The sequence below is a fragment of the Streptomyces flaveolus genome (genome assembly GCF_044765825.1).
Lineage (GTDB): Bacteria > Actinomycetota > Actinomycetes > Streptomycetales > Streptomycetaceae > Streptomyces > Streptomyces flaveolus.
In genome coordinates this window covers 115,344-227,705 of the sequence record NZ_JBIWKU010000011.1, presented here as the reverse complement: position 1 = coordinate 227,705, position 112,362 = coordinate 115,344, and the positions used below count along the sequence as shown (strand labels likewise).

At 71.6% G+C, this 112,362-nt stretch carries 104 protein-coding genes, 5 tRNA genes, 3 pseudogenes and 1 riboswitch (2 of these 113 running past the window's edge); of the genes and pseudogenes, 32 read left to right on the top strand and 80 right to left on the bottom strand.

Going from position 1 to position 112,362, the window contains the following annotated elements; translation table 11 throughout:
• On the bottom strand, nt 1-848 hold the beginning of the coding sequence (locus tag ACIRG6_RS29660) for an ATP-binding protein (protein WP_364680341.1). It extends 1,294 nt beyond the left edge of the window; the window shows 848 of its 2,142 coding nt (coding positions 1-848); the start codon lies at nt 846-848; the stop codon falls past the left edge of the window.
• Between the two features lie 250 nt (nt 849-1,098).
• On the opposite strand from ACIRG6_RS29660, the gene gabT reads away from it, so the two are divergent.
• Nucleotides 1,099-2,433, top strand: coding sequence for a 4-aminobutyrate--2-oxoglutarate transaminase (gene gabT, locus ACIRG6_RS29655; RefSeq protein WP_239763405.1), 1,335 nt, complete (start codon nt 1,099-1,101; stop codon nt 2,431-2,433).
• 453 nt (nt 2,434-2,886) lie between these two features.
• A complete protein-coding gene (locus tag ACIRG6_RS29650; protein ID WP_364680347.1) occupies nt 2,887-3,525 on the top strand; it encodes a phosphatase PAP2 family protein in 639 nt (212 codons plus the stop codon).
• Here ACIRG6_RS29650 and ACIRG6_RS29645 read toward each other — a convergent pair.
• The 8 genes from ACIRG6_RS29645 to ACIRG6_RS29610 all read right to left on the bottom strand — a co-directional run bounded on the left by ACIRG6_RS29645 (nt 3,464) and on the right by ACIRG6_RS29610 (nt 13,163).
• Entirely contained in the window at nt 3,464-5,275 is a 1,812-nt protein-coding gene (locus tag ACIRG6_RS29645) for a chitinase (protein ID WP_403325026.1), read from the bottom strand. The two genes, ACIRG6_RS29650 and ACIRG6_RS29645, sit on opposite strands and share 62 nt — an antisense overlap.
• A gap of 87 nt (nt 5,276-5,362) precedes the next feature.
• Complete coding sequence (locus ACIRG6_RS29640; protein ID WP_318214636.1) at nt 5,363-5,821, bottom strand: bifunctional DNA primase/polymerase; 459 nt, start codon at nt 5,819-5,821, stop codon at nt 5,363-5,365.
• Between the two features lie 128 nt (nt 5,822-5,949).
• Nucleotides 5,950-7,377, bottom strand: a complete 1,428-nt coding sequence (locus tag ACIRG6_RS29635) for an NAD(P)/FAD-dependent oxidoreductase (RefSeq protein WP_239763401.1) — start codon at nt 7,375-7,377, stop codon at nt 5,950-5,952.
• 33 nt (nt 7,378-7,410) lie between these two features.
• Nucleotides 7,411-8,211, bottom strand: a complete 801-nt coding sequence (locus tag ACIRG6_RS29630) for an ABC transporter permease (protein ID WP_318214634.1) — start codon at nt 8,209-8,211, stop codon at nt 7,411-7,413.
• Complete coding sequence (locus ACIRG6_RS29625) at nt 8,212-9,141, bottom strand: ABC transporter permease (RefSeq protein WP_392147620.1); 930 nt, start codon at nt 9,139-9,141, stop codon at nt 8,212-8,214.
• Nucleotides 9,141-10,319, bottom strand: a complete 1,179-nt coding sequence (locus ACIRG6_RS29620; protein WP_403325025.1) for an ABC transporter ATP-binding protein — start codon at nt 10,317-10,319, stop codon at nt 9,141-9,143. Before ACIRG6_RS29620 ends, ACIRG6_RS29625 begins: the two co-directional genes overlap by 1 nt.
• A gap of 5 nt (nt 10,320-10,324) precedes the next feature.
• The gene (locus ACIRG6_RS29615) at nt 10,325-11,572 is read right to left on the bottom strand and encodes a polyamine ABC transporter substrate-binding protein (protein ID WP_403325024.1); all 1,248 of its coding nucleotides are present in this window, start codon (nt 11,570-11,572) and stop codon (nt 10,325-10,327) included.
• Between the two features lie 55 nt (nt 11,573-11,627).
• A complete protein-coding gene (locus ACIRG6_RS29610) occupies nt 11,628-13,163 on the bottom strand; it encodes a gamma-aminobutyraldehyde dehydrogenase (RefSeq protein WP_403325023.1) in 1,536 nt (511 codons plus the stop codon).
• Between the two features lie 220 nt (nt 13,164-13,383).
• Here ACIRG6_RS29610 and ACIRG6_RS29605 point away from each other — a divergent pair, with 220 nt between their 5' ends.
• Entirely contained in the window at nt 13,384-13,986 is a 603-nt protein-coding gene (locus ACIRG6_RS29605) for an NADAR family protein (protein WP_403325022.1), read from the top strand.
• A 206-nt stretch (nt 13,987-14,192) separates the two neighbouring features.
• On the opposite strand, the gene ACIRG6_RS29600 is transcribed toward ACIRG6_RS29605, so the two are convergent.
• A complete protein-coding gene (locus ACIRG6_RS29600; protein ID WP_403325021.1) occupies nt 14,193-15,293 on the bottom strand; it encodes a hypothetical protein in 1,101 nt (366 codons plus the stop codon).
• 168 nt (nt 15,294-15,461) lie between these two features.
• On the opposite strand from ACIRG6_RS29600, the gene ACIRG6_RS29595 reads away from it, so the two are divergent.
• Both ACIRG6_RS29595 and ACIRG6_RS29590 read left to right on the top strand, forming a co-directional pair.
• The gene (locus ACIRG6_RS29595) at nt 15,462-16,523 is read left to right on the top strand and encodes an adenosine deaminase (protein ID WP_403325020.1); all 1,062 of its coding nucleotides are present in this window, start codon (nt 15,462-15,464) and stop codon (nt 16,521-16,523) included.
• 23 nt (nt 16,524-16,546) lie between these two features.
• Nucleotides 16,547-17,272, top strand: a complete 726-nt coding sequence (locus ACIRG6_RS29590) for a glycerophosphodiester phosphodiesterase (protein ID WP_403325048.1) — start codon at nt 16,547-16,549, stop codon at nt 17,270-17,272.
• Here the strand turns inward: ACIRG6_RS29590 and ACIRG6_RS29585 are convergent, their stop codons facing one another.
• From ACIRG6_RS29585 to ACIRG6_RS29575, 3 genes are all read right to left on the bottom strand, one after another.
• A complete protein-coding gene (locus tag ACIRG6_RS29585; RefSeq protein ID WP_403325019.1) occupies nt 17,273-17,830 on the bottom strand; it encodes an HXXEE domain-containing protein in 558 nt (185 codons plus the stop codon).
• 13 nt (nt 17,831-17,843) lie between these two features.
• Complete coding sequence (locus ACIRG6_RS29580) at nt 17,844-19,034, bottom strand: polyamine ABC transporter substrate-binding protein (RefSeq protein WP_364821138.1); 1,191 nt, start codon at nt 19,032-19,034, stop codon at nt 17,844-17,846.
• A gap of 159 nt (nt 19,035-19,193) precedes the next feature.
• The gene (locus ACIRG6_RS29575) at nt 19,194-20,633 is read right to left on the bottom strand and encodes a gamma-aminobutyraldehyde dehydrogenase (protein WP_403325018.1); all 1,440 of its coding nucleotides are present in this window, start codon (nt 20,631-20,633) and stop codon (nt 19,194-19,196) included.
• Nucleotides 20,634-20,833: 200 nt separating this feature from the next.
• On the opposite strand from ACIRG6_RS29575, the gene ACIRG6_RS29570 reads away from it, so the two are divergent.
• The 7 genes from ACIRG6_RS29570 to ACIRG6_RS29540 all read left to right on the top strand — a co-directional run bounded on the left by ACIRG6_RS29570 (nt 20,834) and on the right by ACIRG6_RS29540 (nt 27,729).
• Nucleotides 20,834-21,349 carry an Lrp/AsnC family transcriptional regulator gene (locus ACIRG6_RS29570; RefSeq protein ID WP_359395553.1) on the top strand — a complete coding sequence of 172 codons (516 nt, stop codon included), beginning with the start codon at nt 20,834-20,836 and terminating at the stop codon, nt 21,347-21,349.
• Nucleotides 21,350-21,351: 2 nt separating this feature from the next.
• On the top strand, nt 21,352-22,725 hold the full coding sequence (locus tag ACIRG6_RS29565) for an aspartate aminotransferase family protein (protein WP_364680375.1): 1,374 nt from the start codon (nt 21,352-21,354) through the stop codon (nt 22,723-22,725).
• Between the two features lie 206 nt (nt 22,726-22,931).
• Nucleotides 22,932-23,699, top strand: a complete 768-nt coding sequence (locus ACIRG6_RS29560; RefSeq protein ID WP_364680378.1) for an ABC transporter ATP-binding protein — start codon at nt 22,932-22,934, stop codon at nt 23,697-23,699.
• On the top strand, nt 23,681-25,159 hold the full coding sequence (locus ACIRG6_RS29555; RefSeq protein WP_364680380.1) for a hypothetical protein: 1,479 nt from the start codon (nt 23,681-23,683) through the stop codon (nt 25,157-25,159). The genes ACIRG6_RS29560 and ACIRG6_RS29555 overlap by 19 nt, the downstream gene beginning before the upstream one ends.
• Before the next feature lie 125 nt (nt 25,160-25,284).
• Nucleotides 25,285-25,692 carry a VOC family protein gene (locus ACIRG6_RS29550; RefSeq protein WP_350719490.1) on the top strand — a complete coding sequence of 136 codons (408 nt, stop codon included), beginning with the start codon at nt 25,285-25,287 and terminating at the stop codon, nt 25,690-25,692.
• A 26-nt stretch (nt 25,693-25,718) separates the two neighbouring features.
• The gene (locus ACIRG6_RS29545; protein ID WP_403325017.1) at nt 25,719-26,873 is read left to right on the top strand and encodes an LOG family protein; all 1,155 of its coding nucleotides are present in this window, start codon (nt 25,719-25,721) and stop codon (nt 26,871-26,873) included.
• A 145-nt stretch (nt 26,874-27,018) separates the two neighbouring features.
• Nucleotides 27,019-27,729 carry an LAETG motif-containing sortase-dependent surface protein gene (locus ACIRG6_RS29540; protein WP_364821150.1) on the top strand — a complete coding sequence of 237 codons (711 nt, stop codon included), beginning with the start codon at nt 27,019-27,021 and terminating at the stop codon, nt 27,727-27,729.
• Between the two features lie 61 nt (nt 27,730-27,790).
• Here ACIRG6_RS29540 and ACIRG6_RS29535 read toward each other — a convergent pair whose 3' ends face one another.
• From ACIRG6_RS29535 to ACIRG6_RS29510, 6 genes and pseudogenes are all read right to left on the bottom strand, one after another.
• Entirely contained in the window at nt 27,791-28,627 is an 837-nt protein-coding gene (locus ACIRG6_RS29535) for a maleylpyruvate isomerase family mycothiol-dependent enzyme (RefSeq protein WP_364680388.1), read from the bottom strand.
• 25 nt (nt 28,628-28,652) lie between these two features.
• Nucleotides 28,653-29,672, bottom strand: coding sequence for an ABC transporter ATP-binding protein (locus ACIRG6_RS29530; RefSeq protein WP_364680391.1), 1,020 nt, complete (start codon nt 29,670-29,672; stop codon nt 28,653-28,655).
• 2 nt (nt 29,673-29,674) lie between these two features.
• Nucleotides 29,675-31,276 carry an ABC transporter permease gene (locus ACIRG6_RS29525; protein ID WP_318216351.1) on the bottom strand — a complete coding sequence of 534 codons (1,602 nt, stop codon included), beginning with the start codon at nt 31,274-31,276 and terminating at the stop codon, nt 29,675-29,677.
• Nucleotides 31,277-31,344: 68 nt separating this feature from the next.
• Nucleotides 31,345-32,433, bottom strand: a complete 1,089-nt coding sequence (locus ACIRG6_RS29520) for a thiamine ABC transporter substrate-binding protein (protein ID WP_403325016.1) — start codon at nt 32,431-32,433, stop codon at nt 31,345-31,347.
• Between the two features lie 79 nt (nt 32,434-32,512).
• Nucleotides 32,513-32,618: riboswitch (TPP riboswitch) on the bottom strand.
• 36 nt (nt 32,619-32,654) lie between these two features.
• A complete protein-coding gene (gene rlmN / locus ACIRG6_RS29515) occupies nt 32,655-33,761 on the bottom strand; it encodes a 23S rRNA (adenine(2503)-C(2))-methyltransferase RlmN (protein WP_225635651.1) in 1,107 nt (368 codons plus the stop codon).
• A gap of 93 nt (nt 33,762-33,854) precedes the next feature.
• A pseudogene (locus ACIRG6_RS29510) lies at nt 33,855-34,044 on the bottom strand (glyoxalase/bleomycin resistance/dioxygenase family protein); the annotation flags it as partial.
• On the opposite strand from ACIRG6_RS29510, the pseudogene ACIRG6_RS29505 reads away from it, so the two are divergent.
• Both ACIRG6_RS29505 and ACIRG6_RS29500 read left to right on the top strand, forming a co-directional pair.
• Nucleotides 34,040-34,352, top strand: a pseudogene (locus ACIRG6_RS29505) (N-acetyltransferase family protein); the annotation flags it as partial. The pseudogenes ACIRG6_RS29510 and ACIRG6_RS29505 overlap by 5 nt on opposite strands.
• 206 nt (nt 34,353-34,558) lie before the next feature.
• Nucleotides 34,559-35,005, top strand: coding sequence for an SRPBCC family protein (locus ACIRG6_RS29500; protein ID WP_364680397.1), 447 nt, complete (start codon nt 34,559-34,561; stop codon nt 35,003-35,005).
• A gap of 38 nt (nt 35,006-35,043) precedes the next feature.
• Here the strand turns inward: ACIRG6_RS29500 and ACIRG6_RS29495 are convergent, their stop codons facing one another.
• The 5 genes from ACIRG6_RS29495 to rpsB all read right to left on the bottom strand — a co-directional run bounded on the left by ACIRG6_RS29495 (nt 35,044) and on the right by rpsB (nt 39,760).
• Nucleotides 35,044-36,207 (bottom strand): phosphatidate cytidylyltransferase, encoded by a 1,164-nt coding sequence (locus tag ACIRG6_RS29495; protein ID WP_364821197.1) that lies wholly within the window; start codon nt 36,205-36,207, stop codon nt 35,044-35,046.
• Nucleotides 36,207-36,764, bottom strand: coding sequence for a ribosome recycling factor (gene frr / locus ACIRG6_RS29490; protein WP_014675285.1), 558 nt, complete (start codon nt 36,762-36,764; stop codon nt 36,207-36,209). The genes ACIRG6_RS29495 and frr overlap by 1 nt, the downstream gene beginning before the upstream one ends.
• Before the next feature lie 181 nt (nt 36,765-36,945).
• Nucleotides 36,946-37,704, bottom strand: coding sequence for a UMP kinase (pyrH, locus tag ACIRG6_RS29485; RefSeq protein ID WP_318214612.1), 759 nt, complete (start codon nt 37,702-37,704; stop codon nt 36,946-36,948).
• 206 nt (nt 37,705-37,910) lie between these two features.
• On the bottom strand, nt 37,911-38,747 hold the full coding sequence (gene tsf / locus ACIRG6_RS29480) for a translation elongation factor Ts (protein ID WP_318214611.1): 837 nt from the start codon (nt 38,745-38,747) through the stop codon (nt 37,911-37,913).
• A gap of 95 nt (nt 38,748-38,842) precedes the next feature.
• Nucleotides 38,843-39,760 carry a 30S ribosomal protein S2 gene (gene rpsB / locus ACIRG6_RS29475; protein ID WP_239763328.1) on the bottom strand — a complete coding sequence of 306 codons (918 nt, stop codon included), beginning with the start codon at nt 39,758-39,760 and terminating at the stop codon, nt 38,843-38,845.
• Between the two features lie 273 nt (nt 39,761-40,033).
• On the opposite strand from rpsB, the gene ACIRG6_RS29470 reads away from it, so the two are divergent.
• Nucleotides 40,034-40,648 (top strand): M23 family metallopeptidase, encoded by a 615-nt coding sequence (locus ACIRG6_RS29470; RefSeq protein ID WP_403325015.1) that lies wholly within the window; start codon nt 40,034-40,036, stop codon nt 40,646-40,648.
• Between the two features lie 150 nt (nt 40,649-40,798).
• Here the strand turns inward: ACIRG6_RS29470 and ACIRG6_RS29465 are convergent, their stop codons facing one another.
• The 17 genes and pseudogenes from ACIRG6_RS29465 to ACIRG6_RS29385 form a co-directional block, all read right to left on the bottom strand.
• Nucleotides 40,799-41,356, bottom strand: a complete 558-nt coding sequence (locus tag ACIRG6_RS29465; RefSeq protein WP_318216349.1) for a TetR/AcrR family transcriptional regulator — start codon at nt 41,354-41,356, stop codon at nt 40,799-40,801.
• Nucleotides 41,357-41,484: 128 nt separating this feature from the next.
• The gene (gene whiG / locus ACIRG6_RS29460; RefSeq protein ID WP_364680406.1) at nt 41,485-42,327 is read right to left on the bottom strand and encodes an RNA polymerase sigma factor WhiG; all 843 of its coding nucleotides are present in this window, start codon (nt 42,325-42,327) and stop codon (nt 41,485-41,487) included.
• A gap of 286 nt (nt 42,328-42,613) precedes the next feature.
• Complete coding sequence (gene dprA / locus ACIRG6_RS29455; protein ID WP_364680409.1) at nt 42,614-43,843, bottom strand: DNA-processing protein DprA; 1,230 nt, start codon at nt 43,841-43,843, stop codon at nt 42,614-42,616.
• Nucleotides 43,840-45,453: a YifB family Mg chelatase-like AAA ATPase gene (locus ACIRG6_RS29450; RefSeq protein ID WP_403325014.1), complete on the bottom strand. Its 1,614-nt coding sequence runs from the start codon at nt 45,451-45,453 to the stop codon at nt 43,840-43,842. Before ACIRG6_RS29450 ends, dprA begins: the two co-directional genes overlap by 4 nt.
• Nucleotides 45,453-45,815, bottom strand: a complete 363-nt coding sequence (locus ACIRG6_RS29445) for a YraN family protein (protein ID WP_189233072.1) — start codon at nt 45,813-45,815, stop codon at nt 45,453-45,455. The genes ACIRG6_RS29450 and ACIRG6_RS29445 overlap by 1 nt, the downstream gene beginning before the upstream one ends.
• 88 nt (nt 45,816-45,903) lie before the next feature.
• Entirely contained in the window at nt 45,904-46,212 is a 309-nt protein-coding gene (locus tag ACIRG6_RS29440; protein ID WP_003965949.1) for a DUF2469 domain-containing protein, read from the bottom strand.
• Nucleotides 46,213-46,268: 56 nt separating this feature from the next.
• Nucleotides 46,269-46,790, bottom strand: coding sequence for an NUDIX hydrolase (locus tag ACIRG6_RS29435; RefSeq protein WP_403325013.1), 522 nt, complete (start codon nt 46,788-46,790; stop codon nt 46,269-46,271).
• A complete protein-coding gene (lepB, locus tag ACIRG6_RS29430; protein WP_403325012.1) occupies nt 46,780-47,556 on the bottom strand; it encodes a signal peptidase I in 777 nt (258 codons plus the stop codon). Before lepB (ACIRG6_RS29430) ends, ACIRG6_RS29435 begins: the two co-directional genes overlap by 11 nt.
• Before the next feature lie 91 nt (nt 47,557-47,647).
• Nucleotides 47,648-48,640: a signal peptidase I gene (gene lepB, locus ACIRG6_RS29425; RefSeq protein ID WP_403325011.1), complete on the bottom strand. Its 993-nt coding sequence runs from the start codon at nt 48,638-48,640 to the stop codon at nt 47,648-47,650.
• Nucleotides 48,531-49,613: pseudogene (lepB, locus tag ACIRG6_RS29420) on the bottom strand (signal peptidase I); the annotation flags it as partial. The gene lepB (ACIRG6_RS29425) and the pseudogene lepB (ACIRG6_RS29420), both read right to left, overlap by 110 nt.
• Entirely contained in the window at nt 49,606-50,334 is a 729-nt protein-coding gene (gene lepB, locus ACIRG6_RS29415; protein ID WP_350719443.1) for a signal peptidase I, read from the bottom strand. The pseudogene lepB (ACIRG6_RS29420) and the gene lepB (ACIRG6_RS29415), both read right to left, overlap by 8 nt.
• A gap of 45 nt (nt 50,335-50,379) precedes the next feature.
• Nucleotides 50,380-50,730 carry a 50S ribosomal protein L19 gene (rplS, locus tag ACIRG6_RS29410; RefSeq protein ID WP_108015375.1) on the bottom strand — a complete coding sequence of 117 codons (351 nt, stop codon included), beginning with the start codon at nt 50,728-50,730 and terminating at the stop codon, nt 50,380-50,382.
• Between the two features lie 136 nt (nt 50,731-50,866).
• Nucleotides 50,867-51,700, bottom strand: a complete 834-nt coding sequence (gene trmD, locus ACIRG6_RS29405) for a tRNA (guanosine(37)-N1)-methyltransferase TrmD (protein ID WP_403325047.1) — start codon at nt 51,698-51,700, stop codon at nt 50,867-50,869.
• A complete protein-coding gene (gene rimM, locus ACIRG6_RS29400) occupies nt 51,700-52,254 on the bottom strand; it encodes a ribosome maturation factor RimM (protein ID WP_318214602.1) in 555 nt (184 codons plus the stop codon). The genes trmD and rimM overlap by 1 nt, the downstream gene beginning before the upstream one ends.
• 86 nt (nt 52,255-52,340) lie before the next feature.
• Nucleotides 52,341-52,580, bottom strand: a complete 240-nt coding sequence (locus ACIRG6_RS29395; RefSeq protein ID WP_003973401.1) for an RNA-binding protein — start codon at nt 52,578-52,580, stop codon at nt 52,341-52,343.
• A 2-nt stretch (nt 52,581-52,582) separates the two neighbouring features.
• Entirely contained in the window at nt 52,583-53,005 is a 423-nt protein-coding gene (gene rpsP / locus ACIRG6_RS29390; RefSeq protein WP_239763297.1) for a 30S ribosomal protein S16, read from the bottom strand.
• Nucleotides 53,006-53,214: 209 nt separating this feature from the next.
• Nucleotides 53,215-53,811: a hypothetical protein gene (locus ACIRG6_RS29385; RefSeq protein ID WP_318214601.1), complete on the bottom strand. Its 597-nt coding sequence runs from the start codon at nt 53,809-53,811 to the stop codon at nt 53,215-53,217.
• A 671-nt stretch (nt 53,812-54,482) separates the two neighbouring features.
• On the opposite strand from ACIRG6_RS29385, the gene ACIRG6_RS29380 reads away from it, so the two are divergent.
• Complete coding sequence (locus tag ACIRG6_RS29380; protein WP_403325010.1) at nt 54,483-55,349, top strand: class I SAM-dependent methyltransferase; 867 nt, start codon at nt 54,483-54,485, stop codon at nt 55,347-55,349.
• A 70-nt stretch (nt 55,350-55,419) separates the two neighbouring features.
• Here the strand turns inward: ACIRG6_RS29380 and ftsH are convergent, their stop codons facing one another.
• The 6 genes from ftsH to nsdA form a co-directional block, all read right to left on the bottom strand.
• On the bottom strand, nt 55,420-57,363 hold the full coding sequence (gene ftsH, locus ACIRG6_RS29375) for an ATP-dependent zinc metalloprotease FtsH (RefSeq protein WP_364680432.1): 1,944 nt from the start codon (nt 57,361-57,363) through the stop codon (nt 55,420-55,422).
• Nucleotides 57,364-57,483: 120 nt separating this feature from the next.
• Nucleotides 57,484-59,034 (bottom strand): signal recognition particle protein, encoded by a 1,551-nt coding sequence (ffh, locus tag ACIRG6_RS29370; RefSeq protein ID WP_403325009.1) that lies wholly within the window; start codon nt 59,032-59,034, stop codon nt 57,484-57,486.
• A 120-nt stretch (nt 59,035-59,154) separates the two neighbouring features.
• A complete protein-coding gene (locus ACIRG6_RS29365) occupies nt 59,155-61,587 on the bottom strand; it encodes a [protein-PII] uridylyltransferase (protein WP_364680435.1) in 2,433 nt (810 codons plus the stop codon).
• 28 nt (nt 61,588-61,615) lie between these two features.
• Nucleotides 61,616-61,954 (bottom strand): P-II family nitrogen regulator, encoded by a 339-nt coding sequence (locus ACIRG6_RS29360; RefSeq protein WP_239763276.1) that lies wholly within the window; start codon nt 61,952-61,954, stop codon nt 61,616-61,618.
• Nucleotides 61,951-63,294: an ammonium transporter gene (locus ACIRG6_RS29355; protein WP_189233060.1), complete on the bottom strand. Its 1,344-nt coding sequence runs from the start codon at nt 63,292-63,294 to the stop codon at nt 61,951-61,953. Before ACIRG6_RS29355 ends, ACIRG6_RS29360 begins: the two co-directional genes overlap by 4 nt.
• A gap of 390 nt (nt 63,295-63,684) precedes the next feature.
• A complete protein-coding gene (nsdA, locus tag ACIRG6_RS29350; RefSeq protein ID WP_350719428.1) occupies nt 63,685-65,178 on the bottom strand; it encodes a transcriptional repressor NsdA in 1,494 nt (497 codons plus the stop codon).
• 446 nt (nt 65,179-65,624) lie between these two features.
• Between nsdA and ACIRG6_RS29345 the strand changes: the two genes are divergently transcribed.
• A complete protein-coding gene (locus ACIRG6_RS29345) occupies nt 65,625-66,296 on the top strand; it encodes a bifunctional DNA primase/polymerase (RefSeq protein WP_364680439.1) in 672 nt (223 codons plus the stop codon).
• A 120-nt stretch (nt 66,297-66,416) separates the two neighbouring features.
• On the opposite strand, the gene ftsY is transcribed toward ACIRG6_RS29345, so the two are convergent.
• Nucleotides 66,417-67,631, bottom strand: a complete 1,215-nt coding sequence (gene ftsY / locus ACIRG6_RS29340) for a signal recognition particle-docking protein FtsY (protein WP_189233057.1) — start codon at nt 67,629-67,631, stop codon at nt 66,417-66,419.
• 174 nt (nt 67,632-67,805) lie between these two features.
• Here ftsY and ACIRG6_RS29335 point away from each other — a divergent pair, with 174 nt between their 5' ends.
• Nucleotides 67,806-69,266, top strand: a complete 1,461-nt coding sequence (locus ACIRG6_RS29335; protein WP_364821224.1) for a cytosine permease — start codon at nt 67,806-67,808, stop codon at nt 69,264-69,266.
• Nucleotides 69,267-69,936: 670 nt separating this feature from the next.
• Here the strand turns inward: ACIRG6_RS29335 and ACIRG6_RS29330 are convergent.
• The 4 genes from ACIRG6_RS29330 to ACIRG6_RS29315 all read right to left on the bottom strand — a co-directional run bounded on the left by ACIRG6_RS29330 (nt 69,937) and on the right by ACIRG6_RS29315 (nt 76,281).
• The gene (locus tag ACIRG6_RS29330) at nt 69,937-71,355 is read right to left on the bottom strand and encodes a sugar porter family MFS transporter (protein ID WP_318214594.1); all 1,419 of its coding nucleotides are present in this window, start codon (nt 71,353-71,355) and stop codon (nt 69,937-69,939) included.
• A 205-nt stretch (nt 71,356-71,560) separates the two neighbouring features.
• The gene (gene smc, locus ACIRG6_RS29325) at nt 71,561-75,124 is read right to left on the bottom strand and encodes a chromosome segregation protein SMC (protein ID WP_403325008.1); all 3,564 of its coding nucleotides are present in this window, start codon (nt 75,122-75,124) and stop codon (nt 71,561-71,563) included.
• Nucleotides 75,125-75,400: 276 nt separating this feature from the next.
• A complete protein-coding gene (locus ACIRG6_RS29320) occupies nt 75,401-75,613 on the bottom strand; it encodes a hypothetical protein (protein WP_318214592.1) in 213 nt (70 codons plus the stop codon).
• A 386-nt stretch (nt 75,614-75,999) separates the two neighbouring features.
• Nucleotides 76,000-76,281, bottom strand: coding sequence for an acylphosphatase (locus tag ACIRG6_RS29315; protein ID WP_189233053.1), 282 nt, complete (start codon nt 76,279-76,281; stop codon nt 76,000-76,002).
• Between the two features lie 161 nt (nt 76,282-76,442).
• On the opposite strand from ACIRG6_RS29315, the gene ACIRG6_RS29310 reads away from it, so the two are divergent.
• Nucleotides 76,443-77,591, top strand: a complete 1,149-nt coding sequence (locus tag ACIRG6_RS29310; RefSeq protein ID WP_403325007.1) for a CAP domain-containing protein — start codon at nt 76,443-76,445, stop codon at nt 77,589-77,591.
• Nucleotides 77,592-77,665: 74 nt separating this feature from the next.
• On the top strand, nt 77,666-78,058 hold the full coding sequence (locus ACIRG6_RS29305; RefSeq protein WP_318214589.1) for a winged helix-turn-helix transcriptional regulator: 393 nt from the start codon (nt 77,666-77,668) through the stop codon (nt 78,056-78,058).
• Here the strand turns inward: ACIRG6_RS29305 and mutM are convergent.
• From mutM to ACIRG6_RS29260, 9 genes are all read right to left on the bottom strand, one after another.
• Nucleotides 78,055-78,915 carry a bifunctional DNA-formamidopyrimidine glycosylase/DNA-(apurinic or apyrimidinic site) lyase gene (gene mutM, locus ACIRG6_RS29300; RefSeq protein WP_364679939.1) on the bottom strand — a complete coding sequence of 287 codons (861 nt, stop codon included), beginning with the start codon at nt 78,913-78,915 and terminating at the stop codon, nt 78,055-78,057. The genes ACIRG6_RS29305 and mutM overlap by 4 nt on opposite strands.
• An 87-nt stretch (nt 78,916-79,002) precedes the next feature.
• Nucleotides 79,003-79,851 (bottom strand): ribonuclease III, encoded by an 849-nt coding sequence (rnc, locus tag ACIRG6_RS29295; RefSeq protein WP_225638661.1) that lies wholly within the window; start codon nt 79,849-79,851, stop codon nt 79,003-79,005.
• A 7-nt stretch (nt 79,852-79,858) separates the two neighbouring features.
• Nucleotides 79,859-80,032 carry a 50S ribosomal protein L32 gene (gene rpmF, locus ACIRG6_RS29290; protein ID WP_003951102.1) on the bottom strand — a complete coding sequence of 58 codons (174 nt, stop codon included), beginning with the start codon at nt 80,030-80,032 and terminating at the stop codon, nt 79,859-79,861.
• A 2-nt stretch (nt 80,033-80,034) separates the two neighbouring features.
• Nucleotides 80,035-80,679: a YceD family protein gene (locus ACIRG6_RS29285; RefSeq protein WP_318214586.1), complete on the bottom strand. Its 645-nt coding sequence runs from the start codon at nt 80,677-80,679 to the stop codon at nt 80,035-80,037.
• Between the two features lie 144 nt (nt 80,680-80,823).
• Nucleotides 80,824-81,963 (bottom strand): cell division initiation protein, encoded by a 1,140-nt coding sequence (locus ACIRG6_RS29280; protein WP_318214585.1) that lies wholly within the window; start codon nt 81,961-81,963, stop codon nt 80,824-80,826.
• A 132-nt stretch (nt 81,964-82,095) separates the two neighbouring features.
• On the bottom strand, nt 82,096-82,575 hold the full coding sequence (coaD, locus tag ACIRG6_RS29275) for a pantetheine-phosphate adenylyltransferase (RefSeq protein ID WP_318216347.1): 480 nt from the start codon (nt 82,573-82,575) through the stop codon (nt 82,096-82,098).
• 26 nt (nt 82,576-82,601) lie between these two features.
• Nucleotides 82,602-83,321 (bottom strand): 16S rRNA (guanine(966)-N(2))-methyltransferase RsmD, encoded by a 720-nt coding sequence (gene rsmD / locus ACIRG6_RS29270; RefSeq protein WP_403325046.1) that lies wholly within the window; start codon nt 83,319-83,321, stop codon nt 82,602-82,604.
• A 26-nt stretch (nt 83,322-83,347) separates the two neighbouring features.
• Entirely contained in the window at nt 83,348-85,564 is a 2,217-nt protein-coding gene (recG, locus tag ACIRG6_RS29265) for an ATP-dependent DNA helicase RecG (protein WP_364679934.1), read from the bottom strand.
• A 50-nt stretch (nt 85,565-85,614) separates the two neighbouring features.
• Nucleotides 85,615-87,327, bottom strand: coding sequence for a DAK2 domain-containing protein (locus ACIRG6_RS29260; protein WP_403325006.1), 1,713 nt, complete (start codon nt 87,325-87,327; stop codon nt 85,615-85,617).
• A gap of 263 nt (nt 87,328-87,590) precedes the next feature.
• Between ACIRG6_RS29260 and rpmB the strand changes: the two genes are divergently transcribed.
• The gene (rpmB, locus tag ACIRG6_RS29255) at nt 87,591-87,776 is read left to right on the top strand and encodes a 50S ribosomal protein L28 (protein ID WP_003993230.1); all 186 of its coding nucleotides are present in this window, start codon (nt 87,591-87,593) and stop codon (nt 87,774-87,776) included.
• Between the two features lie 175 nt (nt 87,777-87,951).
• On the opposite strand, the gene thiD is transcribed toward rpmB, so the two are convergent.
• Together thiD and ACIRG6_RS29245 are read right to left on the bottom strand one after the other, a co-directional pair.
• Nucleotides 87,952-88,755, bottom strand: coding sequence for a bifunctional hydroxymethylpyrimidine kinase/phosphomethylpyrimidine kinase (thiD, locus tag ACIRG6_RS29250; RefSeq protein ID WP_364823741.1), 804 nt, complete (start codon nt 88,753-88,755; stop codon nt 87,952-87,954).
• Nucleotides 88,752-89,720, bottom strand: coding sequence for a thiamine-phosphate kinase (locus tag ACIRG6_RS29245; protein ID WP_189233042.1), 969 nt, complete (start codon nt 89,718-89,720; stop codon nt 88,752-88,754). Before ACIRG6_RS29245 ends, thiD begins: the two co-directional genes overlap by 4 nt.
• A 226-nt stretch (nt 89,721-89,946) precedes the next feature.
• Between ACIRG6_RS29245 and ACIRG6_RS29240 the strand changes: the two genes are divergently transcribed.
• Nucleotides 89,947-90,180, top strand: a complete 234-nt coding sequence (locus ACIRG6_RS29240; RefSeq protein WP_077798922.1) for an Lrp/AsnC family transcriptional regulator — start codon at nt 89,947-89,949, stop codon at nt 90,178-90,180.
• Nucleotides 90,181-90,200: 20 nt separating this feature from the next.
• Nucleotides 90,201-90,683, top strand: a complete 483-nt coding sequence (locus ACIRG6_RS29235; RefSeq protein ID WP_364679924.1) for a DUF3515 domain-containing protein — start codon at nt 90,201-90,203, stop codon at nt 90,681-90,683.
• Between the two features lie 21 nt (nt 90,684-90,704).
• Here the strand turns inward: ACIRG6_RS29235 and ACIRG6_RS29230 are convergent, their stop codons facing one another.
• The 3 genes from ACIRG6_RS29230 to ACIRG6_RS29220 all read right to left on the bottom strand — a co-directional run bounded on the left by ACIRG6_RS29230 (nt 90,705) and on the right by ACIRG6_RS29220 (nt 93,771).
• Nucleotides 90,705-91,862 (bottom strand): D-alanine--D-alanine ligase family protein, encoded by a 1,158-nt coding sequence (locus ACIRG6_RS29230; RefSeq protein WP_364679921.1) that lies wholly within the window; start codon nt 91,860-91,862, stop codon nt 90,705-90,707.
• A gap of 92 nt (nt 91,863-91,954) precedes the next feature.
• Nucleotides 91,955-92,965 carry an NAD(P)H-dependent glycerol-3-phosphate dehydrogenase gene (locus tag ACIRG6_RS29225; protein WP_239763225.1) on the bottom strand — a complete coding sequence of 337 codons (1,011 nt, stop codon included), beginning with the start codon at nt 92,963-92,965 and terminating at the stop codon, nt 91,955-91,957.
• Nucleotides 92,962-93,771, bottom strand: a complete 810-nt coding sequence (locus ACIRG6_RS29220) for a lysophospholipid acyltransferase family protein (protein WP_364679915.1) — start codon at nt 93,769-93,771, stop codon at nt 92,962-92,964. The genes ACIRG6_RS29225 and ACIRG6_RS29220 overlap by 4 nt, the downstream gene beginning before the upstream one ends.
• Nucleotides 93,772-93,914: 143 nt before the next feature.
• Between ACIRG6_RS29220 and cofC the strand changes: the two genes are divergently transcribed.
• Together cofC and ACIRG6_RS29210 are read left to right on the top strand one after the other, a co-directional pair.
• On the top strand, nt 93,915-94,553 hold the full coding sequence (gene cofC / locus ACIRG6_RS29215) for a 2-phospho-L-lactate guanylyltransferase (RefSeq protein ID WP_364823745.1): 639 nt from the start codon (nt 93,915-93,917) through the stop codon (nt 94,551-94,553).
• A 9-nt stretch (nt 94,554-94,562) separates the two neighbouring features.
• A complete protein-coding gene (locus ACIRG6_RS29210) occupies nt 94,563-94,766 on the top strand; it encodes a hypothetical protein (protein WP_225638673.1) in 204 nt (67 codons plus the stop codon).
• 93 nt (nt 94,767-94,859) lie between these two features.
• Here the strand turns inward: ACIRG6_RS29210 and ACIRG6_RS29205 are convergent, their stop codons facing one another.
• The 4 genes from ACIRG6_RS29205 to leuC all read right to left on the bottom strand — a co-directional run bounded on the left by ACIRG6_RS29205 (nt 94,860) and on the right by leuC (nt 98,188).
• Nucleotides 94,860-95,519 carry an HU family DNA-binding protein gene (locus tag ACIRG6_RS29205; protein WP_350723984.1) on the bottom strand — a complete coding sequence of 220 codons (660 nt, stop codon included), beginning with the start codon at nt 95,517-95,519 and terminating at the stop codon, nt 94,860-94,862.
• 136 nt (nt 95,520-95,655) lie between these two features.
• Entirely contained in the window at nt 95,656-95,886 is a 231-nt protein-coding gene (locus ACIRG6_RS29200) for an SCO5555 family protein (RefSeq protein ID WP_161166288.1), read from the bottom strand.
• A 275-nt stretch (nt 95,887-96,161) separates the two neighbouring features.
• Complete coding sequence (leuD, locus tag ACIRG6_RS29195; protein WP_225638675.1) at nt 96,162-96,755, bottom strand: 3-isopropylmalate dehydratase small subunit; 594 nt, start codon at nt 96,753-96,755, stop codon at nt 96,162-96,164.
• 5 nt (nt 96,756-96,760) lie between these two features.
• The gene (gene leuC / locus ACIRG6_RS29190; protein WP_189233032.1) at nt 96,761-98,188 is read right to left on the bottom strand and encodes a 3-isopropylmalate dehydratase large subunit; all 1,428 of its coding nucleotides are present in this window, start codon (nt 98,186-98,188) and stop codon (nt 96,761-96,763) included.
• 196 nt (nt 98,189-98,384) lie between these two features.
• On the opposite strand from leuC, the gene ndgR reads away from it, so the two are divergent.
• A complete protein-coding gene (gene ndgR, locus ACIRG6_RS29185; RefSeq protein ID WP_010984119.1) occupies nt 98,385-99,101 on the top strand; it encodes an IclR family transcriptional regulator NdgR in 717 nt (238 codons plus the stop codon).
• 67 nt (nt 99,102-99,168) lie between these two features.
• Here the strand turns inward: ndgR and ACIRG6_RS29180 are convergent, their stop codons facing one another.
• Entirely contained in the window at nt 99,169-99,708 is a 540-nt protein-coding gene (locus ACIRG6_RS29180; RefSeq protein WP_403325005.1) for a DUF4188 domain-containing protein, read from the bottom strand.
• Between the two features lie 81 nt (nt 99,709-99,789).
• Between ACIRG6_RS29180 and ACIRG6_RS29175 the strand changes: the two genes are divergently transcribed.
• Entirely contained in the window at nt 99,790-100,434 is a 645-nt protein-coding gene (locus ACIRG6_RS29175; RefSeq protein WP_364823753.1) for a MerR family transcriptional regulator, read from the top strand.
• A 46-nt stretch (nt 100,435-100,480) separates the two neighbouring features.
• Here the strand turns inward: ACIRG6_RS29175 and ACIRG6_RS29170 are convergent.
• From ACIRG6_RS29170 to ACIRG6_RS29130, 9 genes are all read right to left on the bottom strand, one after another.
• Nucleotides 100,481-100,553: transfer RNA gene (locus tag ACIRG6_RS29170), tRNA-Glu, on the bottom strand.
• A 28-nt stretch (nt 100,554-100,581) separates the two neighbouring features.
• Nucleotides 100,582-100,653, bottom strand: a tRNA-Gln gene (locus ACIRG6_RS29165).
• 21 nt (nt 100,654-100,674) lie between these two features.
• Nucleotides 100,675-100,747: transfer RNA gene (locus ACIRG6_RS29160), tRNA-Glu, on the bottom strand.
• Nucleotides 100,748-100,809: 62 nt separating this feature from the next.
• A tRNA-Glu gene (locus tag ACIRG6_RS29155) sits at nt 100,810-100,882 on the bottom strand.
• Between the two features lie 39 nt (nt 100,883-100,921).
• Nucleotides 100,922-100,993, bottom strand: a tRNA-Gln gene (locus ACIRG6_RS29150).
• 92 nt (nt 100,994-101,085) lie between these two features.
• Entirely contained in the window at nt 101,086-101,820 is a 735-nt protein-coding gene (locus ACIRG6_RS29145; RefSeq protein WP_403325004.1) for an HAD family hydrolase, read from the bottom strand.
• Between the two features lie 94 nt (nt 101,821-101,914).
• Nucleotides 101,915-103,399 carry a glutamate--tRNA ligase gene (gltX, locus tag ACIRG6_RS29140; protein ID WP_365020753.1) on the bottom strand — a complete coding sequence of 495 codons (1,485 nt, stop codon included), beginning with the start codon at nt 103,397-103,399 and terminating at the stop codon, nt 101,915-101,917.
• Nucleotides 103,392-104,168 (bottom strand): fumarylacetoacetate hydrolase family protein, encoded by a 777-nt coding sequence (locus ACIRG6_RS29135; RefSeq protein ID WP_189233026.1) that lies wholly within the window; start codon nt 104,166-104,168, stop codon nt 103,392-103,394. Before ACIRG6_RS29135 ends, gltX begins: the two co-directional genes overlap by 8 nt.
• A 373-nt stretch (nt 104,169-104,541) precedes the next feature.
• On the bottom strand, nt 104,542-104,730 hold the full coding sequence (locus ACIRG6_RS29130) for a hypothetical protein (protein ID WP_225638682.1): 189 nt from the start codon (nt 104,728-104,730) through the stop codon (nt 104,542-104,544).
• 602 nt (nt 104,731-105,332) lie between these two features.
• Between ACIRG6_RS29130 and ACIRG6_RS29125 the strand changes: the two genes are divergently transcribed.
• The 5 genes from ACIRG6_RS29125 to ACIRG6_RS29105 all read left to right on the top strand — a co-directional run.
• The gene (locus ACIRG6_RS29125; RefSeq protein WP_403325003.1) at nt 105,333-109,205 is read left to right on the top strand and encodes a nitrate- and nitrite sensing domain-containing protein; all 3,873 of its coding nucleotides are present in this window, start codon (nt 105,333-105,335) and stop codon (nt 109,203-109,205) included.
• Between the two features lie 9 nt (nt 109,206-109,214).
• Nucleotides 109,215-109,628, top strand: coding sequence for a roadblock/LC7 domain-containing protein (locus tag ACIRG6_RS29120; RefSeq protein WP_005479910.1), 414 nt, complete (start codon nt 109,215-109,217; stop codon nt 109,626-109,628).
• Nucleotides 109,629-109,739: 111 nt separating this feature from the next.
• The gene (locus tag ACIRG6_RS29115) at nt 109,740-110,138 is read left to right on the top strand and encodes a DUF742 domain-containing protein (RefSeq protein ID WP_003973454.1); all 399 of its coding nucleotides are present in this window, start codon (nt 109,740-109,742) and stop codon (nt 110,136-110,138) included.
• A complete protein-coding gene (locus ACIRG6_RS29110) occupies nt 110,119-110,694 on the top strand; it encodes a GTP-binding protein (RefSeq protein ID WP_161164401.1) in 576 nt (191 codons plus the stop codon). The genes ACIRG6_RS29115 and ACIRG6_RS29110 overlap by 20 nt, the downstream gene beginning before the upstream one ends.
• A gap of 402 nt (nt 110,695-111,096) precedes the next feature.
• Nucleotides 111,097-112,362, top strand: the 5' portion of a protein-coding gene (locus ACIRG6_RS29105; RefSeq protein WP_403325002.1) for a sensor histidine kinase. The gene runs 2,013 nt beyond the window's last position; only the first 1,266 of its 3,279 coding nucleotides appear in the window; it begins with the start codon at nt 111,097-111,099; its stop codon lies beyond the right edge, outside the window.

The following is a 112,362-nucleotide window of genomic DNA, read 5'->3' as shown; positions in this document are numbered from 1 at the left end:
GTGGTGCCGAGCCGTACCTGCCCGGTGACCAGGTCGTGCCGGGCCTGCCGGGAGGGCAGGTCGCGGGCGCCGGAGGGGTGCGGGCAGGCGCCGGCGCCGTGGCTGAGCACGGCACCGGTGAAGGTGGCGAGGCTGTGCCGGCCGCGCACCACGCCCTGCCAGGCGCGGGCGATGCGGGCGTGGTCGACGTCCCGCATCAGTCCGGAGCGCGCGTCGGCGGCGAGCCGCTCGGCGGCGTCGACGGCACCGGCGGCACGCAGGGCGGGCCAGGCGGCGGGGTCCTCCTCGGGCGCGGGCGGGGGGCCGCCGCCCGGGGCGGCGCGGCGCCAGGCGGGCGGGCCGTAGCGGCGCCAGATCTCACCCCAGCGGCCGAGCCGGCCGACGCCGACCATGATGATCGCGGCGACCAGGACGTAGTAGGCGTAGACGGCCACGACGGCGCCGAAGCTGTGCGGCTCGGCCCAGGAGTCCGGGATCATCGCGTACAGGGGCAGCAGCCACCAGCCGCCGAGGTAGCCGTTCCACAGCAGTGACCAGATCAGCCAGCCGACGAGGAAGGCGATCAGCGCCCCGCTCAGCAGCTGCCGTGCCGGGATCCGCTCGGGCTCCTCCTCCGGCCGCGGCCGGTGTCCGAAGCGCCACACGCCGGGCAGCGTCTCGGGGCGCGGGGTGCGCAGCCAGGTCAGGAACGCGGAGCCGTCCGGCAGCGGGGGCACGGCCGGTGCCGCGGGCGTCCCGGGCTGCCGGGCAGGCCGCGGCGGCACCGCGGGCACCTCGGGAGGCCCCGCCGGACGCGGCACAGGATTCGCGTGCGTACCCCGCGTGTCCCGCATGCCGTCGCTGTCCATCGACCTTGCCCCCTGACCAGCCGCTCCGTCCACCATCAGCGAGCCAATCTAACGCCCTGGCAGGGCGAGTTCACCGTTTACGCGGCCGGGTCCGCGTCGACGTGTCCACATGCCGCCGTACACGCCACCTGTCCACCGCGGACAACCGACGGCGCGGACAACGCCCACATGGAGCATGCCCACCCCCCGCTCACGGTCCTAGCCTGCGAGAAAAGAAGGCAAGCGTCCGAAAAGATCCACAGGAGCCCCCATGACCGCACTTCCGCAGGAGCGCCGCGTCGTCACCGCCATTCCCGGCCCGAAGTCGCAGGAGCTGCAGGCCCGCCGGACCGCCGCGGTCGCGCAGGGCGTGGGCTCCACGCTGCCCGTCTTCGTCACGCGCGCCGGCGGCGGCGTCATCGAGGACGTCGACGGCAACAGCCTGATCGACTTCGGCTCCGGCATCGCCGTGACCTCCGTCGGCGCCTCCGCCGAGGCCGTCGTACGCAAGGCGTCCGCGCAGCTCGCCGACTTCACCCACACCTGTTTCATGGTCACGCCGTACGAGGGCTACGTCGCCGTCGCCGAGGCGCTTGCCGAGCTGACGCCGGGCGACCACGCGAAGAAGTCGGCGCTGTTCAACAGCGGCGCCGAGGCCGTCGAGAACGCCGTCAAGATCGCCCGTGCGTACACCAAGCGCCAGGCCGTCGTCGTCTTCGACCACGGCTACCACGGCCGCACCAACCTCACCATGGCGCTGACGGCGAAGAACATGCCGTACAAGCAGGGCTTCGGCCCGTTCGCGCCCGAGGTGTACCGCGTGCCGGTCGCCTACGGCTACCGCTGGCCGACCGGCCCGGAGAACGCCGGCCCGGAGGCCGCCGCCCAGGCCATCGACCAGATCACCAAGCAGGTCGGCGCCGAGAACGTGGCCGCGATCATCATCGAGCCGGTGCTCGGCGAGGGCGGCTTCATCGAGCCGGCCAAGGGCTTCCTGCCGGCGATCCGCCGGTTCGCCGCCGACAACGGCATCGTCTTCGTCGCCGACGAGATCCAGTCCGGCTTCTGCCGCACCGGCCAGTGGTTCGCCTGCGAGGACGAGGGCATCGTCCCGGACCTGATCACGACGGCCAAGGGCATCGCCGGCGGTCTGCCGCTGGCCGCCGTCACCGGCCGCGCCGAGATCATGGACTCCGCCCACGCCGGCGGCCTCGGCGGCACCTACGGCGGCAACCCGGTCGCCTGCGCGGGTGCGCTCGGCGCGATCGAGACGATGAAGGAGCTCGACCTCAACGCGAAGGCGAAGCGGATCGAGGAGGTCATGAAGGGCCGCCTCACCGCCATGGCCGAGAAGTTCGACATCATCGGCGACGTCCGGGGCCGCGGCGCGATGATCGCCGTGGAGCTGGTCAAGGACCGCGCCACCAAGGAGCCGAACCCCGAGGCGACCGCCGCGCTCGCCAAGGCCTGCCACGCCGAGGGCCTGCTGGTCCTGACCTGTGGCACCTACGGCAACGTGCTGCGCTTCCTGCCGCCGCTGGTCATCGGCGAGGACCTGCTGAACGAGGGCCTCGATATCATCGAGCAGGGCTTCGCCCGCGTCTGAGCGGGGCACCCGCGCGAGCCCGGGTTCGCGCACGTGCACGACCGTCCGAACGCGCATCTGAGCTGCGGTTCGCACGCCTGGCGCGGCGAGCCGCAGAGCGTGTGAAGAACGTGTGCGGGGTGGATGGCAGGACGCCGATGCCCCTGTCCTGAGCGCACCCCCTGTCGTAGGTTCTACGCAGATGAGAGATACACCCCGCCCACGGGGGACCGTGGGCGGAGCTCAGGCCGGGGCCTCCCCAGCTTCGACCTGGTCGTGCCTCGCGCACACAGCCGGAACCCACGGGTTCCGGGTCTCCTCACCGATCGGACGGTCGCCCGCCCCAAACCCCCCGGGGCGCGCGACGTTCCGGTCAGGACGCCGCCTCGGCACCCGGGACGGTGGTTCACCGAAGGGCCGGCACACTCCCCCCCTTGTGCCGGCCCTTCGGTGTTGTTTGCCAAGCTGTGCCCCATGCTGCTGCTCGGGGTCCCGGCCCTCCTCTTCGCGCTGATCACCTGGCAGGTCGTCGCCGACGGGCCGCTGGTGGGGGTGGACGAGCGGGTGAGCCGGGCGCTCGTCCACCCGGACCGGTTGTCCGAACTGCTGGCCGACCTCGGCAATGTGCAGGTGGCGGTGCCCGTCCTCGCCCTCGCGCTGGCCGGCGCCGCCTGGTGCGGGCGCGCCAGAGGTGTGGACCGCTGGTGGCTGCCGCCCCTCGTGGGAGCCGCGGCGATGGTCCTGGTGCCGGTGCTGGTCGCCCCGCTGAAGGAGTGGACCGACCGCCCCGGCACCCCGGCGGTGCCGCCGGCCGTCGGCTACTACCCCTCCGGCCACACCGCCACCGCGCTCGTCGCGTACGGCGCGGCGACGCTGCTGCTCCTTCCGCTGCTGCGCGCGCCGGCCGTCCGCCGTCTGCTCGTCGTGGTCTGCGCCGTCCTCGTCCTCGGCGTCTCCTACGGGCTGGTCCGCCGGGGCTATCACTGGCCGCTGGACGTGGTGGCCAGTTGGTGCCTGGGGGCGGTGCTGCTGACGGGGGTGTGGTCGCTGCTCAGCCGAAGTACGCGTCGAAGTTCTTCTGGAACTCCCAGTTCGCGTACCGGTCCCAGTTGATCGACCAGGTCATCAGGCCGCGCAGGCCCGGCCAGGTGCCGTGGGTGGCGTACGAGCCGCAGTCGGTCTTCCTGGTCAGGCAGTTCAGGGCCTTGGTGACCTCGGCCGGGGAGACGTGACCGTTGCCCGCGTTGGTGGAGGCGGGCATGCCGATGGCGACCTGGTCGGGGCGCAGCGGCGGGAAGACGTTGTTCGCGTCGCCGGCGACCGGGAAGCCGGTGAGCAGCATGTCGGTCATGGCGATGTGGAAGTCGGCGCCGCCCATGGAGTGGTACTGGTTGTCGAGGCCCATGATCGGGCCCGAGTTGTAGTCCTGGACGTGCAGCAGGGTCAGGTCGTCGCGCAGGGCGTGGATGACCGGGAGGTAGGCGCCGCAGCGCGGGTCCTGGCCGCCCCACTTGCCGGTGCCGTAGAACTGGTAGCCGTTCTGCACGAAGAAGGTCTCCGGGGCCATGGTCAGCACGAAGCCGTCGCCGTACTTGGCCTTCAGGGTCTTCAGGGCCGAGATCAGGTTGACGATCACCGGGGTCTTCGGGTTCCTGAAGTCCGTGTCGTCGGCGTTCAGCGACAGGGAGTGGCCCTCGAAGTCGATGTCGAGGCCGTCGAGCCCGTACTCGTCGATGATCTTCGAGACGGACGAGACGAACAGGTCGCGGGCCCCGGTCGTCGACAGCTGCACCTGGCCGTTCTGGCCGCCGATGGAGATCAGCACCTTCTTGCCGGCCGCCTGCTTGGCCTTGATCGCCGCCTTGAACTCGGCGTCGCTCTCCACGTTCGGGCACGCGGTGACCGGGCAGCGCGTGAAGCGGATGTCGCCGGAGGTGACCGAGGTGGGCTCGCCGAAGGCCAGGTCGATGACGTCCCAGCTGTCGGGCACGTCGGCCATGCGGGTGTAGCCGGAGCCGTTGGCGAAGCTCGCGTGGAGGTAGCCGACCAGGGCGTGGGCCGGGAGGCCGGAGCCGCCGCCGTCCGAGCCCTGGGCGGTGGTGGCGGTGACCGTCGCGGACCGTGCGGACTCACCGGCGTCGTTGACCGCCGCGACCTGGAAGGCGTACGCCGTCGACGGGGTCAGGCCGGTCACGGTGGCGGAGGTGCCGGTGACCGTGCGGACCCTGGCGCCGTCGCGGTAGACGGCGTAGCCCGTCGCGCCCGGGACGGGTGACCAGGACAGGGCGACGCTGGAGGAGGTGACGGAGCCGGCCGTCAGACCGGCGGGGGCCGCCGGGGGCTGACCCGTCTCGCCGCCGGGCCCGGTCAGTGAGATGTCGTCGGCGTGGTAGGCGCCGGTGCCGTACCAGCCGTGGGTGTAGACGGTGACCTTGGTCGTGGTCGGGCCGGTGCGGAAGGTGGTCGTCAGGCGCTGCCAGTCGGGGGCGGACTGGGCCCAGGTGGAGACGTCGGTGGTGCCGGTGCCGCTCGCGCCGAGGTAGACGTACGTGCCGCGGACGTATCCCGACAGCGTGTACGCGGAGTCGGGCTTCACGGTCACCGTCTGCGCGCAGCGGGCGTTGTCGGCGCCGGCCGGGGTGGCCTTCAGGGCGGAGGTGCCGCCGTGCACGGGTGAGGTCACGGTCGTGCCCGCCGTGCAGGTCCAGCCGTCGAGACCGGACTCGAAGCCGCCGTTCCTCGCGAGGTCCGCGTCGGCCGCACGGGCGGCCGACGAGAGCGCGGTCATGCCGGACACGGCGAGAGCCGTGGCGGTGAGCAGCGTGACGAGGGGTCGTCGGGCGAGAGGTCTGGAGCGTTCCACAAGTGCCTCCGGACATGGGGGAGATGGGGAGGGTGGAGCGCGCCCAACTTGGTCCAGACCAATTCGGTTGTCAACCCCTCGCGCGGCTCACCGCCCGTCCTCCCCCGCCGCGAGAGCCGCCGCCGCCTCGTGCATCGCCAGTTCGAGGAGCGCGGGATCGGTGAGGGTGCCGGACCCGTCGGGCGGGATCAGCCAGCGGACGCCGGAGGCCGACAGCCGCCCCGGGTACGGCACGACGATCCAGGTGCCGGGTCCGGCCGTCCGGATGCCGGTGCCCAGCCAGCGGGCAGCCGTGCCGGGCGGCACGAGGAATCCGGTGCGCGCGTCGCCGAAGTCGACGAGCACGGGGCCGGGTTGGTCCAGGACGCGGGACAGCACGTCGAGCGTCGGATAGCCGAGCCGGCTCGGCAGGATGAGCACGTCCCAGGCCTTGCCGGCCGGCAGCAGCACGATCCCCTGGGGGTTGCGCTCCCACTCCCGCCGGCAGGACTCGGGATCCGGTGCGACGGATGCCAGCCACGCGACCGCCGTCTTCGCACCAGGCATGTGAAGACCTCCCTCTCTCTCGTGGACGCGGGGTGCGTCACGAGAGAGAGGGAGGTCCGGGGGCAGGCATTACGCGGGTTGCCGCGACTCCTTGGGGTGAACCGGATCACACCCCGGGTCCGGCCGGGTCAGCTGTCGAAGCCCAGACCCAGCTTGTCCATCGTCCGCAGCCACAGGTTGCGCCGGCCGTCGTGCGCGTCCGCGCGGGCCAGCGACCACTTGGTGAGCGCGATGCCGGTCCAGGCGAAGGGCTCGGGCGGGAACGGCAGCGGCTTCCTGCGGACCATCTCCAGTTCGGTGCGCTCGGTGCGCTCCCCCGCCAGCAGGTCGAGCATCACCTCGGCGCCGAACCGGGTCGCCCCCACACCGAGGCCGGTGTACCCGGCCGCGTAGGCGACCTTGCCCCGGTGCGCGGTGCCGAAGAACGCCGAGAAGCGCGAGCAGGTGTCGATGGCGCCGCCCCAGGCGTGCGTGAAGCGGACGCCCTCCAGTTGCGGGAAGCAGGTGAAGAAGTGCCCGGCGAGCTTGGCGTACGTCTCCGGGCGGTCGTCGTACTCGGCCCGCACCCGGCCGCCGTACGGATAGATCGCGTCGTAGCCGCCCCACAGGATCCGGTTGTCGGCGGACAGCCGGAAGTAGTGGAACTGGTTGGCGCTGTCCCCGAGGCCCTGCCGGTTCTTCCAGCCGATCGAGGCCAGTTGCGCGTCGGTGAGCGGCTCGGTCATCAGGGCGTAGTCGTAGACCGGGACGGTGTACGAGCGCACCCGCCTGACCAGGTTCGGGAAGATGTTGGTGCCGAGCGCGACCGTGCGGGCGCGGACACCGCCGTAGGGGGTGCGTACGGCCATGCCGGCGCCGTACGGCCGCAGGGTGAGCGCCGGGGTGTGCTCGTAGACGCGGACGCCGAGGTCGAGGCAGGCCCGCTTGAGGCCCCAGGCGAGTTTGGCGGGGTTGACCATGGCCACGCCCCGGCGGTCGTACAGGCCCGCCCGGAAGGTGGGTGAGTCGACCTGCTCGCGTACGGCCTCGGCGTCCAGGTACTCAACGCCGTCGGCGAGGCCCTGGGACCGGATCTCCTCGTACCAGTCCGACAGTTCGCGGGCCTGGTACTCCTCGGTCGCGACGTCGATCTCGCCGGTGCGTTCGAAGTCGCAGTCGAGAGAGTGCCGGGCCACCGCGGCCTCGATCGCGTCGAGGTTGCGCGCGCCCAGCTCCTCCAGCTTGTGGATCTCGCCGGGCCAGCGGGTGAGGCCGTTGGACAGCCCGTGCGTGAGGGAGGCCGCGCAGAAGCCGCCGTTGCGGCCGGAGGCGGCCCAGCCCACCTCGCGGCCCTCCAGCAGCACCACGTCCCGCTGCGGGTCGCGCTCCTTGGCGATCAGCGCGGTCCACAGTCCGCTGTAGCCGCCGCCGACGACCAGGAGGTCGCAGGTCTCGGGGCCGGTGAGGGCGGGCTCGGCGCGGGGGCGGCCGGGGTCGTCCAGCCAGTACGGGACCGGCTGGGCGTCGGAGAGTGATGTCGTCCAGTCGTTGCTGCGGCTCATGGCGCTCGGGGCCATGATTTCAACTCCCTACGAATGCACTGATGCGCTTTATGCCTTGCGGCGGTTTCGACGGTTGCCGATGACCATGGAGGCCAGGACGAACAGTACGGCGACGACGAACATGGCCGTACCGACGACGTTGATCTGAACGGGCGTTCCACGCTGGGCCGATCCCCACACGAACATGGGGAAGGTGACGGTGGAACCCGCGTTGAAATTGGTGATGATGAAATCGTCGAAGGAGAGCGCGAAGGCGAGCAGCGCGCCCGCGGCGATTCCGGGTGCGGCGATGGGCAGCGTGACCCGGACGAAGGTCTGGAAGGGACCGGCGTACAGGTCCTGCGCGGCCTGCTCCAGTCGCGGGTCCATCGACATCACGCGCGCCTTGACGGCCGTCACCACGAAGCTGAGGCAGAACATGATGTGGGCGATGAGGATCGTCCAGAAGCCCAGCCGGGCGCCCATGTTGAGGAACAGGGTGAGCAGCGAGGCGGCCATCACGACCTCGGGCATCGCCATCGGCAGAAAGATCAGCGAGTTGATCGCGCCGCGCGCCCGGAAGCGGTAGCGGACCAGCGCGAAGGCGATCGCCGTGCCGAGGGCGGTGGCGCCGAGCGTCGCCCAGAAGGCGATCTGGAGACTGAGCGACAGCGAACCGCACAGCCCGGCGACCCCGCACGGGTCCTTCCAGGCGTCCGTGGAGAACTGCTGCCATGCGTAGTTGAAGCGCCCGTTCGGTTTGTTGAACGAGAACACCGTGACGATGACGTTGGGCAGCAGGAGATAAGCGAGCGTCAGCAGTCCGGCGAGCACGACCAGATTGCGCTTGAACCAGTTGACGAAGGTCATTTAAACCAGATCCTCCGTGCCGGACTTGCGAATGTAGACGGTGACCATGGCGAGAATCGCGGCCATGAGGATGAAGGACAGTGCCGCGGCCGTCGGATAGTCCAGCACCCGCAGGAACTGGGACTGGATCACGTTGCCGATCATTCCGGTGTCGGCCGAGCCCAGCAGGGAGGCGTTGACGTAGTCGCCGGTCGCCGGGATGAAGGTCAGCAGCGTGCCGGAGACCACGCCCGGCATCGACAGCGGGAAGGTGACCTTGCGGAACACCGTGGACGGCTTCGCGTACAGGTCGCCGGCCGCCTCGTGCAGCCGGCCGTCGATGCGCTCGAGCGACGTGTACAGCGGAAGGATCATGAACGGCAGGAAGTTGTACGTCAGACCGCACACCACCGCGAGCGGGGTGGCCAGAACGCGGTCGCCGGCCGTCCAGCCGAGCCAGTTGGTGACGTCCAGGACGTGCAGGGTGTTCAGGGCGCCGACGACGGGTCCGCCGTCCGCGAGGATCGTCTTCCAGGCCAGGGTGCGGATCAGGAAGCTGGTGAAGAACGGCGCGATCACCAGGATCATGATCAGGTTGCGCCAGCGGCCCGCCCGGAACGCGATCAGGTAGGCGAGGGGGTAGCCGAGCAGCAGGCACAGCACGGTCGCGGAGGCGGCGTAGGCGACCGAGCGCAGGAACTGCGGCCAGTACTCGGACAGCGCGTCCCAGTAGGTGGCGAAGTGCCAGGTGACCTTGTAGCCCTCCTCCAGCGAGCCCGTCTGCACGGACGTGGAGGCCTGGTAGATCATCGGCGCGGCGAAGAAGACGACCAGCCACAGGATGCCGGGGAGCAGCAGCCAGTACGGGGTGAGGCGGCCCCGTTTGCGCGGGGGCTTCTTCGCCGGTGCGGCCGGGGACAGCGGCGGTGGCGCCTCGGTGAGGGTGGACATCAGGCGGCCTCCCCCTCGGCCGCACCGGCGTCGCCCGTCGTCCCTGCGTGCACGGACTGGGAGGCGTCCAGGCCGAAGGTGTGCGCCGGGTTCCAGTGCAGGACGACGTCGGCGCCGGGGGCGAGCCGGGCGTCGCGGTCGATGTTCTGGGCGTAGACCTCGAACTCGGGGCAGGCGGCGCAGTCGACCACGTACTGCGTGGAGACGCCGATGAAGCTGGTGTTGCTGATCTTGCCGGTGATGCGGTTGCGGCCCTCGGGGATGGAGCCGGCGTCGTCCGCGTGTGTGAGGCTGATCTTCTCCGGGCGCACGCCGACCAGGACCTTGCCGCCCGCCTGGGCCGGCGCGGAACATCGGGCGCGGGGCAGGACCAGCTTGTCGCCGGCCGCCTTCACCGCGATGTCGTCGCCGCCGGTGGAGACGACCTCGGCCTCGACGAGGTTGGAGGTGCCGAGGAAGTTGGCGACGAAGGTGGTCCGCGGGTTCTCGTACAGGTCGGCGGGGGCGCCCAGTTGCTCGACGCGGCCGGCGTTCATCACGGCGACCTGGTCGGCCATCGTCATGGCCTCCTCCTGGTCGTGCGTGACGTGCACGAAGGTGATGCCGACCTCGGTCTGGATGCGCTTGAGCTCCAGCTGCATCTGGCGGCGCAGCTTGAGGTCGAGGGCGCCGAGCGGCTCGTCGAGGAGCAGCACCCTGGGGTGGTTGATCAGGGCGCGGGCGACCGCGACGCGCTGCTGCTGGCCGCCGGAGAGCTGGTGCGGCTTCTTGCGGGCCTGCTCACCGAGCTGGACGAGGTCGAGCATCTCCTCGACCTGCTTCTTCACGCTCTTGATCCCGCGCCGGCGCAGGCCGAAGGCGACGTTCTCGAAGATGTCGAGGTGCGGGAAGAGGGCGTAGGACTGGAAGACCGTGTTGACCGGCCGTTTGTACGGCGGGAGCACGGTCACGTCCTGGTCGCCGAGGTGGACGGTGCCGCTGCTGGGCTCCTCCAGTCCGGCGATCATGCGCAGGGTCGTGGTCTTGCCGCAGCCGGAGGCGCCGAGCAGGGCGAAGAAGGAGCCCTGCGGCACGGTGAGGTCGAGCGGGTGCACGGCGGTGAAGGAGCCGTAGGTCTTGCTGATGCCGGAGAGGCGGACGTCGCCGCCGCGGTCCGTCGCGTCTGTCGTCGTCTTCATCGTCGTCACGCCCCAGTGAGCTTCGCGAACTTTTCTTCGTAGGCCGTCTCTTCCTTCGCGCTCAGGGAGCGGAAGGGGTGGGACCTGGCCTGCATGGCCTTGTCGGGAATGATCAGCGGATTGTTCGCCGCGTCCTCGTCGATCTTCGCAAGCTCGTCCTTCACGCCGTCCACGGGACAGACGTAGTTGATGTAGGCGGCGAGCTGCGCGGCCGGACCCGGCTCGTAGTAGTAGTCGATGAGCCGCTCGGCGTTGGTCTTGTGCCGGGCCTTGTTGGGGATCAGCATGCTGTCGCTGGACGTGATGTATCCGCTGTCCGGGACGAGGAACTCGACGTCCGGGCTGTCCGCCTTGAGCTGGACCACGTCACCGGCCCAGGCCAGACAGGCCGCGAAGTCGCCCTTGGTGAGGTCGGACGTGTAGTCGTTGCCGGTGAAGCGGCGTATCTGACCGCTGTCGACGCCCTTCTGGAGGCGGGCGATCGCCGCGTCGTAGTCGTCGTCGGAGAAGCGGGCCGGGTCCTTGCCCATGTCGAGCAGCGTCATGCCGACGGAGTCGCGCATCTCGGTGAGGAAGCCGACCCGGCCCTTGAGCTTCGGGTTGTCGAGCAGGTCGGAGACCGACTTCACCTCGATGCCGTCCAGCGCCTTCTTGTTGTAGGCGATGACCGTCGAGATGCCCTGCCAGGGGTACGAGTAGGCGCGGCCGGGATCCCAGTCCGGGTCGCGGAACTGCCGGGACAGGTTGGCGAAGGCGTGCGGCAGGTTGGACGGGTCCAGCTTCTGGACCCACCCGAGGCGGATCATCCGCGCGGCCAGCCAGTCGGTGACGACGATGATGTCGCGGCCGGTCTCCTGGCCCGCGGCGAGCTGCGGCTGGATCTTGCCGAAGAACTCGTTGTTGTCGTTGATGTCCTCGGTGTACTTGATCTTGATGCCGGTCCGCCGGGTGAACGCGTCCAGCGTCGGGTGCCGGTTGCCGCTGTCGTCCACGTCCATGTACTCGGTCCAGTTGGAGAAGGAGATCTCGTTCTCCTCCTTCGACCGGTCCTCGGAGGACACCCCGCCCTCGGTCTTGCCGGCCGCGGGGATGCCGCAGGCGCTCAGTGCCCCGAGGCCGCCGACCGCGAGCGCGCCGCCCGCGGAGGCCCGCAGCAGCGAGCGGCGGGTGAGGGCGGCCCTGCCGTTGGTGAAGCTGCGCCGCATGGCGGCCACTTGGGCCGGGGACAGGCGGTCGGGCTCGTACTGCTCCATGCGCGTGATGGCCCTTTCGGGTGGGTCGGCCGTGGTCGGCGGCCTGGCGTGATGGCTATCGGTCCCCGAAGACGGTGCGGTGCCAGTCCTTGCGGACCACCGCGGTGTTGTCGAACATGACGTGCTTGACCTGCGTGTACTCCTCGAAGGAGTAGGCGGACATGTCCTTGCCGAAGCCGGACGCCTTGTATCCGCCGTGGGGCATCTCGCTGATGATCGGGATGTGGTCGTTGATCCACACGCAGCCCGCCTTGATCTCGCGGGTGGCGCGGTTCGCGCGGTACACGTCCCGGCTCCAGGCGGAGGCGGCCAGCCCGTACGGCGTGTCGTTGGCCAGCCGGATGCCCTCCTCGTCGCTGTCGAAGGGCAGGACGACGAGGACCGGTCCGAAGATCTCGGCCTGGACGGCCTCGCTGTCCTGCGGGGCGTCGGCGATGAGCGTGGGCCGGTAGTAGGCGCCGTCCTTGAGGTCGCCCTGCGGGGCCTCGCCGCCGGTCACCACGCGCGCGTAGGAGCGTGCCCGGTCGACGAAGCCGGCGACGCGGTCCCGCTGGACGTGGCTGACCAGCGGGCCGAGGTCGGTGCCCGGGGCGAAGGGGTCGCCGACGCGGACGGTGTCCATGAGGGCCGCGGTCCGCTCCACGAACGCGTCGTACAGGGGCCGCTGCACGTACGCGCGCGTGGCGGCCGTGCAGTCCTGGCCGGTGTTGATGAGCGCGCCCGCGACGGCGCCGTTGACGGCGGCGTCCAGGTCGGCGTCGTCGAAGACGAGGAAGGGCGCCTTGCCGCCGAGCTCCAGGTGGATGCGCTTGACGCCGGCGGTGGCGACCTCGGCGACGCGCTTGCCGACGGCGGTGGAGCCGGTGAAGGAGGTCATGGCGACGTCGGGGTGGCCGACGAGGTGCTCACCGGCCTCCTGCCCGGTGCCGGTGACGATGTTGATCACGCCGTCCGGGATACCGGCCTCGGTCGCCGCCTGGGCGAACATCAGGGAGGTGAGCGGGGTGATCTCGGCGGGCTTCAGCACGACGGTGTTGCCCGCGGCGATCGCCGGGAGGATCTTCCAGGCGGCCATCTGGAGCGGGTAGTTCCAGGGCGCGATGGAGCCGACGACACCGATCGGCTCGCGGCGGACGTACGACGTGTGGTCGCCGGAGTACTCGCCGGCCGACTGCCCCTGGAGATGCCGGGCGGCACCGGCGAAGAAGGCCGCGTTGTCGACCGTGCCCGGCACGTCGAACTCGCGGGTCAGCTTCAGCGGCTTGCCGCACTGCAGGGACTCGGCGCGCGCGAAGTCCTCGGCGTGTTCGGCGAGGACGGCGGCGAAGCGGTGCAGGGCGTCGGAGCGCTCGCCCGGGGTGGCGCCGGACCAGCCGGGGAACGCCGCCCGCGCGGCGGCCACGGCCGCGTCGACGTCCTCCGTGCCGGCGAGCTCGTAGATGAGGACGTCCTCGCCGGTCGCCGGGTCGACGACCGTGTGCGTGCGGCCGGAGGTGCCCTTCGTCAGGCGGCCCCCGATGTACTGCGCGCCGTCCGAAAAGCGCTGCTGGGCCGGGAATCGGTCCGGGGTGGCATTGCCCGGGTTGTGCATGTCGGCTCTCCTCGATGTCCCCGCGACAGGTCCTCGCGTCAGGAAGGCCCGCGACGGGAGTCCCCATGACGGGGCCGGCGTGGCTCAGGCTCGATGTGAGTGCCGATCCTGGCAGAGCACCAGGCACCCAACAAGTGATTCCGTTGTTGCCATTTGGTTACGCGACGGAATCTGTCGACCAGGTGTCGAGTCGCCACGGAAAAGGACGGACGGAGTGTCAGTGGCGCGTGCCAGACTCGCGTGCATGGAGAGGATCACGGGGGCGGCGGAGATGATCGACAGCAGAGAAGCGCTGCTCAGGGAGGCCCGGGCGGGCGCGAGGATCAAGTACCTCTGCTTCTGGGGGCACCGGCCGCTGCCCGATGGCCGGATCGGGCCGAGCTGTCTGAGCCAGTGGTGGCCGTCGCCCTTCACCGTGGACGGGGTGGAGTACGCGACCGCCGAGCACTGGATGATGGCCGGCAAGGCGCGGCTCTTCGAGGACGCGGAGGCGGAGCGGCGGGTACGGGCCGCGGGGCATCCGGCGGAGGCGAAGAAGGCGGGCCGGCTGGTGCGCGCCTTCGACGAGGCGGTGTGGGAGCGGGAGCGCTTCCGGATCGTCGTCGTGGGCATCGTGCACAAGTTCGCCTCGGACCCCGCGCTGCGCGCCTTCCTGCTGAACACCGGCGACCGCGTGCTGGTGGAGGCGAGCCCGGTGGACCGGGTGTGGGGCATCGGCCTGACGGCGGACGACGAGGCGGCGACGGACCCGGAGCGGTGGCGGGGGGAGAATCTGCTGGGGTTCGCCCTCATGGTGGCGCGGGGGCGGCTGCGGGGGAGGTGACGGCCGACGCGGCCGCGGTGGGGGGCGTGAGGGCCGACGCGGCTGCGGGCAGCCGTGCCTCCCTCAGTGCCTGAACGGCCTGGGAGGTCCCCCAGGGGCGGCACGGGTGCGGTGGGGGAGGGCACCCCGTCAGCGCCGGGCCACGCGACCCTCCTCGCACCAGCGCCAGGCACCCCGCACGGCCGGGGCACACGTCGAGGCGACCGCTAGGTGAAGATCACCAGAGCGCCGAAGCCGATACCGAGCACGATGCCGGCGGCTCCGCAGATAATGCCGGCCAGGGCCTGGCCCGGGTTGGTGGCCTCGCCCGACCGGGCCTTGCCGCGGCCGAGCGCGCCGAAGACGACGCCCAGGACGCCCAGGACGATCGCGAGCGGCCACAGGCAGAAGACGGCGGCCGCGACGATGCCCAGCACGAGACCGGCCGTGCCCATCCCGTTGCTCGGCATCGGCGCCATGCCGGGCCAGCCGTAGTAACCCTGCGGCTGGGGGCCGCCGTAACCGCCCTGGCCGGGGTAGCCATGGCCGCCGGGATAGCCGTAGGGCACCTGGCCGGGGCCGTCGGGGGCGATGGGCGGCGGGGGAACGGCCTGGTCCTGACCGGGATACGGCGGTGCCGGGGCCGCGAAGGGGCCCGCCGCACCACTCACCGGCGCGGCCGCCCCGGGCGGCGCGAAGGGATTGGCGGTGCTCGCAGGGTCCGTCGCACCCGGCGCCGCGAAAGGATCGGCCCCACTCGCAGGAGGCGTCGCACCCGGCGGCGCGAAAGGATCGCCGCTGCTCGGATAGGCCGTCGCACCCGGCGCCGCGACGGGGTCGACGCCGCTCGCAGGAGCCGTCGCACCCGGCGGCATGGAGGGGCCCGTCGTGCCGTCCGCCGGTGTCGCGACCCCGGGGTTCACCCACGGCGGAGGCTGCATGCCCACGGCCGGCATGGACGTGACCGTCCGCTGGTCGTGGACGGACGGGGCCGACCACGGCGCCGGTCCGTTCGCCCCGAGGGTCTCTCCGGGGCCGCCGGGTGCGGCGACGTCCGCGGGCGGCGCCCACGGCTCCGCCCCCGGGCCCGCGTCGGCGGCCTGTCCCACGGGCGCCGACCGGCCGTCGCTCCCCGCCGAGCGGTCCGGCTTGTCGAGACCGACTCCGGGGACCGCGTCCGCGATGACGTCGTCTCCCCCGCCGGCCGGCCCGGCCCAGGTGCCGCCGGAACCACCCGCACCCGGCGGGTCCGGCCGGGGCGCGGGCTCGTTCCCCGCGGCTTCCGGCGCCTGCGCGTCGGCTCGCGGCGGCTGCGCGTCGTCGGACATGCGCGGGATCCCCTCTGTTCGAACGTCCCGTCATGCTACGGCCCGTCCCCGGCCCGCACGGCCCCGGCCTACGATGATCCCGAGTCACCGATCAGCCGATCACCCGCGTCCCACGGGACCCGTCCGCACCAAGGGCGGCACCGGGACGCCGTTCCGGGGAGGAACCCCTTGACCGAGCACCTCGTCGACCCCGACGTCCCGCGCGACCTGCACGCCTTCATCGCCGGACTGCCCAAGGCCGAACTGCACGTCCACCACGTCGGCTCCGCCTCCCCGCGCATCGTCTCGGAGCTGGCCGCGCGCCACCCCGACTCCAAGGTCCCCACCGACCCCGAGGCCCTGGCCGACTACTTCACGTTCACGGACTTCGCGCACTTCATCGACGTGTACCTGTCCGTCGTCGACCTGATCCGCACCCCGGAGGACGTACGGCTGCTGACGTACGAGGTGGCCCGGGACATGGCCCGCCAGCAGGTGCGCTACGCCGAGCTGACCATCACCCCCTTCTCCTCCACCCGGCGCGGTATCGACGAGGGCGCGTTCATGGACGCGATCGAGGACGCCCGCAAGGCGGCCGAGGCCGAGTTCGGGACCGTGCTGCGCTGGTGCTTCGACATCCCCGGCGAGGCCGGCCTGGAGTCCGCCGAGGAGACGACGCGGCTCGCCACCGACGACCGGCTGCGCCCCGAGGGACTGGTCTCCTTCGGTCTCGGCGGACCCGAGATCGGCGTTCCCCGGCCGCAGTTCAAGCCGTACTTCGACCGTGCCATCGCCGCCGGGCTGCGCTCGGTGCCGCACGCGGGCGAGACGACCGGCCCGCAGACGGTGTGGGACGCGCTCACCGACCTGCGCGCCGAACGCATCGGGCACGGCACCAGCTCCGCGCAGGACCCGAAGCTGCTGGAGCACCTCGCCGAGCACCGGTTCCCGCTCGAGGTGTGCCCGACCTCGAACATCGCCACGCGCGCGGTGCGCACCCTGGACGAGCACCCGATCAAGGAGTTCACGCGCGCCGGTGTCCTGGTGACGATCAACTCCGACGACCCGCCGATGTTCGGCACCGACCTCAACAACGAGTACGCCGTCGCCGCCCGGCTCCTCGGCCTCGACGAGCGGGGGCTCGCCGACCTGGCGAAGAACGGCGTCGAGGCGTCCTTCCTGGACGGGCCCGGCAAGGTCCGGCTGCGGGACGAGATCGACACGTACACCTCCTCCTGGCTCGCCTCCTGAGACGGCTCCTCACCGTGAATCCCCTGCGTGACGTGACCGCCGTGGCCCACCGCGGCGACCCCTACCGCTTCCGCGAGAACACGATCGCCTCCCTGCGCTCCGCCCTGGCCCGCGGCGCGGACGCGGTGGAGGTCGACGTCCGCCTCACCCGGGACGGCGTGCCCGTGCTCCTGCACGACGAGACGCTGAAACGGCTGTGGGAGCGGGACCGGCCGCTGCGCTCACTGACTGCGCGGGAGGTGAACGACCTGACGGAGGGCCGGGTGCCGACCCTCGCGGAGGCGCTGACCGCCTGCGCCGGCAGCCGGGTGATGCTCGACCTGCCGGGCGCGCCCGACGTGCGCGCGGCACGCCGGGTGGTGGACGCCGTGCGCGAGTGCGGTGCGGACGACCGCGTCTACTACTGCGCGGGGCCCGCCGCGATGCTCGCCGTGCGCGCCGCCGACCCGGCCGCCGAGATCGCGCTGACCTGGACGACGGCCGCGCCGCCCCGGCCCGCGCTGCTGGCGGCGGTCCGGCCGCGGTGGCTCAACTACCGGTTCGGGCTGGTGGACCGGGCGCTGGCCGAGCGCGTGCACGACGGCGGGTACCTGCTGTCCGTGTGGACGCCCGACACCCGCCGTTCCATGCGGCGCCTGCTGGCCCTGGGCGTCGACTCGATCACGACCAACCGCGTCGACGCCCTGCGCGCCCTGCGCGCAGGAGGCCGCCCCGTAGGGGCGGTCCGGAACACGTCTCCTCGTTCGTAGTCATCGCGGTCGGGCTCGAGCGCCCCGGACGACCCGTCGCGCCACGGTGTGCGACACGACGGTCGCCGCGCCCGCGAGGCCGAGCCCCAGGGCGAGGTCGCGCGGGCGCGTACGGCGCAGGACACCCGCCCGGCGCAGCCGATGGCGGGCCCAGAGCGTGTACGGCACCACGAGCAGGGGGGAGGTCGCGGCCCCGGGCGTGTATCCGCGGACGAGCCCCGCCTGCGCGAGGTGGACCAGACCGTGCAGGCCGAAGGCGTTGAGCGCGGTCTGGTACGCGGCCGACCGGCCGCCGGTCAGCCGTCCGGCGGTGGACGCGGCGGCCACGATCACGGCCATCGCCCCCACCGCGACCGCGAACTCCCGGGGTTCGACCGACGCGGCCCGCCGCCACACGGTCTCCGGCACGGCCGGGTACCGCTCGCGCAGCGCGGGCAGGGTGCGCCGCCACCAGCCGGGCACGGCCGCCAGTTCCTCGGCGTCGTGCAGGGCCCAGGCGGCCAGCAGCCCCAGCGTGACCGCACCCCCGACTTTTTCCTCACTCGATGAATTGACCACGCCGGTCAGTCTGCTACACGCCCACGATCCCGTTCCACCGCTTCGCGAACTCCGCGCGCTGCCCCGCCGGGATGTCCGCGGCGATCGCCAGCCGTTCGCGCATCGCCGCGTCGGGGAAGATCAGCGGGTCCTCGGCCAGGGCGGCGGTCTCCTCGTCGTCGCTGGAGGCGAGCACGTCCCGCGCGGCGGGGACCGGGCAGACGTAGTTGACCCAGGCGGCCAGTCCGGCGGCGACCTCGGGCTGGTAGTAGTAGTCGATCAGCCGCTCGGCGTTGGCCTTGTGACCGGCCAGGTTCGGGATCATGAGGGACTCCGCCCACAGTTCGGCGCCCTCCTCGGGGACGACGAACTCGATGTCCGGGTCGTCCGCCTGGAGCTGGATCACGTCACCGGAGTAGGCCTGGCAGGCCAGGACGTCGCCGCTGGAGAGGTCCTTGATGTAGTCGTTGCCGGTGAAGCGGCGGATCTGGCCCCTGCCGACCTGCTTCTCCACCTGGTCGCAGACCGTGTGGAAGTCGTCCGCGGTCCAGTCGGTGATGTCCACGCCGTTGCCGAGCATCAGCAGCGCGAACGCCTCGTCGAGCCCGGAGAGCAGGGTCACCCGGCCCTTGAGGTCGTCGGCCCACAGGTCGGACACATGGCGGATCTCCCTGCCGAGCCTGCGGCGGTTGTAGGCGATGCCGGTGATGCCCGACTGCCAGGGCACGGTGAACTTCCGGCCCGGGTCGAAGGCGGGCGAACGCAGCAGCGGATCCAGGTACTTGGCGACGTTCGGCTGACGGGAGCGGTCCATCTCCTGCACCCAGCCGAGCCGGACGAACCGGCCGCACATCCAGTCGCTGATGACGATCAGATCGCGGTCGGTGGGCTGGTGGTTCATCAGGGAGGGGCTGATCTTGCCGAAGAACTCGTCGTTGTCGTTGATCTCCTCGATGTAATCGACGGAGATCCCCGTCCGCTTCTCGAACGCCTCGAGCGTGGGCCGCCGGCTCGGGTGCTCGTCGTCGGTGTCGATGTAGAGCGGCCAGTTCGCCCAGGTGAGCCGCCGTTCGGAGGCGGACCGGTCGGCCGCTGCGCGGTCACCCGGAGCGACGTACGCGGCCGGGACGCCGCAGCCCGCCAGGGCGACGGACACGGCGGAGCCGCCCAGGCCGCGCAGCAGGTTCCGGCGGGAGAACGAGGGCGTCTTCGTCAGGAGGGGCATGGCCGCAGCTTGCCGCGCCCGCCGCCGCAGGGACAATCGACGCTGCGTCGAGCGCCGCGGTCCAGGCCCGACACCCTGTCGAGCGGGGGGAGTTCACGGTCGACGCACCGCGGCCCCGGACGGGGGTTCCCGTCCGGGGCCGCGCGCGGGCCGGGTCCGTCAGCCGTCCAGCGACGTCATCACGTGCTTGATCCGCGTGTAGTCCTCGAAGCCGTAGCCCGACAGGTCCTTGCCGTAGCCGGACTTCTTGAAGCCGCCGTGGGGCATCTCGGCGACCAGCGGGATGTGGGTGTTGATCCACACACAGCCGAAGTCGAGCTTCTTGGACATCCGCATGGCGCGGCCGTGGTCCTTGGTCCACACGGAGGAGGCCAGCGCGTACTCGACGCCGTTGGCCCACTCCACGGCCTGGTCCTCGTCGCGGAAGGACTGGACGGTGATGACCGGGCCGAAGACCTCGTTCTGGACGATCTCGTCGTCCTGCTTGAGGCCCGAGACGACGGTCGGGGCGTAGAAGTAGCCCTTGTCGCCGACCTGGTGACCGCCGGCCTCGACCTTGGCGTGGGCGGGCAGGCGCTCGATGAACCCGGCGACCTGCTTGAGCTGGTTGGGGTTGTTGAGCGGCCCGAACGCGACGTCCTCGTCGTCCGGCTGCCCGGTCTTGATCTCGGCGGCGGCCTTGGCGAGGGCGCTGACGAACTCGTCGTGGATCGACTCGTGCACCAGCACGCGGGTGGCCGCGGTGCAGTCCTGACCGGCGTTGAAGTAGCCCGCCTCCGAGATGCCCGCGACGGCCTTGGCGATGTCGGTGTCCTCGAAGACCACGACCGGGGCCTTGCCGCCCAGCTCCAGGTGGACCCGCTTGAGGTCCTTGGAGGCGGACTCGGCGACCGACATGCCGGCCCGCACGGAGCCGGTGATGGAGGCCATTGCCGGGGTCTCGTGCTCGACCATCAGACGGCCGGTGTCGCGGTCGCCGCAGACGACGTTGAAGACGCCCTTGGGCACGATCGAGCCGATGATGTCGGCCATCAGGGCCGTGGAGGCGGGGGTGGTGTCCGAGGGCTTGAGGACGACCGTGTTGCCCGCGGCGAGCGCCGGGGCGAACTTCCACACGGCCATCATCATCGGGTAGTTCCACGGCGCGACCTGCGCGCAGACGCCGATCGGCTCGCGGCGGATCATGGAGGTCAGGCCCTCCATGTACTCGCCGGCCGAGCGGCCCTCCAGCATCCGGGCCGCGCCCGCGAAGAAGCGGATCTGGTCGACCATCGGCGGGATCTCTTCGGAGCGGGTCAGTCCGATGGGCTTGCCCGTGTTCTCCACCTCCGCCGCGATCAGTTCCTCGGCCCGCTCCTCGAACGCGTCCGCGATCTTGAGGAGGGCCTTCTGCCGCTCGGCCGGGGTGGTGTCCCGCCAGGCCGGGAAGGCCGCGGCGGCGGCCGCCATGGCGGCGTCCACGTCCGCCTGCCCGGACAGGGGGGCGGTCGCGTAGGCCTCGCCCGTTGCGGGGTTGACCACCTCGGTGGTCCGTCCGTCGGCGGCGTCCCGGAACTCACCGTCGATGTAGTTGCGCAGACGACGCAGCTCGGTGCTCACTGCCGGCCCTCCAAGTTCGGTGTCTACTTCGGGTCTCTCGGTTCGGACCTTGCCGATGTCCAAACACTGAGACACCCACCCTAGACGGAGACCCGACGTTTTCAACACCCCCGGCGCCCCCCGTATTGCGAAATCCGCACACTCGAAGCACTCAGACAACGAATTTCATCGATCCGGCCTTGCAAAACTGTCGATACGTCGTGCACAGTGAAGTCGTGGCCAGTCGAAGCGCAGACCCGAAGGACTCCCGCGAGTCCAGGAACGGCGGACCCCAGTTGGACGCCGTCTCCCTCGCCATCATCGAACAGCTCCAGGAGGACGGCCGCAGGCCGTACGCCGCGATCGGCAAGGCCGTCGGCCTGTCCGAGGCGGCCGTGCGCCAGCGCGTCCAGAAGCTGCTCGACCAGGGCGTGATGCAGATCGTCGCCGTCACGGACCCGCTCACCGTGGGCTTCCGCCGGCAGGCGATGGTCGGAGTCAACGTCGAGGGCGACGTGGAGTCCGCCGCCGACGCGCTGGCGGCCATGCCGGAATGCGAGTACGTGGTGATGACCGCGGGCTCCTTCGACCTGATGGTGGAGGTCGTCTGCGAGGACGACGACCACCTCCTCGAGGTCATCAACCGACGCATCCGGGCCATCCCCGGAGTGCGCTCCACCGAGAGCTTCGTCTACCTCAAGCTCAAGAAGCAGACCTATATGTGGGGAACCCGATAATCGTGAGCACCGACAGCCCCAAGGACCTCAGCAGGACCGCCTACGACCACCTGTGGATGCACTTCACCCGCATGTCGTCGTACGAGAACGCCCCCGTCCCCACCATCGTCCGCGGTGAGGGCACCCACATCTACGACGACAAGGGCAGGCGCTACCTCGACGGCCTCGCCGGCCTGTTCGTCGTCCAGGCCGGACACGGCCGCCAGGAGCTGGCCGAGACCGCCATGAAGCAGGCGCAGGAGCTCGCCTTCTTCCCCGTGTGGTCCTACGCCCACCCCAAGGCCGTCGAGCTGGCCGAGCGCCTGGCGAACGAGGCCCCCGGCGACCTCAACAAGGTCTTCTTCACCACGGGCGGCGGCGAGGCGGTCGAGACCGCCTGGAAGCTGGCCAAGCAGTACTTCAAGCTGATCGGCAAGCCGACCAAGTACAAGGTCATCTCCCGCGCGGTCGCCTACCACGGCACCCCGCAGGGCGCCCTGTCCATCACCGGTCTGCCCGGCCTGAAGGCCCCCTTCGAGCCGCTCGTGCCCGGCGCGCACAAGGTGCCGAACACCAACATCTACCGCGCCCCGCTCTTCGGCGACGACCCCGAGGCCTTCGGCCGCTGGGCCGCCGACCAGATCGAGCAGCAGATCCTGTTCGAGGGCCCGGAGACGGTCGCGGCCGTCTTCCTCGAGCCCGTGCAGAACGCCGGCGGCTGCTTCCCGCCCCCGCCCGGCTACTTCCAGCGCGTGCGCGAGATCTGCGACCAGTACGACGTGCTGCTCGTCTCGGACGAGGTCATCTGCGCCTTCGGCCGCCTCGGCACGACGTTCGCCTGCGACAAGTTCGGCTACGTCCCGGACATGATCACCTGCGCCAAGGGCATGACCTCGGGCTACTCCCCGATCGGCGCCTGCATCATCTCCGACCGGCTGGCCGAGCCGTTCTACAAGGGTGACAACACCTTCCTGCACGGCTACACCTTCGGTGGCCACCCGGTCTCCGCCGCGGTCGGCATCGCCAACCTCGACCTGTTCGAGCGCGAGGGCCTCAACCAGCACGTCCTCGACAACGAGGGCAACTTCCGCGCCACCCTGGAGAAGCTGCTCGACCTGCCGATCGTCGGCGACGTCCGCGGCAACGGCTTCTTCTACGGCATCGAGCTGGTGAAGGACAAGCACACCAAGGAGTCGTTCAACGACGAGGAGACCGAGCGGATCCTGTACGGCTTCCTGTCGAAGGCGCTCTTCGACAACGGCCTGTACTGCCGTGCCGACGACCGCGGCGACCCGGTCATCCAGCTCGCCCCGCCGCTGATCTCCAACCAGGAGACCTTCGACGAGATCGAGCAGATCCTGCGCGCCACCCTGACGGAGGCGTGGACCAAGCTCTGATCCCGCGGCGCTCCGATCATCCTTCTGGATGATCATCACCGGCCCCGGTGCCGTCCGTTCGAGTGAGAAACGGCGGCCCGGGGCCGTGTGCTGTCCGGCCGCGCCCCGGTGACTGCCTACGGTGCCTCGTGACCGATCGGCCCCGCCTTCGTTCACCCGGACGGGGGAACGACGGGGAAAACGGATCAGAACCGAGGTGTACGCCCATGGAGGCTCCGCCGGACAACGACGTGCTCTGGGCACGCGCCCTGCACTTCCAGCACCATGACGGCTCTCCCGCGCTGCGGGGCGTCTCGCTCGGCGTCCGGGAGGGCGAGATCCTCGCCGTCAGCGGCCCGCGCGGCAGCGGCAAGACGACGCTGCTGCGCTGTCTGTCCGGGCTGTTGCGGGTGCAGGAGGGCGAGGTCTGGTTCAACAGCGTGCCGGTGCACACCATGGGCCCGATCGGCCGCGAACGGCTGCGCCGCGACCGCTTCGCCTGGATCGACCCCTCCCCCGTGCTCGTCCCGGAACTCAGCGTCTGGGAGAACACCGCCCTGCCCCTGATGCTGCGCGGCACCGGCCGGCGCCGGGCCAAGACGACCGCCGTGGAGTGGCTGGAGCGCCTCGACGTCGGCGGCGCGTCCCGCCGGCGCCCGCACGAACTCCAGCAGGCCGAACGGCAGCGTGTCTGCATCGCCCGCGCGCTCGCCGTCGCCCCCTCGGTCCTGTTCGCCGACGAGCCGACGGCGCCCCTGCACCGGGCCGACCGCGCCCATGTGCTGCGGACGCTGACCACGGCGGCCCGCTCCCACAGCATCACCGTCGTCCTCGCCACGCACGACGCGCAGACCGCCGCGCTCGCCGACCGCACGGTCTCACTGCTCGACGGCCGGCGGGTCAAGACCGTGCACCTGCCGCCGGTGTCCGACACCACGGTGGCCTCCGGAGGCGCCGCGACGGAAGGCCGGGCAGCGTGCTCGCTCTCCGTCTGACCCGCCGCGCCCGGTTCGCCGTCCAGCTGCGCCGCCTGCTCGTCGCGGCGTTCTCGGCGGGCACGGGCTTCCTGCTGCTGTGCGCCCTCGGCCACGCCATCGGCCACCCGGGCACGCCCGGCGCCTCCGCCCTCCGCCTGGCCTGGTGCGCGGCCCCCCTCGCCGCCACCGTGTACTTCGCCGTCGCCGTGGCCCGTACCGACCCGGGCGCCCGGCCCCGCCCCGGCCTGTCGGCGATCGGCCTCGGCCCCGGCCGGCTGATGGCCGTCTCCGCGACGACCACGGCCCTGGCCGGAGCACTCGGCTCGCTGGTGGCCCTGCTCGCCTTCCTCCACCTGCGCGGCGACCTGACCGCCAGGCCCTTCGACGGCGCCGCGGCCGACTCCCTCGCGGCAGGCCTGCCCCTGCCCTTCCCGGCGGCCGTGACCCTCCTGACGCTGCTCCCGGCGACCGCGTCCGCCGCGGTGGCCCTGTCCCTGCGTCCCCGGGAGGCGCGGCCCGCCCGCGCCACGGGCACCCGCGGTTACGGCCGCTTCGGCGCGTACGGCTGGGGCGCGGCGCGCGAGACCTTCGGCACCTACGGCCGCTTCGGCGCCCGCTGGGCCCCGAGACCGACCACGACCGACACCACCGCCGCGGCCGCCACCTCCGCCGACGTCCGCACCGCCGAACTCGCCGGCGCCCTCGCCACGGCCCCCGGGGGCAGCCACGCCACCGAGCCTGCACAGCCTGCGGGCAGTCGTGCCGCCGGGGCGGCGCGGGTGGGCGCCGGGGGCACCCCCGCCGGGGGAGGCACCTTGCACGCGCCGGCAAGCGCCTCCCAGCCCTCGGCCCAAGCGGACGCCCAGCCCCGCACGCCGGACACCCCCCGCCGCCAGAGCAGCACCACCACCCTCCCTTGGGGCATCGCCCTCCTCACCGCAGGCCTCGCCGTCGAGGCCTACACCCGCAACGCGGCCACCTCCCACCCCACCCCCTCCGCCGGCATCCTCCTCGGCTGGACCCTGACCGCCCTCGGCCTCGCCCTCGCCGGCCCCGGCCTCACCCACCTCTGCGGCCGCCTCCTGCAGGCCGCCCGCCCCGGCGCCCTGCGCCTGCTCGCCGGCCGCGTCCTCATGGAGGAGTCGAGCCGCATCGGCCGTCCCCTGGGCGTCGTCTGCGCCGTGACGTCCGCGCTCTACGCGGCGGTGACGCTGTACGGCGGGGACGGGCCGGCGTCCCACCCCCTGGGCACCCTCGGCGCCCTGGTCGTGGCGGGCGCCACCGTGGCCACCCTGCTCACCGCGGCCGTCGAGGCCAAGCACACCCGCGCCGACACCATCGACGCCCTGCTGCGGCTGGGTGCGCCCCGGTCGACGCTGCGCGCCGCCGCCGCCGTACGGGCCACCGTGCTGCTCGCCGTCTTCGGCCCGCTGACCCTCCTCGTCGCGGCCCTGGCCGCGCTGCCCCTGGCCCGCTGAAAAACATCCCGCGAGATTTCCCGGGGACCGCCGATGATTTCCGCGCCGCCCTCCCGTCTAACCCTGCGAACGGCACGACACCAGCACGGCACGACACGAGCACGGCACCGACGGGAGAGGCCCCCATGTACCAGCAGATGATCTTCGTGAACCTGGCGACGAACGACCTCGACGCCTCGAAGAAGTTCTTCACGGAGCTCGGCTACACGATCAACGCCCAGTTCAGCGACGAGACCGCCGCCTCGGTCGTGATCAGCGACACGATCATCGCGATGCTGATGACCCGGGAGAAGTACGCGCAGTTCACGAAGAAGGAGATCGTGGACTCGACGAAGGCCAGCGAGGTGCTGATCGCGCTGAGCGCGGAGAGCCGCGAGAAGGTCGACGAACTGGTGGACAAGGCGGTCGCCGCGGGCGGTTCGATCTCCGGCGAGACCCAGGACCACGGCTTCATGTACGGCCGGGCCTTCGACGACCTCGACGGTCACACCTGGGAGGTCGCGTGGATGGACCCGGCGGTCGTCGAGGGCTGATCCGGACGCGGACCTAGCATGGGCGGGTGGATCCGACACCCGCCCAGCCCCAGCAGCCGTCCCCGTCCCCGGCACAGTCCCACCACGCCTCGCACGACCGGGAGATAGAGACCCTCGCCGAGTTCGACGAGGTCGTCTCCGTACACGGCACCCTCGCCCACTACCGCGTCCAGGCCGTCGACCTGACGGACCGTACGAACAGCCTGCTCGCCGCGGACCCCACGGGCGCCGTCTTCCTCGGCTGCCCGATGACCCCCGAGGCGGCGGCCCATGTGCGCGCCGCCGGGGCCCTGGTCTTCCCGCCCGTGCCGGGTCTGCCCTTCGACCCGTACCGCGGACACGTCTACTCCCCCGACGAGTTGTACGCCTCCCTCGACGGCGGTTACGAGGCGACGCCGGACGCGCTGGCCTACGACTGGTTCCAGCGCACCAAGGCGGACGGAGACGTGTTCGCCTCCATGCTGCGCGCGGTCCACGACGACGCGGTCTCGGACGCGGTCGACGAACTCCTCGCCGGCGCACGGGTGGTGGGTGTCATGGGCGGCCACGCCATGGCCCGCGGCACCGACGCCTACGCGGGGGCCGCGCGTCTCGGACGCGAGCTGACCCGCGCCGGGTTCACGGTGGCCACCGGTGGCGGACCGGGCGCGATGGAGGCCGCGAACCTCGGTGCGTACGCGGCCCCGTTCCGCGACGGCATGCTGGACGACGCCCTGCTCGTCCTCGCGAAGGTCACCTCGTTCACGCCGTCGGTCACCGACTGGGCGCGCTCCGCCTTCGAGGTGCGTGAGCGCTGGCCCGGGGGCGGTGCCTCGGTGGGCATCCCGACCTGGTTCTACGGCCACGAGCCACCGAACGCCTTCGCGGCGCACATCGCCAAGTACTTCGCCAACGCCACCCGCGAGGAGGGCCTGCTGGCCCGCTCGACCGCGGGCGTGGTGTTCCTGCCGGGCGCCGCCGGCACCGTGCGGGAGATCTTCGACAACGCGACGCCGAACTACTACGAGTCGCGGGGCGAGCCCACCCCCATGGTGCTCGTGGACCGGGCGCACTGGACGCGGACGCTGCCGGCCTGGCCGCTGCTGACGTCGCTGGCCGAGGGGCGGTCCATGGAGGCCCGGATCGCGCTGGTGGACCGGATCGAGGAGGCTCCCGAGGCGCTGAAACGTCTCGGCGGTTAATAAGAGAGCAAAGCCAACGCCCTTGACAGGCATATGCGTTGACACTTCTTATGGCCCGCTTATAGACCAGTGAGGCTCATGGGTGTGCTGATGACGTCAGCACCCTCTCCACCCCCCGCATCCGCGCTTCCCGTAAAGGAAAAACGTGGCAGTCCTGTCCATACTCAGCCGCACGGCGTCACGCCGTAGCGTCCGTGCCCTCGGCGTCGCCTCGGCCACGGCGGCCCTCGCGCTCGGCGCCGCCGGCAACGCCTTCGCCTGCAACATCGGCGAGTTCTCCGCCGCCGCCAAGTGCGACGGCGACAAGGGAGTCATCACCGTCACCGACGTGGACCCCGCCGGCATCCCCGCCACCGTCACCGTGTACCTGGAGAACAACGGCGGGGACGCCCAGAAGATCGACGAGCAGGTGGTCAAGGGCTCCCGCGAGGGCAGCACCATCACCTTCGCCGCGGACTGGAAGCCGAACGCCGAGTACCGCATCCACGTCAAGGCCGGCGGCTACGTCGACGAGGACATCAAGCCGAACCTCGTCACCCCGGCCACCGCCTGCAAGACCGAGGACACGCCGTCCCCGACCCCGTCCCAGAGCTCGTCCGCCCCGGCCGAGGAGACCGAGTCGCCGGCTCCGGCCCCGTCGCCGTCCACCCCCGCCGCCTCGCAGAGCGAGAGCAGCGCCCCGGCGGCCGTGCCGAGCAACGCCCCGTCCCCGGCGGCCGGTGAGTCCAACCTCGCCGAGACCGGTGCCAACTCCAACACCGGCATGATCGTCGGCATCGCGGCGGCCCTCGTCGTCGCCGGCGGCGGCGCGGTCTTCTTCGGCCTGCGCCGTCGCGGGGCGACCAGCAGCCGCTGACGTCCCGTAGGAACCGTGCGAACGGTGGCCCGTCCCCGGCCGGGGGCGGGCCATCGGCGCGTCAGCCGAACGACGCCCGCTCCAGCCAGAACTCCAGCAACTCCCGTTCGCCGAGCACCTCGACGCCGGGGGCGTCCAGCGGCAGCCTGCGGTAGAAGGCGAGCAGGACGTCCGTGAGGGACCCCCGCAGAGCGACGGTCGCCTTCGCGTGGCCGCGGCGCCAGGTGAAGCCGTCCTCGCCGAGCTCGATCAGCCTCCCCCAGCCTTCGGCCGGGGGGACCCCCATCTCGCTTCGCTCGGCATCGGCCCCGGGGGCGGCGTCGGTGGCGTGCAGATGGATGCTCCGGCCGGGCCCGCGCAGCTCGTTCGCCTCGGGGTCCGTGCCGGTCCGCTGCACGAACTCCACGATCTCCAGCCATTCGTCGATCGCGTCGGCGGCCACGTCCGGCGCGACCCGGTAGGGCTGTCCGGCGGTGAGCGCGGCGTCCGCGCGGTGGACGGTGACCTCGTGCGTCATCCGGCGCGCCCAGAAGCCCGCGTCGTGCCGCCCGCCCCACGACCACACCTTCGCGTCCGGCCCGGCCTCGCGGAGCGCGCCGACGAACGCCTCGCCCGACTCCGCGAGCCAGGCGTCCAGCGCGGCGGCGTCGCCCCGGGCGTCGGGGCCGGCGGCGCCCGGCACCTCCTCGTCGGGGATGTTCTCCTGGGCCCGTGTGCGCACCAGCAGCCCCGCCCAGCGCAGGGCTCCGCCCGTGTGCCGGACCAGATCCTCCAGGGACCAGTCCGGGCAGGTCGGGACGGTGGCGGAGAGATCGGTGCCGGAGGTCACCAGGTCCCTCAACTGCCCGACCTGGTGGGCTGTCTCGTCGCAGTAGCGCTCGTGTGCCAGTGACGTCATGCTCCGCATCCTAGGAGCGGGACGATCACCCGAGCACCACGATTTCCGCCCCGTCGAACTCCACCCCGACCGTGTCCCCGACCTCCGGGGCCGCCCGCAGCGCGCAGGCCGCCTCCAGGCGCGGCGCGTCCTCGGGCTGCAACTGGACGGCGACGTGGGTGCCGCGGAAGGTGCGGGCGGCGACCGTGCAGCGCAGCCCGGCGTCGGCGGGCACGATCCTGACCCCGGCGGGCCGCACGAGCACCGTCCTCGTCCCCTGGGGAGCGCCCTCGGGGACCGGCACCTTGCCCCAGGGCGTGGCCGCGGCCTGCCCGGTGACGGTCCCCTCGGCCACGTTGTCGAAGCCGAGGAAGCGGGCCACGAAGGCGTCCGCCGGCCGCTGCCACACCTCCAGCGGCGTGCCCTCCTGGGCGATCCGCCCGTCCCGCATCACCACCACCCGGTCGGCGAGCGCGAAGGCCTCCGACTGGTCGTGCGTCACGGCGAGCACGGTGGTGCCCAACAGACCGAACAGTTCGCGCAGTTCCACCACCAGCCGCTCCCGCAGCGAGCGGTCGAGCTGGCCGAGCGGCTCGTCCAGCATCAGCAGCCGGGGCCGGGGCGCGAGGGCCCGGGCCAGCGCCACCCGCTGCTGCTCACCGCCGGAGAGCGCGGCGACGGACCGGCGCTCGGCACCCGGCAGCCCGACCAGCTCCAGCAGCTCCCGTACGTCCTGCTGCTGCCGGGACCGCGACGCTCCGCGCATCCGCGGGCCGAAGGCGATGTTGCCGGCCACGTCCCGCTGCGGGAACAGCTGATGGTCCTGGAACATCAGCCCCACCTCGCGCTTGTGCGCGGGCACCCCGGCCTGGTCGCGCCCGTCCAGCACCACCCGCCCGGCGTCCAGCCGCTGCAGCCCGGCGACCGCGCGCAGCAGCGTCGACTTGCCGCTGCCGCTTGGTCCCAGCACGCACACGACCTCGTGCTCGGCGACATCCAGGCCGACGGCGTCGAGCACGGCCCGCCCGCCGAAGCGGACGGTGGCGTCCCGCAGACTCAGCAGCATTGCTAGAACTCCCCGCTCCGGTCGGTCCGCAGCCGCTCCAGCACCACGAGGGCCACGGCGCACACCACCATCAGAATCGTCGACAGGGCCATCGCCTGCCCGTAGTTCATGTCCCCGGGCCGCCCCAGCAGCCGGGCCACGGCGACCGGCAGCGTCGGGTTGTCGGGCCGCGCGATGAACACGGTCGCCCCGAACTCCCCGAGCGACACCGCGAAGGCGAACCCGGCCGCGATCAGCAGCGCCCGCCGCACCATCGGCAGGTCGACCTCCCGCCACACCCGCCACGGCGACGCCCCGAGCACCGCCGCGGCCTCCCGCAGCCGTACGTCCACCGCCCGCAGCACCGGCAGCATGGTCCGTACGACGAAGGGGACGCCGACCAGTGCCTGGGCGAGCGGCACCAGGATCCAGGAGGACCTGAGGTCCAGCGGAGGCTCGTCCAGCGCGATCAGGAACCCGAAGCCGACCGTCACGGCGGAGACCCCGAGCGGCAGCATCAGCAGCGCGTCGAAGCCGCGCACCAGGCGGCCCGCGTCACGCCGGGTCAGCGCGGCCGCCGCCAGACCGCCGATGAGCACGGCGACGGCGGTGGCGGCGAGGGCGTACTGCAGGGAGTTGCCGACCGCCTCGATCGGCGGGACGAGGAAGGTGCCGCCGTCCTCGTGGGTCAGTGCCCGGTAGTACCCGAGGCCGCCGGCGCCGAACGACCGCTGGACCAGCACGGCGAGCGGCAGCACGACGAGGACGGCCACGGTGACGAGCACGCCCCCGAGCAGCGCCCACTGTCCGGCGCCGCGCGGGCGGCGCGCGGTGCGGGACGCGTCCACCAGCCGCAGGGCCGTCTCGCGCCGCCGGACCGTCCAGGCGTGCACGGCGAGGATGGCGCAGACCGCCGCGAACTGGATCAGCGTCAGCACGGCGGCCGTGGAGAGGTCGAAGACGTGCGAGGTCTGCCGGTAGATCTCCACCTCCAGGGTGGAGAAGGTGGGCCCGCCGAGGATCTGGACGACGCCGAAGGAGGTGAAGGTGAACAGGAACACCATCAGCGCGGCGGCGGCCACGGCGGGCGCGAGCGCCGGCAGGGTGACCCGCCGCCAGGCCCGCAGGGGGGACGCGCCGAGCATCCGCGCCGCCTCCTCCTGGCGCGGGTCGAGCTGTGCCCACAGCCCGCCGACGGTGCGTACGACGACGGCGTAGTTGAAGAAGACGTGCGCGAGCAGGATGGCCCACACCGTGGTGTCCAGCCGGACGCCCCACAGCTCGTCGAGCAGGCCGCCCCGCCCGACGAGCGCCAGGAACGCGGTGCCCACCACGACCGTCGGCAGCACGAACGGCACGGTCACCACGGCTCGCAGCAGCTGCTTGCCGGGGAAGTCCAGGCGGGCGAAGACATAGGCGCCGGGCAGGGCGATCAGCAGCGTGAGCGCGGTGGAGGCGAGCGCCTGCCAGGTGGTGAACCACAGCACGTGCCGGACGTCGGACTGGGCCAGGACGTCCCCGATCCGCCCGAACCGCCAGACCCCGTCGACCTCCAGTCCGCGCGCGACGATCGCGGCGACGGGGTAGGCGAAGAAAACCGCGAAGAACGCGACGGGGCCGGCCATCAGGGCCAGCCGCGCCGCGCTCCCGCGCCGCCGGGTACGGGCGGACCGGGCGGCCTCGGTCACTCCGGTCACTTCAGGAGGAGCGAGGTCCACGACTTGACCCACTGGTCACGGTTGTCGGCGATCTTCTTCGGGTCCAGGGTCTGCGGGTTCTTGGCCTGGGGGCCGTACTTCACGAACTCCGGCGGCACCTGGGCCGCCTCGCGCACCGGGTAGACGAACATGTTCAGCGGCATGTCGTCCTGGAACTTCTTGCTGACCAGGAAGTCCAGCAGTGCCTTGCCGCCCTCGGTGTTCTTCGCGTTACTCAGCAGGCCCGCGTACTCGACCTGGCGGAAGCAGGTGCCGGTGGCGACGCCCGTGGGCGCGGTGTCCGGCTTCGGGTCGGCGTAGATCACCTCGGCGGGGGGCGAGGAGGCGTAGGAGACGACGAGCGGGCGGTCGCCCTTCGCCTTCTTGCCGCCGGACAAGCCGGAGAACTCCTCGTTGTACGCCTGCTCCCAGCTGTCGACGACCTTGACGCCGTTCGCCTTCAGCTTCTTCCAGTAGTCCTGCCAGCCGTCGTCCCCGTACTTGGCGGCGGTGCCCAGCAGGAAGCCGAGACCGGGCGAGGAACTGCCGGCGTCCTCGGTGACGAGGAGGTTCTTGTACGCGGGCTTGGTGAGGTCGTCGAAGGAGTCGGGCGGGGTCAGCTTGTGCTCGCTGAAGTACGCCTTGTCGTAGTTGACGCAGATGTCACCGGTGTCGATCGGCGTGACGCGGTGCTTGTCCCGGTCGACCCGGTACTCGGGCAGGATCATGTCGGAGCCCTTGGGCTCGTACGACTGGAACAGGCCGTTGTCGAGCGCGCGGGACAGCAGCGTGTTGTCGACGCCGAAGAAGACGTCGCCCTGCGGGTTGTCCTTGGTGAGGATGGCCTTGTTGACGGCCTGTCCGGCGTCGCCGTCCTCGAGGACCTTGACCTTGTAGCCGGAGCTCTTCTCGAAGTCCGCGATGACGCTCTTGGACGCGGCCCACGAGTCGTGGCTGACGAGGGTCACGGTCTTGGAACCGCCGGACCCCTGGTCGTCGCCGGTGGACGACGATCCGCAGGCGGCCAGGCCGCCGACGAGGCCGAGCCCGACGGCCAGGACACTGGCCTTCTTGGTGATGCTCACGGAATTCCTCCTGGGTTACCAGGAGAAGACGCGGCCCCGCCCGGGACCCCTGGCGAGGGACCCGGGCAGGGCGCAACAGCTCGAGTGATGACCGATCTCCCTACCCAGAATGACCTGGGCCAGGTTCGGAGGGTCTGCGGCCGGTGCCGCACTCTCAGCGCTGTGGCGCTCCCCTGTCGGAATATGAAGATGTCTGAATATGAAGATGTACGCCGGTCAGATTACCGCTCGCTCGCGGCGAGCTGACCACACGCCCCGTCGATCTCCTGCCCACGGGTGTCCCGGACGGTCACCGGCACACCGTGCGCCTCGATCGCCGCGACGAACGCCTTCTCGTCCTCGGGCCGCGAGGCGGTCCACTTCGAGCCCGGCGTCGGGTTGAGCGGGATGAGGTTGACGTGCACCGGCTTGCCCTTGAGCAGCCGCCCGAGCCGGTCACCGCGCCACGCCTGGTCGTTGATGTCACGGATCAGGGCGTACTCGATGGACAGCCGGCGCCCGGACTTCGCCGCGTACTCGAAGCCGGCGTCGAGGACCTCGCGCACCTTCCACCGCGTGTTGACGGGCACGAGGGTGTCGCGCAGCTCGTCGTCGGGGGCGTGCAGGGAGATGGCGAGGCGGCACTTGAAGCCCTCGTCGGCGAACCGGTGGATCGCCGGGACCAGGCCGACCGTGGAGACGGTGATGCCGCGCTGGGACAGTCCCAGTCCGTCGGGCTCGGGGTCGGTGAGGCGGCGGATGGCCCCCACGACCCGGTTGTAGTTGGCGAGGGGCTCACCCATGCCCATGAACACGATGTTGCTCAGCCGCGCGGGGCCGCCGGGGACCTCGCCGTCCCTGAGCGCCCGCATGCCGTCCACGATCTGGTGCACGATCTCGGCGGTGGACAGGTTCCGGTCCAGCCCGGCCTGCCCGGTGGCGCAGAAGGGGCAGTTCATGCCGCAGCCCGCCTGGGAGCTGATGCACATGGTCACCCGGTCCGGGTAGCGCATGAGCACGGACTCGACGAGCGTGCCGTCGAACATCTTCCACAGCGTCTTGCGGGTGGTGCCCTGGTCGGTCGACAGATGCCGGACGACCGACATCAGCTCGGGCAGCAGCGCGTCCCGCAGCCCCTGGCGCGAACCGGCGGGGATGTCGGTCCACTGCTCGGGGTCGTGCGCGTACCGCGCGAAGTAGTGCTGCGAGAGCTGCTTGGCACGGAACGGCTTCTCACCGATCGCGGCGACGGCCTCCTTGCGCTCGGCAGGCGTGAGATCGGCGAGATGCCGCGGCGGCTTCTTGGCTCCGCGCGGGGCGACGAATGTGAGTTCTCCGGGCTTAGGCATGACCTCCCCAGTGTCGCAGATCCACTCGGGTGATCTGCGGCCGTCGTCCGGCCGTGGCCGGGGCCCGTTTTCACTCGCTCCTCGTACTCCCCAGCCGCAGGCACATCCCCCGGCGTTCGGAGCCTCCTCGGCGGCCCGGCCGGTGCAGCAGCCGTCGCCGCCGGCGTGGGGGTCGGCGCTCTTGCCGAGGGTGCCGGCTGTCGGCCTTCACGACGTAGACCTCCCAGGGCTCCTTGCCGGGGCCGTGCACCCACACCTTGTCCTGGAGGGCGTAGCAGCAGGACGGCAGCGACGAAGGCGACGCCACCTTCGAGGCCATCGCTTCCAGCTGTGAGGAGTTCAACGCCACCAAGCTGCCGGAACACCGTCACGTCGCGCTCGACGCCACGGGCCGGGTCCTCGGCCGGGTCGCCGCGGTAGCGGTCTCCGACCGGTGCGCGTACGCCGGCGTCGTCGAGCACTCGGTCCGCCGGCCTCGCCCTCCATAGGAAGGCGGAGTTCCGCGTCGTCGGAACGCGGAAGCGCATCGGCCGGCACCATGGCGCATGGCGCGACGTCGTACTGATGGAACGGAGAAGCCCGGTCCTCTGACCCTCGATCGGATCGTGTCCCGACCGGTCACTCACCTGTCTGGACTTGCCGGACTGTGCGGGCGGTGCGGTCGGCGTGAGGCTGGAAGCCGAACCCGTGGACCGGCCTGCGAGACAGCCCGGTGCGCCGGGCCTGCCCCGGCGAGCCGAGTCGTGGCCGAGTTCCCCCACCCTGGCTTCGGCCGCCCGTCCTCCAGGAGCGTGACCATGGCCCGGAACCGCTGTCTGATCCTGAGCTCACCGTCCGAAGTCTGGAGCCTGCTGTCCGACGGTCACCGCTACGGCGAGTGGGTGACGGGAACGCAGCAGGTTCTTGCCGCGGACCCGCAGTGGCCAGAGGTGGGCGCCCGACTGAGAGTCCGCGTCGGCGCGGGCCCCGTGACCCTCGACGACACCTGCGTCGTCCGCATCTGCGAACCTCACCACCGCCTGGAGCTGGAAGCGAAGGCGGAACCCTTCGGCGCGGCTCGCATCGCCATGAAGTTGACCCCCTGGGGCGAGCACACCCTCTTCACCCTCGACTGGCACCCCCTCCGGGGCCCGGGCACCCGGATGCACGGCCTCCCCGTGGACTACTTCGTCTCGGTCCGCAACGGCATGATGCTGACGAAGCTGGCCCGGATCGCGGTGCGCGAGCACGCCGCGAGGGTCTGAGGGTCTCCCCGCCCCGCGGGCCGGCCCGGTCCGGGCGCTCAGGCGGAGCCGACGAAGACGACGAGCAGCAGCCACACCACCGGTGCCGTCGGCAGGAGCGAGTCCAGGCGGTCCATGATGCCGCCGTGGCCCGGCAGCAGGGTGCCCATGTCCTTGATGCCGAGGTCGCGCTTGATCATGGACTCGCCGAGGTCGCCCAGCGTGGCGCTGGCCGCGACCGCGAGGCCGAGCAGCAGGCCCTGCCACCAGGAGCCGTCGTCGATCAGGAACTGCATGCACAGCGCGCCCGCCACCATGGCGAAGCCGACCGCCCCGAGCAGGCCCTCACGGGTCTTGCCGGGGCTGATGCGCGGGGCGAGCTTGGTCCTGCCGAAGCGCCAGCCGACGGCGTACGCGCCGGTGTCGCTGACGACCGTCAGCAGCAGGAAGGTCAACACGCGCCACGGACCGTCGTCGGCCATCAGCATCATGGCGACGAACGTGGCCAGGAACGGCACGTAGAAGGCCGCGAACAGGCCCGCCGTGACGTCCCTGAGGTAGCCCTCCGGCGGCTCGGTCATCCGCCACACGAGGACCGCCAGCGCCGTGAGCGCCATGGCGATCCACGCGCCCTCGGCGCCGCGCACATACCCGGCGACCACCATCGCCGCGCCGCCGATCGCGAGCGGCACGAGGGGCGCCTTGATGCCCTTGCGCTCCTGGAGCCGCGTGGTCAGTTCCCACAGGCCCACCACGACGGCTATCGCGATCACGCCGACGAAGACGGCCTTGACGAAGAACAGCGACGCGATGATCACCACGCCGAGCCCGACACCGACCCCTATCGCGGAACTCAGGTCGCGCCCCGCGCTCTTCTTCTGCGGCTGCGGCTGCGGCTGCGCCGGCTGCTGGGCGTCGGGCATGGGCTCCGGATTCTGCGGCACCGCCGCATACGGCTGTGCCGACGGGGTCTCGCCGCGGTACGTGTCGTCGCGGAACGGCTCGTCTCGGAACAAGGGGCCGCTCAGCCGAGCGGCCCCCTGGCCGTCATCCTGGGCTCCGCCGTGTTCGGGTACGTCGGGCACGATGGGCATGGGGCGAGTCTGCTGCGCGCTGTGCGCATCGTACGCGGGACCCGCCGGGGCAGCCGCCTGGCCAGGCCCCTGGTCGGACGGCCCCCAGTACCCGGCTTGTGGCGGCGCTCCCCAGGAAGAGTCGTTCATCAGACCTCGAGCAGTTCGGCTTCCTTGTGCTTCAGGAGCTCGTCCACCTGGGCGACGTACTTCGCGGTGGTGTCGTCGAGCTCCTTCTCCGCACGGCGGCCCTCGTCCTCGCCGACCTCGCCGTCCTTGATCAGCTTGTCGATGGCGTCCTTGGCCTTGCGGCGCACGGAGCGGATGGACACCTTGGCGTCCTCGCCCTTGCCCTTGGCGACCTTGATGTACTCGCGGCGGCGCTCCTCGGTGAGCTCGGGGAACACCACCCGGATGATGTTGCCGTCGTTGCTCGGGTTGACGCCCAGGTCGGAGTCGCGGATCGCCTGCTCGATGTTGCGCAGGGCGCTCTTGTCGAACGGCGTCACCACGGCCATGCGCGGCTCGGGCACGGAGAACGAGGCCAGCTGGTTGATCGGCGTCGGCGCGCCGTAGTAGTCGGCCACGATCTTGTTGAACATCGCCGGGTGCGCACGGCCGGTGCGGATCGCGGCGAAGTCCTCCTTGGCGACCACGACGGCCTTCTCCATCTTCTCCTCGGCCTCGAGGAGGGTCTCTTCGATCACCACTTGCTCCTGCGTGTCTTGAGTAGGCCCGGCTGCGGTCCTGTCTGAGCTGCGGCCGGCTGCGTCGCGTCTTCTTCCTGCACGGTTCCCGACCGGCGGGACATTGTCCATCCCCCGGCCCGGCCCCGTCCCGTCCGTCCCCCGGACAGGTGGCGTCCGCGGACAGGGGGTGGTTCTCCGGTCAGTCCTGGCTGCCTTGGTCACCCACAAGCGTGCCGATCTTCTCACCCTTGACGGCGCGGGCGATATTGCCCTCCTTCAGAAGCTCGAAGACCACGATCGGGAGGCTGTTGTCGCGGCAGAGCGTGACGGCCGTGGCGTCGGCGACCTTGAGGTCGCGGGTGATGACCTCGCCGTAGCCGAGCGCATCGAACTTCACGGCGTCCGGGTTGGTCTTCGGGTCGGCGTCGTAGACCCCGTCCACGCCGTTCTTGCCCATGAGCAGTGCCTCGGCGTCGATCTCGAGGGCGCGCTGGGCGGCGGTGGTGTCGGTGGAGAAGTACGGCATGCCCATACCGGCGCCGAAGATGACCACGCGGCCCTTCTCCAGGTGACGCACGGCGCGCAGCGGGATGTACGGCTCGGCGACCTGGCCCATGGTGATGGCGGTCTGCACGCGGCAGTCGACGCCCTCCTTCTCCAGGAAGTCCTGGAGGGCCAGGCAGTTCATCACGGTGCCGAGCATGCCCATGTAGTCGGAGCGGGCGCGGTCCATGCCGCGCACCTGCAGTTCGGCGCCGCGGAAGAAGTTGCCGCCGCCGATGACGATGGCGATCTGCGCACCGTCGCGTACGACGGCCGCGATCTCGCGGGCGATGGCGTGCACCACGTCGGGGTCGACGCCCAGGCCCCCACCGCCGGAGAAGGCCTCTCCGGACAGCTTCAGCATGAAGCGGCCGCGTACTTTGCCGTCGTCGCTCTTCTCGGCCTTGGTGGTCATGGAGATCTCGCCTCTTTTACGTGGGTCACACACACGAAGAAGGCCATTGCCGGTGGGGGCGTGTTTCGCATCCCGTACGCGGCAATGGCCTCCTCGTCAGATCTGCTGTCGTCCGCCGCCACGCGCAGGTGCACAGCGGCAGACGGCAACGGCGCGGACGACTGCTGTCGACCCTACCGGGGTCGTGCGTCCGTCGCGGTACGGACTCAGATGCCGACCTTGATGCGCGAGAAGCGCTTCAGGGTGACACCGGCCTCGTCCAGCACCTTCTGGACGGACTTCTTGTTGTCCAGGGCGTAGGGCTGGCCGAGCAGGGTGGCGTCCTTGAAGAAGCCGTTGAGGCGACCCTCGACGATCTTCGGCAGGGCGGCCTCGGGCTTGCCCTCGGCGCGGGTGGTCTCCTCGGCGACGCGGCGCTCGGACTCGACGACCTCGGCCGGGACGTCGTCCTTGGAGAGGTACTTCGGCGCGAAGGCGGCGATGTGCTGGGCGACGCCCTTGGCGATCTCCGCGTTCGGCTTGTCCAGCTCGACGAGGACACCGATCTGCGGGGGCAGGTCGGGCATCGTGCGGTGCATGTACGCGGTCACGTAGCCGCCGGAGAACTGCGCGAAGCGGTCCAGGACGATCTTCTCGCCCAGGTTGGCGTTGGCCTCGTCCACGAACGCCTGGACGGTCTTGCCGGGCTCGATCTCGGAAGCGAGCAGGGCCTCGAGGTCGGCCGGGGCGGCCTTGGCGACGTGCTCGGCGATGGCCGTGGCGACGGCCTGGAACTTCTCACCCTTGGCGACGAAGTCCGTCTCGCACTTCAGCTCGACGAGGACGCCCGAGGTGTTGTCGTCGGCGATGATCGAGACGACGGCACCGTTCTCGGCGGAACGGCCCTCGCGCTTGGCGACGCCCTTCTGGCCCTTGATGCGGAGCGCCTCGACGGCCTTCTCGACGTTGCCCTCGGCCTCGTCCAGCGCCTTCTTGCAGTCCATCATGCCGGCGCCCGTGAGCTCACGAAGCTTCTTGACGTCGGCGGCGGTGTAGTTCGCCATGATTCCGGAATCTCTCTCGAAGTCTGAAGATCTACGGGCCGAACGGCGGGGACTGGTGTGGTCCCCGCCGTCCAGCACCCGAAGGTGGTGAGGGGTCAGGCCTGCTCGGCGTCCGCGGCAGGGGCCTCGGCCGGAGCCTCGGTGGCGGCCTCGGCCGGAGCCTCGGCGGGGGCCTCCGCGGCAGCCTCGGCCGGAGCCTCGGCAGCGGCCTCGGCGGGCTTCTCCGCCTCGTCGGCCTTCTTCTCGCCCTCGAGCAGGTCACGCTCCCACGCGGCCAGCGGCTCGCCGGCGGCCTTGTCGCCCTTGCCCTCGGTGGCAACACCGGAGCGGGCGATGAGGCCCTCGGCGACGGCGTCGGCGATCACGCGGGTGAGCAGGGTGACGGAGCGGATCGCGTCGTCGTTGCCCGGGATCTTGTAGTCGACCTCGTCGGGGTCGCAGTTGGTGTCGAGGATGGCGACGACCGGGATGTTGAGCTTCCGGGCCTCGCCGACCGCGATGTGCTCCTTCTTGGTGTCCACGATCCAGACGGCGCTGGGCACCTTGGACATCTCGCGGATACCGCCGAGGGTCTTCTCCAGCTTGGCCTTCTCGCGGGAGAGGACCAGCAGCTCCTTCTTGGTGAGGCCGGAGGCGGCCACGTCCTCGAAGTCGATCTGCTCGAGCTCCTTCAGGCGCTGCAGGCGCTTGTAGACGGTCGAGAAGTTGGTGAGCATGCCGCCCAGCCAGCGCTGGTTGACGTAGGGCATGCCGACGCGGGTGGCCTGCTCGGCGATGGCCTCCTGCGCCTGCTTCTTCGTGCCGACGAACATGACCGTGCCGCCGTGGGCGACGGTCTCCTTGACGAACTCGTAGGCGCGGTCGATGTACGACAGCGACTGGAGCAGGTCGATGATGTAGATGCCGTTGCGCTCGGTGAAGATGAAGCGCTTCATCTTCGGGTTCCAGCGACGGGTCTGGTGACCGAAGTGGACGCCGCTCTCCAGCAGCTCCCGCATCGTGACGACGGCCATGGCCGTATCTCCTTGAGTTTCTCGGTTGTGCCGCGGAAGCCGGACGGCTCCCGCGCCTGACGCCCGCGATGCGCCGTGCCACAAGGGACCGAGGGGCGCTGACACGAGATCTTTGACGGCCTCGTGTCGGGGCGTGCGAAGTCGACCCGGTCACCCGGATCGCCACCAGAAGTGTACGGGACCGGAGGGGCACCGGGTGACGCAGCCGTCCACAACCGGCGAGTGGTCCACAGGGCCGGACGGCGGCCGGTCCCGGTGCGGGACGGTTCTCGCATGCGAGCGAGGCGATGTGCGGGTGTGTGTACGTGGGTGGCGATGCTGCTGGCCGTCATGGCCCCGGCGCCGCCGCGACCGGAACGGCCGGTGGCACCGGTGGCGGTCGGCGTGGCGGGCCCCCGGCAGGAGCCGGGCCCGGCGGTGCCGGCCGTCGCCCGGTTCTGGCCGGCCGGCACCCGGCCCGCGGTCCTGCGGGGCTGGGAGCCCCCGTCGACGCCGTACGGCCCGGGGCACCGCGGCGTGGACCTCGCCGCGCCGGCCGGGACCGCCGTGCGGGCGGTGGCTGCGGGAAGGGTGTCCTTCGCCGGGCGGGTCGCGGGGAGAGGTGTCGTCTCGCTGGAACTGACGGGAACGGGCGACCCGCCGCTGCGGACGACGTACGAACCGGTGCGGGCGTCGGTGCACAAGGGCGACGAGGTCGCCGCCGGAGAACTGCTGGGCAGGGTGGAACCGACGGGTTCCCACTGCTCGGCGTGCCTGCACTGGGGGGTGCTGAGAGGCGATGTCTATCTGAACCCGCTCGCGCTGCTGCCGCCGTGGCTGCTCGGCGCGGGCCCGTCGAGACTGCTGCCGGTGCTGGGAGTCCCCCTCCCCACCGGGCCGCGGCCCTAGGCGCGTGCCCGCGCGCCTGTACCGGCCTGGTCGGCACCCCCCGCGGAGGCAGGGGCGGCCCCGGTGAACGCCGGGCCCGGCACCACGCCCCCCGGGGGGCGAGAAGGCTGGGCACCCTGGGCGCACCGAGGGCCTCGACGGCCCGGGCGGTCAGCCCCGGACGCCTCGCAACGCCATGGAGACAGCCGCCTCCGTGATCACCGCCGGTTCCTCGGCCGCCCCGAGCTCGATCCGCCGCACGGCCGCGTCCACGACCCCCTGGAGCAGCATCGCCGCCAGCCGCGGCTGCTCGTGCCCCATCTCGCCCAGCGCCTCGACGATCATCGCGACCAGACCGCCGTGCGCCGCCCGGATCTTCTCCCGGGCGCCGGCGTCCAGTTCGCTCGCGGAGATGGCCACCACGGCCCGGTGCCTCCGGTCCCCGACCAGGTCGAGCTGCCGGCGCACATACGCCTCGACCCTGCCCTCGGGCGTCGCCTCGCGCTCCATCGCCGCCTCGACCTCCGCGGCCCAGACGGGGAAGTCGACGGCGCACAGCTCCTCGACGACCGCGGCCCGGGACCGGAAGTACTCGTAGACGGACGAACGGGCGAGACCCGTCCGCTCGGCGAGGGCGGGGAAGGTCAGCGCCTCCGTCCCGCCGTCGGACAGCAGGGAGCGTGCCGCGTCCAGCAGGGCGGCACGCTGCATCGACCGGTGCTCGGCCACGGAGGCCGCTCGAATCCTTGGCACGTCACCACTTTACGGAGGCGTTCCCCCGTACGGGAGTCACCCACCCGGCTCCCGGGCCGCGGACCAGGCCACCGGTGCGGCCGGACGGGGGACGTACGGCCAGGTCAGCGGCCGAATGCCGCCAGCTTCGCACGGAGCTGCAGTACGGACTTGGTGTGGATCTGGCTGACCCGGCTCTCGGTCACGCCCAGCACGTTGCCGATCTCGGCGAGGGTGAGTCCCTCGTAGTAGTACAGGGTGACGACGGTCTTCTCGCGTTCGGGCAGCGTGTTGATCGCCCGCGCCAGGAAGCGCCGCAGTTCGCGGTCCTCGGCGATCTCCACCGGGTTGTCGGCGGCGGTGTCCTCCAGGGTGTCCATGAGGCTGAGCCGGCCCCCGCCCTCGCCCCCGGCGTGCAGCAGCTCCTCCAGGGCCACGACGTTGGCCAGGGACAGCTGGCTGAAGACCGCGTGCAGGTCCTCCACCGCGATGCCCATCTCGCCGGCCACCTCGCCCTCCGACGGGGTCCGCCGCAGCCGCGCCTCCAGCGTCGCGTAGGCCCGCTCCACGCTCCGCGCCTTCTGCCGCACGGACCGCGGGATCCAGTCCAGCGCCCTCAGCTCGTCGATCATCGCGCCCCGGATCCGGGTGATCGCGTAGGTCTCGAACTTGATCTCCCGGTCGACGTCGAACTTCTCGATCGCGTCGATCAGCCCGAACACCCCGGAGGAGACGAAGTCCGCCTGCTCGACATTGGGCGGGAGCCCCACGCTCACCCGGCCCGCCACGTACTTCACCAGGGGCGAGTAGTGCAGGATCAGCTGTTCCCGCAGCCGCTCGTCCCCCGTCGCCTTGTACGACCGCCACAGCTCGTCGAGCGTCGAGGGGGCGGGCGGTCGCACGCTGCCACCGTCGCGGGCGGCTGGGGGGAGCGCCGCCCGGTCGGACCCGGAGGTGTGCTGGGGCATTCGTCGCCTTGTGCCGTTCTGCCGTGATGTGGTGTGCCTGTGGTGAGGCCGCCGGTCTGCTGTCTGGTTGTCGCCTGTTGTCGCCTGTCTGCGTGGGGGTCCTCGTGAGCGTAGCGTGACTGGACTGTCGCGGTGGGCGAAGGACGGCCGGGGGGTCGTACGCAGATACGTTCCGCTGAACGCCCAACTGGGGGGACGCCGATCGCTCAGCGTGATCATCCGAATCACCCAACTGCGGGAATCCCCAAGGGCGTCGGGCTTCCCCCGGACGGCCGAACACGCTCGGTCAGCGCGGGCCCCGGCCGCCACGGACCGAGATCATCGCCTGGCGTGTCAACTTCCAGCCGTCGCCGTGTCGTTCGACGTAACCGAGTGCTCGAAGCTCGTACAGTCTCGCGACCGCGTCGTCCTGCGTGGTCTGTGCGCGGCGCGCGACGTCGGCCACCGCGGCCGTGCCGCGCGCCGGGAGCCCGGCCAGCACCTGCCGGGTCCGGGGTTCCAGCAGGTCGGTGGGCAGTACCGGGCCTCGCCGGTCCGGGGCCAGTTCACCCATGTCGCCGACCAGCTCGACGACCTCCGCGGCGTCGGTGACCAGTACGGCGTCGCCGCGCAGCAGCTCGTGCACTCCCGCGGACAGCCCGCTGGTGGCCGGCCCGGGCACTCCCATGGTGTGCCGGCCCAGACGCTGTGCCGCCCGTGCCGTGACCAGCGAGCCGCTGCGCAGGGCCGCCTCGACGACGACGGTACCCCGGGTGAGCGCGGCGATCACGCGGTTGCGCAGGACGAATCTGCTCGGTGTCGGGTGATCACCCGGCGGCAGCTCCCCGACGACCAGTCCCTGCTCCGCGATCCGGGTGATCAGCCCGGTGTGTCCGGGCGGGTAGGGACGGTCGACCCCGCAGGCGAGGACGGCCGCGGTGGCACCGCCCGCGCCGAGGGCGCCCCGGTGCGCGGCGCCGTCGACGCCGTACGCTCCGCCGGACACCACGACCCAGCCGCGTTCGGCGAGGCCGGCGGCGAGGGTGGCCGCCATGTGGGCGCCGTACTCGGTGCAGGCGCGGGCGCCCACGACCGCCACCGACCGCAGCGCCCACATGCGCAGGCTGGGCCGGCCGCGCACCCACAGCCCGAGGGGCCGGGCGTCCCCCAGGTCGTCGAGCTGCCGGGGCCACTCGGCGTCGCCGGGCGCCACGAACCGCACCCCGGCCGCCCGCGCGACGGCGAGGTCCCCGCGCGGGTCGGCCCGGGCGGCCCGGGCGCAGAGCCCGGCCCACCGCTTTCCGCTCACGCCCGGCAGGGCGCGCCCGCCCTCCCGCAGCCGCCGCACCACCTCCGTGACACCCCGCTCCCGCACCCACCGTCCGCCGGTCCCGTCGCCTGGCTCGATGACCCGCGTGAGGAAGACCCGGCCGAGCAGCTCACCCTCCACGGACTCGCCCCCCACCCGTTCCCCCCGGCCCACACCGTCACGCGGGCTCCCGTCGCCGCCCGCATCACTGCCGTCGCCCCTGTTCATGTCAGCGCTCCCAGCTCCATGGGAACGCCGCGCGGCACCCCCGTGCGCAGTTGCAGTGCCAGGGCGACGTCCCTCGCGTCGGGCCGGTCGTGGCCGACGAGGTCCGCGACGGTCCAGGCGACGCGCAGGACCCGGTCGAGGCCCCGAGCGGTGAGCACACCCCGTTCGAGGCAGCGCTCCGCGTCCTCCAGGGCGCCGGGCGCGGCGTACCACCGGCTGCGCAGCTCCCGTCCGGGCACCTCGCTGTTCGAGCGCCACGGGGTGCCGGCGAGGCGGGCGGCGGCCCGTTCGCGAGCCGCACGCACCCGGTCGGCGACCGTCGCGGTGGAGTCGCCCCGGGTGCCGTCCCCCGCGAGCTCCCTGCGCGTGACCCGGTCCACCTCGACGCGGAGGTCGACCCGGTCGAGCAGGGGACCGGACAGCCTGGCCTGGTAGCGGCGGATCGACGCGGGCGAGCACTCGCACAGGTCGTCCTTCCGCGAGAAGCGCCCGCACGGGCAGGGGTTGGCGGCGAGCACCATCAGGAAGCGCGCCGGGAACCGCACCACGCCCGCGCTGCGCGCGATGACGACGTGCCCGGCCTCCAGGGGCTGGCGCAGCGCGTCGAGGGCATGGCTGCTGAACTCGGGGGTCTCGTCCAGGAACAGGACGCCCCGGTGCGCGAGCGACACGGCGCCGGGCCGTGCCACGCCGGGTCCGCCGCCGACGAGGGCCTGCATCGTGGCGGAGTGGTGCGGCGCGCAGTAGGGGGCGACGTCGATGAGGGGTTTGCCCGGCGGCAGCAGGCCCGCCACCGAGTGCACCGCGGTGACCTCCAGCGACTCCGCCCGGCCCAGCCGGGGCAGGATCGCGGGCAGCCGTTCGGCGAGCATGGTCTTGCCGGCACCGGGCGGTCCCTCCAGGAACAGGTGGTGTCCGCCGGCCGCGGCGACCTCCACCGCCGTGCGCGCCGAGGTCTGGCCGACGACGTCGGCGAGGTCGTGATCGTGGGCGTACTGGGCGGCGCCCATGCCGTGCATGCCCGTGCCGGGCATGCGCAGGCCGGCCATGAGCGGGTCGGGCCCGCCCTGCCGTTCCTGCTCCTCCTCCGGCACGGGTTCGTCGGCGAGGACGGCGATCAGCTGGCGCAGGCTGCGCACGCCGAGGATGGACACACCGGGCACCAGGGAGGCCTCGGCGGCGGCGCACTCGGGCACGACCACCTGCTCGTACCCGGCCTCCGCGGCGGCCAGTACCGCCGGCAGGATGCCGCGCACCGGCCGCACCCGTCCGTCCAGGCCCAGTTCCCCGATCATCAGGATGTCGGCCAGTACCCGCGGGTCGATCCGCTCGGCGGCGCCGAGCACGGCCGCGGCGACCGCCAGGTCGAACCCGCTGCCGCTCTTGGGCACCGATGCCGGGCTGAGGCCCACCGTCAGTTTCTTCTGCGGCCACTCCGCGCCCGAGTTCACCACCGCCGCCCTGACCCGGTCCCGGCTCTCGGTCAGGCTCTTGTCCGGCAGCCCGACCAGGGTGAACGCCGCCACGCCCGGTTCGAGGTCGGCCTGCACCTCGACCACCACGCCTTCGACGCCGACCAGCGCCACGGAGCACGTACGCGCGAACCCCATCACGCCACCCCCCGCGCGTGCTCGACGACGGGCGCGCCTCGCCGCGGCAGGAGCACGCCCACCAGGTCGATGCGGACGCCTCCGGGCGGGGCTCCCCCGTGGGTCTGGATCCAGCGCTCGGCGAGACGGCGCAGCCGTTCCGCCTTGTCGGGGGTCACGGCGGCCATCGGGTGTTCGAACGCGCCACCCCTGCGGGTCTTGACCTCGCAGACGACCAGGACGTCCCCGTCCCGGGCGACGATGTCGATCTCGCCGGCCCTGCCGCACCGCCAGTTGCGTTCCAGGACCGTCAGTCCGGCCTCACCCAGCCGGCGGGCGGCGAGCGTCTCGCCGTACTTGCCCAGCGCACCTCGTGCGTTCATGTCGGCACCACCTCCGGCGCCCACGATCACGCAGACGGGCCGATCCCGTCGCTCACGGTGAACTACTCACCGGTTGTGGAAAACTCCGTCACCCGCCAGGTAGCTCCAGGTCGCTCTTGTTGAGCTCCTCGATGTTCACGTCCTTGAACGTCAGCACCCGCACCTGCTTCACGAACCGGGCCGGCCGGTACATGTCCCACACCCAGGCGTCGGCCATGGACACCTCGAAGAACACCTCGCCCTGGACCGAATGCACCTGCATCTCGTAGTCGTTGGTGAGGTAGAAACGTCGCTCGGTCTCGATCACGTATTTGAACAGACCGACGACGTCGCGGTACTCCCGGTAGAGCTTGAGCTCCATCTCGGTCTCGTACTTCTCGAGGTCCTCGGCGCTCATGGCATGTTCCCCTTCAGCCGTGCGATCCCCCCATTGTGCGCCAGTCCCGCGTGCCCCTAGACGATTTCGGTGTCCAGGGTCACCGGTCCGGCCGGAGGACCTTCGTCGAGCAGCGTGCGCAGCAGCTCGGCGAGTCTGGTCGGATACACCGTCTCACGTGCGCGGGTCAGTTCCCGACACGTCCACCAGCGCGCTCCGGCGACGCTGCGCCGCTCCAGTTCGGTCAGGCCTGCCGCCTCGGTCGCGGTCTGGGTGGTGCGGGCCAGGTAGTACCACTCGTCCTGGTCCCAGCGGCGGCCCGTGAACGGGAAGGAGCATCTGCGCCGCCACAGCACGGGGCCGAGTTCGACGTCGGCGATGCCGGTCTCCTCCTGGAGTTCCCGCCGGGCGGCCTCCTCGCGGGTCTCGTCGCCCTCCACACCGCCACCGGGGGTGAACCACCAGTCGTCGGCCGGGTCGTCCGGTTCGTGGCCGTGCAGCAGCAGGATGCGGTCTTCGGGGTCGAGCAGCACCACCCGGGCGACCTTGCGCAGCCCGCCCTCGCAGGTCTCCCGGCCGGCCGTCGTCTCAGCGGCCACCGGTGGGCTCCGTCCCGGCCCGGGCGCGGGAGCCGGCGGACCGTTTGGCGATCGGGCCGTACGCGGCGCCGCCGAGGATCAGTACGGCACCGGCGATCACCAGCGCCACGACCGTGCTCAGCGGACCCGGCGAGGAGAGGCCGCCCAGCGTCTCGAAGCCCGTCGGCCGTTCGAGCATGCCGTTCATGGGCCACACGACGGCGTCGACACGGGCGTCCACGGCGCCGCGCGACACGGTGCCGCCGGCGGCGTCGGTGAGGTGGGCGGTGGAGTCCACGGAGTTGTCGCGCTCGTCGCCGAGCAGGAACAGGCGCCCCTCGGGGACGGTCACGGTCGGGAAGTTGGTGATCTCGGCCGGCATACCGGCGGGCAGGTAGGGCTCGTCGATCACCTTGCCGTTGACCTTGAGCTTGCCCTCCTGGCAGCAGGAGACGGTGTCCCCGCCGATGGCGACCACGCGCTTGACCATGGGGGCGTTGGCCCAGGTCGCGTCCTTGAAGACGACGACGTCGCCGCGGTGGACGTCCGTGCCGTCGATCCGCTGCGCGAGCACCCGGTCACCGGCGTGGATCGTCGGCGTCATGGAACTGGTCGGCACGGTGTAGGGCCGGTAGACCACCGCTCCCCAGGCGAAGCCGCCGAGGAACAGCACCAGGCCGAGCGCCACGGCGATGCCGGACAGCCGCTGCCCGGTCCTGCCGGCCGCCGGGGTCTTGCCTGCGCCTCCGCCGTGCGGGGCCGTACGTGTCGTGCTCTCGCCACCCATGGATCCGCACCCTACCGGGCAGTACCCGAACGGGGCAGCCCCTCCCGGCGCCGGAGACCGGCCGGCCCGGAGGGACGGGCTCCGCGGTGCTTCAGCGGGTCTCGGCGGGGGCGGCCCTCCTGCGGCGCCACCAGACGACCGGGGCGACGCCGGCGAGGGCGAGGCCCTGGGGTGCGACCGTGAGCGCGGCGGCGGCCGACGGCGGGTTCGTCAGACCGTCCTGGTCGAAGGTCTCCGGCACCGGCAGGGTGTCCCAGTGGTTGATCGGCCAGGCGACCACGATGGCGCGGCCGACGACCTCCTTCACGGGCACCATGCCGCCGTGCTTGTCCGACTGGTTGTAGCGGGAGTCCGCGGAGTTCTGCCGGTGGTCGCCCATGACCCAGATGGAGCCCTCGGGGACCTTCACCTTGAACCGGCCGCCCTGGTCGTCGTCGCTGCACGGCGTGTTGCCGGGGTAGACGTACGGCTCGTTCAGCGCCAGGCCGTTGACCTTGAGCGGGCCCGTGCCGTTGCACTCGACCGTGTCGCCGCCGACTCCGATGACGCGCTTGATCAGGTCCTTCTCGTCCGCGGACGGCATCAGACCGATCCAGCTGAGGACCGTCTGCAGCGCGTTCGGCTCGGGCGTCGGCTCGCCGGCCAGCCACTGGTCGGGGTCGTGGAAGACGACGACCTCGCCGCGCTCGGGTTCCGAGCCGAACCACGGGGTGAGCTTGTCCACCAGGACGCGGTCACCCTCCGTGAGGGTGTTCTGCATCGATGCGGACGGGATCGAGAACGCCTGCACCAGGAAAGTCTTGATCAGCAGCGCGAGCACCAGCGCGATGCCGATGAGGATCGGCAGTTCCTTCCAGAAGGAACGCTGCTTCTTGGCCTCGGGGCGCTTCGCGGGCGGGGTTCCGCCCACTCCTTCGTCCTCGGTCCCGTTCTGTTCGTCCGTCACCCTGCCGTCCTCGGCCGTCCCGGAGTCGCTCGCGAAGGCCTGGGCGCCGTCCGTGGACGGGCCGGCCGCTTCCGTGGGGCGTTCCGGATGTTCCTCGCCGTCGTGACCGGACCGTGCGCCAACCGCCACATCCCCCACGCCAACTCCTTACTCTCTGCCACCGCCTGCCCCGTACACGGCGCAGGCCCACCACTCCCATAACGAGCGGGAGTTCCGCAGGGATCGGGAGTTGAATCATTGCGTTCGGATCGTCGGGGGCAACCCTATGCGACAGGGCGGGGACAGCGGCCGAACCGGAGGCCGAGTCGGACACGGACGCGTACGTTTTCGGTTCGTCCAGCGTGGTCCAGTGACCGAACGGCCAGGCGATCACCATGGCCCGCCCCACCACCTCGTCCTCGGAGACCGTGCCGTGGTCGGTGTCCTGGTGGACACGGGAGTCGGCGGAGTTGGACCGGTGGTCGCCCATCACCCACAGCCGCCCCTCGGGGACGGTGACGTCGAACGGCGTGGTGGAGGGAACGTCGCCGGGATACAGGTAGTCCTCGTTCAGCGGAACGCCGTTGACGGTGATCCGCCCCTGGGTGTCGCAGCACTTGACGTGGTCCCCGCCGACCCCGACGACCCGCTTGATGAGGTCCTTCTCGTCGTCGGACGGCAGCAGGCCGATGAAGGCGAGACCCTCCTTGACCTGCTTGACGACGACGGGGTCGTCCTTCTTGGTGGTCTGCTCGCCCTGGAGCCAGCCGCCGGGGTCGCGGAAGACGACGACGTCCCCCCGCTGCGGCTCGGAGCCGAACCAGGGGGTGAGTTTGTCGACCAGGACCCGGTCGCCGATCCGGATCGTCTGCTCCATGGAGCCCGACGGGATGACGAAGGCCTGGACGAGGAAGGTCTTCAGGACCAGTGCGATGAGGACGGCGACGCCGATGAGGAGCGGAATCTCCTTGACGGCACCGCGTCTGCGGCGCCGCTTGACCTTGCGCTGGAGCTTGCGCCGCTCGGCACGGGACCGGCCGCCGGACGGAGCGGCGGCGCGCCGGGACCCGGTGGGCAGGAGGTCCTCCGCGGGGCTGCTGGGCGCCCCGCGCGGCTTGCCCCGGCTACCCATCGGCGCCCTTGGCGGCCGGTGCCGTCGCGGGCACGCGCGCGTAGGCGTCGGGACGGTCGAGGTGGGTGGCGTGGCCGAAGGGCCAGACGATCCAGTCGGCGCGGCCGATCACCTCGTCCACCGGGACCATGCCGCCGCCCGGCGAGCCCAGGTGGTCGCGGGAGTCGCTGGAGTCGCCGCGGTGGTCACCGAGGACGAACAGGGTGCCGTCGGGCACCACGACGTCGAAGGGCACGGTGGACGGACGGTCACCGGGGTACAGGAACGCCGACTCGTCGACCGAACGGTCGTTCACCTGGACCCTCCCCTCCTTGTCGCAGCACACCACGTGGTCCCCGCCCACACCGACAACGCGTTTGATGTAGTCGCCGTGCCCGAAGAACCCGGTACCGTCGAAGACGACGATGTCGCCCCGCTGCGGCCGGCCACCGAAACGGTACGCCAACTTGTTTACGAGAACCCGGTCGCCGATCCTCAATCCGCGCTCCATGGATCCGCTGGGGATCTGGAAGGGGCGCAGCACGAAGGTGCTGAGCAGCAGCAGGAAGGCCAGGAGGACGAGCAGGGTCACGGTGATCCGCCCGCCCGGCACCCAGTCGGCGAGCCACGCCGAGAACGCGGAACGCGACCGTCCCTCCGGGCCCTCCGGGACCGAGGTCTGCTCGGCGTCGGAAGGGCGGGAGGAGCGGTCGCGCTCCGTGGGCTGTGCTTCGGTGTCCATCGGAGCCAGATGTTATCCGGCTCCGCCGTGGACCTCGGAGAGCGCTCAGCTCTCGCGCTTCTCCTTGATCTTCGCGGCCTTGCCGCGCAGCTCGCGCAGGTAGTACAGCTTGGCGCGACGGACGTCACCGCGGGTGACGAGCTCGATCTTCTCCACGATCGGGGTGTGCACCGGGAAGGTGCGCTCGACGCCGACGGAGAAGGAGACCTTGCGGACCGTGAAGGTCTCGCGCACGCCGGCACCCTGGCGGCGGATGACTACGCCCTTGAACTGCTGCACACGGGAGCGGTTGCCCTCGATGACGCGGACGTGCACGTTGACGGTGTCGCCGGGGCGGAAGGCCGGGACGTCGCTGCGCAGCGACGCGGCGTCGACGGTGTCGAGCAGGTGAGACATTTCGTCTGCTTTCCTCGCTGATGCCACAGGTCATCAACGGAAACTAGGTGTTTCGGAATCAGGGCTGTGCGGGTCGGGACGGGCGTCGTGTCCCCCTGTGGCAGGGGCGCGCTCCGGACGGACGCACAACAGCGGCCTATTGTTCCACGCCCGGCGTCCTGCGCCAAAATCGGCCGTACGGTTCCCCGTCCGGGTCGGGTTCCCAGCCCAGGATGGAGAGCATCTCGCGGTCCTTCTTGTCGAAGGCCTCGGGGTCGCACCGCTCGATCAGGTCGGGCCGGTTGGCCGTGGTGCGCCGCAGGGCCTCGTCGCGGCGCCAGCGGGCGATCTTGCCGTGGTGGCCGCTGAGCAGCACGTCCGGGATGCCGCGCCCGCGCCACAGGGGCGGCTTGGTGTGGACGGGACCCTCGAGGAGGTTGGCCATGGCACCGGGGGCGAAGGAGTCGTCCCGGTGGGATTCTGCGTTGCCCAGGACGCCGGGCAGCAGCCGTGCCACGGCCTCGGTGACGACCAGTACGGCCGCCTCGCCGCCGGCGAGCACGTAGTCGCCGATGGACACCTCGTACACGGGCATCCGGGACGCGTACTCGTCGATGACACGCCGGTCGATGCCCTCGTAGCGGGCGGGCGTGAAGATCAGCCAGGGGCGCTCGGAGAGGTGGACGGCGAGTTCCTGGGTGAAGGGCCGGCCGCTGGGCGTCGGCACGATGAGGGCGGGCTCGCCGGAGCCCGTCTCGTAGCCGTCGGCCAGGACGGAGTCCAGCGCGTCGCCCCACGGCTCGGTCTTCATCACCATGCCGGGGCCGCCGCCGTACGGGGTGTCGTCGACGGTGTTGTGCCGGTCGTAGGTCCAGTCGCGCAGGTCGTGCACGTGGACGTTCAGCTGTCCGCGCGCGCGTGCCTTGCCGACGAGAGAGACGTTCAGCGGTTCCAGGTACTCGGGGAAGATCGTGACGACGTCGAGCCGCATCACGCATCGTCCCCGGAGGCGTCGCGCGAGGAGGCGATCTCGGCCCGGTCGTCGATCAGGCCGGGCGGCGGGTCGATGACGGCACGCTGCTCCTCCAGGTCGACCTCGGTGACGATCTCCGACACGAACGGCACGTAGACCTCGCTGCCGTCGGGGCGCTCCACGACGAACAGGTCCTGGGTGGGCAGGTGGGAGATCTCGGTGATGCGGCCGACCTCCTCGCCGTCCTTGGTCACCACGTCGAGATCGATGAGCTGGTGGTCGTAGTACTCGTCCTCCTCCTCGGGCAGTTCGTCGGGGTCGACGTCGGCGATGAGGAGGGTGTTGCGCAGCGCCTCGGCGGCGGTGCGGTCGCTCACACCGGCGAAGCGCAGGAGGAGGCGGCCGCTGTGGACCCGGCCGGTCTCGATGGTGAGCGGCCCGACGGAGGCGGGGTCGGTGGTCAGTACGGCACCGGGCCCGAGCCGCAGTTCCGGCTCGTCGGTGCGGACCTCGACGGTGACCTCGCCCTTGATCCCGTGGGCGCGGCCGATGCGCGCGACTACCAGCTGCACTGTGCTTGATCTCCTGTCATACGACTGCGGGCCGGGGACGGCCCAGAGGCCTTCCCCGGCCCGAGCCGGTGCTGCGTTGCGAAGCGTCAGCGGACGTGGTCCACGTCGACGAGGTCGACGCGGACACCGCGGCCGCCGATGGCGCCCACGACGGTACGCAGGGCGCGTGCGGTGCGGCCGTTGCGGCCGATCACCTTGCCGAGGTCGTCCGGGTGGACCCGGACCTCGAGCACTCGCCCGCGGCGCAGGTTGCGCGAGGCCACCTGCACATCGTCAGGGTTGTCGACGATGCCCTTCACGAGGTGCTCGAGAGCCTCCTCGAGCATGCTCAGGCCTCGGTCGACTCGGACTCGGCGGCAGCCGCCTCGTCCTTCTTGTCGGCCTTCTTCTTCTGGGTGATGGCCTCACCCTTGCCCTCGTCGTCGCCACCGAGCGCCTCGAAGGACGGACGGGCCGACTTCTCGGCGGCCACGAGCAGCGGAGCCGGGGCGGGCTCGCCCTTGAACTTCTGCCAGTCGCCGGTCTTCTTCAGGATGGCGAGCACGGGCTCGGTCGGCTGGGCGCCGACACCGAGCCAGTACGCCACGCGCTCGGCGTCGACCTCCATCACCGACGGGTTGTACGTCGGGTGGTACTTGCCGATCTCCTCGATGGCCCGGCCGTCACGGCGGGTACGGGAGTCGGCGACGACGATGCGGTAGTGAGGCGAACGGATCTTGCCCAGACGCTTCAGCTTGATCTTGACTGCCACGGGAGTGGGTTCTCCTGGATTGACGTGGTTGGGCACGGCGAGAGAGCCGCGTGGGGTTGCGGTACCCGAGTGCCCGACGGACGCGTCAGCCGGAGGAGAGAGGGGTCCTGTGCGGCTGTCGAGTACAGCTGTCCATTCTGCCACACGCCGCCGGCCCTCCCGACCGAGGGCCCTGGGTCACGGTCCGGCCGCCACGAGCAGCCGGACCGTCAGCTCGCCGCCGCGCCCACCACCTCCGGGATGCGGAACGGCTTGCCGCAGCCGCCGCACATGATCGGGGCCTGCGCCAGGACCGACGGGACGACGCGCACGTTGCGGCCGCAGTCGCAGACCGCCTTCACGCGGACCCCGCCGCCGGAGGAGCCGTGGCGGGCGGCCGGACCGCGGAAGCTGCGGGCCGAGTCGGTCGCGGTCGCGGCGGTGTGGGCCTTCAGCGCGCGCTGGAGGCGTTCGATCGTCGGACGGTAGCGGCGCTTCGCCTCGGGGGTGAGCGTGACCAGGGAGAAGCCGCTGCTGGGATGCGGCTCCTCGGGGTGGTCCAGGCCCAGCTCCTCGGCGATCGCGAGGAATCGTCGGTTGTGGTACCGGCCGGCGCGGGAGGTATCGCGCACTCCGCGCGCGGCGGCGATGCCGTGGACTGCCTCGTGAAGCAGTCGTTCGAAGGAGAGTTCGTGCCCGCAGGCGGACGACGACTCTCCGATCAGGGACTCGGGCGCGGCAAGATCGGGCAGCTCGGGGTGGTGCCGCTGAATGTCGGCCCACGCCTGCGCCAGCTCTGCGGCGAGAACAGGTGGTGTCGTGCTCACGTAATGACAACGAGCCGGGGTGCCGCTGTGTTCCTATTCCGGGGCATCCCAAATAATTTGCACGTACCCGTCAGTTGCCACTGATGCGTCCCGACGAGGGCGGGTGCGCTGATCTGCGGAGAAGCCTCACAGCTCGTACCAAGCTGGTGCGTAGTCCGACGTACGCGCCGGCGCGTAGGCCCCGTCCACGCGCCGGGGTGCGTGGTGCTCGCGGACGCGCAAGGGGCGTTTCGGCCGCCGTCGAAACGGAAGGGCGCCCCCTGGGCGGGCGCGTCGACGGGCGTGACGTTACCGGGTCGGCCGCCGGCGTGCGGCACCGCCCCGTCCCGGGAGCGTTCCGGGCACCGCGGGACGTCCGCACGGCCCGCCGGCCTTGGCCGAAACGGCCTCTTCCGCGCCGCCGCCACCCGCTGTCATCGCCGAGCGGCATGATCCGGCCATCCGCCGGGGAGACCGGGCAGGGGCTACCGGACGTAACGCGCGGCCTGGCGCACGTTGCCGGGAAGTGAAATCTCGCCACTCGGGCGGGGATCGGGCAAACCGGTCGTCGCTACCACTGGACGCCACGGCGAGCCCGGAGTTACCTGGCATACGGGGGGAGTGCGAGCGCACTGCACGGGGGCCATGGAATCGGGCACATCGGCAACAGTCGGCGATTGGGGCACTTTCCTATGACACCTACGCTCGTGCGGCAGCACTCACCCCACGCGAGGGCGACGCCCGGCGTGGACCTGGATGCACGCGCGCGTGACTGGTCCGAGATACAGGAGCGGATGCTCGTGCCGCTCTACGAGGCCGTCTACGAGCGACTGGACGTCGGCGGCGGCACGCGGATGCTGGGCCTGGGCTGCGGTTCCGGGCTGGCCCTGCTGATGGCCGCCTCACGGGGCGCTGCGGTGACCGGCGTCGACTCCGGCTCCCCGGAGCGCCTGGCCCTCGCGCGGCAGCGGCTGCTGCCCGAGGCGCCCGAGGCACGGGACGCACGCGCGCGTGCGGACGCCCGGATCGTCGAGGGTGTCCCCCGCGACACGCGGGACCCGGCGGCGCCCGCGTTCACCCTGGTGACCGCCTTCGAGCCCATCGGATGTCTTGCGGGCGACTCCGAGGGCCTGGGCGGGCTGCTGGCGGAGGCGACGCCGCTCGCCGCGCGGGGGGCGGCCGTGGTGCTGGCCGGCTGGGGCCCGCCGGAGCGGTGCGCCACGACGTCCGTGCTGCGGGTGGCCACCAAGCTGGCGGATCCGCTGCGCAGCCCGGGCAGCTGGCGCCCGGCCCTGCGCGACGACCTGGAGGAGGTCGCCCACCGGGCCGGACTCGCACCGGACGGTTCCGGCCGTGTGGCGTGCCCGTTCGGGTACGCCGACGTCGACAGCGCGGTGCGCGGGCTGCTGTCGACGGGACTGTTCGACGCGGCCATCGCCGCCACCGACCAGGAGCAGGTGGACAAGGAACTGGCCGAGGCCCTGCATCCCCACCGGCGGCCGGACGGCACGGTGTGGATGTCGAACGTGTTCCGCTACCTCGTCGCCCGCACGCGCTGACGGCGACCGCGGCTCGCCCGCCCGCCCCCGCCCGGTCCCTCACCGTGTGCGGGGGCGGGGACGGCGGCGCTCACGCCTCCGGGACGTCCTTCGTCAGCCGGGTGATCCCGGCGATCCGGTAGGCGTCCGCCTCGTCCAGCGTCTCGTTGGCCAGCAGCGCCTCGGCGAGGGCGTCGAGCTGTCCGCGGTGGTCGCGCAGCTTGCGGACGGCCTCCGCGTAGCACTCGTCGACGACGCGCCGCATCTCGTCGTCGATGGCGTCCAGGGTGCCCGGGGCGGCGGCCAGCCCGTAGGCCTGCTGGGCGTCGCCGGGCAGGGCGGACAGCCGGCCGACCAGTTCGCTCATGCCCCAGCGGCCGACCATGCCGCGCGCGATCCGGGTGACCTGTTCGAGGTCGCTCTCCGAGCCGGTGGTGATCACGTCGTACACGACGTGCTCGGCCGCCATCCCGCCGAGCGCGCCGATGATCCGGCCGCGCAGGTACTCCTCCGTGTACGCGTACCTGTCGGCGTCCGGCGTGGACAGCGTCACGCCGAGCGCCCGCCCGCGCGGCACGATGGTGATCTTGCGGACGGGGTCGGCGCCCGGCTGCAGCATGCCCAGCAGGGCGTGCCCGCTCTCGTGGTAGGCGGTGCGCCGGCGTTCCTCCTCGGGCATCACCAGCGGGCGTTCGGCACCGAGCTGGACCTTCTCCAGGGCCTCGGAGAGGTTGGCCTGCGTCACCCGGTCCTGCTTGCGCTTGACCGCGAGGAGGGCCGCCTCGTTGGCGAGGTTGGCCAGTTCGGCGCCCGTCATCCCCGGCGTCGTACGGGCGACCTGGGCGAGGTCGACGTCCGGGGCGAGCGGGATCTCGCGGGTGTGGATCTCCAGGATGGCCTCCCGGCCGCCCCGGTCGGGGGGCGAGACGCTCACCACGCGGTCGAAGCGGCCCGGGCGGGTCAGGGCCGGGTCGAGGATGTCGGCGCGGTTGGTGGCGGCGATGACGATGACGCCCTCGGCGCCCGAGAAGCCGTCCATCTCCGTGAGGATCTGGTTCAGGGTCTGCTCGCGCTCGTCGTGGCCGCCCATGCCGGAGCCGCCGCCGCGGGCCCGGCCGATGGTGTCGATCTCGTCGATGAAGATGATCGACGGCGCCACCTTCCGGGCCTCGGCGAACAGCTCCCGCACCCGGGAGGCGCCCACGCCCACGATCATCTCGATGAACTCGGACGCGGACGCCGAGAAGAACGGCACCCCCGCCTCACCGGCCACCGCGCGTGCGAGCAGCGTCTTGCCGGTGCCGGGCGGGCCGGTCAGCAGGACGCCCCGGGGCATCTTGGCGCCCATCCGCCGGTAGGCACCGGGATTCTTCAGGAAGTCGACGACGTCGTTGAGCTCGCCCGCGACCTCGTCGATGCCGGCCACGTCCGCGAAGGTGGTGCGCGGCTTGCCCGCCTCCAGCTCGACCGGCTTGGGCGGTGGCTTGCGGCCGAGCATGCCGCCCGCGCCGCCCATCGCCCCGCGCATCCGCCGGGCGATGAGGACCCACAGGACGACCAGGATCAGCATCGGGGCGAGCGCGATCAGCAGGTTGGCCAGCCAGCTGCGGTGCTGGACGACCGGCTCGGCCGTGACGGTGACGTCGTGCTCGGTCAGATCCGCCCAGAGCTTGTCGTCCGCGAACGTCGGCCGCTCGGTCGTGAACTTGGTGTACGTCCCCTCGCCCTCGGGATTGTCCCGGGCCTTCTTCAGCTGGCCCTGGATCGCGTCGCCCTTGGCGTAGATCTTGCTGACGTTGCCCTCGTCGACCTGCTTGCTGAACTCGGTGTACGAGATCGTCGGCTCGTCGCCCTCGTTGAAGAACGACAGCACCAGGTTGGCGATGAGGTAGACGACCAGCGCGGCGAGGATCAGGTTCCACCAGCCGCCGCGCATCCTGCGTCCACCGGACGGCGGCTTCGGCGGCTCGTCGGGCGTGCCCTCGGTGCGCCAGGGCGGCTCGGGGGCCTTGCGCGGCGGGGACGGGTTGGTCATACCGGGACGTTACGACAGGAAAGCCGCGCGGGCATGTGCGTGTACGTCACCGGGGGCGCCCCCTGCGGCAGGGGCGCCCCCGGTGACGTACGACGGAACGGGTGTCGGGCGGAGCCGGTGTCAGCCCATGAACTTCTTGAACTCGTCCGGGAGCTCGAAGTCCTTGGCGCCCTGCTGCGGCAGCCCGAAGGCGTTGCCGCCCTCGGCCGCGGCGGCGCGGCGGGCGGCCTCCTCCTGCTCCTGCTGCTTGCGCTTCATCGGGTTGCCGGAGCGCTGCTTGCCCTTGGCCTTCTTCTGCTGCTTCTTCTGCCGGCCCGGGCCGCCGCCCATGCCGGGCATCCCCGGCATACCGGGCATGCCGCCGCCCTGGGCCATGCGGGACATCATCTTGCGGGCCTCGAAGAACCGCTCGACCAGGCCCTTCACCGCGCTGACGTCGACACCGGAACCCTTGGCGATGCGGGCGCGGCGCGAGCCGTTGATGATCGTCGGCTCCTGGCGCTCGGCCGGGGTCATCGACTTGATGATGGCGGCCGTGCGGTCGACGTCCCGCTCGTCCAGGTTGGCGATCTGGTCCTTGATCTGGCCCATGCCGGGCAGCATGCCGAGCAGCTTGGAGATGCTGCCCATCTTCCTGACCTGCTCCATCTGGGCCAGGAAGTCATCCAGGGTGAAGTCCTGGCCCTTCTTGGACGCCAGCTTGGAGGCCATCTTCTCGGCCTCTTCCTGGCTGAACGTCTTCTCCGCCTGCTCGATCAGGGTGAGCAGGTCACCCATGTCGAGAATGCGGGAAGCCATCCGGTCCGGGTGGAAGGCGTCGAAGTCCTCGAGCTTCTCGCCGTTCGAGGCGAACATGATCGGCTTGCCGGTCACCGAGGCGATCGACAGGGCCGCACCACCGCGGGCGTCGCCGTCGAGCTTGGACAGCACCACGCCGTCGAAGCCGACGCCGTCACGGAAGGCCTCGGCGGTGTTGACGGCGTCCTGACCGATCATCGCGTCGACGACGAAGAGGATCTCGTCGGGCGACACGGCGTCGCGGATGTCCGCGGCCTGCTGCATCAGCTCCTGGTCGATGCCGAGGCGGCCGGCGGTGTCCACGATCACGATGTCGTGGACCTTGGCCTTGGCGAACTCGATGGAGTCCTGGGCGACCTTGACCGGGTCCCCCACACCGTTGCCCGGCTCGGGCGCGTAGACCGCGACGCCGGCGCGCTCGGCGACGACGCTCAGCTGGTTGACGGCGTTGGGACGCTGGAGGTCACAGGCCACGAGGAGGGGAGAGTGTCCCTGCTCCTTGAGCCACTTGCCGAGCTTGCCCGCGAGGGTGGTCTTACCGGCACCCTGCAGACCCGCGAGCATGATCACGGTCGGCGGCTGCTTGGCGAAGCGCAGGCGGCGGGTCTCGCCGCCGAGGATGGTGACCAGTTCCTCGTTGACGATCTTGAGGACCTGCTGGGCGGGGTTGAGCGCCTTGGAGACCTCGGAGCCCAGCGAGCGCTCCTTGACCTGCTTGATGAAGGCACGCACGACCGGCAGGGCCACATCCGCCTCGAGGAGCGCGATGCGGATCTCGCGTGCCGTGGCGTCGATGTCCGCCTCGCTCAAGCGCCCCTTGCCGCGCAGGTTCTTGAAGGTCGCTGAGAGGCGATCGGAGAGAGTGTCGAACACGGCGGCGTCGGTCCTCGGAGTCGGGGGCAGTCTGAGCGTCTTCCAGGGTATCCGGCCACGCAAGGCATTCGTCCCCGCCCGACGCATTCGGCGTGCGGGAACCGCACGGCAGGGGCCGCGTCACCCCCGCAGCGCCTCCTCCAGCACCCGCGCCACCTCTCCCGCCTCCTCCCCGGGCAGCCGCTCCCCCTCCGCGCCCGTGACGTAGAACGCGTCGACGGCGTTCGACCCCAGGGTCGACACATGGGCGCTGCGCACCCGCACCCCCGCCCCCTCCAGTGCCCGTCCGATGCGGAACAGCAGGCCGGGCGCGTCCTGGGCCCGGACCTCGATCACCGTGGCATGACGGGACGCGGCCGGCTCGACGCTCACCCGGGGCGGGGGCGGGACCACGCCCCGGCGGCGCGGGTAGGCGGCGTCCCGCTCGGCGAGCCGGCCCGCGATGTCCAGGGTGCCGTCGAGGGCGCGGACCAGGTCGGCGCGCAGCCGGGCGGCCTGGGGCAGGGAGCCGTACTCGGCGGCGACCCGCCAGGCCAGCAGCAGGACGGAGCCGTCGACGCCGTCCGGCAGCGGAAGGGAGCGCAGCTCAGCCGTGCGGACGGTCAGGCGGTGCATGGCCAGGACACCGGCGACGGCGGGGAGCACGCCCGCCTGGTCGGGCACGGCGATGAGCAGTTCCACCCCGAGGGGCTCCTGCTCGGCGGTCGACGGCTCGGCCTGGGCCCGCAGGGACAGCACCGGCCCGCCCGTGCGGAACGCCTCGACGGCGAGCCGTTCCTGCTGGGCGGTGGGCGCGGGGGCCTCGGGTTCCTCCAGCGGGTCCCCGGCGAGGACCGCCGAGACCCGTTTGACCAGGTCGGCGACGAGCGATGCGCGCCAGGCCGACCAGGCGGCCGGCCCGGTGGCCAGGGCGTCCGCCTCGGTCAGGGCGTGCAGCAGCTCCAGGGTGCCCTGGCTGCCGACCGCCTCGGCGACCGCGCGGACGGTGGCCGGGTCGTCCAGATCGCGCCGGGTGGCCGTCTCGACGAGCAGCAGGTGGTGGCGTACGAGGGTGGCGAGGACGGCGGCGTCCGTACGGTCGAAGCCGATGCGGGCGGCCACGTCCCGGGCGATGGTCTCGCCGGCCACCGAGTGGTCGCCGGGCCAGCCCTTGCCGATGTCGTGCAGCAGCGCGGCGACCAGGAGCAGGTCGGGGCGGTGGACGCGGCGGGTGAACGCGGAGGCGCGGACGGCGGTCTCGATGAGGTGGCGGTCGACGGTCCACAGGTGGACGGCGTTGCGCTGCGGGCGGCAGCGGACCCGCTCCCAGTCGGGCAGCAGCCGGGTGACCAGGCCCTCGGCCTCCAGGGCCTCCCATACCTCCACGGTGGGCCGGCCCGAGCCGAGCAGGGTCACCAGCTGTTCGCGTGCCTCGGCGGGCCAGGGCGCGGGCAGCGGGCGTGCGGTGGCCGCCAGGCGCCGTACGGCGTGCAGGGAGAGCGGCAGCCCGGCCTGGGCGGCGGCGGCCGCGGCGCGCAGCGGCAGCACGGGGTCGCGTTCGGGGCGTGCGGTGCGGGCGAGCACCACCTCGCCGTCCTGCTCGACGACGCCCTCGGCGAGCGGGGAACGCTCGGCGATCTGCTTGCCGCCGCCGAGCATGGCGCGCAGCCTTGGCCGCACGGAGCGCGACCGGATCACGCGCCCCACCTCCCGCCAGGTGACGTCGCCCGCGTACGAGATGACGCGCGCCGCCTCGTACACCTGCCGCAGCAGCGCGTCGGCGTCCAGCAGGCCCAGCTCGGCCGCCACCTGGTCCTGCTCCTGGAGGGCCAGCCGGTCCGTCGCCCGGCCCGTCGTCAGATGGAGCGCGTCGCGTACGTCGAGCAGGCGGCGCCGGGCCTCGGCGAGGCCCTCGCGCGGGGCGTCGGCGAGCCAGGAGGCGGCGACGGCGCGCAGGGCGGTGGCGTCGCGCAGACCGCCGCGGGCCTCCTTGAGGTCGGGTTCCAGCAGGTACTGCAGCTCGCCCTGGCGTTCGGCGCGCTCGGCACAGAGTTCCCGCAGTTCCGGGAGGCGTTTGGGGGCCTGGTTGCGCCAGTCGGCGAGGACGGCGGTGCGCAGGGAGGCGGTCAGTCCCAGGTCTCCCGCGAGATGGCGGGCGTCCAGCAGGCCCAGGTGGACCTTCAGGTCCTCGCCCGCCGTCTTGCGGGCCTCCTGGGGCGTGCGTACGGAGTGGTCGAGGGCGAGGCCCAGGTCCCAGACGGGGTACCAGAGGCGGTCGGCGAGGGCGGCGACCGCCTTGTCGTCGCTGCCGTCGTGGAGCAGGAGCAGGTCCAGGTCGCTGCGCGGGGACAGCTCGCCGCGTCCGTAGCCGCCGACCGCGACGAGCGACACGCCCGCGAGCCCCTCGGAGCCGGCGCCGAAGAGGCCCGCCAGCCAGTCGTCGGTCAGTCCGGCGAGGGCCGCACGGCGCGGCGGCCCGGACCGCGCCCCCTCGGTGAGGAGGCGCAGCCGGGCCGCCGCGTAACCGCCGGGTCCCGAGTCCTCTGCTTCGTTCGTCAGCTCCGTATGCGTCACCCGGCGGCTCCTGTTCCGTCGTCCTGGTTCAGAGCGCGTCGGGGCCGCGCTCGCCGGTGCGGACCCGTACGGCCGTGTCGACCGGGACCGACCAGACCTTCCCGTCGCCGATCTTGCCGGTGCGGGCGGCCTTGACGACGACCTCGATCAGTTCCTCGGCGTCGTCGTCCTCGACCAGTACCTCGATACGGATCTTGGGTACCAGGTCGACGGTGTACTCGGCGCCGCGGTAGACCTCGGTGTGGCCGCGCTGGCGGCCGTAGCCGCTGGCCTCGGTCACGGTGAGGCCGTGGACTCCGAAGGCCTGGAGGGCCTCCTTGATCTCGTCGAGCCGGTGCGGCTTGACGACCGCGGTGATGAGCTTCATGCGTCCACCTTCTTGCTCTGGGCCTGCGCGGCCGCGGTGGCGGCCGGCGCGGCGGTCCGGGCGGCACCGCCGCCGGCGCCGCTGAAGTCGTATGCGGTCTCGGCGTGCTCGGCCTGGTCGATGCCGGTCACCTCGTCGTCCTCGGGGACCCGCATGCCGATCGTCTTGTCCAGGGCGAACGCCAGGACCGCGGAGACGACCAGAGAGTAGGCGAGGACGGCGAAGACACCGGCGCACTGCTTCCAGAACTGGTCCAGCCCGCCCCCGTAGAACAGGCCCTGGACGTCGGACTGGCCCTTGCCGCTGGCGAAGAAGCCGACGAGCAGCGAGCCGGCGATGCCGCCGACGAGGTGGACGCCGACGACGTCGAGGGAGTCGTCGTAGCCGAACTTGTACTTCAGGCCGACGGCCATGGCGCACAGCACACCGGCGATGGCGCCGACGGCGATCGCGCCGAGCGGGGAGACGGCACCGCCGGCCGGGGTGATGGCGACCAGACCCGCGACGGCGCCGGAGGCGGCGCCCAGCGTGGTGAAGGCGCCGTGGCGGATCTTCTCGTAGGCGAGCCAGGCCAGCATGGCCGCGCCCGTGGCGACCTGGGTGTTGACGAACATCAGCGCGCCGACGCCGTCGTCGTTGCCGAGCCACGAGCCGGCGTTGAAGCCGAACCAGCCGAACCACAGCAGGCCCGCGCCGAGCATGACCAGCGGCAGGCTGTGCGGGCGCATCGGGTCCTTCTTGAAGCCGACCCGCTTGCCGATGACGAGGATCACGCCGAGCGCCGCGGCACCGGCGTTGATGTGCACGGCCGTGCCGCCGGCGAAGTCGATCACGCCCAGTTCGAAGGCCCAGCCGCCCGCGCCCCAGACCCAGTGGGCGACCGGGAAGTAGACCACGGTGACCCACAGGGCGACGAACAGGGCCCAGGCCGTGAACTTCACGCGGTCCGCGAGGGCGCCACTGATCAGCGCGGGCGTGAGGACGGCGAACATCATCTGGAAGACCAGGAAGACGAAGACGGGGATGGTGTAGCCGTCCCACAGCTCGGTCAGGCCGATGTTGCTGAGGCCGACCCAGTCGGAGTTCCAGCCGATGATGCTGCCGGAGTCCGTGCCGAAGGCCAGGGAGAAGCCGTACAGCACCCACAGCACGGTGACGATGCCGAGGCTGATGAAGCTCATCATCAGCATGTTCAGGGTGCTCTTGACGCGGACCATGCCTCCGTAGAAGAAGGCGAGGGCCGGGGTCATGAGCATCACCAGGGCGGAGCAGATGAGCATGAAGCCCGTGTTGGCGGCGGAGAGCTGTGTCTCCGCGGCGAGCGTGATGGCTGGAGCCATCGGCGTCTCCTCGTCGTTGTACGGCCCCGTGCGGGCGAAGCCTGAGCGGCAATGAGGGGTGGGCCGGTTATGCGCCACGAGATTGGCGCAGCGCCGTTTCGGTGGGTGCCCCCCACTGTTTCGCCGCCGTGACGAAGGCGCCGTGCGTGTTACGCGTGGATGAACCGCCGGTTCACGGACCGGGTCGCCGATATCGTGACGCGGCCTCCCCGGGAATGTCCGCAACCATCAGTTGAGCACCCCCTGCGGCGAGCAACCAGCTCCGCGAGAGCGGCGCCGGTTCAGGCGCAAAAAGGAGGGCCGGCCGCGGCGGCCTTCCGAGTGACCTGGCATGGGGGAGCCGAGTCGGGCAGTTCGGGAGGGCCGGCCGCGGCCGGGGTCTGTGGGCGGTCAGACCGCTTCGGCGGTCTCGGGCAGTTCGGCGGCGAGCCGTGCGGTGAGGTCCGTGACCTCCGCCAGGTCACCGAAATCGCGTACGGCCGTGTCGACGGTCTTGCGGATGCGGGTGTTGACGCGTTCGGAGCGGACCTTCTTGGCGATGGCCATGGCCTCGGTGGCGAGGACGGTGCTCTCCTCGGGCTCGCGCCGCAGCAGGTGCACGGTGGCCATGCCGATCAGGTTCAGCGCGTAGGAACGCTGGTGTTCGTCGTCCTTGGAGAACAGCTCCACGGCCCGCCGCATCAGCGGCTCGGCCAGGGAGGCGTAGGCGGGGCTGCGGCCGGCGACGTAGGCGAGGTCGCGGAAGGAGTGGCTGTTCTCGCCGTACAGCTCGGCCTCGGAGAAGAAGCGGATCCAGTCGGGGTCCGGCTCGTCCCACTCGTCGGCCTCGGTGAAGGTGTCCTCGGCCATGCGCACCGCCCGCTTGCAGCGGCCGGGCTGTCCCATGTTGGCGTAGGCGCGGGCCTCCATCGCATACAGCATCGACTGGGTGCGCGGGCTCGCGCAGTCCCGGCTGCCGTACTGCGCGAGGTGGATGAGCTCCAGGGCGTCGTCGGGCCGGCCGAGGTGGATCATCTGACGGCTCATGCTGGAGAGGATGTACGAGCCGAGCGGCCGGTCGCCGGCCTCCTTGGCGGCGTGCAGGGCGAGGACGAAGTACTTCTGCGCGGTCGGCTGGAGTCCGACGTCGTACGACATCCAGCCGGCCAGTTCGGCGAGTTCGGCGGCGACTTTGAAGAGTTTGGCGCGGGTGGTCTCCGTCTGGGGTTCCTGGAGGAGGTCGGTCACCTCGTGCAGCTGGCCGACGACCGCCTTGCGGCGCAGGCCGCCGCCGCACTGAGCGTCCCAGCGGCGGAACATCACGGCGGTGGACTCCAGCAGCTCCAGCTCGGGCCGGGACAGCCGGCCCCGCGCACGCGTGGCGGGTGCGGTCTCGCGTCCGGACGGGGCGGCCGGCGGCGAGGGGACGAGCCAGCGCTGCATGGGCTCGATGAGGGACGGGCCCGCGGAGAGGGCCAGCGAGCTGCCGAGGAAGCCGCGCCGCGCCAGCATCAGGTCGCTGCGCGAGAACTCGCTGAGCAGGGCCACGGTCTGCGGGCCCGTCCAGGGCAGGTCGACGCCGGTCGCGGAGGGCGACGGGCGGGTGCTGCGCAGGCCCAGGTCCTCGACGGAGACGACGACGCCGAAGCGTTCGGAGAACAGCTCGGACAGGATCCGGGGGATCGGTTCGCGCGGGTTCTCGCCGTCGAGCCAGCGGCGCACGCGCGAGGTGTCCGTGGAGATGTGGTTGGCCCCGAGCTGGCGGGCCCGGCGGTTGACCTGCCGGGCGAGCTCGCCCTTGGACCAGCCGCTGCGCGCGAACCACGAGGTGAGCAGCTCGTTGGGGCGCTTGTCAGCGTGCGTCGCGCTTCCCGCGCTCGTGCCGCCTTCGCCGTTGCCGCTCACTGGAACGCCCCCATCCCTGAGACCACCTGTCGCCGAGTGCGCCAAGCCCTATCAGCATGCCGGTGACCCGGGCCCTCCGTCCGGCGTACGCCACCCTTCGAACGGAAAACCGAGTTGCCTCCGGCATACCCACAAGTGCATGTGCCCCAAGGCTCCATGTACACAAAGTAATCCTGCGATCACTGGGCCTGCCACGGTGATTCGGGAATCGCCACCATTCGCCACCCCTTCGGATGAACTCCCGGTGGCCTGCGCACGATTCACTTGACATAGGCCGATCGGGAGGCGGTGCAACGGTGTCCACCGGGGCGTGCGCCGCCGGGCGCACCACCCGCGGTGCTTCCGGGCGCCGTCTGAACCGCGTCGAACCCGGGGAGTGGGAAACAGAGAGTCACGCATCACGTCCGCTGCGTAACCGCCGCTGCGTCGAACCCGTTGGAGGGGGCATGGGCTTCACGATCGGCATCGGGACCAGTCGGGGCATGCGCGACGTCCGGTCCGGCACGCGCCGCCGCGGCCGGGCCTCGGAGGCCACCGCCGCGGCCGAGTGCACGGGACTGTGGGGCTGGGACGTGGTGCCGGGGGCACGGGCCGCCGCGGGCGCCTGCTCCTGCGGCCGGCACGACTGCCCGGCACCGGGCGCGCATCCGCTGGACTTCGCGCCCGAGCTGCCGGCCGGATCCACGCTGCTCGAGGCGAGCGCGGCCTGGGCCGAGTTCCCGGGCGCCGCGGTGATGCTGCCGGTGGGGCGGACGTTCGACGTGATCGAGGTGGCCGAGGCCGCCGGGCGCCGGGCACTGGCGCGGCTGGAGCGCATGGGCCTGCCCCTCGGCCCGGTTGCGGCGACCCCCGAGGGCCGCGCCCACTTCTTCGTCGCCCCCGGCGCCGCCGCCGAGCTGCCCCGGCTGCTCTACCGGATGGGCTGGGACGACCCGACCGCACTCGACCTGCGCGGCCTCGGCCCCGGTACGCACGTCACGGCACCGCCCTCGGACCGCGGCGGTCTCGGTCCGGTGCGCTGGCTGCGTCCGCCGGCCCTCGACTCGGCGACGAAGCCGCCGGCGGCGCGACTACTGCTGGGCACGCTGGCGTACGTGGCCCACCGCTCTCGGGCGTAGGCCGGCCGGCAGGCCCTCCGGCCCCGGCACCCGCCCGGCACGGCGAAGCGCCCGTCCCCCGACTGCACCTCGGGGGCGGGCGCTTCTTCGTGCGCGTACCGGCATCGGGCCGGCGGGACGTCACTCGCCGATGAGCGCGTCCACGAACGCCGCCGGCTCGAACGGCGCCAGGTCGTCGGCGCCCTCGCCGAGCCCGATCAGCTTGACCGGCACGCCCAGCTCGCGCTGCACGGCGACGACGATGCCGCCCTTGGCCGTGCCGTCCAGCTTGGTGAGGACGATGCCGGTGATGTTGACCACCTCGGCGAACACGCGGGCCTGGATCAGGCCGTTCTGGCCGGTGGTCGCGTCGAGCACCAGCAGCACCTCGTCCAGCGGGGCCTGCTTCTCCACCACGCGCTTGACCTTGCCGAGCTCGTCCATGAGACCGGTCTTGGTGTGCAGGCGGCCCGCGGTGTCGATGAGCACCACGTCGGCGCCGACGTCCTTGCCCTCCTTGACCGCGTCGAAGGCGACGGAGGCGGGGTCGCCGGCCTCCGGGCCGCGCACGGTGTGGGCGCCGACCCGCTCGCCCCAGGTCTGCAGCTGGTCGGCGGCGGCGGCACGGAAGGTGTCGGCGGCACCGAGGACGACGCTGCGGCCGTCGGCGATCAGGACGCGGGCGAGCTTGCCGGTGGTGGTGGTCTTGCCGGTGCCGTTGACACCGACGACCATCACGATGCCGGGCTTGCCGGTGGCGGGCTCGGTCTTGAGTTCGCGGTCCATGTCGGGGCCGACCAGCGTGATCAGCTCTTCGCGCAGCAGCCCGCGCAGTTCCTCGGGCGTGCGGGTGCCGAGCACCTTCACCCGCTCGCGCAGCCGCTCGACCAGCTCCTGGGTGGGCTGCACGCCGACATCGGCGGTGAGCAGCGTGTCCTCGATCTCCTCCCAGGTGTCCTCGTCGAGGTGCTCGCGGGAGAGCAGGGTGAGCAGGCCCTTCCCGAGGGCGTTCTGCGAGCGGGAGAGGCGGGCACGGAGCCGGACCAGACGGCCGGCGGTGGGCTCGGGAACCTCGATCTGCGGGATCTCGAGCTCTTCGACGACGGGCGGCTCCTCGACACCGACGGGAGCGGTGCCGCCGTCCGGGAGGTCGACCTCCTCTATCGTCCGGCGCGTTTCGTCGCGCGGCGTCTCGGCCTCGTCGCCGACGTGCGGCTCGGCCGGAGGGGCGGTGATGTCGGGTGTCGACGGAGGCGGCGGAGGCAGCTGCTTCTTGCGGCGACTGCCCACGATCAGCCCGCCGAGTGCGCCGATCACGACCACGGCGATGACTACAGCAAGGATGAGGATTTCCATAACCCGTCCAGTATCAGTCATGGGCTCGTGGGACACCCGCTTGTGACTTCCTCCAAAGGACAAAGGCCCCTGGAAGGAAGGAGTCGGACCAAAGTACGATGGAAGAGGCCGCGTCAACGCGCGTAGAGTCCCGAACGCATCCTCTTCCCCACGATCGAGGCACGGACCCCCCATATGAGCAAGACCGCCGAGACAGAAGGCGCCCTGGAAACCCGTGGTATCGAGCAGGTGCCCGACCACGAGCGCACCGCCCGGACCCGCGAGCTCTTCCCGACCTGGGTCGGCGCCAACATCAGCGTGCTGCTGCTCACGATGGGCGCGAGCCTGGTCGTGGCGTACCACCTCAACTTCTGGCAGGCGCTGGTCGTCGCGGCCGCCGCGCCCGTGGTGTCGTACGGCCTGGTGGGTCTGATCGGCATCGCCGGCAAGCGCGGCGGCGCCCCCGGCATGGCGCTGTCCCGGGCGGTCTTCGGCCAGCGGGGCAATCTGCTGCCCGGGTCGCTGATCTGGGTCGCCCGCTGGGGCTGGGAAACGATCAACGCGGTGACCGGCGCCTACGCCGTGCTGACCGTGCTGCACATCGTGTTCGGCATCCGGGCCAACAGCGTGCTGGACATCGTGACGCTGCTCGTCTTCGTCGTCGCGACGTTCGCGATCTCCGGGCTGGGCATCAACGCCGTGCAGAAGTGCAACAAGTACGCGGCGTACCTCTTCGGCGTCTTCTCGGTGCTGGTGCTGGGCTACCTGGTCGTCGACACCGACTGGTCCGCGGTCTTCGACCGGTCCGCCGGTTCGGTGGCCGCGATGATCACCGGCGTGGGGCTGATCGCGGCGGGCGGCGTGAGCTGGATCCCGTCCGCCCCGGACTTCACCCGGTACCTGCCGCGCACCGCCTCCTCCAAGGGCATCGTGGGCGTGACGATCGGCGGTGCCGGCATCGTCGTGCTGCCGATGGTGCTGATGGGGATGGTCATGGCGGTCTCCACGCCGGACCTGGCCTCCGCCGGCGACCCGGTCTCCTTCCTCGGCGAGATCCTGCCGACCTGGATCGCCGTGCCGTACCTGCTGATCGCGCTGATCGGGATGCTGCTGATCAACTCCATGTCGATGTACTCGGCCGGCTTCACCGCGCAGACCCTCGGCTTCAAGATCCCGCGGCACTGGGCGGTCTCGGTCAACGCCGTGATCTCGCTGGTCTTCGGCGGGGTGCTGATGCTGGTGGCGACCAGCTTCATGGGCTCCTTCATCGCCTTCCTGTCCCTGCTCGCGGTCGCGTTCTCCGCCTGGGTCGGCGTCTTCGGCGCGGACATGCTGCGCCGCACGGAGTACGACGGCGAGGCCCTGGCCGACACCGGCCGCACCAGCGCCTACTGGTACCGGGGCGGCTTCTCCCCCGCCGCCGTCGCCGCATGGGCGGTCGGTCTGGCCGCGGGCCTGATGTTCACGACGTCCGACTGGTTCACGGGCCCGCTCGCGGCGAACAACGTCATCGGCGAGTACGGCCTCGGCTGGGTCGCCACCGTGGTGATCTCCGGTCTCCTCTACGTGGTGCTGCCGAAGCCGCCGGTGGTCGTCCCGGCGGCGCCCGCCGAGCGGGCCGAGCAGCCCGAACACTCCGAGGCGCTGAGCGTCTGACCCCACGCTCCCACCCACGTCCCCCTTCGCCCGGCCCGGCGGAGGGGGACGTTTCACGTCCCGGGGCGCCACGCCGGCCCCGGCCACGGCGAGAGGTGCGCCGCGGGCGACCGAGCGGGGGCAGTGGGCGGCCGACGGGTGCTCTGCGGGCGGCAGACCGGGGTCAGAAGGCAGCCGACGGGCGCACCAGGCTCGGCCAACCGGGGATCTGTGGGTGGCTGACGGATGCGACAGGCGCAGGCGACCGGGGGCCGTTGGACGGTCGCCGTCGCCCTCGTCGGCGGACCACCGTCCAGACCTGGGGGCCGTCGCCGTCGTCCCCCAGGCGGACCACCGACCAGACCTGGTGGGCGGTCGTCGTCCCCGTTGGCGGACCAGGTGGGCACTTCCCCTCGCACCCCGGCCGGAAGCCCGGTCCGTCCCATGCACCCCCCGCGGCCCGGCAAGCCCGTCCCGTCACCGCGCCGGCCCGGGACCCCCTTGACTCCCCGCCGCACCTCCGCCGGTCGCCCCCGCGTCGCGGGGCGGCCCGACCGTGGAGACACGGCACCGCCCCGGTGCGCAAGACACCTCCGCCCCCGTCCGGAGGTGTCCGGACGGGGGCGGAGGCACGGTACGAGGAGAGGGGCAGCGGGGACTTGGCCCTTCTCCCCGAGCTCGGGAAGGGCGGTCAGCCCATCTCCTCCAGGGCCTTGCCCTTCGTCTCCTTCACGTACTTCAGTACGAACGGGATGGAGAGCGCGGCGAAGATCGTGTAGATCACGTAGGTGCCGGACAGGTTCCAGTCGGCCAGCGACGGGAAGCTCGCGGTGATCGCCCAGTTGGCGATCCACTGCGCGGACGCGGCCACACCCAGGGCGGCGGCGCGGATCCGGTTCGGGAACATCTCGCCGAGGAAGACCCAGACGACCACACCCCAGGACAGGGCGAAGAACAGCACGAACACGTGGGCGGCGATCAGGGCGACCCAGCCCTGGGTGGCCGGAAGCTTGCCGTCGACCAGGTCGAAGGAGAACGCCCAGGCCTCCAGCGCCAGGCCGATCACCATGCCGACCGAGCCGACGAGGGCGAGCGGCTTGCGGCCGACGCGGTCCACGAAGATCATCGCGATCACGGTGCCGACGATGTTGATGATCGATGTCGTGAACGAGTAGAAGAACGAGTCCGACGGGTCGACGCCGACCGACTGCCACAGCGTCGAGGAGTAGTAGAACGCGACGTTGATGCCGACGAACTGCTGGAAGACCGACAGGCCGATACCGATCCAGACGATCGGCTTGAAGAAGAAGCTGCCGCCGAGCAGGTCCTTGAAGGACGACTTCTCCTCGCGGTGCATGGCGTGCTCGATCTCGGTGATGCGCGCGTCGAAGTCGACGTCCTTGCCCTCGACCTCTTCGAGGATCTGCTTGGCACGCTCACGCTTGCCCACCGAGACCAGGAAGCGCGGGGACTCCGGGATGGCGAAGGACAGCAGGCCGTAGAGGACGGCCGGGACGACCATGACGCCGAGCATGACCTGCCAGGCCTCCAGGCCCATCAGCTCACCGCGCTGGTCACCGCCCGCGGCGTTCAGCAGCCCCCAGTTGACCAGCTGCGACACCGCGATGCCGACGACGATCGCGGCCTGCTGGAAGGAACCGAGCCGGCCGCGGTAGGCGGGCGGGGAGACCTCGGCGATGTAGGCGGGACCGATCACCGAGGCCATGCCGATGGCGAAGCCGCCGATGACGCGCCACATGGCCAGATCCCACAGCGCGAAGGGCAGGGCCGAACCGATGGCGCTGACGGTGAACAGGACCGCCGCGATCTGCATGCAGCGGATGCGGCCGATGCGGTCCGCGATGCGGCCGGCGGTCGCCGCGCCGATCGCGCAGCCGATCAGCGCGACGGCGATGACCTGGGCCAGCACCGCGGAGCCGACGTCGTAGCGGTCCCGGATGGCCTCGACGGCGCCGTTGATGACGGAGCTGTCGTAGCCGAAGAGGAAACCGCCCATCGCGGCCGCCGCCGCGATGAAGATGACGTGCCCGAGATGATCGGGATGAGCCGTCCTGGCTCCTGGATTGGGTGCCTGCGCTGTGCTGGCCACGTGTACTCCTCGGGCTTCCGGCAACGCTGCCGGGGTGGTTCGCCCTTCGAGGTGCCACTGGTAGGTACCTGAAGGTAAAAGCAACGTTGCAGAGACTATGCCTTCAAGTTTCGAAGTCAATAGGGCGAGAGCTGTGAGTTATCCGATGCCCTCGACGGCATTGTGTTCAAGAGTTGAATTTGACATGCCCGACTTGCGACGCTCTCTACACAGGCTGGCGCAGGCGCTGGCCGATGACCTTCGACACGCCGTCGCCCTGCATGGAGACGCCGTACAACGCGTCGGCGACCTCCATCGTCCGCTTCTGGTGCGTGATGACGATCAGCTGCGAGGCTTCCTGGAGCTCCTGCATGATCCGGATCAGCCGCTGCAGGTTGGTGTCGTCGAGTGCCGCCTCGACCTCGTCCATGACGTAGAACGGGCTCGGCCGCGCCTTGAAGATCGACACGAGCAGCGCCACGGCGGTCAGCGAACGTTCCCCGCCCGAGAGCAGCGAGAGCCGCTTGACCTTCTTGCCCGGCGGCCGCGCCTCGACGTCCACACCCGTGGTGAGCATGTTGTCGGGGTCGGTCAGCACCAGGCGTCCCTCACCGCCGGGGAAGAGCCGGCTGAACACGCCCTCGAACTCCCGGGCCGTGTCCCGGTAGGCCTCGGTGAAGACCTGCTGGACGCGCTCGTCGACCTCTTTGACGACCTGGAGCAGGTCGGCGCGGGTCTTCTTCAGGTCCTCGAGCTGCTCGCTGAGGAACTGGTGCCGTTCCTCCAGCGCCGCGAACTCCTCCAGTGCCAGCGGATTGACCTTGCCGAGCTGCTGGTACGCCCGTTCGGCCGCCTTCAGCCGCTTCTCCTGCTCGGCCCGTACGAAGGGCCGGGGACGGTTGCGCGGGTGCTCAGGATCGTCCGGGAACTCCTCGCCCTCGGCGGGGGGCGAGGGCGGCACCAGTTGATGCGGCCCGTACTCGGCCTCGAGCCCCGCCGGTTCCACACCGAGTTCCTCCAGCGCCTTGGTCTCCAGCTGCTCGATGCGCAGCCGCTTCTCGGCGCCGAGTACCTCGCCCCGGTGAACTGAATCCGTCAACTTGTCGAGTTCGGCCTTGAGGTCGCGCCCCGCGGTGCGCGCGGCGGCGAGTTCCTGCTCGCGCCGGGCCTTGGCGGCCTCGGCCGCGGTGCGCTCCTCGTCGGCGCGGGCGAGCGAGACCTCGACGTGCGCCAGCAACTGCCGGGCGCCCGCGGCGACGGCCTCGGCGACGGCCGCCTCGTGCCGCAGCCGGGCCCGCCGCTGCTCGGCACGCGCGCGTGCCTCGCGTTCCGCGCGGGCGGCCCGGTCGAGGGAGTCGGCGCGTCCGGCGAGCGCCTTGACCCGCTCCTCGTGCGTACGGGCCTGGAGACGGGCCTCCATCTCGGTCTGCCGTGCGTTGGCGCCGTCGGCGGCGAGCCGGTCGCGGACGGAGGTGTCGGGTTCCTCCTCGACCGGCATCTCCTCGGCGACCGCGAGCCGCTCGGCCAGCTCCTCGACGTCCATGAGCGCCTTGTCCAGCGCCTCCTGCGCCCGCTCCGCCGCGGCGGCGGACCGCTCGGCCTCGCCGGCAGCGCCCCGCGCCTGTCCGGCGAGCCGCCCGAGCTGCTGGGCGACGGACGACTTCTCCCGGTCGGCGGCACGGCGCCGCTCCCCCAGCTCCTCGACGAGCGCGGCACACTCCCGGCGCCGTTCGACGGCCGCCTCCTGCGCCTCGGCCAGCTCCGCGCACCGCACGCCCAGCTCCGTCAGCTCGGCGGCGGCCTCGTCCACGGACGCCTGCACCTCCAGCAGGCTGGGCGCCCCGGCGGACCCTCCCTGCGCGAAGTGGGCGCCCAGCAGGTCGCCCTCGGCGGTGACGGCGGTCAGCTCGGGGTGGGCGTAGACGAGGTCCTCGGCGTCCTCCAGGGTGCCGACGACGACGATCCCGCGCAGCAGCCGCCGTACGGCGGGCATCAGGTCGGCGGGCCCGCGGACGAGGTCGGCGGCGTACGGCGGCCCGTCGCTCCGCGGTTCGTGCGCCACGTCGTCGGGGGCGCCTGCGAGCAGCAGGGCGGCGCGGCCCGCGTCCTGCTTGCGCAGGTGCCGGATGGCATCGGCGGCGGCCGCCGGGGACGCCATCGCGAGGGCGTCGGCGGCGGCCGCGAAGGCGGCGGCCACGGCGACCTCGTGGCCCGGCGCCACGGTGAGCAGTCCGGCGGCGGGGCCGAGCAGTCCGCCGAGGCCGTCGCGCGCGGCGAGCAGCGCACCGGTGCCGTCCTTGCGGCGCAGGCCCAGCGCGAGGGCGTCGTGGCGGGCCTGCGTCGCCGCGCGCCGGCGCTCCGCCGCGGTGGCTGCCTCGCGGGCGTCGCTCTGGGCGGCCTCCGCCTCGGCCAGCCGGCGCTTGGCGGCCTCGTGCCGCTCGGCGAGTTCCTGGTCGCCGGCGTCGAGCCCGTCGACCTCGGCCTGGAGCGCCTCGTACTCCTCCTGGGCGGCGGCGGCCCGTTCCCGGGACTCGTCCCGGGCGGCGGCCAGCCGCTCGATCTCCGCCTGGGCGGAGGCCGCGCGGGAGCGGGCGGCACCGACCTGGCCGCTGAGCCGGGCCAGCCCCTCGCGGCGGTCGGCGATGGCGCGGGCGACGTCCTTGAGGCGGCGCTCCTCCAGTGCCAGTTCGCGTTCGAGGTCGGCGCGGTGGGCGACCGTGTCCTCCAGGGCGCGCTCGGCCGCTTCCAGGGCCGCTTCGAGTTCGGCCTCCTGTTCGCGCACCCGGGCGGCCTCGCGTTCCAGGTCCTCCGGGTCCCGGCCGCGCCGTTCCTCGGGGGGCGTGGAGGTGGCGCTCTTCACGCGGGCGTCGGCCAGGGAGATCGTGCCGCGCACCCGCTCCGCGAGCTGGGACAGCTCGTACCAGGTCTGCTGGGCGCGTTGCAGGCGCGGGGTGAGCCGGCGCACCTCGTCCTCCAGGTCCGCCTCGCGCCGCAGCGCCTTGCCCAGCTCCCGCTCGGCGCTCTCCTTGCGCTCCTTGAGGGCGGCCTCGTCGGCGATCTCGGCCTGGAGCGCCTCGCGCAGCCGTACGAGATCGTCGGCGAGCAGCCTGAGCCGGGCGTCCCGCAGGTCGGCCTGGATGACGGCGGCCCTTCTCGCCACCGCCGCCTGCCGGCCCAGCGGCTTGAGCTGGCGCCGCAGTTCGTCGGTGAGGTCCTGCACGCGCGCGAGGTTGGCCTGCATCGCGTCCAGTTTCCTGAGCGCCTTCTCCTTGCGCTTGCGGTGCTTGAGGACGCCGGCGGCCTCCTCGATGAAGGCGCGGCGGCCCGTGGGGTCGGCGTGCAGGACGGAGTCGAGCTGGCCCTGGCCGACGATGACGTGCATCTCGCGGCCGATGCCGGAGTCGGAGAGCAGTTCCTGGATGTCGAGCAGGCGGCAGGTGTCGCCGTTGATCTGGTACTCGCTGCCGCCGTTGCGGAACATGATCCGCGTGATGGTGACCTCGGCGTACTCGATGGGCAGGGCCCCGTCGGAGTTGTCGATGGTGAGGGACACCTCGGCGCGGCCCAGCGGGGGGCGGCCGGTGGTGCCGGCGAAGATGACGTCCTCCATCTTGCCGCCGCGCAGCGACTTGGCGCCCTGTTCGCCCATGACCCAGCTGAGCGCGTCCACGACGTTGGACTTGCCCGAGCCGTTCGGGCCGACGACGCAGGTGATGCCGGGTTCGAACCGGAGCGTGGTCGCCGAGGCGAACGACTTGAATCCGCGGAGGGTCAGGGCCTTCAGGTGCACGCCGCCGGACTCTACCTTTCGGGGGTGTCTCACTCCATGAACCGGTGAACCAGCGCGGTTTCACAGGTGAACGTGCAGGGCACATCAGACGTTGAAGAGGCTGAAAGGATGCACGGGGGAAAGTTCGGGCGGGGCAGGAGTCGCGGACGAGTCCGACGAGACGGATGGGGCGGGGAAAGAAAGAAGGGACGCCGAAGCGTCCCTTGCAACTCTGACATCTGAGCGGTTGTACGGGCGGCCCAACCACTGCTGTGCCGTCGTGAAGCGATGCAGTGATCAGGTGAGCGCAGGCTCCGCCTGGTGTGCGTCAACGCTCTCCATGCTCTCCATGATCCTGTCGTGAGAAGCGGCAGCCGCCAGCTCGTCGTTCTCCGCCTGGATTCGTCCGAGTTCGGATTCCAGGTCCTGGACGCGCTGCTGGAGCCTTCGCATCTCGGCGAGGAGTCGCGGGTCGGAGCCGCCGACGTAACCGAGAAGCGCCTTTGCCATGATGGATGGTCCTCCACAATGAGTGACCGACCGAAGCGGTGTGGGTCGATGGGTCGTGAGGGATTCGCACCCGCGGTGCTTGGCACTCTTGAGTTTTTACTGCCGTTCAACCATGCCAAACAGCTAAGGTGCGCGGGGCTTTCAGCGTCTCACCAAAAAGTTTGACGGTCAACACGATCACGCCCCGTATTGACGGGTGCCCGGGGCGCGCGACCGGGAAACGGCGGCGCGGCGACTCCTGCGGGCCCCTGGGGGCGTGGCGATCATCCTGGGTGGGGAGCCTGCCACGAGGTCGGCGTTCTTGGCAACCACCTGCTCGTTTTCGGTCCGGCGGCCCTCGGCGCACCCTCGCCCCGGGGCCCGGAGGCGCTCCGCGCGGTGCCTCGTCAGCGGATGGCGAAGCCGTCGTAGCCGCCGCGGGGTGTGTCCCAGATCTCGGTGACGCCGTCCACGCGTCCGGGCGTGTCGTCGCCCCGCAGCCAGTCGAGGAGCCCCTCGCACCGCTCCCGCGGGCCTTCCGCGACCACCTGGACGCGCCCGTCGGCCAGATTGAGAGCAAAACCACTCATGCCGCCGAGCTCCAGCGCCCTGGCCCGCGTGAACCAGCGGAAACCCACACCCTGGACCTGTCCGCGAACCCACGCGACCAGCCGTACATCCTCGCTCATGAGTGCAACCTAACCAGTCAATGTCACTCCGGACACTTCGCCCCCTGGCGCCATGCGGTACCGTCCCCACCCAACGAATCGCACCTGAAACTCACTCGATCGTGTGAGTTCTGTGGTGAACGCGAGGACACGTCGACCGCGAGGACGAGGAAGGCCAGGACATGGGACGCCACCGACGCTCCCCCGCCGGCCGCGCCGCGGAGGGCCACCGCACGGACGGCTCCGCGGGACGGGGCCGGCACCCGTCGGGTGCGGGTGACCGCCCCACGATGGGCATCGCGCCCTACCTGAACCCCGAGGCGTACGCCGAGGTCCGCGCGAAGAGCGACGCCTATCTGTTCGGGCCGGACGACCGGGCCGGCGAGGGCCACCCGGAGGCGAGCCGCACGGTTCCCTTCCCCAGCGAGGGCTTCACGCCCGACGACGGTCCACAGCGCGCGGGGACGCGGCGCCGCCGGAAGAAGAGGGCCGTCACGCCGGTCCGCACGGGCCTGCTCGGTGTCTCCGCCGCGGTCGCCCTCGGCACGGTCGCCGTGGCCACGGGTGCGGTGCCCGGCCTCGACAACTACCGCGTCGGCGGCGCCGGCGGTGGCGACCGGGTGCAGTCCGCGGACGTACCGACCAACAACCCGGCCGAGCAGGGCGGCACCTCGGGCAGCGCGGACACCGGCCTCGACGGCGGCGCGCCCGCGAGCAGTGGCGCGGGCCGTTCCGTCTCGCCGTCCTCCCCCGCGTCCTCCTCCTCGCCCTCGGCCTCCCCCTCCCCGTCGGCCTCGGCCTCGACGTCGGCCGCGCCGACCGAGGCACCGTCGAAGACGGAGGAGCCCGAGGCGTCCACGCCCAGCCGGCAGCGGCAGCCCACACCGTCGCGCGCGGCCACGAAGGCGCCGGAGGAGCGGAAGACCGCCGCTCCCGCCGGCACCGTGTCCGAGCAGGCCGCCGCCGAGGCTCAGGTGCTCCAGCTCGTCAATGACGAGCGGGCCGAGGCGGGCTGCACCCCGGTCGCCGCCGACAGCGCGCTGCGCGAACTGGCCGAGGACTTCAGCGAGGCCATGGCGGCACAGGGCTTCTTCGACCACACCGACCCCGCCGGCGCCACCCCGTGGGACCGGGCCGAGACGGCCGGGATAAGCGGTCTCGGCGGCGAGAACATAGCCCGCGGGCAGGCCGACGCCCAGGCGGTGATGGACGCCTGGATGGACAGCCCGGGACACAAGGCCAACATCCTGAACTGCGACTTCCGGACCCTGGGCGTCGGCGTCCACTTCGGCCCGGGCGGCCCCTGGTGGACCCAGGACTTCGGCTACTGAGCGAGGCGCCGGAGGCGCTGTCGTGCGGTCGGCGCGCTCTGCGGGGCAGCGCTGTGCTCACGTACGCTGGAGACATGTCGACCACGCAGGAGCGCACGAAGGAGCAGGACCTCCCGTTCGACGTGTTCTCCCGGGCCTGCCCCTCGCGCGGCACCCTGGAGCACGTCACCGGACGCTGGGGCGCGCTGACGCTGGGCGCGCTGTACGACGGTTCCTTCCGTTTCAACGAGCTGCGCCGCCGGGTCGACGGCGTGAGCGAGAAGATGCTGTCCCAGACCCTGCACGCGCTGGAGCGCGACGGTCTGGTGCACCGCGAGGCCCAGCCCACCAACCCGCCCCGGGTGGACTACGAACTCACCCCGCTGGGACGCGAGGTGGCCGGGCGGCTGATCACGCTCATCCAGTGCCTGGAGGGGCACATGGACGAGGTGCTCGCGTCGCGTGAGCGGTACGACGCCCGGGGTTAGAGCACGGTGCGCGGCGGGCGCTGGCACTTCGGGCAGAAGTAGCTGGAGCGGTTCATCCACGGCCGGCGGCGCATCGGCGTCGCGCAGCGGCGGCAGGGCAGACCCTCGCGGCCGTACGCGTCGAGCGAGCGGTCGAAGTAGCCGGACTCCCCGTTGACGTTAACGTACAGGCTGTCGAAGCTGGTGCCGCCCACGGCGAGGGCCGCGTTCATCACGTCCCGGACGTGGCCGAGGAGTTCGGCGGTGCGGGGCCGGGTGAAAGTGGCCGTCGGGCGTTCGTAGTGCAGGCGGGAGCGCCACAGGGCCTCGTCCGCGTAGATGTTGCCGACGCCGCTGATCAGCGACTGGTCGAGCAGGGCCCGTTTGACCGTGGTGCGCTTGCGGCGCAGGGCCTGGTGGAACGCCTCGTCGTCGAAGAGCGGGTCGAGGGGGTCGCGGGCGATGTGCGCGATGACGTCGGGCAGTCCGTCGGGGGAGGTGTCGTGCAGCGACAGGCCGCCGAAGGTGCGCTGGTCGACGAAGCGGAGCTCGGTGCCGAGGGTGTCGGCGAAGCGGACGCGGATGCGCAGGTGCTTCTCGGCCGGCGCCTCGTGCGGCTGGACCAGCAGCTGGCCGCTCATGCCGAGGTGCGCGAGGACCGCCTGGCCGGTGTCCTCCAGCGGCAGCCACAGGTACTTGCCGCGGCGGCTGGGCGTGCCGATGCGGTGGCCCTTCAGGCGCTGGGCGAAGTCGTCGCCGCCGGCGATGTGCCGGCGTACCGCACGCGGGTGCAGCACCTCGGCGTCGGCGACGGTCCGGTGGGCGACCCAGCGTTCCAGGCCGCGCCGTACGACCTCGACCTCGGGCAACTCGGGCATGACTCCCCCTCGGACGGTCCGGTGGACGGCCCGAGCGCCCGCCCCGGGGCTGGGGCGGGCGCTCGGGTCGTGCTGTGCTGTGTGTGGTCAGGCGGAGGCCGACGGTGCGTCGGCGTTCGGCTCGGCGACGACGTCCGCGGCCGACGGGGCTTCCGTGGCCTTGGCGCGCTCGTCCGCCGCGGCGCGGATGGACCGCCACGCGGATTCCGCGGCCTGCTGCTCCGCCTCCTTCTTGCTGCGGCCGGTGCCGGTGCCGTACGAGACGCCTCCGACGCGGGCGGCAGCAGTGAAGGTCTTCTCGTGGTCCGGGCCGGTCTCCGTGACCAGGTACTCGGGGACGCCGAGCCCTTCGGTCGCGGTGAGTTCCTGGAGGCTGGTCTTCCAGTCCAGGCCGGCACCGAGGTTGGAGGACTTCTCGATCAGCGGGTCGAACAGGCGGTGCACCAGTTCGGAGGCCGCGTCGAGGCCCTGGTCGAGATAGACCGCGCCGATCACCGCTTCGAGGGTGTCGGCGAGGATGGACGCCTTGTCCCGGCCGCCCGTGCCCTCTTCACCGCGGCCGAGCCGGATGAAGGAACCGAGGTCGAGCCCGCGGCCCACCTCCGCCAGCGCACGCGAGTTGACCACCGCGGCCCGCAACTTGGCCAGCTGGCCTTCGGGCAGGTCGGGGTGGGTGCGGTACAGCGTGTCCGTGACGACGAGGCCGAGGACGGAGTCACCGAGGAACTCCAGCCGCTCGTTCGTCGGCAGGCCGCCGTTCTCGTACGCGTAGGAACGGTGGGTCAGTGCACGCACCAGAAGGGCGGACTCGAGCTGATAGCCGAGCCGCCCTTCCAGAAGCGTGTGGGACGAGGCCTGGGTGTCCGCCTTCTTCTTGGCGGGTGGGTCCGCCTTGGCGTCTTCCGCCTTCTTGGGGACTGACACAGTGCCTCTCACCAGCCGCTCAGACCTCGAGGACCTGGCGCTTGTTGTAAGTGCCGCAAGACGGGCACGCGATGTGCTGCTGCTTGGGCTCGTGGCAGCGCTCGCACGCAACCAGGGTGGGGACCGCAGCCTTCCACTGCGACCGGCGGTGGCGCGTGTTGCTGCGCGACATCTTCCGCTTCGGAACAGCCACGGCTACTTCTCCTGCTTCTCGTCGACGCCCGGTTCGGCGCCGCTCATCTCGTCCTTCTCGCCGTCTTCGAGTGAACCGGCGAGTCCCTGCAAAGCCGCCCAACGGATGTCGACGGCGTCATGGTGGTGGTCCGGGTCGTCCGACAGGCGCACTCCGCACTCGGAGCACAGACCCTGGCAGTCTTCCTGGCACACCGGCTGCATCGGCAGTGCGAGCACCACCGCATCACGCAGCACGCCTTCGAGGTCGATCAAGCCGTCCTCGACGAAGAGCCTGTCCTCGTCTTCCTCGGCGTCGTCGGCCGGTTCCGCCTTCACGCGGCCCCGGTCGTCGGCGTCAGGGTACGAGAACATCTCCTGGAAGTCCGCTTCGAGCTGCTGCTCCAGCGGCTCCAGACACCTTACGCACTCCCCCTCGGCCTTGGCACGGGCGGTGCCTGTGACGAGCACCCCTTCCAAGACCGACTCGAGCCGGAGCTCGAGCTCCAACGGGGCGCCTTCCGGCACTCCGATGACTCCCGCGACACCGAGGTCTCGGGGAGCGTCGATCGTGCGGTTCAGGCGCTGCAGCGCACCAGGACGCCGTCCCAGCTCGTGCGTGTCGAACACGAGAGGGTTTCGGTGGTCGAGGCGGGCGTTCAGAACCATTCCTGCTTTCGATCTTCTGAGCTGGGGGAACGCCGCCCTGCGGTGTCCCCGGGCAGCGTGGATCGCGGACGTACGCGCGACCGAAGAGCCAGGATACTGGACCTTCCGCTCTCGGCCCAATCCGACCCGGGGACCGGCGCCGGGCTAGAGCCCGCGGCCCTGTTCGTAGGCCCTCAGCTGCTCGGCACTGATCATGCTGGTGTCGAAGAGGCTGGTCTCGTCGAGGGCCCCCGGCTGGGCCGGCGGCAGCTGCTGGGGCTGCTGGGGCTGGGCGTAGCCCTGGGCGTCGTAGGCCGGCTGCTGGGCGTCGTAGCCCTGGAAGGGGGCACCTTCCGCCGGAGCGTAGCCCGGGGTGGGGGAGTACGGATCGGCGGGCTGCTGCTGGTAGCCGTACGCGTCGTGCCCGCCGTCGTAGGGCTGCTGGTAGCCGCCGTACGGGTCGGGCTGCTGCTGCGCGTAGCCGTACGCCGGCTGCTGCGCCGGCATCTCCGGTACGGCCGGCGCCTGTGCCGCCGCCGGCTGGTGCTCGCCGTACTCCCGCTGCCGGGGCTGCCCGGCGGGCGCGTCCGAGAGGGCCGCGAGGTCGGCGAGGTAGTCGGCGTCGCTGGAGTGCTGGACGGTGGTGAGGTCGTCGGCGAGGGCGCCGAGGTCGTCCGTGGCGATCCGGCCGTGCAGCTTCTGGCGGCCGCGGCCGACGGCCTCCAGGGTCTTGGCCAGGACCGCCTCGAAGGCGCCGAGCTTGGTGTCGACGTAGGTGTCGGCGTCGCGGCGCAGGGTCTCCGGGTCGTGGCTGCGCTCGGGGGCGTCCTCGTCCTCGTAGCCGTTCTCGTCGAGGCCGGGTCCGGTGCCGAGGAGCTTCTCCCGGCCGCGGCCGACGGAGCCGAGGGTCTTGGTGAGGACGACCTCGAAGTTGGCGAGCTTGGAGTCGACGTAGTCGTCGGCCTCCGCGCGGACCTCCTCGGCCTCCTGGCGGGCCTCGGCGAGGATCCGGTCGGCCTCGGCCTGGGAGCGGCGGGCCACCTCCGTGTCGGCGATCAGGGAGCCGCGCTCCGCGTGCGCGCTCTCGATGATCCGCTCGGCCTCCTGCCGGGCCTGCGCGACCATCTGGTCGCGGTCGCCGATCAGTTCCTGGGCCTGGGCGAGGGAACCGGGGAGCTCGGCGCGCAGCTCCTCCAGCATCGAGAGCAGCTCGGCGCGGTTGACCACGCACGAGGCCGACATGGGCATGGCGCGGGCGCCGGAGACCATCGCGGTGATCTCGTCGAGCTTCTTCTGCACGTCCACCGTGTGCTCGCCACTCTCTACAGCTGTGTTGGAGACGGACGGGACGACTGTACGACCCTGGGGTGTCGCGGGGACACCGGGTGACGGGATGTCAGTCTCCGGGGGCTGCTCGGGGTGCGTGCGGGGGTGCGCTCAGTCCTGCTTCAGGCGCTCCGACAACGCTTCGAGGACCAGCGGCGGCACCAGGTGGGCGACGTCGCCGCCCCAGGTCGCGACCTCCTTGACCAGGGAGGACGACAGGAAGCTGTAGGTGGGGTTGGTGGGGATGAAGAGGGTCTCCACACCCGAGAGGCCGTTGTTCATCTGGGCCATCTGCAGTTCGTAGTCGAAGTCGCTGACCGCGCGCAGGCCCTTCACGATGGCCGGGATGTCGCGCTGCTTGCAGAAGTCGACGAGGAGGCCGTGGAAGGACTCCACGCGGACGTTCCCGTACTCGGCGGTGACCTGGCCGATCAGGTCGATCCGCTCCTCGATCTCGAACAGGCCCTTCTTGGCCTGGTTGATCATCACCGCGACGTAGACCTCGTCATAGAGGCTGGAGGCCCGGGCGATGATGTCGAGATGTCCGTTGGTGATCGGGTCGAACGACCCGGGACAGACGGCGCGGCGCACTTGAGTTCCCTCGCTCTCCGGTCCGGTCATCGTGCGTCTTCGCACGTAGAGGCGGCGCGACCGTACCAAAACGTTCCCTCGCCGTAGCGACGGGCCCGGATGGCCTCGAAGCCGTCGGGCCAGCCGAATTCTCCGCCTCTGGTGCTGCGCTCCACGGTGACGAGCGCTTGCTCAGTGAGCCAGCCCTCCGTGCGGAGTGTGAGCAGGATCTCCCGAAGATCGTCGTCGGAGACGGCGTACGGCGGGTCCAGGAAGACGATGTCGTACGGCTCGGCCGGGGCCGGGGTGCGGATGATCTGTTCCGCTTTGCCCGCCCTGACCTCGGCGCCGGGCAGGCCGAGGGACTTGGCGTTGTCCCGGACGGTGCGGGCGGCGCGGGCGTCGGCCTCGACGAGCAGGACGTGCCCGGCGCCGCGGGACAGGGCCTCCAGGCCGACGGCGCCGGATCCGGCGTAGAGGTCGAGGACCCGTTCGCCGTCCAGGGGGCCGCCCAGCAGGGACTGCCAGGTGGAGAAGAGGCCCTCGCGCGCACGGTCGGAGGTGGGGCGAGTGCCGGTTCCCGGCGGGACGGCTAGGCGACGTCCGCCGGCTTTGCCGGCGATCACGCGGGTCATGGCGGGTCCTTGGTCGTGGGGCTTCGTGGGTTCAGTCTGGCAGGCGCAGGTCCGGGGTGCCTCGCTTCGTGAGGCGGTCGCGCATGCGTCGTGGTGCTCGCGCCCGCGCGGCGGAGCCGCCTGCCGACACAGCCCCGCGCCCCTTGCGGCGCTGCCGCTCAGCCCTTTTCCAGGTACTGCTCCCTCTCCTCGTCCAGGAGGGCATCGAGGGCCGTGCGCAGGCCGGGGAGGCTTGTCAGTTCCGGGTCGGCGGCGACCACCGCTGCCGCCTCCTCCCTGGCCTCGGCGATGATCTCCTCGTCCTCGATGACCGCGAGGACGCGCAGGGAGGTGCGGGCGCCGGACTGGGCCTGGCCGAGGACGTCGCCCTCGCGGCGCTGTTCGAGGTCGATGCGGGAGAGCTCGAAGCCGTCGAGGGTGCCCGCGACGGCGTTGAGCCGCTGCCGGGCCGCGCTCGCCTCGGGCATCTCGGTGACCAGCAGGCACAGGCCGGGTGCGGAGCCACGGCCGACGCGGCCGCGCAGCTGGTGGAGCTGGGAGACACCGAAACGGTCGGCGTCCATGATCACCATCGCGGTGGCGTTGGGGACGTTGACACCGACCTCGATGACCGTCGTGGCGACCAGGACGTCGGTCTCGCCCGCGGCGAAGCGGCGCATGACGGCGTCCTTGTCGTCCGGCTGCATACGGCCGTGCAGGATCTCGACCTTCAGCCCCTGGAGCGGGCCCTTCGCGAGCTGCTCGGCGACGTCGAGGACGGCGAGCGGGGGGCGTTTGTCGGCGTCGCCCTCGGAGGGGCCCGGCTGCTTGGACTTCTTCTTCGGGCCGTCCTCCTCGTCGCCGATGCGCGGGCAGACGACGTACGCCTGGTGGCCGTTCGAGACCTCTTCGCGGACCCGCTCCCAGGCGCGCGCGAGGAAGTGCGGCTTGTCGGCGGCCGGGACGACGTGGCTGGCGATCGGTGAGCGTCCGGCCGGGAGCTGGTCCAGGACGGAGGTCTCCAGGTCGCCGAAGACGGTCATGGCGACGGTGCGCGGGATGGGCGTGGCGGTCATGACGAGCAGGTGCGGAGGCTGTTTGCCCTTGCCGCGCAGGGCGTCGCGCTGCTCGACGCCGAAGCGGTGCTGTTCGTCGACGACGACCAGGCCGAGGTCGTGGAACTGCACCTTGTCCTCGATCAGCGCATGCGTGCCGATGACGATGCCGGCCTCGCCGGTGGCCAGGTCGAGAAGAGCGTGGCGGCGGGCGGCGGCGCCCATCGACCCGGTGAGCAGCACCACCTTGGTGGCGTGCTCGGCGCCGCCCAGCATGCCGCCCTGGGCCAGTTCGCCCATCATCTCGACGACCGACCGGTGGTGCTGCTGGGCGAGCACCTCGGTGGGCGCCAGCATCACGGCCTGCCCGCCCGCGTCGACGACGGCGAGCATGGCGCGCAGGGCCACCATCGTCTTGCCGCTGCCCACCTCGCCCTGGAGCAGCCGGTGCATCGGGTGGTCGGTGGCGAGGTCGTCGAAGATCTCGCGGGAGACCTTCTGCTGGCCGTCGGTGAGGGTGAAGGGGAGGCGGTCGTCGAAGGCGGTGAGCAGGCCGTCCGGCTTGGGTTTCCGCGGGATCGCCGGGAGTTGGGTCTCGGCATGGCGTCGGCGGGCCAGGGCGACCTGGAGGACGAAGGCCTCGTCCCACTTCAGCCGGGCGCGGGCGTCCTCGATGTCCGCCTTGGTGTGCGGGCGGTGGATCTTCAGGAGGGCCTCGGGCAGGGAGACCAGGCCCCGGCCCTCGCGCAGGGAGTCCGGGAGGGGGTCGACGGCCTCCTGTGCGCTGGGCAGGACCGTCTGGATCGCCTTGGCGAGCTTCCAGGACTCCAGCTTGGCGGTGGCCGGATAGAGGGGGATGAGGGCGCCCGCCCAGGACTCGACGGTCTCGTCGCCTTCGGGGTCGCCGCGCAGCAACTCGTACGCCGGGTGGGCCAGTTGCAGTCGGCGGTTGAAGACGGAGACCTTGCCCGCGAACATCGCCCGCGTGCCCGGCAGGAGCTCCTTGTGGGGCTTGTGGACGCCGTTGCCGAAGAAGACCAGTTGGAGGCGGCCGCTGCCGTCCGTGATGGTCACTTCGAGGCGCTGTCCCTTGCCGCGCGGCGCCTTGGCGGAGGCGAAGGTGTGCAGGCGGGCGTCGGCGACCTGGGCGACCACCGTGACGTGCTCGTCCATGGGGAGGTCGGCGAGGTGGGTGAGCTGGCCGCGCTCCTCGTATCTGCGGGGATAGTGGTGGAGGAGGTCGCCGACGGTGTGCAGGCCGAGATGCTCGGCCATCACCTTCGCGGTGGCGGGGCCGAGCACCTTCTTGAGGGGTTCTTGCAGTGCGGGCACGAGATCCATTGCACACCACGCCACTGACAATGCCGTCCACCCCGCCGGGAGGAAGCGCGCTACTCGACGCCGATCAGGAGCAGCGCGCCCTGCCGGCCGCCCCGGTAGACGACCGTGTCGACGGCGAGGTAGGCCTCGCGGACACGGGCCTCCAGGGTTTCGGCGAGGGGCTCGGGGGCGTCGTCGCCGAGGACCAGCGTGACCAGTTCGCCGCCCGCCGCGAGCATGCGGTCCAGCACGGTCCCGGCCACGGTCGTGACGTCCGCGCCGATCACGGCCACGTCGCCGTCGATGAGGCCGAGCACGTCACCGGCCTGGCAGATGCCGGCCGTCGTCCAGGACCGGTGCTCGGCGACGGTGACCTCCGCGTAGCGGGTGGCGCCGGCCGCCGAGGTCATCGCCACGACGTCCTCGTCGAAGCGCCGCTCGGGCTCGTGCACGGCGAGCGCGGCGATGCCCTGGACCGCGGAGCGGGTCGGGATCAGGGCGACGCGGATGCCTTCGGTGCGGGCCTGCTCGGCCGCCGCGGCCGCGGTGTGGCGCAGCTCGGCGTCGTTGGGCAGCAGCACGACCTCGCGCGCGTGCGCCCGCCGTACGGCCTGGACGAGCTCCCCGCTCGCGGGCGCCTCCCCGGGGCGGGCGAGCACCGCGGTGGCACCGGCCTCGGTGTACAGCCCGGCCAGGCCCTCGCCGGGCACGACGGCGACCACGGCGCGCTGGGCCCGTTCCCGCGGCGGGCGCTCGGTGCCGGTGGTGTGCACGTCGCCGAGCCCGAAGTGGGTGATCCGGATCCGGTACGGCCGCCCGGCCTCGACGCCCGCCTCCACGGCGGCACCGGCGTCGTCGACGTGCACGTGGACGTTCCACAGTCCGTCGCCGCCGACCACGACGAGCGAGTCCCCGAGGGCGTCGAGCCGCTGCCGCAGCCGCGCCACGGCGGCATCCTCGGCCTCCAGGAGGTAGATCACCTCGAAGGCGGGGCCGTCCGCCGCGTCGCACTCCCCGGCGGCCTCCTGCCCCGTGTGGTCCACGCGCGCGTGCGGCACGGCCACCGCTCCCGCCGCCGGTGCCTGCCCGGTGAACGTCTCGACCAGGGCCGCGAGCACGGTCACCAGGCCGTGTCCCCCGGCGTCGACCACCCCGGCGCGCTCCAGGACCGGCAGTTGTCCGGGGGTCGCGGCGAGGGCCGCGCGGGCGCCCGCGTAGGCGGCGTGGGCCACGGCGGCGCAGTCGTCCCCGGCTCCCTGTGCCGCGTCGGCGGCGGCCGAGGCGACCGTGAGGACGGTGCCCTCGACCGGATGAGCCACGGCCTGCCGGGCGGAGTCGGCCGCGTGCCGCAGGGCCAGCCGCAGGCCCGGACCGTCGGTGTGGGCGGGCTCACTCCGTTCGGTGAGCACCTGGGCCAGGCCGCGCAGCAGCTGGGCCAGGATGGTTCCGGAGTTGCCCCGGGCGCCGATCAGCGCTCCGTGCGCCATGGCGCCGACGGCGTCGGCCAGCGTGGGTCCGCCGGCCGTCCCCGCCGGGTCGGTGGGCCGCTCCGCGTGCTGTCCGGCCGGTGCCCGGCCGACCTCGTGCGCCGCGAACACCGCCTCCACGGCGGCGACGGCGGACTCCACGGTCAGATAGAGGTTCGTGCCGGTGTCCCCGTCCGCGACCGGGTAGACGTTGATCGCGTCGATCTCCTCGCGCGCCCGTCCGAGCGCGCGCAGCGACAGACCGCACCAGGTGCGCACCGCCAGAGCGTCGAAGAACCTCTGCGGCACCTGCGCCACCTGCGCCTCCTTGAGCTGCTGGACGTGGCAGGCAGCGTAGACCCCGCGAGGGTGCCCACCGGAAGAGGGCCGGGGGCGGACCGCTGAACCGCCATGGTAGTTTCGTTGTACGGGAGCAGCCGTTGTATGCTGCTCCGGTTGCCCGATCTGATCGGGCTCTCCCCCTGGCACCGCCACTCAGATCACGGACCGTTCGCGCTCGAGATCCTGTCCCGGCATGCCGGGATCAACCGTAAGTGCATCTGAAGTCTTTGGAGTGACCCGTGGCTGCCAACTGCGACGTCTGTGGCAAGGGGCCGGGCTTCGGCAACAACATCTCGCACTCGCACCGCCGTACGTCCCGTCGCTGGAACCCGAACATCCAGCGTGTGCGTACCGTGGTCGGCGGGACGCCGAAGCGCGTGAACGCTTGCACCTCGTGCATCAAGGCCGGCAAGGTCTCGCGCTGACGCGTCCAGCTGAGCGCGCGGCCACTGCCCGGTCCGCTGCACTGAGCCGGTCCACTTCGGTGGGCCGGCTTTTTGCCTTGCCCGCAAACCTCGTCAGACGCAGGCATCTCCTGCCTTCCCGCATGCCGGCCGCCTTCTTCCAGCGGCCGACGTAGCAGGGTCTACCCCCCCGGCATCACGCCGGGGACGTGTCCTGCCGGAGCTCCCAGCCGTGATCCACGGGGCCGATGCCGCCACCGAGCGCGAATCCGGCCGCGATCGCGCCGGTGACGTACTCCTTGGCGGCCGTCACGGCCTCCGGCACCGACTGTCCCTTCGCCAGACCGCAGGCGACGGCCGACGCGAGGGTGCAGCCCGTGCCGTGCGTGTGCCGGTTGTCGAGGCGCGGGGCGCGCAGCCAGTGCTCCTCGGAGCCGTCCGTGAGCAGGTCCACGGCATCGCCGGACAGGTGCCCTCCCTTGATCAGCACCCAGCGCGGCCCGTACTCCAGCACGGCGGCGGCGGCCCGGCGCAGGTCCGCGTCGGACTCGACGCGCACGCCGGTGAGTTGCGCGACCTCGTCCAGGTTGGGCGTGGCCACGGTGGCCGCCGGCAGCAGCTTGGTGCGGACGGAGTCCAGGGCGGAGGCGGCGAGCAGCGCGTCGCCGTGCTTGGAGACGCCGACCGGGTCGACGACGGCCGGTGCGTCGGTGCCGCCGATCAACTCGGCGACCGTCTCGACCAGTTCCGCGGAGGAGAGCATGCCGGTCTTGACCGCCTGCACGCCGATGTCGTCGACGACGCTGCGGTACTGGGCGCGGACCGCCTCCACGGGCAGTTCCCAGGCGCCCTGCACGCCCAGGGAGTTCTGCGCGGTGACGGCGGTGAGCACGCTCATGCCGTGCGTGCCGAGGGCGAGCATCGTCTTCAGGTCGGCCTGGATGCCGGCGCCGCCGCCGGAGTCGGACCCGGCCACGGTGAGGACCAGGGGCGGCCTCATGCCTCGACCTCCCCGCCGAAGTGGTCCCAGCCGCCCTGGCTGGTCCAGGGCGCCCCGTCGACGGTCACCTGGGGCAGCGCCGAGGGGTTGAGGACCTCGCCGATCACCTTCCAGCGGGCGGGCAGCTTCACGTCCGGCGGGAACGTGGCCACGATCGCGTGGTCCTCTCCCCCGGTGAGCACCCACTGCATCGGGTCGACGCCGACGGCCTGGCCGATGTCGTTCATCTGGGACGGGATGTCGATCTGCCCGGAGCGGATGTCGATCCTGACCTTGCTGGCCTCCGCGATGTGGCCCAGGTCGGCGATCAGCCCGTCGCTCACGTCGCACATCGCGGTGGCGCCGAGCCCCGCGGCGGCCGGGCCCGCGTGGTACGGCGGCTCGGGGCGCCGGTGGGCCTCGACGAAGGCGCGCGGCGAGCGGAAGCCGCGGGAGAGCACGGCGAACCCGGCCGCGGACCAGCCGAGCCAGCCGGTCACCGCGACGAGGTCGCCGGGCTGGGCGCCGCCCCGGGTGACGGGCTCCTGGTTGCGCAGGTCGCCGAGGGCGGTGATGGACACGGTGATGGTGTCGCCGCGCACCACGTCGCCGCCGACCACGGAGGCGCCCGCGACCTGGCACTCGTCGCGCAGCCCGTCCATCAGCTCGGTCGGCCAGGTCACCGGGAGTTCGGCCGGCACGACCAGGCCGAGCAGCAGCGCGGTGGGCACGGCGCCCATCGCGGCGATGTCGGCGAGGTTCTGTGCCGCTGCCTTGCGGCCCACGTCGTACGCGGTGGACCAGTCACGCCGGAAGTGCCGCCCCTCGACGAGGATGTCGGTGCTGGCCACCACCCGGCGGTCGGGCGCGGCCACCACCGCGGCGTCGTCGCCGGGGCCGACCCGGACCGCCGGGGTGGACGTGAGACGGGAGGTGAGCTCCCTGATGAGCCCGAACTCCCCGAGCTCACCAACAGTGCCCTTCATGGCCTTACTCCCCTTCTGTCCCTGTCCGTGCCCGGTCGCGCGTCATCTCTGTCCTGGTTACGGTCGACATGGCCGTTGCCACGGTCGGCGTGGGCGTCAACCCGTGTCATCACAACACCCCGGCGCGCGGGCTCCGCGTCCCGCGGGTCTCCCCGCGGAGAGCGACGACGCGATACCGTGGCGTTCCTTTTCCCCACATGATCCTCGTGGCCGCTCTGGAGGTTTCGTGGTACAGGCGTACATCCTGATCCAGACGGAGGTCGGCAAGGCGTCGGCCGTCGCCGAGACGATCAGCAAGATCCCTGGAGTGATCCAGGCCGAGGACGTGACGGGACCCTACGACGTCATTGTCCGCGCCCAGTCCGACACCGTCGACGAGCTGGGCCGCATGGTGGTTGCCAAGGTCCAGCAGGTGGACGGCATCACCCGCACCCTGACCTGCCCGGTCGTCCATCTCTAGCCCCCGTCTACGCTGGGCCGGTGCACTCCTACCGTCACCGGCGCCTCCGCCTGCCCGCTCTCGCGTTGTTGATCGCCGCCGCAGGCTGCTCCTCAGCAGACGACAGCGTGTCGGCGGCGGTTCCCAGCCCGGACGCGAAGGTCACCAAGCTGTGTCAGAACCTGGACAAGGCGCTGCCGTCGACGGTGGACGGCCTGAACCGTGAGGATCCCGAGCCCGCCTCCGCCCTGACGGCGGGCTGGGGAAACCCGCTGATCATACTGCGCTGCGGGGTGGAACGGCCCGCGGAGATGAACGATCCGGAGGCCGACGGCGTCGAGGTCGACGGTGTGGGCTGGCAGCTGCAGAAACAGGAGAACGGGGCATTCCGGTTCACCACGACGCTGCGTGAGGCGTACGTCGAGGTGACCATCCCCAAGGACCGTGCCGGGCGCGGGATGGCGCCGTTGGTCGACCTAGCCCCCGCCGTGAAGAAGGCGATCCCCGAGGGGATCGCCTTCTGAGACAGCGGGGCCGGCCGTGGGTCAGCGCAGTCCCGTGGACCGTCGCAGCGCCGCCTGGACCAGCCGGTCCACCAGCTCCGCGTAGCCGACGCCGGTGGCCTCCCACATTTTGGGGTACATCGAGATCGGCGTGAAGCCGGGCATCGTGTTGATCTCGTTGATCACGAACTCGCCGTCCTCGGTGAGGAAGAAGTCCGCGCGCACCAGCCCCTCGCAGGAGGCCGCGTCGAACGCCCCGACGGCCAGCCGCTGGACCTCGGCGGTCTCCTCGGGCGTCAGCGGGGCGGGCACGACACCGGGCGTGGAGTCGATGTACTTGGCCTCGAAGTCGTAGTACGCGTGCGCCGAGGGCGGCGGGATCTCGGCGGGGACGGAGGCCCGGGGGCCGTCCTCGAACTCCAGCACCCCGCACTCGATCTCCCGGCCGCGCAGGGTCGCCTCGACCAGGATCTTCGGGTCGTGGCGGCGGGCCTCCTCGATCGCCTCGTCGAGTCCGGCGAGGCCGTCGACCTTGGTGATGCCGATCGAGGAACCCGCGCGGGCGGGCTTCACGAACAGCGGCCAGCCGTGCTCACCGGCGAAGTCCACGATCTTCCTGCGGGCGCCGGAACGGTCCTGCTCCCACTCGCGGGGACGGATCACCACATACGGGCCGACCTTCAGCCCGTAGGAGCTGAACACCGCCTTCATGTACTCCTTGTCCTGGCCGACGGCCGAGGCGAGCACGCCCGAGCCGACGTACGGCACGCCGGAGAGCTCCAGCAGGCCCTGCAGGGTGCCGTCCTCGCCGTAGGGGCCGTGCAGCACGGGGAAGACGACGTCGACCTCGCCCAGCGCCTTGGGCACCGAGCCGGGTTCGCTGAAGACGACTTCGCGGTTCGCGGGGTCGACGGGGAGCACCACGGTGCCCTCGGTCGAGTCGGCGAGCTGGTCGACGCTCGGGGTGCGCCGCTCGGTGATCGCCATGCGCTCCGGCTCGTCGGCGGTGAGCGCCCAGCGGCCGTCCTGGGTGATGCCGATCGGCAGGACGTCGTACTTCGTCCGGTCGATGGCCGCGAGGACGGCTCCGGCGGTGACCACGGAGATCCCGTGTTCGGAGCTGCGCCCGCCGAACACGACGGCCACACGCGGTTTGCGAGGCGGCTGCTCGGGGCTCTGGGGGAGGTTCTCGGTGCTCATATCGCGTTGAGAGTACCCGCCCGTAGGGCCGCGAGACAGCGTCGGCGGGGCCGCGTGGCGCGGGTGGCGCCCGGGTGCCGGTCCGGCGTCGCTCAGCGTCGTTCGGGCTTCGCGCTGCGCGACATCAGCTCCTTGACCGCGACCACCGGTGGCTTGCCCTCGTGCACGATGGCGACGACCGTCTCGGTGATCGGCATGTCGACGCCGTGCCGGCGGGCCAGATCCAGCACCGACTCGCAGGACTTGACGCCCTCGGCGGTCTGCCTGGTGACCGCGACGGTCTCCTCCAGGGTCATGCCCCGGCCGAGGTTGGTGCCGAAGGTGTGGTTGCGGGACAGCGGCGAGGAGCAGGTCGCCACCAGGTCGCCGAGACCGGCGAGTCCGGAGAAGGTCAGCGGGTCGGCGCCGAGGGCGACACCGAGCCGCGTGGTCTCGGCGAGGCCGCGCGTGATGAGCGACCCCTTGGCGTTGTCGCCGAGGCCCATGCCGTCCGCGATGCCGACGGCCAGCCCGATCACGTTCTTCACGGCGCCGCCGAGCTCGCAGCCGATGACGTCGGTGTTGGTGTACGGGCGGAAGTACGGGGTGTGGCAGGCGGTCTGGAGCCGCTGGGCGACGGCCTCGTCGGGGCAGGCGACCACGGCGGCGGCCGGCATGCGCGCGGCGATCTCCCGGGCCAGGTTGGGGCCGGTGACCACGGCGATGCGCTCGGCGGCGACCTTGGCGACGTCCTCGATGACCTCGCTCATCCGCATCGCGGAGCCGAGTTCGACGCCCTTCATCAGCGACACCAGGACGGTGCCGGGTGCCAGCAGGGGCGTCCAGTCGGCGAGATTGGCGCGCAGGGTCTGCGAGGGGACCGCGAGGACGGTGAAGTCGGCGTCGCGCGCGGCCTCGGCGGCGTCCGTCGTGGCCCGCAGGTTCTCGGGGAGTTCGACGCCGGGCAGGTAGTCCGGGTTGGTCCGGGTGGAGTTGACGGCGTCGGCGAGTTCGGCGCGGCGCCCCCACAGGGTCACGTCGCATCCGGCGTCGGCGAGGACCGTGCCGAAGGCGGTGCCCCACGATCCGGTGCCGAAGACGGCCGCCTTGACGGGCTTGCTCACGTGCCCTGCCCTTCTGTCTGCTTCCCCTGCGGCGCCTGCGCTTGCGCCGCCTGCGCCTGTGCCGCCTGCGTCTGTGCCTGCGTCCGGCGCCGCTGCTCGATCCGCTCGCGGCGCGGGTCGTAGGGGGTCTCGGGCGCCTTCTCGCCGCGGATCTCCTCCAGCTGGCGGGTGACGGCGGCCATGATGACCTCCGTGGCCTCCTTCAGCAGGTCCGCGGTCATCTCCTTGTCGTAGAAGCGCGACAGGTCGACCGGGGGCCCCGCCAGCACGCGGTGGGTCTTGCGCGGCAGCAGGTTGGGCTTCTTGGCATACGGGGGCAGCAGTTCGTTGCAGCCCCACTGGGCGACCGGGATCACCGGGCACTTGGTCTGCAGGGCGACGCGCGCCGCACCGGTCTTGGCGGTCATCGGCCAGCCGTCGGGATCGCGGGTGAGGGTGCCCTCGGGGTAGAAGGCGACGCACTCGCCGCGCTCCACGGCGTCGATCGCGGCCCGGAAGGCACTGAGCGCGTCCGTGCTCTCGCGGTAGACGGGGATCTGCCCGGTACCGCGCATCGCGGCGCCGACGAATCCCTTCCTGAAAAGGCCGCTCTTCGCGAGGAATCGCGGCACGCGGCCGGTGTTGTACTGGTAGTGCGCGTACGCGAAGGGGTCGACGTGCGAATTGTGGTTCACGGCGGTGATGAATCCACCGTCGGCCGGCATGTTCTCCATTCCCCGCCAGTCCCGCTTGATCAGAACCACCAGCGGCGGTTTGCAGATCACCGCGGCGAAGCGGTACCAGAAGCCGATTCTGCGGCGGGGCACGCGGACACCTTTCCTCCAGGGCCTGGGGCCGGACAAGTGTCGCCCCGGGCCGCCCGTCTGTCGAGAACACCGTACGCCCCGGCGAGTGGACCGCCCGATCCCCCAGGTGACAATGGCGGCGACGAGAGAAGGACGGAACGCCCGTGCAGTGGACCTTGGTCGTGCCCGTGAAGACCCTCGCCCGGGCCAAGAGCAGACTGGCCGACACCGCGGACGACGGGGTGCGGCCGGGCCTCGCCCTGGCGTTCGCGCAGGACACCGTGACGGCCGCGCTGGCCTGCCCGGCGGTGACGGATGTGGCAGTCGTCACGGACGACCTCCGGGCGGGCCGCGAGCTGGCGAACCTGGGCGCCCGGGTCGTTCCGGACGAGCCGGGCGGCGGTCTGAACGCCGCCCTGGCGCACGGGGCGGCGGCCGTACGGTCGGCCCGCCCCGAAAGCCCGGTGGCCGCACTGAATGCCGATCTTCCCGCTTTGCGGCCGGCGGAATTGACGCGGGTACTGGGGGCGGCCGCACAATTCCGGCGCGCTTTTCTCCCGGATGCGGCGGGAATCGGAACAACCCTGCTCACCGCCGCGCCGGGCCATGAATTGGCCCCCGCATTCGGCCCGGATTCCCGGGCCCTCCACCGCACGTCCGGCGCGGTGGAACTGCGTGTCGACGCGGTGGATTCCGTACGGCAGGACGTCGACACCGGCAGCGACCTGCGGACCGCGCTGGCGCTGGGGGTGGGACCTCATACGGCCGCGGTGGCGGCGCGGTTGCTGATCGCCGGGCAGTAGGCTGCGGACATGCAGGCGACCGCGTACACGTACGACCCCGACAGCCGCAGCGGGCAGGTACTGCTGGACGACGGCACCCCGGTGCCCTTCGACGCCGCGGCGTTCGACGCGGGGGGCCTCAGGCTGCTGCGGCCCGGGCAGCGGGTGCGCGTCGAGACCGAGGGGACGGGCGCGGACCGCCGGATCACGCTGGTGACGCTCCACACGTTCTGATCGGCCGGGCGCCGTAGGGCCCCCGGACACGCCGCGGGCCGGACTCCCGAGGAGTCCGGCCCGGCGCGTGGGTGCCCCTGTGCCCTGTGCCCGTTACTTCTTGCGGGCGGTGGCCTTCTTGGCGGTGGTCTTGCGGGCTGTCGACTTCTTGGCGGGGGCCGTCGTGGCCGTCGCCTTCTTCGCGGGGGCCTTCTTGGCCGCCGTCTTCTTCGCCGCGGCCGTGGTGCTCTTGGCGGCGGACTTCTTGGCGGGGGCCTTCTTCGCCGTCGTCGCCTTGGCCGCGCCGGCGGTCTTCTTGGCCGTCGTCTTCTTCGCCGCCGCGCTGGTCTTCTTCGCCGCGCCCGTGGCCTTCTTCGCCGCACCGGTCGCCTTCTTGGCGGCGGCCTTCTTGCCCGCGGCCTTGGAGATGGTGGGCGGCGGGCCGGACAGGCTGCCCTTGGGGGCCTTCTTGACCGCGATGTCGTTCTTCGGGAGCTTCTTCGAGCCGCTCACCAGGTCCTTGAAGCCCTGACCCGCGCGGAAGCGCGGCACCGAGGTCTTCTTGACCCGAACCCGCTCGCCCGTCTGGGGGTTGCGGGCGTAGCGGGCCGGACGGTCGACCTTCTCGAAGGAACCGAAGCCGGTGACCGAAACCCGGTCCCCCGCGACCACCGCACGGACGAGGGCGTCCAGGACCGCGTCGACAGCGTCGGCGGCCTGCTGCCTGCCACCGAGCTTGTCGGCAATCGCTTCTACGAGCTGCGCCTTGTTCACGTCTTCCCCTTCGGAGACATCGCCAGAACGAATCTGTTCAAGCCTTTTCGCACGTTAGGCAGATATATACCGCAAATCAAACACGAAACGGGCTAATCACCCTTGTGCCGCAACAGACTCGGCGGTCTCGGCCTGTTCAGCGTTCCTCGTCGGGGAATCGACCCTCGTCGAGGTCCGCGGTGAACCGGTCCAGACGCCTTGCCGCACCGGCGAGATCGTGTTTGGCCGCGGCCGTAATGACCAGCAGCTTCCGGGTCAGCGCCATCCGTACGCCCTCCGGGACTTGCAGTGCGCGCACTCTTGTGTGCGCTTCTTTCAGCCGGACCGCGACCGCCGCATAGAGCTCGAGTTGGCCGTCGTGTTCCATGCACAGATTGTGCCATCTGGGGCGAGTTGTCGCCTGCGCAGGGGGTAACTGGCGCCCCGAACGGCCTTCCGGGCACCTGCGGAGTCCCAGGTTCCACAGCTCATGTACCCCACCAATCACAGCCGTAACGTGGGAAGTTGACCATTCGACCGACGGCTTCGAGCGCGCACCGGGCCCGGACACAGACGTACCCCCGATCGGGCTGATCGGGGGTACGGAGGGGGGCGTTGAGTGGCCGGAACTCGACCTTGTGCGCAGCCGGAGGGGCCGCCGGGTCAGACCTGGAGCGTCTGCGGCTTGTACGACGGGCGCTTCGCCTCGTAGGCGGCGATGTCGGCCTCGTTCTGGAGGGTGATCGAGATGTCGTCCAGCCCGTTCAGCAGCCGCCAGCGGGAGTTCTCGTCCAGCTCGAAGGAGGCGGTGATGCCCTCGGCGCGCACCTCGCGGGCCTGGAGGTCGACGGTGATCTCGGCCTCGGGGTCCTTCTCCGTGAGCTCCCACAGCGCGTCCACGATCTTCTGGTCGATGACCACCGTGAGCAGGCCGTTCTTCAGCGAGTTGCCGCGGAAGATGTCGGCGAAGCGGGACGAGATCACGGTCTTGAAGCCGTAGTTCTGCAGCGCCCAGACGGCATGCTCGCGCGAGGAGCCGGTGCCGAAGTCGGGGCCGGCGACCAGGACGGTCGCACCCTGCCGCTCGGGCTGGTTGAGGATGAAGGACGGGTCCTTGCGCCAGGCCTCGAACAGCCCGTCCTCGAATCCGTCCCGCGTCACCTTCTTGAGCCAGTGGGCGGGGATGATCTGGTCGGTGTCGACGTTGCTGCGGCGCAGCGGGACGGCCCGGCCGGTGTGCGTGGTGAATGCTTCCATGACTCTCAGACTCCAGCGGGCGTGGGGGCGTCGGCGGACAGGTCGGCCGGGGAGGCCAGGTGGCCCAGTACGGCCGTCGCGGCCGCGACCTGCGGAGACACCAGGTGGGTGCGGCCGCCCTTGCCCTGCCGTCCCTCGAAGTTGCGGTTGGAGGTGGACGCGGAGCGCTCGCCCGGGGCCAGCTGGTCCGGGTTCATGCCCAGACACATCGAGCAGCCCGCGTGCCGCCACTCGGCGCCGGCCTCCTTGAAGACGACGTCCAGGCCCTCGGAGACGGCCTGCAGGCCCACCCGCGCGGAGCCGGGGACGACCAGCATCCGTACGCCGTCGGCGACTTTGCGGTCCCGGACGATCTCGGCGGCGGCGCGCAGGTCCTCGATGCGGCCGTTGGTGCAGGAACCTACGAAGACCGTGTCGACCTTGATGGAGCGCAGCGGCTGACCGGCCTCCAACCCCATGTACTCCAGGGCCTTTTCGGCGGCGAAGCGCTCCGAGGCGTCTTCGTACGAAGCCGGGTCGGGGACGGCGGCGGAAAGCGGCGCGCCCTGGCCGGGGTTGGTGCCCCAGGTGACGAACGGCGACAGCTCGGCGGCCTCGATGACGACCTCGGCGTCGAACTCGGCGTCGTCGTCGGTGCGCAGCGTCTTCCAGTACTCGACGGCCGCGTCCCAGTCCGCGCCCTCGGGGGCGTGCGGGCGGCCCTGGAGGTAGGCGAAGGTGGTCTCGTCGGGGGCGATCATGCCCGCGCGGGCGCCGGCCTCGATCGACATGTTGCAGATGGTCATCCGGGCCTCCATCGAGAGCTTCTCGATGGCCTCGCCGCGGTACTCCAGGATGTAGCCCTGGCCGCCGCCGGTGCCGATCTTCGCGATGATCGCGAGGATCAGGTCCTTGGCCGTGACCCCGTCGGGCAGCTCGCCGTTGACGGTGATCGCCATGGTCTTCGGGCGGGCCATGGGCAGCGTCTGGGTGGCGAGCACGTGCTCGACCTGCGAGGTGCCGATACCGAAGGCCAGCGCGCCGAAGGCACCGTGCGTGGAGGTGTGCGAGTCACCGCAGACCACGGTGGTGCCGGGCTGGGTCAGACCCAGCTGCGGACCGACGACGTGCACGACGCCCTGCTCGACGTCGCCCAGCGGGTGCAGCCGGACGCCGAAGTCCGCGCAGTTCTTGCGGAGCGTCTCCAGCTGGGCCCGGGAGACCGGGTCCGCGATGGGCTTGTCGATGTCGAGCGTCGGGGTGTTGTGGTCCTCGGTGGCGATGGTCAGGTCGAGCCGGCGCACCGGGCGACCGCTCTTGCGGAGGCCGTCGAAGGCCTGCGGGCTGGTCACCTCGTGCAGCAGGTGCAGATCGATGAAGAGGAGGTCGGGCTCGCCCTCGGCGCGCCGGACGACGTGGTCGTCCCAGACCTTCTCCGCGAGTGTCCTACCCATCGCTTTCCCTCCGGTCGGCGACAACGCACCGACCCAACTAGAGATCTTGAGGAGGCAGCGCCCTCACCCCTGATTCCGGGCAACCGCCGCCAGGCCCTTTCGTCACGGGCCGTTGGTGACTTCGTGCCATCCAGAGTGGCGTGTTCCACGGAAAATTGAACTTGCGTTTCACAGAGTGAGACGGGAGTATCGTTGCATGGACAACAGTAGCGGCGTCGGCGTTCTGGACAAGGCGGCCCTCGTCCTGAGCGCTCTGGAGTCCGGTCCGGCCACCCTCGCGGGGTTGGTCGCGGCGACCGGACTGGCACGACCCACGGCCCACCGCCTGGCCGTGGCGCTGGAACACCACCGTATGGTGGCGCGCGACATGCAGGGCCGTTTCATTCTGGGCCCGCGCCTGGCCGAGCTGGCCGCGGCGGCCGGCGAGGACCGTCTGCTCGCCACGGCGGGGCCGGTGCTCACCCACCTCCGCGACGTCACGGGCGAGAGTGCCCAGCTCTACCGCCGCCAGGGCGACATGCGCATCTGCGTGGCCGCGGCCGAGCGCCTGTCGGGCCTGCGGGACACCGTCCCGGTCGGCTCCACGCTCACCATGAAGGCCGGCTCCTCGGCGCAGATCCTCATGGCCTGGGAGGAGCCCGAGCGCCTGCACCGCGGCCTGCAGGGCGCCCGCTTCACGGCGACGGCGCTGTCCGGCGTCCGCCGCCGGGGCTGGGCCCAGTCCATCGGCGAGCGGGAGCCCGGCGTCGCGTCCGTCTCCGCTCCGGTGCGCGGCCCCTCCAACCGCGTGGTGGCCGCCGTCTCGGTCTCCGGCCCCATCGAGCGCCTGACCCGCCACCCGGGCCGGATGCACGCCCAGGCGGTCATCGACGCCGCCGGCCGCCTCTCCGAGGCCCTGCGCCGCACCGGCTGACCACACCCCACCGGCAGCCGACCGGGAACGGGCCCGCCTCAACGCCGCGGCAGGCCCTCCCCCGGTCTCACGCCTCCCGCGAGGCGGCTTTCCCGGGGTCCGCCTTCTCCCGCGACCGGTACGCGAACCGGTCCCGCGCACGCCGGCCCCGCTCCTCGATCGGCACCTGCCCGTGGGCCGCCGCGAGCCCGAAGGCCGGCATGTCGGCGTAGATCGACTCGTACGACCCCTCGGGCACGACGTAGGTCTCGTGCCACAGACCGACGTACTGCCGGACCCTTCCCGCCCGTTCCTTGCGGTTGATGATCCCCCAGACCCGGTAGTGGAACATGTCGGGCGCGTGCGCGTACCGGTAGAGCTTCTCCTTGGACTCCCAGTACTGGACGACGTAGTACGTGCGCGGCGACGCCGTCAGCAGGACGTGTCCCAGGAGCCCCTGGTCCGGGGCCTTCTTCAGCTCGCGCAGCATGCGGAGCATGGCGAGGAGGACCGGCAGCCAGTGGTGCACCGCCCAGAACCGGTTGATCCTCATGCCGATCAGCAGGACGGTCACCTCCCCCTCGGCGGCGGCGGTGGTACGGCCCGCGGTGACGGACTGGCCGGGCATGACGCCTCCCCGTGTGGGTGAGCGGCACTGTCCAGTGCCCCATGTTTGGATAGTGCTGGTATCCGAGGATGGGCGCAAGGGATGCGACTGGCCGATCTGAGCAAACGCAGCGGGGTCTCCACCGCGACGATCAAGTACTACCTGCGCGAGGGCCTGTTGCCGCCGGGCCGGCAGGTCAACGCGACGACGGCCGAGTACGGGGAGGAGCATCTGCGCAGGCTGCGTCTGGTGCGGGCGCTGATCCAGGTGGGCAAGGTGCCGGTGGCGACCGCGCGGGAGGTGCTCGGGCACGTCGACGACGACTCCCTGAGCCGCACGATCCGGCTGGGGGCGGCCCTGTGGGCGCTGCCGCAGGACCCCGAGCCGGACGAGGAGGACCCGGCCGTCGTGGCGGCACGGGCGGAGGTGGACCGCCTGCTGGAGATGCTGGGATGGGAGACCGCCCGGGAACTGGCCCCCCTCTCCCCGGTGCACCGCTCGCTGGTGGTGGCGGTGGCCGCGCTGCGACGGCTGGACTATCCCTGGGACGCGGAACTCATGGCGCCGTACGGGGAGTTGATGCACGAGGTGGCCCGGCGGGACCTGGACTTCATGGAGAGCCGGGCCTCGGAGGCGGAGAGGGTCGAGCTGGCGGTCGCGGCGGCGGTGCTCTTCCAGCCCGTACTGCGGGCGCTGCACCGGCTGGCACAGGAGGAGGAGTCGGCGCGGCGGTACGGCATCGAATGAACGCCCAAGGGGGCTCCCGCCTGAGCGGGAGCCCCCTTGGGACTCGTACCCCCGACCGGATTCGAACCGGCGCTACCGCCTTGAGAGGGCGGCGTGCTAGGCCGCTACACAACGGGGGCGTGGACACTGCGTTTCCGCAGGTCCGAGCTGGTCTACCTGGACTCGAACCAAGACTAACTGAACCAGAATCAGTCGTGCTGCCAATTACACCATAGACCAATGATGGTTTAGACCAGTCAGTACCCCCGACCGGATTCGAACCGGCGCTACCGCCTTGAGAGGGCGGCGTGCTAGGCCGCTACACAACGGGGGCCCTAGCGATCCTGCATCGAAGTCAGCGGGAGCTACCCTTGCTGTCCTCGCGGGAAGGATCTGTACCCCCGACCGGATTCGAACCGGCGCTACCGCCTTGAGAGGGCGGCGTGCTAGGCCGCTACACAACGGGGGCTTTGCGGATGGTCTCCGCGATGCAGATGAGCTCTGCGAGCTGGCCTACCTGGACTCGAACCAAGACTAACTGAACCAGAATCAGTCGTGCTGCCAATTACACCATAGGCCACTGGAACGCAAGCCCCTGCGGGGATCTTGTTCTAGCGTTGCGCCTCCGGTTCCCGGCCTTTCGGCCCGCTCCCCGGCGGCGCAGGAAGAACATTACCTGAAGGTGGACGGGGCTCCAAAACGGGTATCGCCGCCGAGGAGCGCGGGGAGTTCGGACAGGGACGCGATGCGGCGCGGCCCGGCGGGCGGGTCGACGGTCGCACAGGCGCCGCCGCGGTCGATCCAGACCGACAGCAGCCCGGCGTCGTGGGCGCCGCGCCCGTCGATCTCCGGGTGGTCGCCGACGTAAGCGACCTGGTCAGGGGCCAGCGACAGGGCCTCGCAGGCCGCCAGGAAGGCGCCGGGCTCGGGCTTGGAGACGCCCAGCTCGGCGGCGCACAGGATCGCCTCGAAGCGGTCGTGCACGCCGAGGACCCGCAGCTTGCGGTCCTGGACGGTCAGACTGGAGTTGGACAGCACGGCGTGTCGGTGGCTGGCGGAGAGGGCGTCGAGGACCGGCAGGACGTCGGGGAAGAGGGACCAGGCGGCCTCGTAGTACGTGACGTAGCGCTGGAACCAGTCGTCGGCCTCGGCGTCCGTCAGGTCCGGGCGGCCCAGGAAGACCCGGGTGCGGTCGCGCCGCTGTGTGACGAAGTCCACCTCGCCGGCGGAGAAGCGGGCCCACTGCCGGTCGGTGATCTCCCGCCAGCGCACGAGGGCCTCCTCGGCCGACCCGTATCCGGCGAGCAGGCCCTCGGCCACCAGGTGGGCGCGCATGCCCTCGCGGTCGGCGGTGGTGTAGTCGAAGAGCGTGTCGTCGACGTCCCAGACCACGGCGCGAATGTTCATGATCCGACGGTAACCCCGGCACCCGGGTCCCGTCCGCCGCAACGGTGAGGGGCGGCACCCGCTCCGGGTGCCGCCCCTCACACGGGTACGGGTGTTACGCCGCGAGCCTCGCCAGCGCCGCGTCGATGCGGGCCAGTGCCTTCTCCTTGCCCAGGACCTCCAGGGACTCGAAGAGGGGCAGGCCGACCGTGCGGCCGGTGACGGCGACGCGGACGGGAGCCTGGGCCTTGCCGAGCTTGAGGCCGTGGGCCTCGCCGGCGGCCAGGACGGCCTCCTTGAGGGACTCCGGGGACGTCCAGTCGGCCGCGTCCAGCTTCTCGCGCGCCGTGCTCAGCAGGGCGTCCGAGCCCTCCTTCATGGCCTTGGTCCAGCTGGCCTCGTCGAAGACCGGCTCCGGCAGGAACAGGAAGTCGACGTTGTCCGTGATCTCGGAGAGGACCTTCAGGCGGGTCTGCGCGTGCGGCGCGATGGCCTGCCACTTGGCCTCGTCGAAGTCCTCGGGCGCCCAGGGGGCGGCGGGGGCCTTCAGCCAGGGGCGGCAGCGCTCGGTGAAGTCCTTCACCTCGAGCATGCGGATGTGGTCGGCGTTGATCGCCTCGCACTTCTTCAGGTCGAAGCGGGCCGGGTTGGGGTTCACGTCGGAGATGTCGAAGGCGGCGACCATCTCGTCGATCGTGAAGATGTCCTGGTCGGCGGAGAGCGACCAGCCGAGCAGGGAGAGGTAGTTGAGCAGGCCCTCGGGGAGGAACCCGCGCTCGCGGTAGAGGTTGAGGCTCGACTGCGGGTCGCGCTTGGAGAGCTTCTTGTTGCCCTCGCCCATCACGTACGGCAGGTGGCCGAAGGCCGGGATCTCCTTGGCGACGCCGAGCTCGATCAGCGCCTTGTACAGGGCGATCTGGCGGGGGGTGGAGGAGAGCAGGTCCTCGCCGCGCAGGACGTGGGTGATCTCCATCAGGGCGTCGTCGACCGGGTTGACCAGCGTGTAGAGGGGCGCGCCGTTGGCGCGGACGATGCCGTAGTCCGGGACGTTCTCCGGGAGGTACGTGATCTCGCCGCGGACCAGGTCGGTGAAGGTGATCGTCTCGTCGGGCATCCGGAAGCGGACGATCGGCTCACGGCCCTGCGCCTGGTACTCCTCGACCTGCGCGGCACTCAGGTCGCGGCAGTGTCCGTCGTAGCCGGAGGGCTTGCCGGCGGCGCGGGCGGCCTCGCGACGGGTGTCCAGCTCCTCCTGGGAGCAGTAGCAGTGGTAGGCGTGGCCGGCGTCGAGCAGCTTCCGGGCGACGTCCTTGTAGATGTCCATGCGCTGCGACTGGCGGTACGGCGCGTGCGGGCCGCCGACCTCGGGGCCCTCGTCCCAGTCGAAGCCCAGCCAGCGCAGCGAGTCGAGCAGCTGGTTGTAGGACTCCTCGGAGTCGCGGGCCGCGTCGGTGTCCTCGATGCGGAAGACCAGCGTGCCCTGGTGGTGCTTGGCGAACGCCCAGTTGAACAGGGCGGTGCGGACCAGGCCCACGTGGGGGTTACCGGTGGGGGACGGACAGAATCGGACGCGTACGGGGGAGCCGGGTGCGCTAGCCACGCTTGACAACCTTGTTGGTGAGAGTGCCGATGCCTTCGATGGTGACGGCGACTTCGTCGCCGACGTTGAGGGGGCCGACTCCGGCCGGGGTGCCCGTGAGGATCACGTCGCCGGGGAGCAGCGTCATGGCCTCGGAGATGTTGACGATCAGGTCCGCGATGGGGTGGATCATCTCGCTGGTGCGGCCGAGCTGGCGCTGGGCGCCGTTGACCGTGAGCTGGATCGTCAGGTCGTCCGGGTCGAGGTCCGTCTCCACCCAGGGGCCCAGCGGGCAGGAGGAGTCGAAGCCCTTGGCGCGGGCCCACTGCTTCTCGCGGCGCTGCACGTCGCGGGCGGTGATGTCGTTGGCGCAGGTGTAGCCGAGGATGACGTCCTTGACACGGTCGCGCGGGACCTCGCGGCACATGCGGCCGATGACGACGGCGAGCTCGGCCTCGTGGTGCAGTTCCTCGGAGAAGGAGGGGTACTGGATGGCGTCGCCGGGGCCGATGACCGAGGTGGACGGCTTGAAGAAGGCGAACGGGGCGTCGGGCACCTCGTTGCCGAGTTCGCGGGCGTGCTCCGCGTAGTTGCGGCCGAAGGCCACGACCTTGTTGGGGAGCACCGGCGGCAGCAGCCGTACCTTGCTCAGCGGCACCTTGGTGCCGGAGAGCTCGAAGTCCGCGAAGGGGATGCCCTTGATGATGTCGAGGACGAGCTCGTCCGGCTGGTCGCCCTCGACCGCGCCGAAGGCGACGTTTCCGTCGATGGAGAACCTGGCGATGCGCACGGGTGGTGTGGCCCCTTGACTGAGCTGGCTGGAGTCTGACGCTCCAGGCTAACGCGGCGGGCCTGTCCGGCGGATCAGGCCGGAGGAACGCGGCGTTGCCTCACCGGCACAGGTGAGCGGGGCGGCGGGGGTCCCTCCCGCCCGAGCGCAGCCGAGCGTACGGCCGAGGCGGAGGGGAGGCCGATGCGGAGCACCGGGGGCGAGGACAACGCCGCGGATACGCGTGCCACTCCCCGCGTCCTTGGCACGATCCGCCGAGGCAGGCCCTGGGGGCGGGCGCCTCGCGCATGACCCGCCGTGGCTCCGCGGGGAGCGGTGGCGCGGGCGCCCGTGTGCGGCCGGCCGGCTGAACATCGCGCGGCCGGGGGGCGTACTACTCTGCGGCGGAGGCCGCGACGGGGATCTCCATGAGGACCGTGCGCCGGGGGTTGGCGGTCTGGGTGGGGAGTTCGACGGCGTGCTCGCGCTGTTCCGGCGTCTGCAGTTCGTCGGCGCCGTCGAGGTGCGCCAGCGTCGTGCGTCGCGGGTTGGCGATCTTGTGGAACATCATCGTCGTCTTCACGGTTGTACGAGACCCTGTCGTGTGCGGGCGCCGGGAAGGGGCAAGTGACCCCTGCGGGGGCGCGGGTTGTCGGTTTTGCCTTCTCTGTAAAGCGTCAGGCTAAACATGCAATTCCCGGCCGAACCCAGGAGAGCCGGTGAAGGGCGTGTGAGTTTGCTCACTTATCAAGGGCCAAAGCGGTCAATTCCGACGGGCACCGCACCCCGACGAAACCGACATTGACTCCCTGAAGCCATCATTCCGCTGCTGATCATCTCGACTGGGACACCGCTTACCCCACGGCGAATCGCGGGCATACGTCCGCTTTGCGGGTGATCGTTTTCTACCGGCCGTGAAGCGGTCCTCACGTGCTGTCACGTATGCCGCGGCCTGGCCCACGGGCCTTGTTGGAGATCCGGCACTGTGCTGGAATTCCACGGACCGCCGCAGGATCGAGCCGGCGCACCGGGGGCGCACCACAGCGCCGGGCGGCGGCACGAAGGGGGAACCAGCGCCGGTCACTCACGACCACCACGGGGGCGTATTCAGGGCGCCCCTATGACGCCGACACCGTGCTCAGCCGTTCACGCGGCCGGGTGCCTGGTCCAGAGGTTGCGACGCTAGTGCAGGGACGTTTCAAGAGGGATGGCAGCGCTTCGGCGGAGCCGGAGCCGCACGGCGGGAATGGCCCCAGGGCCGTCAGCTCCTCGCCCCAGCACGCCCAGAACCCGGGTCAGGCCCAGTCCGGCGACGGCGGCGACCGCTCCGGGCGCCCCGGTCAGGGAGCGAAGTCGTCGGCTCCCGCCCAGAAGCCGCCCGCGAAGCCGGCCACGGGCTCGACCGGCCCGGGCCCGCGCATAGCCCTGCGCAACTGGCGGATCTCCACCCGCCTCGTGTCGCTGCTCGCGCTCCCGGTGGTCGCGGCCACCTCGCTGGGCGCGCTGCGCATCAACGAGTCGATGGACAACATCCAGCAGCTCGACAACATGAAGCTGCTGACGGAGATGACCAAGCAGGCCACCGAGCTGGCCGCCGCGCTCCAGGAGGAGCGCGACCAGTCCGCCGGCCCCCTGGCGCACGGCTCGACGTCCAGCGCGATCGCCGTCAAGGGCGACCGGGAGAAGACCGACCGGGCGCTGAAGAACTTCCTCGACCAGTCCGAGGAGATCGACGCCGCCAGCAAGGACGGCAACCTCGTCGGTGTCCGCGACAGCCTCGTCGGCCTCGCGAGCGATCTGAACGACCTGAACAAGATCCGCGGCACCGCCTACGCGGCCAAGAAGAACTCGACCCAGACGGTCGAGGCCTACCACCGCCTGATCACCAACCTGCTCGACCTCTCGCAGGACATGGCGGAGGCCACCAGCAACCCCGAGATGATCCAGCGCACGCGTGCCCTGGCGGCCTTCTCCTCGGCCAAGGAGTACGCGTCCATCCAGCGCGCGGTCCTCGCGGCGGCGCTTCCGGCGAGCAACACCACCAAGGGCGAGCTCTCCGAGAACGACCGGCTCTACGCGCAGTCCGCGCTGCAGAGCCAGACCTCCGAGATCCGCAGCTTCAGCAGCATCTACGGCGACGGCGCCGAGGACCTCCTCAAGCCGATCTCCCAGGGCAACCCGGTGATCGAGTCGTCCGACCAGTACGCCGGCCGCGCCTTCAGCCGGGTCAACGGCCTGTCCCAACTGGACGAGCGTTCCTACCAGGACTGGCTGGACGACAGCTCCACCAAGATCCAGCAGATGAAGAACATCGAGCTCCGCCTGCTGGAGGACATGGAGCAGAAGGCCCGCGAGCTGCGCAGCGAGTCCGAGCAGGAAGCGATCATCTCCGGTGTGCTGATCCTGCTCGTGCTCGGCGTCTCGCTGGTCGGCGCGTTCGTCGTGGCCCGGTCCATGATCCGCTCGCTGCGCCGCCTGGAGGAGACCGCGACCAAGGTCGCCCAGGACCGTCTGCCCGAGCTGGTCAAGCAGCTGTCCGAGACCGACCCGCAGGACGTGGACACCTCGGTGGAGTCGGTCGGTGTGCACTCCCGGGACGAGATCGGCCGGGTGGCCGCGGCCTTCGACGACGTGCACCGCGAGGCGGTCCGCCTCGCCGCCGAGCAGGCCCTGCTGCGGGGCAACGTCAACGCGATGTTCACCAACCTCTCGCGCCGCTCCCAGGGCCTCATCCAGCGTCAGCTCTCGCTCATCTCCGAACTGGAGTCGCGCGAGGCCGACCCGGACCAGCTGTCCTCGCTGTTCAAGCTCGACCACCTCGCCACGCGTATGCGCCGTAACGGTGAGAACCTCCTCGTCCTCGCCGGTGAGGAGCCCGGCCGCCGGTGGACCCGCCCGGTCCCGCTGGTCGACGTGCTCCGTGCCGCCGCGTCCGAGGTGGAGCAGTACGAGCGCATCGAGCTGGCGGCCGTGCCGACCACCGAGGTCGCCGGCCGCGTGGTCAACGACCTCGTGCACCTCCTCGCCGAGCTGCTCGAGAACGCGACCTCCTTCTCCTCGCCGCAGACCAAGGTCAAGGTCACCGGTCACGCGCTGCCCGACGGCCGGGTGCTGATCGAGATCCACGACACGGGTATCGGCCTCTCCCCCGAGGACCTGGCCGCGATCAACGAGCGGCTCGCCTCGCCGCCGACCGTGGACGTCTCGGTCTCCCGGCGCATGGGTCTGTTCGTGGTCGGCCGCCTGTCGCAGCGCCACGGCATCCGCATCCAGCTCCGTCCGTCCGACTCCGGCGGTACGACCGCGCTGGTCATGCTGCCCGTCGACGTCGCCCAGGGCGGCCGCAAGCCGCAGCCCAAGCCGGGTCAGCCGGCCGCGGGCAGCGGCGGTCCGGCCGCCGCACAGGCCGCGGCGGGTGTCGCGGCGGCCCGGCGCGGTGGCCAGGGCGGCGGCGCGCTCGGCGGTGGCGGCGCCTTCGGCGGCGGTGCCTTCGGCGGCGGCAACGGTGGCGGCGGTGCCCTCGGTGCCGGTGGCCAGGGCGGCGGCCGGCTCGGCGCCGGTCAGGGACCGCGGGCCGCACTGCCCGGCCGGGACGGCGGCGGTCGTCCGGGGGCGCCGGGTGGCGCGCATGGGCCCCAGTCCCCCGCGGCCCCGAACCAGCAGGGCCGTCCGGCTCCGGCCGGTGCCGGTGAGGCGCCCGGTGCCCCGCAGGGTCTGCAGGCCGCGGGCATGAACGCCCCCCAGGGCCAGGACGCCTTCGGCGGCCGTGCCCCGGTGCCGCCGCAGCGCGGCAAGCGCAGGAACAAGGGCAACGGCGATGCCGAGCAGGGCCGTCGTCCGCAGCTGCCGCCGCGCGGCGGTCCGCGGGCCGAGCTGCCCGGCGGCAACCCGCAGCCCCGCGTGCCCAGCTGGAGCGACGAGAACGCACAGCCGCCGGTGCCCCGCGCCTCGCTGGACGCCCCGCGCGGCCACGAGGAGCCGGACTCGTCCCGGACGGACCGGACGCCGCGTCACGGTGACCAGCAGGGTCCGGGCGCGACCGCCGAGATGCCGGCGATCCCCCGGCACGGCGAGCCCCAGGGCCCCGGCACCACGGCGCAGTTCGCCCGCCCGGACTTCGACGCCCCGGCCCCGCGCCAGGACGACCCGCAGAACACGGGCCGGTTCGCCCGGCCCGCCGCGGACCCGTACGGCCGCGACGGCTCGAACGCCCCGCACAACGACCAGTTCTCGCGGCCCGGGCCGGCCGCCCCGCAGCACGACGGCGGGCCGTTCGTCCGCTCGGACGTCTTCGGCGGGCAGCCCGGCCACCAGGGGACGAACGACCCGGCCTCGACCGGCCAGTTCCCCGGCGCCCCGGCGTACGGCGACGGCTCGACCGGGCAGCACCGCCTGCCGGACCGCCAGGACCCGGCCGCCACCGGCCAGTACGAGCGTCCGCAGGCCAACGGCGCCCACGTGGGCAACGACTTCGGCGCCCCGCGTCCGCCGGCCCCGCAGCAGCGGCCCGCCCAGCAGGAGCGTCCGGCCCAGCAGCAGCCCGGCCACGGTGCCCCGGCCCAGCAGCGGCCGGCCGACGGATGGGCCCTGCCGCCGGCCTCCGGTCCCGGCGACGGACGCACTCCGCTGTACGACACGCTGGAGACCAACTGGTTCCACGGCGACCGCCGGGACGGGGCGGAGAACAACGCCCCCGCGCCCGCGTCCGCCCCGGAACCGCAGGCCCAGCCCCAGACCCCGGCGGCCCCCCAGCGGCCCGCCGGCTCCGCCTGGCGCAGCTCGCCGAACGACGACCTCGTCCGGCAGGCCGAACGCGTCCGGCAGCCCGCGGCCGGTGGTGTCACCACCTCCGGCCTGCCACGCCGGGTACCCCGGGCCAACCTGGTCCCGGGCACGGCTCAGCAGCAGTCGCACCAGAACGGTCCGCAGGTATCGCGCGCGCCCGACGACGTGCGCGGCCGGCTGACCAATCTCCGTCGGGGAATCGCACAGGGCCGTCAGGCCGGTACCAACCAGACCGGCAGCTATCCGCGGCCCACTCACCAGCAGGAGCGTTAGTTGAGCCCGATGAGCCAGGCGGCACAGAACCTCAACTGGTTGATCACGAATTTCGTGGACAACACCCCAGGGGTGTCCCACACCGTCGTCGTGTCCGCCGACGGACTCCTTCTGGCGATGTCGGAAGGCTTCCCGCGCGACCGCGCCGACCAGCTCGCGGCGGTCGCCTCGGGGCTGACCTCGCTGACCGCCGGGGCGTCCCGGATCTTCGAGGGCGGCGACGTGGCCCAGACGGTCGTGGAGATGGAACGCGGGTTCCTCTTCCTCATGTCCGTCTCGGACGGCTCGTCCCTGGCCGTTCTCGCGCACCCGGAGTGCGACATCGGCCTCGTCGGCTACGAGATGGCGCTGCTGGTCGACCGCGCGGGCGCGGTCCTCACCCCGGACCTGCGCGCCGAGCTGCAAGGCAGTCTGCTCCACTGATCGGCCCCGGCACCACCCGTCTCACCAAATCACCGTCCGGCCGCCACAATCCCCCCACCGGCCCCGTCAGACGGCACGACTGACCAACCTGCTGTCCCGCCCGGAGGATTCATGACCCCGCCCACCGCCTCTCATGATCCGTACGCGGAGCCGTACGAGGACGAGGGCGACCAGCCGCTGGTACGTCCTTATGCGATGACCGGCGGCCGGACGAGGCCGCGCTACCAGCTCGCCATCGAGGCGCTGATCAGCACGACGGCCGACCCGGCAGCGCTCATGGGGCTGCTCCCCGAGCACCAGCGCATCTGCCACCTCTGCCGCGAGGTGAAGTCGGTGGCGGAGGTGTCGGCGCTGCTGGCCATGCCGCTGGGTGTGGCCAGGATCCTGGTCGCGGACCTCGCCGAGGCCGGACTCGTCGCCATCCACCAGCCGGGCGGCGACGAGAACAACGGCGGTGCGCCGGACGTGACACTGCTCGAAAGGGTGCTCAGTGGACTTCGCAAGCTCTGACGGAGGCCGGGCGACCACCTCCGCGAAGATCGTGGTGGCCGGCGGCTTCGGCGTCGGCAAGACCACGTTCGTGGGCGCCGTCTCGGAGATCAACCCGCTGCGCACCGAGGCCGTGATGACCTCCGCCAGCGCCGGGATCGACGACCTCACGCACGCCGGGGGCAAGACGACCACCACGGTCGCCATGGACTTCGGCCGCATCACGCTCGACCAGGACCTGATCCTGTACCTGTTCGGCACGCCCGGCCAGGACCGCTTCTGGTTCATGTGGGACGACCTGGTGCGCGGTGCCATCGGCGCGGTCGTCCTGTGCGACACCCGCCGGCTGGCCGACTGCTTCCCGGCGGTGGACTACTTCGAGAACAGCGGTCTGCCGTTCGTCGTCGCGCTCAACGGCTTCGACGGCCAGCAGCCGTACACCCCGGACGAGGTGCGCGAGGCGCTGCAGATCGGACCCGACACCCCGATCATCACCACCGACGCCCGGCACCGGGCCGACGCCAAGAGTGCGCTGATCACGCTGGTGGAGCACGCGCTGATGGCACGGCTGAGGTAGGTCCCGAGGCCGAAAGATCCAAGTCGGCAAGGAACTACGGCAGTTGTCGTAGACGTACCGGAGCCGGCTGTGTCCTTTGACACGGTCGGCTCCGGCGTTCATAACGTTTCGGCAGAGGAATCGGGTGGTACCGACACAGCTCGCGGTCGATCGGTGTCGCTGCGCGCACGAACGCCCCGTCTTTTGACGGGCCTCGCTCTTTATGACCGTTTTATCTAGGGCTTACATCACGTGTAACCCCCTCGTTCCACTGTTTGGAAGAGCGCAGGTCGTCGTGCTGGAATGCGAGAACTGCCCAATGGTCAAAGACGTACTCAGCAGTAGCACGTACTCGATGACGGACTGGGCGCTGATACACAGCGGCACGACGTAGGTGCCGACCGCCGAGAGGTTGTTGGTCGAGTGAGGCGAAGCAAGAGCAGTCCCGAGCCATCGGCCCGGGGCAACTTCACCCCGCCGCCGCGCGCAGCGGCGCCCGCCCCCGTGCCCGCTTCGGAACCTACGGCCGCGCCCGCCCCGAGCGGCGGCCGTTTCTCCCCGCGCAACTGGCGGGTGACCACCCGGCTGAACGCGATCCTCCTCATACCCGTGCTGGTCGGCCTCGTCATGGGCGGCTTCCAGGTGAAGAGCTCGATCGACACCTGGCAGGACGCCAAGGACGCCAAGAACACCGCACTCCTGGTGCGCGCGTCCCTCGGCTACGCCAACGCCCTCTACAACGAGCGCGACATCACCGCCGCGCCGCTGCTGCAGGGCAAGGACGAGAAGGACGAGACCGTCGCCAAGGCCCGCCGGGCCACGGACGAGGCCGCCGACACCTTCGACGAGGCCGCACAGGACATGCCGGGCAAGGCCGGCCTGGAGCGCCGGCTGAAGGTGTTCCGCGAGCAGGAGCCCAAGCTCCAGACGCTGCGCGTGGCCGCCTACACCTCCAAGCTCAAGGGCGTGGAGACCGAAGAGGGTTACACCGGGATCGCCCACCCGCTGATGGAGTTCGCCAACGAGCTCGGCCTGGGCACCGGCAACATCACCTCCTACGGCCGTACCGTCTACGCGATCTCCCTGACCAAGGCGGCGCTCTCGCTGGAGCGCTCCATCGGCATGCACATGCTGGTCAAGCCGGGTCCGGAGCCGAGCCACCTCGCCAGCCAGCGCGTCGCCCTCTCCTCGTACGCCTACCTCGAGCGCATCGCCGTCGAGGAGTACATCGGCGGTGGTACCGAGGCGGACGCGCAGAAGCTCGAGGACGCCGAGGCGAAGCTCAAGGAGGACGGCGCGGCCATGGCCAAGGAGGCCAAGGCCAAGGACCCGGACTACGTGCCGCCGCCGGCCAACCCGACCACCATGATCTCCGAGCTGGCCGGGCTGGACTCCACGGACGCGAGCGCCCGCGCCAAGCTGGCCGGGCATGGCATCACGCCCGAGAACTGGTGGGCGGTCAACACCCTCAAGTTCGACGCCTACGGCAAGATCGAGTCGGACATGGCCGACCGGGCCGTGGACGAGGCCTCCGCCATCGCCGACGACGCCGAGCAGGACGCCTACATCACCGGCGCCGCGGTCGTGATCGCGCTGCTCGCCGCGTTCATCCTGGCCGGCATGGTGGCCCGCCAGATGAGCCGCTCCATGCGCCAGCTGCGCAACGCCGCCTTCGGCATCGCCGAGCAG

Excerpts from the sequence above, each read along its gene's own strand:
- gabT (WP_239763405.1), top strand. The coding sequence starts at position 1,099 with ATGACCGCACTTCCGCAGGAGCGCCGCGTCGTCACCGCCATTCCCGGC.
- ACIRG6_RS29650 (WP_364680347.1), top strand. The coding sequence starts at position 2,887 with ATGCTGCTGCTCGGGGTCCCGGCCCTCCTCTTCGCGCTGATCACCTGG.
- ACIRG6_RS29640 (WP_318214636.1), bottom strand. The coding sequence starts at position 5,821 with ATGCCTGGTGCGAAGACGGCGGTCGCGTGGCTGGCATCCGTCGCACCG.
- ACIRG6_RS29635 (WP_239763401.1), bottom strand. The coding sequence starts at position 7,377 with ATGGCCCCGAGCGCCATGAGCCGCAGCAACGACTGGACGACATCACTC.
- ACIRG6_RS29630 (WP_318214634.1), bottom strand. The coding sequence starts at position 8,211 with ATGACCTTCGTCAACTGGTTCAAGCGCAATCTGGTCGTGCTCGCCGGA.
- ACIRG6_RS29625 (WP_392147620.1), bottom strand. The coding sequence starts at position 9,141 with ATGTCCACCCTCACCGAGGCGCCACCGCCGCTGTCCCCGGCCGCACCG.
- ACIRG6_RS29620 (WP_403325025.1), bottom strand. The coding sequence starts at position 10,319 with ATGAAGACGACGACAGACGCGACGGACCGCGGCGGCGACGTCCGCCTC.
- ACIRG6_RS29615 (WP_403325024.1), bottom strand. The coding sequence starts at position 11,572 with ATGGAGCAGTACGAGCCCGACCGCCTGTCCCCGGCCCAAGTGGCCGCC.
- ACIRG6_RS29610 (WP_403325023.1), bottom strand. The coding sequence starts at position 13,163 with ATGCACAACCCGGGCAATGCCACCCCGGACCGATTCCCGGCCCAGCAG.
- ACIRG6_RS29600 (WP_403325021.1), bottom strand. The coding sequence starts at position 15,293 with ATGTCCGACGACGCGCAGCCGCCGCGAGCCGACGCGCAGGCGCCGGAA.
- ACIRG6_RS29580 (WP_364821138.1), bottom strand. The coding sequence starts at position 19,034 with ATGCCCCTCCTGACGAAGACGCCCTCGTTCTCCCGCCGGAACCTGCTG.
- ACIRG6_RS29560 (WP_364680378.1), top strand. The coding sequence starts at position 22,932 with ATGGAGGCTCCGCCGGACAACGACGTGCTCTGGGCACGCGCCCTGCAC.
- ACIRG6_RS29550 (WP_350719490.1), top strand. The coding sequence starts at position 25,285 with ATGTACCAGCAGATGATCTTCGTGAACCTGGCGACGAACGACCTCGAC.
- ACIRG6_RS29535 (WP_364680388.1), bottom strand. The coding sequence starts at position 28,627 with ATGACGTCACTGGCACACGAGCGCTACTGCGACGAGACAGCCCACCAG.
- ACIRG6_RS29530 (WP_364680391.1), bottom strand. The coding sequence starts at position 29,672 with ATGCTGCTGAGTCTGCGGGACGCCACCGTCCGCTTCGGCGGGCGGGCC.
- ACIRG6_RS29525 (WP_318216351.1), bottom strand. The coding sequence starts at position 31,276 with ATGGCCGGCCCCGTCGCGTTCTTCGCGGTTTTCTTCGCCTACCCCGTC.
- rlmN (WP_225635651.1), bottom strand. The coding sequence starts at position 33,761 with ATGCCTAAGCCCGGAGAACTCACATTCGTCGCCCCGCGCGGAGCCAAG.
- ACIRG6_RS29500 (WP_364680397.1), top strand. The coding sequence starts at position 34,559 with ATGGCCCGGAACCGCTGTCTGATCCTGAGCTCACCGTCCGAAGTCTGG.
- ACIRG6_RS29495 (WP_364821197.1), bottom strand. The coding sequence starts at position 36,207 with ATGAACGACTCTTCCTGGGGAGCGCCGCCACAAGCCGGGTACTGGGGG.
- pyrH (WP_318214612.1), bottom strand. The coding sequence starts at position 37,704 with ATGACCACCAAGGCCGAGAAGAGCGACGACGGCAAAGTACGCGGCCGC.
- tsf (WP_318214611.1), bottom strand. The coding sequence starts at position 38,747 with ATGGCGAACTACACCGCCGCCGACGTCAAGAAGCTTCGTGAGCTCACG.
- rpsB (WP_239763328.1), bottom strand. The coding sequence starts at position 39,760 with ATGGCCGTCGTCACGATGCGGGAGCTGCTGGAGAGCGGCGTCCACTTC.
- ACIRG6_RS29470 (WP_403325015.1), top strand. The coding sequence starts at position 40,034 with ATGCGAGCGAGGCGATGTGCGGGTGTGTGTACGTGGGTGGCGATGCTG.
- whiG (WP_364680406.1), bottom strand. The coding sequence starts at position 42,327 with ATGCCCCAGCACACCTCCGGGTCCGACCGGGCGGCGCTCCCCCCAGCC.
- dprA (WP_364680409.1), bottom strand. The coding sequence starts at position 43,843 with ATGAACAGGGGCGACGGCAGTGATGCGGGCGGCGACGGGAGCCCGCGT.
- ACIRG6_RS29450 (WP_403325014.1), bottom strand. The coding sequence starts at position 45,453 with ATGGGGTTCGCGCGTACGTGCTCCGTGGCGCTGGTCGGCGTCGAAGGC.
- ACIRG6_RS29445 (WP_189233072.1), bottom strand. The coding sequence starts at position 45,815 with ATGAACGCACGAGGTGCGCTGGGCAAGTACGGCGAGACGCTCGCCGCC.
- ACIRG6_RS29440 (WP_003965949.1), bottom strand. The coding sequence starts at position 46,212 with ATGAGCGCCGAGGACCTCGAGAAGTACGAGACCGAGATGGAGCTCAAG.
- lepB (WP_403325012.1), bottom strand. The coding sequence starts at position 47,556 with ATGGGTGGCGAGAGCACGACACGTACGGCCCCGCACGGCGGAGGCGCA.
- lepB (WP_350719443.1), bottom strand. The coding sequence starts at position 50,334 with ATGGACACCGAAGCACAGCCCACGGAGCGCGACCGCTCCTCCCGCCCT.
- rplS (WP_108015375.1), bottom strand. The coding sequence starts at position 50,730 with ATGTCTCACCTGCTCGACACCGTCGACGCCGCGTCGCTGCGCAGCGAC.
- trmD (WP_403325047.1), bottom strand. The coding sequence starts at position 51,700 with ATGCGGCTCGACGTCGTCACGATCTTCCCCGAGTACCTGGAACCGCTG.
- ACIRG6_RS29395 (WP_003973401.1), bottom strand. The coding sequence starts at position 52,580 with ATGCTCGAGGAGGCTCTCGAGCACCTCGTGAAGGGCATCGTCGACAAC.
- ACIRG6_RS29380 (WP_403325010.1), top strand. The coding sequence starts at position 54,483 with ATGACACCTACGCTCGTGCGGCAGCACTCACCCCACGCGAGGGCGACG.
- ftsH (WP_364680432.1), bottom strand. The coding sequence starts at position 57,363 with ATGACCAACCCGTCCCCGCCGCGCAAGGCCCCCGAGCCGCCCTGGCGC.
- ACIRG6_RS29360 (WP_239763276.1), bottom strand. The coding sequence starts at position 61,954 with ATGAAGCTCATCACCGCGGTCGTCAAGCCGCACCGGCTCGACGAGATC.
- ACIRG6_RS29355 (WP_189233060.1), bottom strand. The coding sequence starts at position 63,294 with ATGGCTCCAGCCATCACGCTCGCCGCGGAGACACAGCTCTCCGCCGCC.
- ACIRG6_RS29345 (WP_364680439.1), top strand. The coding sequence starts at position 65,625 with ATGGGCTTCACGATCGGCATCGGGACCAGTCGGGGCATGCGCGACGTC.
- ftsY (WP_189233057.1), bottom strand. The coding sequence starts at position 67,631 with ATGGAAATCCTCATCCTTGCTGTAGTCATCGCCGTGGTCGTGATCGGC.
- ACIRG6_RS29335 (WP_364821224.1), top strand. The coding sequence starts at position 67,806 with ATGAGCAAGACCGCCGAGACAGAAGGCGCCCTGGAAACCCGTGGTATC.
- ACIRG6_RS29320 (WP_318214592.1), bottom strand. The coding sequence starts at position 75,613 with ATGGCAAAGGCGCTTCTCGGTTACGTCGGCGGCTCCGACCCGCGACTC.
- ACIRG6_RS29315 (WP_189233053.1), bottom strand. The coding sequence starts at position 76,281 with ATGAGCGAGGATGTACGGCTGGTCGCGTGGGTTCGCGGACAGGTCCAG.
- ACIRG6_RS29310 (WP_403325007.1), top strand. The coding sequence starts at position 76,443 with ATGGGACGCCACCGACGCTCCCCCGCCGGCCGCGCCGCGGAGGGCCAC.
- ACIRG6_RS29305 (WP_318214589.1), top strand. The coding sequence starts at position 77,666 with ATGTCGACCACGCAGGAGCGCACGAAGGAGCAGGACCTCCCGTTCGAC.
- mutM (WP_364679939.1), bottom strand. The coding sequence starts at position 78,915 with ATGCCCGAGTTGCCCGAGGTCGAGGTCGTACGGCGCGGCCTGGAACGC.
- ACIRG6_RS29285 (WP_318214586.1), bottom strand. The coding sequence starts at position 80,679 with ATGGTTCTGAACGCCCGCCTCGACCACCGAAACCCTCTCGTGTTCGAC.
- recG (WP_364679934.1), bottom strand. The coding sequence starts at position 85,564 with ATGGATCTCGTGCCCGCACTGCAAGAACCCCTCAAGAAGGTGCTCGGC.
- thiD (WP_364823741.1), bottom strand. The coding sequence starts at position 88,755 with ATGAGGCCGCCCCTGGTCCTCACCGTGGCCGGGTCCGACTCCGGCGGC.
- ACIRG6_RS29245 (WP_189233042.1), bottom strand. The coding sequence starts at position 89,720 with ATGAAGGGCACTGTTGGTGAGCTCGGGGAGTTCGGGCTCATCAGGGAG.
- ACIRG6_RS29230 (WP_364679921.1), bottom strand. The coding sequence starts at position 91,862 with ATGAGCACCGAGAACCTCCCCCAGAGCCCCGAGCAGCCGCCTCGCAAA.
- ACIRG6_RS29210 (WP_225638673.1), top strand. The coding sequence starts at position 94,563 with ATGCAGGCGACCGCGTACACGTACGACCCCGACAGCCGCAGCGGGCAG.
- ACIRG6_RS29200 (WP_161166288.1), bottom strand. The coding sequence starts at position 95,886 with ATGGAACACGACGGCCAACTCGAGCTCTATGCGGCGGTCGCGGTCCGG.
- leuD (WP_225638675.1), bottom strand. The coding sequence starts at position 96,755 with ATGGAAGCATTCACCACGCACACCGGCCGGGCCGTCCCGCTGCGCCGC.
- leuC (WP_189233032.1), bottom strand. The coding sequence starts at position 98,188 with ATGGGTAGGACACTCGCGGAGAAGGTCTGGGACGACCACGTCGTCCGG.
- ndgR (WP_010984119.1), top strand. The coding sequence starts at position 98,385 with ATGGACAACAGTAGCGGCGTCGGCGTTCTGGACAAGGCGGCCCTCGTC.
- ACIRG6_RS29180 (WP_403325005.1), bottom strand. The coding sequence starts at position 99,708 with ATGCCCGGCCAGTCCGTCACCGCGGGCCGTACCACCGCCGCCGCCGAG.
- ACIRG6_RS29175 (WP_364823753.1), top strand. The coding sequence starts at position 99,790 with ATGCGACTGGCCGATCTGAGCAAACGCAGCGGGGTCTCCACCGCGACG.
- ACIRG6_RS29145 (WP_403325004.1), bottom strand. The coding sequence starts at position 101,820 with ATGAACATTCGCGCCGTGGTCTGGGACGTCGACGACACGCTCTTCGAC.
- ACIRG6_RS29120 (WP_005479910.1), top strand. The coding sequence starts at position 109,215 with ATGAGCCAGGCGGCACAGAACCTCAACTGGTTGATCACGAATTTCGTG.
- ACIRG6_RS29115 (WP_003973454.1), top strand. The coding sequence starts at position 109,740 with ATGACCCCGCCCACCGCCTCTCATGATCCGTACGCGGAGCCGTACGAG.